General features: G+C 72.7%; 105 protein-coding genes, 1 pseudogene and 1 riboswitch (1 of these 107 only partly in view). Of the genes and pseudogenes, 59 read left to right on the top strand and 47 right to left on the bottom strand.

Going from position 1 to position 111,906, the window contains the following annotated elements:
* Positions 1-964, top strand: partial view of an extracellular solute-binding protein gene (locus ABZW30_RS14080; protein ID WP_355671342.1) — the 3' portion only. It extends 275 nt beyond the left edge of the window; 964 of the gene's 1,239 nt are visible here — the last part of the coding sequence; the start codon falls outside the window, past its left edge; it ends in the stop codon at positions 962-964.
* Positions 965-987: 23 nt separating this feature from the next.
* On the opposite strand, the gene ABZW30_RS14075 is transcribed toward ABZW30_RS14080, so the two are convergent.
* Entirely contained in the window at positions 988-1,335 is a 348-nt protein-coding gene (locus ABZW30_RS14075; protein ID WP_355671341.1) for a cupin domain-containing protein, read from the bottom strand.
* Positions 1,336-1,437: 102 nt separating this feature from the next.
* Here ABZW30_RS14075 and ABZW30_RS14070 point away from each other — a divergent pair, with 102 nt between their 5' ends.
* Together ABZW30_RS14070 and otsB are read left to right on the top strand one after the other, a co-directional pair.
* Positions 1,438-1,665 (top strand): DUF3263 domain-containing protein, encoded by a 228-nt coding sequence (locus tag ABZW30_RS14070; protein ID WP_355671340.1) that lies wholly within the window; start codon positions 1,438-1,440, stop codon positions 1,663-1,665.
* A 54-nt stretch (positions 1,666-1,719) separates the two neighbouring features.
* Complete coding sequence (gene otsB, locus ABZW30_RS14065) at positions 1,720-2,544, top strand: trehalose-phosphatase (RefSeq protein ID WP_355671405.1); 825 nt, start codon at positions 1,720-1,722, stop codon at positions 2,542-2,544.
* Here the strand turns inward: otsB and ABZW30_RS14060 are convergent.
* Both ABZW30_RS14060 and ABZW30_RS14055 read right to left on the bottom strand, forming a co-directional pair.
* A complete protein-coding gene (locus ABZW30_RS14060) occupies positions 2,531-3,997 on the bottom strand; it encodes a trehalose-6-phosphate synthase (protein WP_355671339.1) in 1,467 nt (488 codons plus the stop codon). The genes otsB and ABZW30_RS14060 overlap by 14 nt on opposite strands.
* Positions 3,998-4,263: 266 nt before the next feature.
* The gene (locus ABZW30_RS14055) at positions 4,264-5,277 is read right to left on the bottom strand and encodes a glucosyl-3-phosphoglycerate synthase (protein WP_355671338.1); all 1,014 of its coding nucleotides are present in this window, start codon (positions 5,275-5,277) and stop codon (positions 4,264-4,266) included.
* Between the two features lie 144 nt (positions 5,278-5,421).
* Positions 5,422-5,555: riboswitch (SAM riboswitch) on the top strand.
* A 17-nt stretch (positions 5,556-5,572) separates the two neighbouring features.
* On the opposite strand from ABZW30_RS14055, the gene thrC reads away from it, so the two are divergent.
* The 5 genes from thrC (at position 5,573) to ABZW30_RS14030 (ending at position 10,369) form a co-directional block, all read left to right on the top strand.
* A complete protein-coding gene (thrC, locus tag ABZW30_RS14050; RefSeq protein ID WP_355671337.1) occupies positions 5,573-6,853 on the top strand; it encodes a threonine synthase in 1,281 nt (426 codons plus the stop codon).
* Positions 6,854-6,881: 28 nt separating this feature from the next.
* Complete coding sequence (locus tag ABZW30_RS14045; protein WP_355671336.1) at positions 6,882-7,160, top strand: MoaD/ThiS family protein; 279 nt, start codon at positions 6,882-6,884, stop codon at positions 7,158-7,160.
* A 552-nt stretch (positions 7,161-7,712) separates the two neighbouring features.
* The gene (locus ABZW30_RS14040) at positions 7,713-7,916 is read left to right on the top strand and encodes a cold-shock protein (protein WP_030289665.1); all 204 of its coding nucleotides are present in this window, start codon (positions 7,713-7,715) and stop codon (positions 7,914-7,916) included.
* Between the two features lie 359 nt (positions 7,917-8,275).
* Positions 8,276-9,898 (top strand): chaperonin GroEL, encoded by a 1,623-nt coding sequence (gene groL / locus ABZW30_RS14035; protein ID WP_045692318.1) that lies wholly within the window; start codon positions 8,276-8,278, stop codon positions 9,896-9,898.
* A 114-nt stretch (positions 9,899-10,012) separates the two neighbouring features.
* Positions 10,013-10,369: a hypothetical protein gene (locus tag ABZW30_RS14030; protein WP_355671335.1), complete on the top strand. Its 357-nt coding sequence runs from the start codon at positions 10,013-10,015 to the stop codon at positions 10,367-10,369.
* On the opposite strand, the gene ABZW30_RS14025 is transcribed toward ABZW30_RS14030, so the two are convergent.
* Complete coding sequence (locus ABZW30_RS14025; protein WP_355671334.1) at positions 10,366-11,004, bottom strand: hypothetical protein; 639 nt, start codon at positions 11,002-11,004, stop codon at positions 10,366-10,368. The genes ABZW30_RS14030 and ABZW30_RS14025 overlap by 4 nt on opposite strands.
* A 64-nt stretch (positions 11,005-11,068) precedes the next feature.
* On the opposite strand from ABZW30_RS14025, the gene ABZW30_RS14020 reads away from it, so the two are divergent.
* From ABZW30_RS14020 to ABZW30_RS14010, 3 genes are all read left to right on the top strand, one after another.
* Positions 11,069-11,422, top strand: a complete 354-nt coding sequence (locus ABZW30_RS14020) for a PadR family transcriptional regulator (protein ID WP_046386326.1) — start codon at positions 11,069-11,071, stop codon at positions 11,420-11,422.
* Positions 11,419-12,360: a hypothetical protein gene (locus tag ABZW30_RS14015; protein ID WP_355671333.1), complete on the top strand. Its 942-nt coding sequence runs from the start codon at positions 11,419-11,421 to the stop codon at positions 12,358-12,360. The genes ABZW30_RS14020 and ABZW30_RS14015 overlap by 4 nt, the downstream gene beginning before the upstream one ends.
* A 62-nt stretch (positions 12,361-12,422) precedes the next feature.
* A complete protein-coding gene (locus ABZW30_RS14010; RefSeq protein WP_355671332.1) occupies positions 12,423-13,109 on the top strand; it encodes a copper homeostasis protein CutC in 687 nt (228 codons plus the stop codon).
* 50 nt (positions 13,110-13,159) lie between these two features.
* On the opposite strand, the gene ABZW30_RS14005 is transcribed toward ABZW30_RS14010, so the two are convergent.
* Positions 13,160-15,262 (bottom strand): UvrD-helicase domain-containing protein, encoded by a 2,103-nt coding sequence (locus tag ABZW30_RS14005; protein ID WP_355671331.1) that lies wholly within the window; start codon positions 15,260-15,262, stop codon positions 13,160-13,162.
* Between the two features lie 289 nt (positions 15,263-15,551).
* On the opposite strand from ABZW30_RS14005, the gene ABZW30_RS14000 reads away from it, so the two are divergent.
* Positions 15,552-15,713, top strand: a complete 162-nt coding sequence (locus tag ABZW30_RS14000; RefSeq protein WP_355671330.1) for a hypothetical protein — start codon at positions 15,552-15,554, stop codon at positions 15,711-15,713.
* Between the two features lie 12 nt (positions 15,714-15,725).
* On the opposite strand, the gene ABZW30_RS13995 is transcribed toward ABZW30_RS14000, so the two are convergent.
* The gene (locus tag ABZW30_RS13995) at positions 15,726-17,363 is read right to left on the bottom strand and encodes a DNA repair helicase XPB (RefSeq protein WP_355671329.1); all 1,638 of its coding nucleotides are present in this window, start codon (positions 17,361-17,363) and stop codon (positions 15,726-15,728) included.
* Between the two features lie 222 nt (positions 17,364-17,585).
* On the opposite strand from ABZW30_RS13995, the gene ABZW30_RS13990 reads away from it, so the two are divergent.
* The gene (locus tag ABZW30_RS13990; RefSeq protein WP_355671328.1) at positions 17,586-17,837 is read left to right on the top strand and encodes a hypothetical protein; all 252 of its coding nucleotides are present in this window, start codon (positions 17,586-17,588) and stop codon (positions 17,835-17,837) included.
* A 13-nt stretch (positions 17,838-17,850) separates the two neighbouring features.
* Here ABZW30_RS13990 and ABZW30_RS13985 read toward each other — a convergent pair whose 3' ends face one another.
* Positions 17,851-20,352 carry a helicase C-terminal domain-containing protein gene (locus tag ABZW30_RS13985; RefSeq protein WP_355671327.1) on the bottom strand — a complete coding sequence of 834 codons (2,502 nt, stop codon included), beginning with the start codon at positions 20,350-20,352 and terminating at the stop codon, positions 17,851-17,853.
* A 324-nt stretch (positions 20,353-20,676) separates the two neighbouring features.
* On the opposite strand from ABZW30_RS13985, the gene ABZW30_RS13980 reads away from it, so the two are divergent.
* Positions 20,677-21,369: a hypothetical protein gene (locus ABZW30_RS13980; RefSeq protein ID WP_355671326.1), complete on the top strand. Its 693-nt coding sequence runs from the start codon at positions 20,677-20,679 to the stop codon at positions 21,367-21,369.
* 480 nt (positions 21,370-21,849) lie between these two features.
* On the opposite strand, the gene ABZW30_RS13975 is transcribed toward ABZW30_RS13980, so the two are convergent.
* A complete protein-coding gene (locus ABZW30_RS13975) occupies positions 21,850-22,722 on the bottom strand; it encodes an alpha/beta fold hydrolase (protein ID WP_355671325.1) in 873 nt (290 codons plus the stop codon).
* A gap of 56 nt (positions 22,723-22,778) precedes the next feature.
* Here ABZW30_RS13975 and ABZW30_RS13970 point away from each other — a divergent pair, with 56 nt between their 5' ends.
* Positions 22,779-23,372, top strand: coding sequence for a TetR family transcriptional regulator C-terminal domain-containing protein (locus tag ABZW30_RS13970; protein ID WP_355671324.1), 594 nt, complete (start codon positions 22,779-22,781; stop codon positions 23,370-23,372).
* Positions 23,373-23,460: 88 nt separating this feature from the next.
* Complete coding sequence (locus ABZW30_RS13965) at positions 23,461-23,613, top strand: hypothetical protein (protein ID WP_355671323.1); 153 nt, start codon at positions 23,461-23,463, stop codon at positions 23,611-23,613.
* A gap of 149 nt (positions 23,614-23,762) precedes the next feature.
* Here the strand turns inward: ABZW30_RS13965 and ABZW30_RS13960 are convergent, their stop codons facing one another.
* The gene (locus ABZW30_RS13960; RefSeq protein WP_355671322.1) at positions 23,763-24,416 is read right to left on the bottom strand and encodes a hypothetical protein; all 654 of its coding nucleotides are present in this window, start codon (positions 24,414-24,416) and stop codon (positions 23,763-23,765) included.
* Between the two features lie 200 nt (positions 24,417-24,616).
* Between ABZW30_RS13960 and ABZW30_RS13955 the strand changes: the two genes are divergently transcribed.
* Entirely contained in the window at positions 24,617-25,654 is a 1,038-nt protein-coding gene (locus ABZW30_RS13955) for an acyl-CoA desaturase (RefSeq protein WP_355671404.1), read from the top strand.
* A gap of 52 nt (positions 25,655-25,706) precedes the next feature.
* Here ABZW30_RS13955 and ABZW30_RS13950 read toward each other — a convergent pair whose 3' ends face one another.
* Positions 25,707-26,414 carry a carbon-nitrogen hydrolase family protein gene (locus tag ABZW30_RS13950; protein WP_355671321.1) on the bottom strand — a complete coding sequence of 236 codons (708 nt, stop codon included), beginning with the start codon at positions 26,412-26,414 and terminating at the stop codon, positions 25,707-25,709.
* A gap of 24 nt (positions 26,415-26,438) precedes the next feature.
* Here ABZW30_RS13950 and ABZW30_RS13945 point away from each other — a divergent pair, with 24 nt between their 5' ends.
* A complete protein-coding gene (locus tag ABZW30_RS13945; protein ID WP_355671320.1) occupies positions 26,439-26,642 on the top strand; it encodes a hypothetical protein in 204 nt (67 codons plus the stop codon).
* Between the two features lie 66 nt (positions 26,643-26,708).
* Here the strand turns inward: ABZW30_RS13945 and ABZW30_RS13940 are convergent, their stop codons facing one another.
* Together ABZW30_RS13940 and ABZW30_RS13935 are read right to left on the bottom strand one after the other, a co-directional pair.
* Positions 26,709-27,866: a hypothetical protein gene (locus ABZW30_RS13940; protein ID WP_355671319.1), complete on the bottom strand. Its 1,158-nt coding sequence runs from the start codon at positions 27,864-27,866 to the stop codon at positions 26,709-26,711.
* Between the two features lie 233 nt (positions 27,867-28,099).
* Positions 28,100-28,468, bottom strand: coding sequence for a nuclear transport factor 2 family protein (locus ABZW30_RS13935; protein WP_355671318.1), 369 nt, complete (start codon positions 28,466-28,468; stop codon positions 28,100-28,102).
* A 70-nt stretch (positions 28,469-28,538) separates the two neighbouring features.
* On the opposite strand from ABZW30_RS13935, the gene ABZW30_RS13930 reads away from it, so the two are divergent.
* Both ABZW30_RS13930 and ABZW30_RS13925 read left to right on the top strand, forming a co-directional pair.
* Positions 28,539-29,414: a LysR family transcriptional regulator gene (locus ABZW30_RS13930; protein WP_355671317.1), complete on the top strand. Its 876-nt coding sequence runs from the start codon at positions 28,539-28,541 to the stop codon at positions 29,412-29,414.
* Between the two features lie 420 nt (positions 29,415-29,834).
* A complete protein-coding gene (locus ABZW30_RS13925) occupies positions 29,835-30,461 on the top strand; it encodes an NAD(P)H-dependent oxidoreductase (protein WP_355671316.1) in 627 nt (208 codons plus the stop codon).
* Between the two features lie 78 nt (positions 30,462-30,539).
* Here ABZW30_RS13925 and ABZW30_RS13920 read toward each other — a convergent pair whose 3' ends face one another.
* Positions 30,540-30,995: a hypothetical protein gene (locus tag ABZW30_RS13920; RefSeq protein WP_355671315.1), complete on the bottom strand. Its 456-nt coding sequence runs from the start codon at positions 30,993-30,995 to the stop codon at positions 30,540-30,542.
* A 117-nt stretch (positions 30,996-31,112) separates the two neighbouring features.
* Positions 31,113-31,700 (bottom strand): TIGR03086 family metal-binding protein, encoded by a 588-nt coding sequence (locus ABZW30_RS13915; protein ID WP_355671314.1) that lies wholly within the window; start codon positions 31,698-31,700, stop codon positions 31,113-31,115.
* A 65-nt stretch (positions 31,701-31,765) separates the two neighbouring features.
* Between ABZW30_RS13915 and ABZW30_RS13910 the strand changes: the two genes are divergently transcribed.
* Complete coding sequence (locus tag ABZW30_RS13910) at positions 31,766-32,548, top strand: DUF6597 domain-containing transcriptional factor (protein WP_355671313.1); 783 nt, start codon at positions 31,766-31,768, stop codon at positions 32,546-32,548.
* A gap of 1 nt (position 32,549) precedes the next feature.
* On the opposite strand, the gene ABZW30_RS13905 is transcribed toward ABZW30_RS13910, so the two are convergent.
* On the bottom strand, positions 32,550-33,239 hold the full coding sequence (locus ABZW30_RS13905) for a VC0807 family protein (protein ID WP_355671312.1): 690 nt from the start codon (positions 33,237-33,239) through the stop codon (positions 32,550-32,552).
* A 104-nt stretch (positions 33,240-33,343) separates the two neighbouring features.
* Positions 33,344-34,321, bottom strand: a complete 978-nt coding sequence (locus ABZW30_RS13900) for an iron-siderophore ABC transporter substrate-binding protein (protein ID WP_355671311.1) — start codon at positions 34,319-34,321, stop codon at positions 33,344-33,346.
* 206 nt (positions 34,322-34,527) lie between these two features.
* Here ABZW30_RS13900 and ABZW30_RS13895 point away from each other — a divergent pair, with 206 nt between their 5' ends.
* A complete protein-coding gene (locus tag ABZW30_RS13895) occupies positions 34,528-35,157 on the top strand; it encodes an HAD family hydrolase (protein WP_355671310.1) in 630 nt (209 codons plus the stop codon).
* 25 nt (positions 35,158-35,182) lie between these two features.
* Here the strand turns inward: ABZW30_RS13895 and ABZW30_RS13890 are convergent, their stop codons facing one another.
* Entirely contained in the window at positions 35,183-35,413 is a 231-nt protein-coding gene (locus ABZW30_RS13890; RefSeq protein WP_355671309.1) for a hypothetical protein, read from the bottom strand.
* A gap of 478 nt (positions 35,414-35,891) precedes the next feature.
* Here ABZW30_RS13890 and ABZW30_RS13885 point away from each other — a divergent pair, with 478 nt between their 5' ends.
* Entirely contained in the window at positions 35,892-36,275 is a 384-nt protein-coding gene (locus ABZW30_RS13885) for a cold-shock protein (protein ID WP_270144901.1), read from the top strand.
* A gap of 66 nt (positions 36,276-36,341) precedes the next feature.
* Here ABZW30_RS13885 and ABZW30_RS13880 read toward each other — a convergent pair whose 3' ends face one another.
* The 4 genes from ABZW30_RS13880 to ABZW30_RS13865 form a co-directional block, all read right to left on the bottom strand.
* Positions 36,342-37,196: a 1,4-dihydroxy-6-naphthoate synthase gene (locus ABZW30_RS13880; protein ID WP_355671308.1), complete on the bottom strand. Its 855-nt coding sequence runs from the start codon at positions 37,194-37,196 to the stop codon at positions 36,342-36,344.
* Entirely contained in the window at positions 37,189-37,935 is a 747-nt protein-coding gene (locus ABZW30_RS13875) for a futalosine hydrolase (RefSeq protein ID WP_355671307.1), read from the bottom strand. Before ABZW30_RS13875 ends, ABZW30_RS13880 begins: the two co-directional genes overlap by 8 nt.
* A gap of 10 nt (positions 37,936-37,945) precedes the next feature.
* Positions 37,946-38,482, bottom strand: a complete 537-nt coding sequence (locus tag ABZW30_RS13870) for a hypothetical protein (RefSeq protein ID WP_355671306.1) — start codon at positions 38,480-38,482, stop codon at positions 37,946-37,948.
* Positions 38,483-38,556: 74 nt separating this feature from the next.
* Positions 38,557-39,882, bottom strand: coding sequence for an MFS transporter (locus tag ABZW30_RS13865; RefSeq protein ID WP_355671403.1), 1,326 nt, complete (start codon positions 39,880-39,882; stop codon positions 38,557-38,559).
* 577 nt (positions 39,883-40,459) lie between these two features.
* Here ABZW30_RS13865 and ABZW30_RS13860 point away from each other — a divergent pair.
* Together ABZW30_RS13860 and ABZW30_RS13855 are read left to right on the top strand one after the other, a co-directional pair.
* Positions 40,460-41,341: a DUF3027 domain-containing protein gene (locus tag ABZW30_RS13860; RefSeq protein ID WP_355671402.1), complete on the top strand. Its 882-nt coding sequence runs from the start codon at positions 40,460-40,462 to the stop codon at positions 41,339-41,341.
* A 338-nt stretch (positions 41,342-41,679) separates the two neighbouring features.
* Positions 41,680-44,976: a molecular chaperone Hsp90 gene (locus ABZW30_RS13855; protein ID WP_355671305.1), complete on the top strand. Its 3,297-nt coding sequence runs from the start codon at positions 41,680-41,682 to the stop codon at positions 44,974-44,976.
* Positions 44,977-45,060: 84 nt separating this feature from the next.
* Here the strand turns inward: ABZW30_RS13855 and ABZW30_RS13850 are convergent, their stop codons facing one another.
* The 3 genes from ABZW30_RS13850 to ABZW30_RS13840 are packed head-to-tail and all read right to left on the bottom strand — an operon-like array spanning position 45,061 to position 48,078.
* Positions 45,061-45,219, bottom strand: coding sequence for a hypothetical protein (locus ABZW30_RS13850; RefSeq protein ID WP_355671304.1), 159 nt, complete (start codon positions 45,217-45,219; stop codon positions 45,061-45,063).
* Between the two features lie 35 nt (positions 45,220-45,254).
* A complete protein-coding gene (locus ABZW30_RS13845; RefSeq protein ID WP_355671303.1) occupies positions 45,255-47,711 on the bottom strand; it encodes an HAD-IC family P-type ATPase in 2,457 nt (818 codons plus the stop codon).
* Between the two features lie 52 nt (positions 47,712-47,763).
* Positions 47,764-48,078 (bottom strand): DUF2530 domain-containing protein, encoded by a 315-nt coding sequence (locus ABZW30_RS13840; RefSeq protein ID WP_355671302.1) that lies wholly within the window; start codon positions 48,076-48,078, stop codon positions 47,764-47,766.
* A gap of 187 nt (positions 48,079-48,265) precedes the next feature.
* On the opposite strand from ABZW30_RS13840, the gene ABZW30_RS13835 reads away from it, so the two are divergent.
* The gene (locus ABZW30_RS13835; RefSeq protein ID WP_355671301.1) at positions 48,266-49,726 is read left to right on the top strand and encodes an NCS2 family permease; all 1,461 of its coding nucleotides are present in this window, start codon (positions 48,266-48,268) and stop codon (positions 49,724-49,726) included.
* Between the two features lie 87 nt (positions 49,727-49,813).
* Here ABZW30_RS13835 and ABZW30_RS13830 read toward each other — a convergent pair.
* Positions 49,814-50,264: pseudogene (locus tag ABZW30_RS13830) on the bottom strand (VOC family protein).
* 142 nt (positions 50,265-50,406) lie between these two features.
* Here ABZW30_RS13830 and ABZW30_RS13825 point away from each other — a divergent pair.
* Together ABZW30_RS13825 and ABZW30_RS13820 are read left to right on the top strand one after the other, a co-directional pair.
* On the top strand, positions 50,407-51,330 hold the full coding sequence (locus ABZW30_RS13825; protein WP_355671300.1) for a DUF4231 domain-containing protein: 924 nt from the start codon (positions 50,407-50,409) through the stop codon (positions 51,328-51,330).
* 215 nt (positions 51,331-51,545) lie between these two features.
* Positions 51,546-53,258, top strand: a complete 1,713-nt coding sequence (locus ABZW30_RS13820) for a hydrogenase maturation protein (RefSeq protein WP_355671299.1) — start codon at positions 51,546-51,548, stop codon at positions 53,256-53,258.
* Positions 53,259-53,342: 84 nt separating this feature from the next.
* On the opposite strand, the gene ABZW30_RS13815 is transcribed toward ABZW30_RS13820, so the two are convergent.
* Together ABZW30_RS13815 and ABZW30_RS13810 are read right to left on the bottom strand one after the other, a co-directional pair.
* On the bottom strand, positions 53,343-54,173 hold the full coding sequence (locus ABZW30_RS13815) for an MHYT domain-containing protein (RefSeq protein WP_355671298.1): 831 nt from the start codon (positions 54,171-54,173) through the stop codon (positions 53,343-53,345).
* A 298-nt stretch (positions 54,174-54,471) separates the two neighbouring features.
* Positions 54,472-54,951, bottom strand: a complete 480-nt coding sequence (locus ABZW30_RS13810; RefSeq protein ID WP_355671297.1) for a VOC family protein — start codon at positions 54,949-54,951, stop codon at positions 54,472-54,474.
* 123 nt (positions 54,952-55,074) lie between these two features.
* Here ABZW30_RS13810 and ABZW30_RS13805 point away from each other — a divergent pair, with 123 nt between their 5' ends.
* Together ABZW30_RS13805 and ABZW30_RS13800 are read left to right on the top strand one after the other, a co-directional pair.
* A complete protein-coding gene (locus ABZW30_RS13805; protein WP_045692358.1) occupies positions 55,075-55,509 on the top strand; it encodes a MarR family transcriptional regulator in 435 nt (144 codons plus the stop codon).
* Between the two features lie 403 nt (positions 55,510-55,912).
* Complete coding sequence (locus ABZW30_RS13800; RefSeq protein ID WP_355671401.1) at positions 55,913-57,202, top strand: MFS transporter; 1,290 nt, start codon at positions 55,913-55,915, stop codon at positions 57,200-57,202.
* A gap of 52 nt (positions 57,203-57,254) precedes the next feature.
* Here ABZW30_RS13800 and ABZW30_RS13795 read toward each other — a convergent pair whose 3' ends face one another.
* Complete coding sequence (locus tag ABZW30_RS13795; protein WP_355671296.1) at positions 57,255-57,773, bottom strand: GNAT family N-acetyltransferase; 519 nt, start codon at positions 57,771-57,773, stop codon at positions 57,255-57,257.
* 46 nt (positions 57,774-57,819) lie between these two features.
* On the opposite strand from ABZW30_RS13795, the gene thpR reads away from it, so the two are divergent.
* A complete protein-coding gene (thpR, locus tag ABZW30_RS13790) occupies positions 57,820-58,407 on the top strand; it encodes an RNA 2',3'-cyclic phosphodiesterase (RefSeq protein ID WP_355671295.1) in 588 nt (195 codons plus the stop codon).
* A 206-nt stretch (positions 58,408-58,613) separates the two neighbouring features.
* Here thpR and serC read toward each other — a convergent pair whose 3' ends face one another.
* Both serC and ABZW30_RS13780 read right to left on the bottom strand, forming a co-directional pair.
* Positions 58,614-59,732 carry a phosphoserine transaminase gene (gene serC / locus ABZW30_RS13785; RefSeq protein WP_355671294.1) on the bottom strand — a complete coding sequence of 373 codons (1,119 nt, stop codon included), beginning with the start codon at positions 59,730-59,732 and terminating at the stop codon, positions 58,614-58,616.
* Between the two features lie 150 nt (positions 59,733-59,882).
* The gene (locus ABZW30_RS13780) at positions 59,883-60,983 is read right to left on the bottom strand and encodes a citrate synthase 2 (RefSeq protein ID WP_207813079.1); all 1,101 of its coding nucleotides are present in this window, start codon (positions 60,981-60,983) and stop codon (positions 59,883-59,885) included.
* Between the two features lie 416 nt (positions 60,984-61,399).
* On the opposite strand from ABZW30_RS13780, the gene pdxH reads away from it, so the two are divergent.
* From pdxH to ABZW30_RS13735, 9 genes are all read left to right on the top strand, one after another.
* The gene (pdxH, locus tag ABZW30_RS13775) at positions 61,400-62,032 is read left to right on the top strand and encodes a pyridoxamine 5'-phosphate oxidase (protein ID WP_355671400.1); all 633 of its coding nucleotides are present in this window, start codon (positions 61,400-61,402) and stop codon (positions 62,030-62,032) included.
* A gap of 159 nt (positions 62,033-62,191) precedes the next feature.
* A complete protein-coding gene (fxsA, locus tag ABZW30_RS13770) occupies positions 62,192-62,395 on the top strand; it encodes an FxSxx-COOH cyclophane-containing RiPP peptide (protein WP_355671293.1) in 204 nt (67 codons plus the stop codon).
* A 157-nt stretch (positions 62,396-62,552) separates the two neighbouring features.
* Positions 62,553-63,980, top strand: a complete 1,428-nt coding sequence (locus ABZW30_RS13765) for a TIR-like protein FxsC (protein WP_355671292.1) — start codon at positions 62,553-62,555, stop codon at positions 63,978-63,980.
* Positions 63,970-67,983 carry an FxSxx-COOH system tetratricopeptide repeat protein gene (fxsT, locus tag ABZW30_RS13760; RefSeq protein WP_355671291.1) on the top strand — a complete coding sequence of 1,338 codons (4,014 nt, stop codon included), beginning with the start codon at positions 63,970-63,972 and terminating at the stop codon, positions 67,981-67,983. Before ABZW30_RS13765 ends, fxsT (ABZW30_RS13760) begins: the two co-directional genes overlap by 11 nt.
* A 44-nt stretch (positions 67,984-68,027) precedes the next feature.
* On the top strand, positions 68,028-69,203 hold the full coding sequence (locus ABZW30_RS13755) for an FxsB family cyclophane-forming radical SAM/SPASM peptide maturase (protein WP_355671290.1): 1,176 nt from the start codon (positions 68,028-68,030) through the stop codon (positions 69,201-69,203).
* A gap of 183 nt (positions 69,204-69,386) precedes the next feature.
* Complete coding sequence (locus tag ABZW30_RS13750; protein ID WP_355671289.1) at positions 69,387-70,460, top strand: HEXXH motif-containing putative peptide modification protein; 1,074 nt, start codon at positions 69,387-69,389, stop codon at positions 70,458-70,460.
* Positions 70,461-70,778: 318 nt separating this feature from the next.
* Entirely contained in the window at positions 70,779-70,964 is a 186-nt protein-coding gene (locus tag ABZW30_RS13745) for a hypothetical protein (protein WP_355671288.1), read from the top strand.
* A 52-nt stretch (positions 70,965-71,016) separates the two neighbouring features.
* Entirely contained in the window at positions 71,017-73,419 is a 2,403-nt protein-coding gene (locus ABZW30_RS13740) for an FxsB family cyclophane-forming radical SAM/SPASM peptide maturase (protein WP_355671287.1), read from the top strand.
* Between the two features lie 15 nt (positions 73,420-73,434).
* Entirely contained in the window at positions 73,435-74,217 is a 783-nt protein-coding gene (locus tag ABZW30_RS13735; protein ID WP_355671286.1) for an AAC(3) family N-acetyltransferase, read from the top strand.
* A 105-nt stretch (positions 74,218-74,322) separates the two neighbouring features.
* On the opposite strand, the gene ABZW30_RS13730 is transcribed toward ABZW30_RS13735, so the two are convergent.
* Complete coding sequence (locus ABZW30_RS13730; protein WP_355671285.1) at positions 74,323-74,883, bottom strand: GNAT family N-acetyltransferase; 561 nt, start codon at positions 74,881-74,883, stop codon at positions 74,323-74,325.
* A 275-nt stretch (positions 74,884-75,158) separates the two neighbouring features.
* On the opposite strand from ABZW30_RS13730, the gene ABZW30_RS13725 reads away from it, so the two are divergent.
* Entirely contained in the window at positions 75,159-75,821 is a 663-nt protein-coding gene (locus ABZW30_RS13725) for a DUF4097 family beta strand repeat-containing protein (protein ID WP_355671284.1), read from the top strand.
* A gap of 43 nt (positions 75,822-75,864) precedes the next feature.
* Positions 75,865-76,974 carry a serine hydrolase domain-containing protein gene (locus ABZW30_RS13720; RefSeq protein WP_355671283.1) on the top strand — a complete coding sequence of 370 codons (1,110 nt, stop codon included), beginning with the start codon at positions 75,865-75,867 and terminating at the stop codon, positions 76,972-76,974.
* 457 nt (positions 76,975-77,431) lie between these two features.
* Here ABZW30_RS13720 and ABZW30_RS13715 read toward each other — a convergent pair whose 3' ends face one another.
* Together ABZW30_RS13715 and ABZW30_RS13710 are read right to left on the bottom strand one after the other, a co-directional pair.
* Positions 77,432-77,626, bottom strand: a complete 195-nt coding sequence (locus ABZW30_RS13715; RefSeq protein WP_355671282.1) for a DUF397 domain-containing protein — start codon at positions 77,624-77,626, stop codon at positions 77,432-77,434.
* Positions 77,627-77,628: 2 nt separating this feature from the next.
* Entirely contained in the window at positions 77,629-78,504 is an 876-nt protein-coding gene (locus tag ABZW30_RS13710; protein ID WP_355671281.1) for a helix-turn-helix transcriptional regulator, read from the bottom strand.
* 135 nt (positions 78,505-78,639) lie between these two features.
* On the opposite strand from ABZW30_RS13710, the gene ABZW30_RS13705 reads away from it, so the two are divergent.
* Together ABZW30_RS13705 and ABZW30_RS13700 are read left to right on the top strand one after the other, a co-directional pair.
* Positions 78,640-79,014: an ATP-binding protein gene (locus tag ABZW30_RS13705; RefSeq protein ID WP_355671280.1), complete on the top strand. Its 375-nt coding sequence runs from the start codon at positions 78,640-78,642 to the stop codon at positions 79,012-79,014.
* Complete coding sequence (locus tag ABZW30_RS13700) at positions 79,011-79,256, top strand: hypothetical protein (protein ID WP_355671279.1); 246 nt, start codon at positions 79,011-79,013, stop codon at positions 79,254-79,256. Before ABZW30_RS13705 ends, ABZW30_RS13700 begins: the two co-directional genes overlap by 4 nt.
* Before the next feature lie 621 nt (positions 79,257-79,877).
* On the opposite strand, the gene lipB is transcribed toward ABZW30_RS13700, so the two are convergent.
* From lipB to ABZW30_RS13685, 3 genes are all read right to left on the bottom strand, one after another.
* Positions 79,878-80,519: a lipoyl(octanoyl) transferase LipB gene (gene lipB / locus ABZW30_RS13695; protein WP_355671278.1), complete on the bottom strand. Its 642-nt coding sequence runs from the start codon at positions 80,517-80,519 to the stop codon at positions 79,878-79,880.
* A gap of 99 nt (positions 80,520-80,618) precedes the next feature.
* Positions 80,619-81,164 carry an NIPSNAP family protein gene (locus ABZW30_RS13690; protein ID WP_355671277.1) on the bottom strand — a complete coding sequence of 182 codons (546 nt, stop codon included), beginning with the start codon at positions 81,162-81,164 and terminating at the stop codon, positions 80,619-80,621.
* Positions 81,161-81,637, bottom strand: coding sequence for a hypothetical protein (locus tag ABZW30_RS13685; RefSeq protein ID WP_355671276.1), 477 nt, complete (start codon positions 81,635-81,637; stop codon positions 81,161-81,163). Before ABZW30_RS13685 ends, ABZW30_RS13690 begins: the two co-directional genes overlap by 4 nt.
* Before the next feature lie 56 nt (positions 81,638-81,693).
* Here ABZW30_RS13685 and ABZW30_RS13680 point away from each other — a divergent pair, with 56 nt between their 5' ends.
* Positions 81,694-82,617 (top strand): WYL domain-containing protein, encoded by a 924-nt coding sequence (locus ABZW30_RS13680; RefSeq protein WP_355671275.1) that lies wholly within the window; start codon positions 81,694-81,696, stop codon positions 82,615-82,617.
* A gap of 3 nt (positions 82,618-82,620) precedes the next feature.
* On the opposite strand, the gene ABZW30_RS13675 is transcribed toward ABZW30_RS13680, so the two are convergent.
* Complete coding sequence (locus ABZW30_RS13675) at positions 82,621-82,818, bottom strand: DUF397 domain-containing protein (RefSeq protein WP_355671274.1); 198 nt, start codon at positions 82,816-82,818, stop codon at positions 82,621-82,623.
* 198 nt (positions 82,819-83,016) lie between these two features.
* On the opposite strand from ABZW30_RS13675, the gene ABZW30_RS13670 reads away from it, so the two are divergent.
* The 3 genes from ABZW30_RS13670 (at position 83,017) to ABZW30_RS13660 (ending at position 89,468) form a co-directional block, all read left to right on the top strand.
* A complete protein-coding gene (locus ABZW30_RS13670) occupies positions 83,017-84,357 on the top strand; it encodes a TIR-like protein FxsC (RefSeq protein WP_355671273.1) in 1,341 nt (446 codons plus the stop codon).
* A 252-nt stretch (positions 84,358-84,609) separates the two neighbouring features.
* Entirely contained in the window at positions 84,610-88,464 is a 3,855-nt protein-coding gene (fxsT, locus tag ABZW30_RS13665; RefSeq protein WP_355671399.1) for an FxSxx-COOH system tetratricopeptide repeat protein, read from the top strand.
* A 29-nt stretch (positions 88,465-88,493) separates the two neighbouring features.
* Complete coding sequence (locus tag ABZW30_RS13660; protein WP_355671272.1) at positions 88,494-89,468, top strand: D-glycerate dehydrogenase; 975 nt, start codon at positions 88,494-88,496, stop codon at positions 89,466-89,468.
* Positions 89,469-89,471: 3 nt separating this feature from the next.
* Here the strand turns inward: ABZW30_RS13660 and ABZW30_RS13655 are convergent, their stop codons facing one another.
* The 3 genes from ABZW30_RS13655 to ABZW30_RS13645 form a co-directional block, all read right to left on the bottom strand.
* Complete coding sequence (locus ABZW30_RS13655) at positions 89,472-90,326, bottom strand: alpha/beta hydrolase (protein ID WP_355671398.1); 855 nt, start codon at positions 90,324-90,326, stop codon at positions 89,472-89,474.
* 22 nt (positions 90,327-90,348) lie between these two features.
* Positions 90,349-91,257 (bottom strand): DUF4231 domain-containing protein, encoded by a 909-nt coding sequence (locus tag ABZW30_RS13650; protein WP_355671271.1) that lies wholly within the window; start codon positions 91,255-91,257, stop codon positions 90,349-90,351.
* Between the two features lie 197 nt (positions 91,258-91,454).
* A complete protein-coding gene (locus tag ABZW30_RS13645; RefSeq protein WP_355671270.1) occupies positions 91,455-92,219 on the bottom strand; it encodes an SIS domain-containing protein in 765 nt (254 codons plus the stop codon).
* Between the two features lie 221 nt (positions 92,220-92,440).
* Here ABZW30_RS13645 and ABZW30_RS13640 point away from each other — a divergent pair, with 221 nt between their 5' ends.
* Positions 92,441-93,133: a metal-dependent transcriptional regulator gene (locus tag ABZW30_RS13640; RefSeq protein WP_355671269.1), complete on the top strand. Its 693-nt coding sequence runs from the start codon at positions 92,441-92,443 to the stop codon at positions 93,131-93,133.
* Positions 93,134-93,504: 371 nt separating this feature from the next.
* On the opposite strand, the gene ABZW30_RS13635 is transcribed toward ABZW30_RS13640, so the two are convergent.
* Positions 93,505-94,209: a bifunctional DNA primase/polymerase gene (locus ABZW30_RS13635; protein WP_355671268.1), complete on the bottom strand. Its 705-nt coding sequence runs from the start codon at positions 94,207-94,209 to the stop codon at positions 93,505-93,507.
* A 306-nt stretch (positions 94,210-94,515) separates the two neighbouring features.
* On the opposite strand from ABZW30_RS13635, the gene ABZW30_RS13630 reads away from it, so the two are divergent.
* Both ABZW30_RS13630 and ABZW30_RS13625 read left to right on the top strand, forming a co-directional pair.
* Positions 94,516-95,892, top strand: a complete 1,377-nt coding sequence (locus ABZW30_RS13630; protein ID WP_355671267.1) for a transcriptional regulator — start codon at positions 94,516-94,518, stop codon at positions 95,890-95,892.
* 183 nt (positions 95,893-96,075) lie between these two features.
* Positions 96,076-97,218 carry a hypothetical protein gene (locus tag ABZW30_RS13625; RefSeq protein WP_355671266.1) on the top strand — a complete coding sequence of 381 codons (1,143 nt, stop codon included), beginning with the start codon at positions 96,076-96,078 and terminating at the stop codon, positions 97,216-97,218.
* Between the two features lie 71 nt (positions 97,219-97,289).
* Here ABZW30_RS13625 and ABZW30_RS13620 read toward each other — a convergent pair whose 3' ends face one another.
* Positions 97,290-98,591 carry an ABC transporter substrate-binding protein gene (locus ABZW30_RS13620; protein ID WP_355671265.1) on the bottom strand — a complete coding sequence of 434 codons (1,302 nt, stop codon included), beginning with the start codon at positions 98,589-98,591 and terminating at the stop codon, positions 97,290-97,292.
* A gap of 173 nt (positions 98,592-98,764) precedes the next feature.
* On the opposite strand from ABZW30_RS13620, the gene ABZW30_RS13615 reads away from it, so the two are divergent.
* Together ABZW30_RS13615 and purU are read left to right on the top strand one after the other, a co-directional pair.
* The gene (locus tag ABZW30_RS13615; RefSeq protein WP_355671264.1) at positions 98,765-99,280 is read left to right on the top strand and encodes a hypothetical protein; all 516 of its coding nucleotides are present in this window, start codon (positions 98,765-98,767) and stop codon (positions 99,278-99,280) included.
* Positions 99,281-99,384: 104 nt separating this feature from the next.
* Positions 99,385-100,260, top strand: coding sequence for a formyltetrahydrofolate deformylase (gene purU / locus ABZW30_RS13610; RefSeq protein ID WP_355671397.1), 876 nt, complete (start codon positions 99,385-99,387; stop codon positions 100,258-100,260).
* Positions 100,261-100,282: 22 nt separating this feature from the next.
* Here the strand turns inward: purU and ABZW30_RS13605 are convergent, their stop codons facing one another.
* Both ABZW30_RS13605 and ABZW30_RS13600 read right to left on the bottom strand, forming a co-directional pair.
* Positions 100,283-101,485, bottom strand: coding sequence for an MDMPI N domain containing protein (locus ABZW30_RS13605; protein WP_355671263.1), 1,203 nt, complete (start codon positions 101,483-101,485; stop codon positions 100,283-100,285).
* Positions 101,482-102,054, bottom strand: coding sequence for a sigma-70 family RNA polymerase sigma factor (locus ABZW30_RS13600; protein WP_355671262.1), 573 nt, complete (start codon positions 102,052-102,054; stop codon positions 101,482-101,484). The genes ABZW30_RS13605 and ABZW30_RS13600 overlap by 4 nt, the downstream gene beginning before the upstream one ends.
* 619 nt (positions 102,055-102,673) lie before the next feature.
* Here ABZW30_RS13600 and ABZW30_RS13595 point away from each other — a divergent pair.
* On the top strand, positions 102,674-103,147 hold the full coding sequence (locus ABZW30_RS13595) for an ATP-binding protein (RefSeq protein ID WP_355671261.1): 474 nt from the start codon (positions 102,674-102,676) through the stop codon (positions 103,145-103,147).
* A 389-nt stretch (positions 103,148-103,536) separates the two neighbouring features.
* On the opposite strand, the gene ABZW30_RS13590 is transcribed toward ABZW30_RS13595, so the two are convergent.
* Positions 103,537-104,538 (bottom strand): helix-turn-helix domain-containing protein, encoded by a 1,002-nt coding sequence (locus ABZW30_RS13590; RefSeq protein WP_355671260.1) that lies wholly within the window; start codon positions 104,536-104,538, stop codon positions 103,537-103,539.
* A gap of 124 nt (positions 104,539-104,662) precedes the next feature.
* Between ABZW30_RS13590 and ABZW30_RS13585 the strand changes: the two genes are divergently transcribed.
* The 4 genes from ABZW30_RS13585 (at position 104,663) to ABZW30_RS13570 (ending at position 108,265) form a co-directional block, all read left to right on the top strand.
* Positions 104,663-105,994 carry an MFS transporter gene (locus ABZW30_RS13585; protein WP_355671259.1) on the top strand — a complete coding sequence of 444 codons (1,332 nt, stop codon included), beginning with the start codon at positions 104,663-104,665 and terminating at the stop codon, positions 105,992-105,994.
* 60 nt (positions 105,995-106,054) lie between these two features.
* The gene (locus ABZW30_RS13580) at positions 106,055-106,582 is read left to right on the top strand and encodes a GNAT family N-acetyltransferase (RefSeq protein ID WP_355671258.1); all 528 of its coding nucleotides are present in this window, start codon (positions 106,055-106,057) and stop codon (positions 106,580-106,582) included.
* 146 nt (positions 106,583-106,728) lie between these two features.
* Positions 106,729-107,073: a DUF4229 domain-containing protein gene (locus ABZW30_RS13575; protein WP_355671257.1), complete on the top strand. Its 345-nt coding sequence runs from the start codon at positions 106,729-106,731 to the stop codon at positions 107,071-107,073.
* A 31-nt stretch (positions 107,074-107,104) separates the two neighbouring features.
* On the top strand, positions 107,105-108,265 hold the full coding sequence (locus ABZW30_RS13570) for a LacI family DNA-binding transcriptional regulator (RefSeq protein WP_355671256.1): 1,161 nt from the start codon (positions 107,105-107,107) through the stop codon (positions 108,263-108,265).
* Positions 108,266-108,568: 303 nt separating this feature from the next.
* On the opposite strand, the gene ABZW30_RS13565 is transcribed toward ABZW30_RS13570, so the two are convergent.
* Positions 108,569-109,777 (bottom strand): MFS transporter, encoded by a 1,209-nt coding sequence (locus ABZW30_RS13565; RefSeq protein ID WP_355671255.1) that lies wholly within the window; start codon positions 109,775-109,777, stop codon positions 108,569-108,571.
* A 461-nt stretch (positions 109,778-110,238) separates the two neighbouring features.
* Here ABZW30_RS13565 and ABZW30_RS13560 point away from each other — a divergent pair, with 461 nt between their 5' ends.
* The gene (locus tag ABZW30_RS13560; RefSeq protein ID WP_355671254.1) at positions 110,239-111,579 is read left to right on the top strand and encodes a dicarboxylate/amino acid:cation symporter; all 1,341 of its coding nucleotides are present in this window, start codon (positions 110,239-110,241) and stop codon (positions 111,577-111,579) included.
* 154 nt (positions 111,580-111,733) lie between these two features.
* On the opposite strand, the gene ABZW30_RS13555 is transcribed toward ABZW30_RS13560, so the two are convergent.
* Positions 111,734-111,906 (bottom strand): helix-turn-helix transcriptional regulator (locus tag ABZW30_RS13555; RefSeq protein WP_355671396.1); only part of this gene is annotated, 173 nt, incomplete at its 5' end.

Raw genomic sequence — 111,906 nt, 5'->3', positions numbered from 1 at the left:
GCAGGTCGCGGCGGACCGGCTGTACCCGGCGGCGGACGTGCTCTCGATGGACACCCAGGCGAAGTTCATGGACAACTTCGCGCACGCCGGGCAGGTGCTGGGGACCCAGTACGGGATTCCGTTCGTGTCGTCGTCGCGGGTGCTCTTCTACAACAAGGCGGTCTTCAAGCAGGCCGGCATCGCCCAGCCGCCGACCACCTGGAACGAGCTGCGGGCGGCCGCCGAGAAGATCAAGGCCAAGGTTCCGGGGGTGACCCCGTACGGGCTTCCGCTGGGGCCCGAGGAGGCGCCGGCCGAGTCGATGCTGTGGACGCTGAGCGGCGGCGGGAGCATCTCGGACGACGTCGGCAACTACACCATCGACAGCGACCAGAACCAGGCCACGTTCACCTGGCTGAAGAACAACCTGGTGAGCACCGGGCTGACGTACGCCGACCCGGGCAAGATGAACCGCACGCCGGTGTTCCAGGACTTCGTGTCGGGGAAGGTCGCGATGCTGAACGGGCATCCGACGCTGCTGCGGATGGCGTCCGCCGGGAAGATCGACTTCGGGACGGCACCGATCCCGAGGAAGGACGGCGTCACCAGGACCGGGAGCCTCGGGGTCGCGGACTGGATGATGGCGTTCAAGGCCAACGGGCACAAGAACGAGATCAAGAGGTTCCTGTCCTTCGTCTACACGCGCGATCACCAGCTGAAGTTCGACGAGCAGTACAACCTGCTGCCGGTGACCCAGGACGCGTTCAGCCAGATGTCGTCGGACCCGAAGCACGAGGACCTCAAGCAGTTCGCGGTCGGGCTGACCAACGCGAGCTTCTACCCGTTCGGGGACCCGGCCTGGGGCGAGGTCAGCAACCGGATCAAGGCGGGGATCGGGCAGGCCGTGACCGGGGACCCGAAGCAGGTGCTCGGTGGGCTGCAGGACGCGGCGGTGAAGGAGGCGGCCCGGGTCCGCAAGCAGTAGGACCCGGGGCCGGGGGGCTTCTCTCAACTGGGGAGCGTGATCGCGTAGGCCTTGCGGAGGGTCTCGTGGACGGTCCAGGTGGTGCGGTCGCCCCCGCGCAGGACGGCGCAGTCGCCGGGGCCGACGGTGAGGGTCGGGCCGCCCTCGATCTCGATGGTGGCCCGGCCGCTGAGCACCACGAACATCTCGTCGGCCTCGACGTCGGTGACCACGCCCGGGGTGATCTGCCAGATGCCGCGCAGCTGGCGGCCGTCGGGGGACTCGGAGAGGACCTTCCCGGTGACCTCGGGGGTGCCGGAGAGGATCTGGGACGGGTCGAGGGGCTCGGGGTCGAGGTCGGCGGTGGGGATGTTCACGGCGAAGCTGATCATGGGGTGACGGTAGCTCGGCGGCGGGGGCCCGGGCGTCCCCCGGAGTGTGTCGGGGTTCGGCGGGAGAATGACACTCCGTAGTGATGGGCGGAGGTGTTCTCGGTGGGCGAGCTGAGTGAGCGGGACCGGGCGGTGCTGGCGCTGGAGGGGCGGCAGTGGCGGACGGCCGGGGCCAAGGAGCGGGCGATCCGGGAGGATCTCGGGCTCTCGTCGACGCGGTACTACCAGGTGTTGAACGGGCTGTTGGACCGGGAGGAGGCGCTGGCGTTCGCGCCGGTGCTGGTGAATCGGCTGCGGCGCGTGCGGGATACCCGGCGGGCGGCTCGCTGACGGGGGGTGGGTGGGTGGGGGCGGGGTATGTGCGTCCGTATGGGCCTTGACGAGATGGTTGTGCCGGCCACTGGTGCCGGGCGGGACGGGTTGCGGGCGATTCTGGCGGCGCCGGGGGATGCGGTGGTCGCCTTGGACTTCGACGGGACCTTGGCGCCGATCGTGGCGGATCCCTCGCAGGCGCGGGCGCAGCCGGGGGTGGTGGGGGCGTTGCGGGGGTTGGCGTCCGTGCTGGGGGCCGTGGTGGTGGTGACGGGGCGGCCCGCCGGGTTGGCGGCGGAGTACGGGGGGTTCGACGGGGTGCCGGGGCTGGTGGTGCTGGGGCACTACGGGGCCGAGCGGTGGGAGGGGGGCGTGGTGACGGCACCGGAGGTGCATCCGGGGGTCGCGGGGGTGCGGGCGGCGTTGCCGGGGGTGTTGGAGCGGGTGGGGGCGCCCGAGGGGACGTGGGTGGAGGACAAGGGGCGCTCGGTGGCAGTGCACACCCGGCGGACGGGTGCGCCGGAGGAGGCGTTGGAGCTGTTGCGGGCGCCGGTGGGGGAGTTGGCCGCCGAGTTCGGGCTGGTGGTGGAGCCCGGGCGGCTGGTGTTGGAGCTGCGGCCGCCGGGGGTGGACAAGGGCGCGGCGCTGACCGGGTTCCTGCGGGAGCGGGGGGCGCGGTCGGTGCTCTACGCGGGAGATGACCTGGGGGACGTGGCGGCCTTCGCGGCGGTGGAGAAGCTGCGCGGGCAGGGTGTGGCGGGGCTGCTGGTGTGCGCCGGGGCGGTGGGGGACGCGCCGGTGCGTGAGCTCGCCGACCGGGCGGATGTGGTGGTCGACGGCCCCGAGGGTGTGGTGGAGCTGTTGGGTGCCTTGGGGGAGGCGGTCAGAGCGCGTTGAGCTGGTCCAGGAACCACTGCTGCGGGGGGAGCGCGGTGGCCGCCGCGGCCAGTCGCTTGGTGCGGCCGGCGCGTTCCTCCCGGCTCATGGTGAGGCCGGTGAGCAGCGCCTCGGCGGTGGCGATGATGTCGTACGGGTTGACGGTGAGTGCGTCCTCGGCGAGTTCGGCGTGGGCGCCGGCCTCGCGGGAGAGGACGAGGGCGCAGCCGTTGTCGGAGACGACCGGGACTTCCTTGGCGACCAGGTTCATGCCGTCGCGGATCGGGTTGACCAGCGCGACGTCGGCCAGCCGGTAGGCGGCGAGGGAGCGCGGGAAGTCGTCGTCGACGTGCAGGATCAGGGGCTGCCAGGTGGGGGTGGCGAACTCGGCGTTGACGGCCTCGGCCAGTTCCCGCACGGCGGCCGTGTAGTCGCGGTACTCGGCCAGGTCGGTGCGGGAGGGGTAGGCGAAGGCGATGTGCACCACCCTGTCGTGCCACTCGGGGTGGGTGCGGAGCAGGTGCCGGTAGGCCTGGAGGCCGCGGACGATGTTCTTGCTGAGTTCGGTGCGGTCGACCCGGACGATGGTGCGGCGGTCGCCGACGGCGGTGCGGAGGGTGGCGAGGCGTTCGTCCACGTCGGGGCGGTGGGCGCGTTCGCGGAGGAAGTCGGCGTCGGCGCCCAGGGCGTGGACGCCGAGGTGGGTGGTGCGGCCGTTGTGGGTGACGGTCATCGCGTCGTGGTCGACGGTCGCGTCGAGGAGGTCCTCGCAGCAGGCGGCGAAGGCGCGGGCCCAGCGTTCGGTGAGGAAGCCCGCCCGGTCGGCGCCGAGGATGCCGGTGAGGACGGCGCGGGCGACGTCGTCGGGGAGCAGCCGGTAGTACTCGGGCGGGGCCCAGGGGGTGTGGGAGAAGTGGCCGATCCGCAGGTCGGGGCGGGCCCGGCGGAGCAGGGCCGGGGCCAGGGAGAGGTGGTAGTCCTGGACGAGGACCGCGGCGTTCGGGGCGGCTTCGGCGGCGAGGGCCTCGGCGAAGGCGGTGTTGTAGGCCTGGTAGGCAGCCCATTCGGTGCGGAAGTCCGCGTCGAAGGAGGGCGCGGTGGGGGTCGCGTAGAGCAGGTGGTGGACGAACCAGAGGGTGGAGTTGGCGACGCCGTTGTAGGCGCGGGCGAAGGTCTCCGGGTCTATGTCCAGCATCCGTACGGCTTGGCCGCCGACCTCGTGGCCGGTCAGGTCGAGGCGGCCGTCGGGGGCTTCTCTCGCGGCTCGGCGGTCGGCGTCGCCGAGGGCGGCGCAGACCCAGACGGCGTTCGGGTCGTCGATGGCGGAGAGGCCGGAGACCAGGCCTCCGCCGCCGCGGCGCAGGGTCAGCGTGCCGTCGTCGGCGGTGCTGAACGACACCGGTCCCCGGTTGGAGGCCACCAGGACGGGGGCGGTGCCGGCCTGGCCTGAACGTTTGGTCGATGAATCGGCCATGAGTCCTCTTCTGGGTCTGCCCGTTCACCCGTTGGGGTGGATTCCGAGCGTACGGCGGAGCGGAGCGCGGCGCAGCCGTACAGTCGGAGACCTGCGATACGCAGCGGTCAGGGCTTGGCCGCCACGAGGCTCCGCAGGGGTCGAGTGGGAAGCCTCCTCGTCGAGAGGGGGAGGAGTCACGGTTGGGATGTTGCCGGTTGGCGGACATCGCAAACCAACCGCCGGGGTAACCGGCGAAACCGCAGCGGCCGCACTGCTCGGGTCCGTCACCCGTCGGTGCGGCGCTTCGCGTACTCGGGAACGGTGTGCATCGGCGGGCGTTCGAGGGCGGTCACGGGGTGGGTGTGGGCGGTGAAGGCGCGGGTCTGCGGGTCGCGGGTGAACTGGGTGAGGTGGGGGTGGACCAGGTCGGCGGAGGCCTTGAGGCGGTGGGTGCGGTCGAGCCGTTCCAGGGCGGTGCGGTAGATGGTGGCGGCCATCCGGCCGAGGGCCTGGCTGTCCTGGTGGCGGTGGTGTCGGACGCCGACGTCGACCTGGGCCAGGCCGTCCAGGCCGACCAGCTCCAACGCGTCGACCAGGAGGCCGAGTTCGACGCCGTAGCCGGTGGGGAAGGGCAGTCGTTCGAGCAGTGAGCGGCGGGCCGCGTACTCGCCGCCGAGGGGCTGGACGAAGCCGGCGAGTTCCGGCCAGTGGAGGTTGAGCAGGGGGCGGGCGACGAGTTCGGTGACCCGGCCGCCGCCGGCCGGGACGATCGCACCGCTCTCGGTCTCCAGGGGGCGGTCGTACATGGCCTTGACCAGGTGGATGTCCCCGTCGGTCAGCAGCGGGCCGATGATGCCGGAGACGAAGGCGGGGTCGAACTCGCGCAGGTCGGCGTCGATGAAGCAGACGATGTCGCCGTGGGTGACCAGCAGCGAGCGCCAGAGCACCTCGCCCTTGCCGGGGGCGGTGGGCAGCCGGGGCAGGATGGCGTCGCGGTGCTCCACCCGGGCGCCGGCCTCGGCGGCGATGGCGGCGGTGGCGTCGGTGGAGCCGGAGTCGAGTACGACCAGTTCGTCGACCAGAGGGATGCGGTCCATCAGTTCGCGGCGGATGGTGCGGACGATGTCGCCGACGGTGGCCTCCTCGTCGAGTGCCGGGAGGACGACGCTGACGGTCTGCCGGGTGTGCCGTTTGGCCTCCAGCAGGGCGTGAACCGGCCGGTCGGCCGCGCTCCACGAACGGCGGCGCAGCCAGGACGCCGCCTGTGGGAGGAGTGCGGGGGTCGGTTCGGCGGGCACGGTGGGTCTCCTCGGCGAGGTCGGGTGGAACGGGCCATCTCGCGTGGCGGACGGGCCCTTTCAGGGATGACGCCTTCGGATACAGTCTTCGTACAGCGGTCGGACCTTCGCACGCCGGGGTCGCCGCTGAACCACAACTTCACAAGCTCATCCAGAGGGACTGAGGGAACGGCCCGTTGACGTCCCGGCAACCTTCTCGCTCGGCTGTCGTACAGGCCCCGGCGGGACAGGTGCCAATTCCGGCCTGTGGCGCGACCGCGTCCCGGGGAAGATGAGGAGAGAGGCCTCCGCCATCATGGCTATCGACACTGCCGCACCCGTTTCGGTCGACCTCGGCCCCGCCGCCGCGCTGTCCTGTCGGGAGTGCGGCACCCGCTTCCCGCTCGGTCCCAGCTTCGCCTGCCTGGAGTGCTTCGGGCCGCTGGAGATCGCGTACGAGTTCGGGGGCGAGCGCGCGGAGGAGCTGCGCAAGCGGATCGAGGCCGGTCCGGCGTCCATCTGGCGCTACGCGCCGCTGCTGCCGGTGCCGGCCGATGTGGCGTCCAAGCCGAACCTGAACCCGGGGTGGACCCCGCTGGTGAAGGCGGACAACCTGGGCCGGGAGCTCGGGTTCACCGCTCCGCTGCACGTGAAGGACGACTCCGGCAACCCGACGCACTCGTTCAAGGACCGCGTGGTGGCCTGCGCGATCGAGGCGGCGCGGGCGTTCGGGTACACCACGCTGTCCTGCTCCTCGACCGGCAACCTGGCCGGCGCGGTGGGGGCGGCGGCGGCCCGGGCCGGGTTCCGGTCCTGCGTCTTCATCCCGCACGACCTGGAGCAGGGCAAGGTCGTGATGGCCGGGGTGTACGGCGGCGAGCTGGTCGGCATCGAGGGCAACTACGACGACGTGAACCGCTTCTGCTCGGAGCTGATCGGGGACTCGGCCGGCGAGGGCTGGGGCTTCGTGAACGTCAACCTGCGTCCGTACTACGGCGAGGGCTCCAAGACGCTGGCGTACGAGATCTGCGAGCAGCTGGGCTGGCGGCTGCCGGAGCAGATCGTCATCCCGATCGCCTCGGGTTCGCAGCTGACGAAGATCGACAAGGGGCTGCAGGAGCTGATCGGGCTCGGCCTGGTGGAGGACCGGCCGTACCGGATCTTCGGGGCCCAGGCCGAGGGCTGCTCGCCGGTGTCGGCCGCGTTCAAGGCGGGCCGGGACGTGATCAAGCCGGTCAAGCCGGACACCATCGCCAAGTCGCTGGCGATCGGCAACCCGGCGGACGGCCCGTACGTGCTGGACATCGCCCGTCGGACCGGCGGTGCGGTCGAGGACGTCACGGACGCGGAGGTCGTGGCGGCGATCCGGCTGCTGGCCCGGACCGAAGGGATCTTCGCCGAGACCGCGGGCGGGGTGACCGTCGGCGTGCTGAAAAAGCTGGTCGAGACCGGTCGGCTGGACCCGGCCAAGGAGACCGTCGCGATCAACACCGGCGACGGCCTGAAGACGCTGGACGCCGTCTCCGACGCCGGGATGACCGCTGTCATCCGCCCGACGCTGGAGTCGTTCCGCTCCGCCGGCCTCGCGTCCGCCTGAACCACCCCTACCCCCCGCTAGGAGAGCCATGAGCGCCAACGTCCGCATCCCCACCATCCTGCGCACCTACACCGGCGGCGCCGCCGAGGTGTCCGCCGAGGGGGCCACCCTGGCCGAGGTCATCGCCGACCTGGAGAAGAACCACGCGGGTATCTCCGCCCGCATTCTGGACGACACCGGCAAGCTGCGCCGTTTCGTCAACGTGTACGTGAACGACGACGACGTGCGTTTCGCCGAGGGCCTGGCGACCGAGATCAAGGGCGGCGCCAGCGTCTCGATCATCCCGGCGGTGGCCGGCGGCTGCTGAGCCGTCGCGAACCCGTTTCCCGGCCGCTCGCACGTACGGAATTCGACTCTCCGTATGCGCGGGCGGCCGCCGGCATTTCGGCGGGAATATTTCCGGGTCAAGTCGGAGTAGAGTGTGGCTCTGCTGGGAACGGGGCTTCCCTCTCGGCTCGCGCGGTGCTTCCGCCTGAGGTCGTCCGGACGCTGAGGCCGGGTCGGGTCCAGGGCCGTGAAACATGTCAGGCGGATGTCAGAATTCCTGCAGGGATTTGGGTAATTCGTCCGCTATGTCCGGCACGAATTGCCGAGTTTCTCCCGTTTTGCTCGGCCTTGTCTCTTGACGGGCCTATGGAATTCCCGGCGGCTGACCCTGTTGCAGAGGGCGTCGATCCGGATACATTCAGCGGCGGTCGGCGTAATCACCCGCTCACCGGGAGCCGTTCGGTGTTCCGGGCGGAGGATTGCGGCGTGCACGGCTGCGCTCAGGGGGGGTCCCCGGGCCGGCCTCCAACCAGACCCGGGCCCGCGACCTGCGGGCACGTGAAGGGCCAGCACAGCACTAGGGGAGTTCGGAATGGCTCAGGGCACCGTCAAGTGGTTCAACGCGGAGAAGGGCTACGGCTTCATCGCGGTCGACGGTGGTGCGGACGTCTTCGTCCACTACAGCGCGATCCAGATGGACGGCTACCGCACCCTCGAGGAGGGCCAGCGGGTCGAGTTCGAGATCTCCCAGGGACAGAAGGGCCCGCAGGCGGACATGGTTCGCGCGGCGGTCTGACCCCTTCCGGCTCCAGGAGCTCGGCACGGCCCACTGCTGGTGGACCTCTTGCTTCTCGGCGGGCCCGTACGACACGCGTCGTGCGGGCCCGTTCGCGTCCCCGTCCACGCCCCCGTTCGCGCCCCTGTTCGCCTTCCCGCGCGGGCTCGACGGCGGCTCGCGGGTTGCCGATTGGGCTTGCACTCGACCACCCGGAGTGCTAATCATTGGCGTTAGCACTCACAGCGTGAGAGTGACAGCGGACCGGGTCGGTGAGGCCCCCGGGAGCGGTAGGGGAATGGACCCCCGCACACCAGGGCCGTCCGTCGCGGGCACCCCTTGGTCCGAGCAGTCGACCGTGTCCCGGAGGACCACTTCAGATGGCCAAGATCATCGCCTTTGATGAGGAAGCTCGCCGCGGCCTTGAGCGTGGCATGAACCAGCTCGCCGACGCAGTGAAGGTCACGCTCGGCCCCAAGGGTCGCAACGTCGTGCTGGAGAAGAAGTGGGGCGCCCCCACGATCACCAACGACGGTGTCTCCATCGCCAAGGAGATCGAGCTCGAGGACCCGTACGAGAAGATCGGTGCGGAGCTCGTCAAGGAGGTCGCCAAGAAGACGGACGACGTCGCGGGTGACGGCACCACCACCGCCACCGTGCTGGCCCAGGCCCTGGTTCGCGAGGGTCTGCGCAACGTCGCCGCCGGCGCCAACCCGATGGCCCTGAAGCGCGGTATCGAGAAGGCCGTCGCCGCCGTCTCGGACCAGCTGCTGGCCCAGGCCAAGGACGTGGAGACCAAGGAGCAGATCGCCTCCACCGCCTCCATCTCCGCCGCTGACACCCAGATCGGCGAGCTGATCGCCGAGGCCATGGACAAGGTCGGCAAGGAAGGCGTCATCACCGTCGAGGAGAGCAACACCTTCGGCCTGGAGCTCGAGCTCACCGAGGGCATGCGCTTCGACAAGGGCTACATCTCCGCCTACTTCGCCACCGACCTGGAGCGCATGGAGGCGACCTTCGAGGACCCGTACATCCTCATCGCCAACTCCAAGATCGGCTCGGTCAAGGACCTGCTCCCGCTGCTGGAGAAGGTCATGCAGAGCGGCAAGCCGCTCGTCATCATCGCCGAGGACGTCGAGGGCGAGGCCCTGTCGACCCTGGTCGTGAACAAGATCCGCGGCACCTTCAAGTCCGTCGCCGTCAAGGCCCCGGGCTTCGGCGACCGCCGCAAGGCCATGCTCGGCGACATCGCCATCCTCACCGGTGGCACCGTGATCTCCGAGGAGGTCGGCCTCAAGCTGGAGAACGCCGGCATCGACCTGCTGGGCACCGCCCGCAAGGTGGTCATCACCAAGGACGAGACCACCATCGTCGACGGTGGCGGCGACAGCGAGCAGGTCGCCGGTCGCGTGAACCAGATCCGTGCCGAGATCGAGAACAGCGACTCGGACTACGACCGCGAGAAGCTCCAGGAGCGCCTCGCCAAGCTGGCCGGCGGCGTGGCCGTCATCAAGGCCGGCGCGGCCACCGAGGTGGAGCTCAAGGAGCGCAAGCACCGCATCGAGGACGCCGTCCGCAACGCCAAGGCCGCCGTCGAGGAGGGCATCGTCGCCGGTGGTGGCGTCGCCCTGCTGCAGGCCGGTGTCGCTTTCGACAAGCTGGAGCTGGACGGCGACGAGGCCACCGGTGCCAACATCGTCAAGGTCGCGCTGGAGGCCCCGATCAAGCAGATCGCGACCAACGCCGGCCTGGAGGGTGGCGTCGTGGTGGAGAAGGTGCGCAACCTCCCCGCCGGTCACGGCCTGAACGCCGCCACCAACGAGTACGTCGACCTGGTCGCCGCGGGCATCATCGACCCGGCCAAGGTCACCCGCTCCGCGCTGCAGAACGCCGCCTCCATCGCGGCGCTGTTCCTCACCACCGAGGCCGTCATCGCCGACAAGCCGGAGAAGGCCGCCGCGGCCGCCGGCGGCGGCATGCCGGGCGGTGACATGGACTTCTGATCCTGATCGCCTCGATCGGATCGGTTGATTCCCCGTCCGCGTGGGCGGCTCCCTTCGGGGGGCCGCCCACGCGGCGTTTCGGCGTTCGGGGTGGGTTGGGGAGAGGATGGACGGATGGCTTCCGATGACATCGAGACCGCCCTGCACAACGCGCGGGCACTGATCCTGGCCGACCTCACCGCGCGGGACGTGGCGGACGCCGCCGTCGTCTCGCTGGTGGAGCAGGCCGTCACACACCGCCGCTGGTGGCTGGAGCAGTGGCCGGACGGCACCGAGTACGTGCTCGGGCTGGTCGCCCAGGACGTTCAGGACGCGCTGTTGGAGGAGTACGGGCGGTGGCCGCTGTGCACCGCCTGCGCGGCCGACGGCGACCCGCACGCGCTCAGCGTGGAGCCGGAGTTGGGGCCGGAGCCGCACTGGGTGTGCGGCAAGCAGGGCGCGGTGGTGGCGCCGGTGGGGGAGCTGGTCTAGCTTTCCAGCTGCTGGAGTTCGGCCGTCAGGTTGGTGCGGGCGGGCGCGGTGAAGCGCTCGCGTCCGGCGGGGGTGCGGTAGAGGGCCGGGAGCGCGAGGAGTTGGCGCAGGACGGCGGCCCGGCCTTCGCGGAAGTCCGGGTCCGGGACGAAGCCGTACTCCGCCCGGACGGCGGCCGTGTACGCCGCGTACGCCTCGGGGGAGCCGCCGAGGACGGCGAGGTCCGCGTCGCAGAGCACCTCGCCGTCGCGGTCGCCCGGGGCGGGGTCGTGGGTGACGGTGAGCAGGACGAGGCGTTCGACCTCGGCGACCCGCTCGGCGGGCAGGCCGGCGGCGGTCAGCGCGCGGACGGCCAGGGCGGCGCTGCGCTCCTCGTTCTCGGAGCGGTCGGGCCGGTAGACGGCGTCGTGGAACCAGGCGGCGAGCCGGACGGCGTCCGGGTCGGCGGCGTGCCCGGCGAGTTCGTCGACGTGCCGGAGCACCGCGTCCAGGTGCTCGGGGGTGTGGTAGCGGCGCTGTGGCTCGGACCAGCGGCGCAGCAGCTCCCGGCCGTACGGTTCGGGGTCGTCGGTGGCGCCGCAGCGGTGGAGCAGGGCGGTCCAGGCGGTCAGCAGGTCCTCGGTCGCGGTGGGCATGCGGCCCATTGTGTCGGCTGGTTCCGGTGGACGGGATGTGCCGGTCGACGATATATGTAGACGCATGACAGAACGCTCCATGCAGGAGCCGACGCTGCTTCTGCTCACCGCGCTGGCCGATGCCCCGAGACACGGCTACGCGCTCATCCAGGAGATCGCCGCGATCTCGGACGGCCGGGTCAAGATGCGCACCGGCACGCTCTACGGCGCGCTCGACCGGCTGCTGGGCCAGGGCCTGATCGAGGTGGCTGCCGAGGAGGTGGTGGACGGCCGCGCGCGGCGCACCTACGCGCTGACCGACGCCGGCCGGGGCGCACTGGCCACCGAGGCCGAGCGGCTGCGGGCCGTGGCCACCGAGGCGGAGCGCCGGCTCTCCGTCGCCGTCGTCAGTCCGAGGGTCAGGGGGGCCTTCGCATGAGCATGAGTGATTCGACCGTCGTCGTTCGGACGGCGCTGGCGCTCTACCCGGGCAGCTACCGCCGTGAGCGGGGGGACGAGCTGGCCGTGGTCTTCGCCGACACCACCGCCGAGGCGGGCCTGGTGGCCAAGGTCCGGGAGCTGCTCGACCTGGGCGCGTACGGGCTGCGGATGCGGACCGGGCTGACCTCGACCTCCACGGGCGGGCGGCTGGCGGCGCTGGCAGCTCCGCTGGTGGTCGGGGCCGCCGGAGGGCTGGCGGCGGGTCAGGCGCTGCTGAGGTACCTGGAGTCCGAGGTGCCGCACATGAGGTGGGGGCTGCTGCACTTCCTGTCCTTCTGGGCGCTGCTGGGGGCGGCCGTGCTCTCCGCCGTCGCGGCGCTGCTCGGGCGGTGGACGACGGCGAAGCTGCTGTCCGGGGTGTCGGCGCTGGCCGCGGTGGCGGACCTCGCGCGGGAGGCGAGCCGTCCGGAGCTCCTCCAGCCGCTGTGGGACTTCCTCTACGCCTTCCAGTGGGACGGGCCGTTCGTGCTCTGGGCCCTGGTGCTGCTGGCCGCGCCGAAGGACGCCCTGCCGGCGCCGGCCTGGCGGGAGCGGGGCCTGGTGCTGGCGGCGGCGGTGCTGACCCCGGTCGTGGCGTTCGCGGACAACGTCTACACCAGCTGGTACCACCTGGACCCGCAGTGGCGGGCGCTGATGGTCGTGGTGCCGCTGCTGATGGCGCTGACGGCGGTGCGCGGCTGGTACCTGGCGGCCGTGCCGGGGCTCGCGGCGCTGCCGTGGACGTTCAGCGTCAACCTGCACGGGCTCTGGCAGCAGGAGGGCGGGGCCTGGAAGCTGCTGCCGATGGCCGTGCTGACGGTCGCCGCGGCGGTCGCGCTGGTGCTGGTGGGCCGTCGGAAGGGTCCGGCCGGGCCGGGCGGTCGGCAGTTGGTCTGAGTGGGGGGCGGAACGGGGGTGTGGTCTCGCCGGGGGCGGTCGGATGTGGCAGGCTATCTGATATGTCTAGACCAATTTTCGAAGTCATCGCGCTGACGCCCCAGGACGCCCAGGCTGCCGAGTCGGGCGGCGCCGACCGGCTCGAACTGGTCACCGACATGGCCGCCGACGGGCTCACCCCGTCCGTGGCGGACTTCGCCCGGATCCGGGCCGCCGTCGGCATCCCGCTGCGCGTCATGCTGCGGATCCGGGACGGTTTCGCGCCCGGCGACCTGGACGGGCTGTGCGCCCGGGCCGCCGCGCTGCGGGCCGAGGGGGCCGAGGAGTTCGTCCTCGGCTTCCTCGACGCCGACGGTGCCGTCGACCTGGCCGCCACCGCGGCCGTCGCCGAGGCGATCGCCGGCTGCCGTTGGACCTTCCACCGGGCGATCGACCACAGCGCCGACCGGGCCGCCCTGCGCGCCGCCGTCGGCGCCCTGCCCGGGCTGGACACCTTCCTCACCTCCGGTGCGGCCGCCGGGGTCGACGCCGGGCGCGAGGTACTGGCGGCCGAGCTGGCCCGCAAGGGCGGGCCCGGGTACGCCCAGCGGATCCTGATCGGCGGCGGCCTGCGGGCCGAGCACGTGCCGGGGCTGCGGGCGGCCGGGTTCGACGCCTTCCACGTCGGCGGTGCGGTGCGGGCCGACGGGTGGGAGACGCCGGTGGACGCGGCCAAGGTCGCCGAGTGGCGGGCGCTGGTCGACGCCTGAGCGTGTTTCGGAAGGGGCCGGTCCTGTTCGCGGGGCCGGCCCCTTCCCCGCTATCGCAGCTGCTCGGGCAGCGGCTCGGCGTGCAGCACCGTGAGCCCGGAGACGGCGCGGGTCAGCGCCACGTACAGCCGGCGCAGGCCGGTCCGCTCGTCCGGCTCCCCGGCGATCACCGCGGCAGGCTCGTCCAGCACCACGTAGTCGTACTCCAGACCCTTGGCCAGCGAGGCCGGCACCAGGGTCAGCCGGGACTCGGTGCTGGTCTCGGTGCCGGGGGTGAGGTGGGGCAGCCCGGCCGCGGTCAGCGCCTCGGCGAGCAGCGGGATCCGGGCGTCGGCGGCGATCAGGCCGGTCGAGCCCTCGCGCTCCAGCGCCTCCCGGCAGGCGGCGATGACCGCCTCCGCGGCTTCCTCCACGGCGATCCGGCGGATCGTCAGGGAATCGGGCATCTCGCGGACCGAGGTCGCCGGGGCCAGGCCCGGGGCGATCGCCGGGAGCAGCCGGGAGGCGTAGACGATGACCTCCTCGGGCACCCGGAAGCCCTTGGTCAGCTCCTCGACGTGCCCGTCCGGCTTGCCCAGGTGGTGCAGCGCGTCCGGCCAACTCGCCGTCGCCCAGGGGGTGGTGCCCTGGGCGAGGTCGCCGAGGACGGTCGCCGAGCCGGTGGTGCAGCGGCGGCCGACCGCGCGGTACTGCATCGGGGAGAGGTCCTGGGCCTCGTCCAGCACCACGTGCCCGAGCGAGGGCGTGCGCTGCACCAGGTCCGCCGCCTCGTCCACCAGGACGGCGTCGGCCGGTGTCCAGCGGGCGGTCTTCACCGAGCGGCCGGGCTTGGGCCACAGCACCGCCTGCTGTTCCTCGGGGGTCAGCACACCCTCGGCGCACTCGGCCAGGAACTCCGGCTCGGAGAGCAGCCGCAGCACCAGCTTGGCCGGGTCGACGGCCGGCCAGCACTCCTTGACCACGGCCTTGACCGCGCTGTTGCGGGCCACCGCGTCCTGCACCCGGTCGTCGGGGGCCTCGCCGCCCTGCTCCATCTTCAGCAGCACGGCGTGCGCGATGCGCTGCGGGAGGGCGTCCCGGGCGGCGCCGTAGCGGATCGCGCGGCCCTTCAACTCCTCGATGATCTCGACCAGTTCGTACACCGGGACGCGCCAGCGGCGGGAGCCGCGGACCACCACGCAGGGCTCGGTGGGCAGCGTGATGCCCGCGCGCACCGCCCGGCGCAGCACCTCGGCCATCCGGGCGTCCCCCTTCAGCAGGGCCGCCTCCGGGCCGTCCTCGCCCTTCACCTCGACGTGTGCGACCAGCTGCTGCACGGTGGCCTGGGCGACGTCCAGCTCGCCGAGGGCCGGGAGCACCTGCTCGATGTAGGAGAGGAAGGCGTTGTTCGGGCCGATCACCAGGGTTCCGGTACGGGCCAGGCGCTCGCGGTGTGCGTACAGCAGGTAGGCGACACGGTGCAGGCCGACGGCGGTCTTCCCGGTGCCGGGCCCCCCTTGGACGCAGATGGTGCCCGTGACGTCGGAGCGGACGATCTCGTCCTGCTCGGGCTGGATGGTGGCGACGATGTCGCGCATCGGGCCGACACGGGGCTTCTCGATCTCGGCGGCGAGCAGGGCGGAGGCGGTCTCGGTCTCCGCCGGGTCGGTGAGGTGCTCGTCCTCGTAGGCGGTGAGCTCGCCGCCGGTGTAGCCGAAGCGGCGGCGGCGCTCGACGTCCATCGGCTCGGTGCGGCTGGCCCGGTAGAACGGCTGGGAGACCGGCGCGCGCCAGTCGATCACCATCGGGTCGCCGTCGGCGTCGTGGACGTGGCGGCGGCCGATGTAGAAGTTCTCACCTCCCGCCCGTCGCCCACCACCACCCTTGCTCGGCGCGCTTCGCGCGGCACCCCTTGTGCCTTCGCTGAGCTCCTCGCTGATCGCGTGGAGGTAGTCGAGGCGGCCGAAGAACAGCGGGGTGTCGGCGAGGTCGGCCAGGGCGGCGATCCTGGCCTCGATCTGGTTCTGGAGGATGACGGCGGACACCCAGGTGCCGGTCACGTCGCGCAGGTCGAGCGACTGGACGTCCTCGCGCATCGCTCGCAGCGCGGTCCGGGACGCGGCGAGGTGGTCGCGTTCGCGCTGGAGGGGGTCGGTGGTGGGGGTGGCGGGCACAGCGAACCTTCCCGGCTGCCCCGGTCGCGGGCGCAGCGGATCGATGGAGCTCACGGTGAGTACAGCCGACCGGTTGCCGTGCGGTCGGCACCTCCCCCGGCTGCCTGCGGGACACCGGCAGGTACCACGGTTCGGGAGGGGGCAGACGGACGATCTTAGACCCGTCCGTCTCGGGGTTCCAGCCCTGCAGGTCTCAGGGGTGCGGTACACCTGGAGGACGACGTCCGTCCTGGTGGATACGGCCTTTGGAGTGATGCCGGGGGCCGGTCGGGTGCCTACCGTTGAAGACATGAGCACTCAGCACAACACCTCCCGTTCGGGCCCGGCCGGCGCGACCGCCGTCCAGGGCCGCCACCGCAATCCGCTGAGCACCGTCGTCCGCAACGTCGGCATCGCCCTGGACACCGCCGCGCGCGTGATCTTCCTCGGGCGCGACGGTGTCCGTTACTGAACGTTCCTACGGCTACAGCACGTCGTCCGCGTCGATGATGCGGTACGCGTAGCCCTGCTCCGCCAGGAAGCGCTGCCGGTGGGCGGCGAAGTCCTGGTCCACGGTGTCCCGGGCGACCACCGAGTAGAAGTGTGCCGCATGCCCGTCGGCCTTGGGCCGCAGGACGCGGCCGAGGCGCTGGGCCTCCTCCTGGCGGGAGCCGAAGGTCCCGGAGACCTGGATGGCCACGGTGGCCTCGGGCAGGTCGATCGAGAAGTTCGCGACCTTGGACACCACCAGGACGCTGATCTCCTTGTTGCGGAACGCGTCGAAGAGCTTCTCGCGCTGGGCGTTGCTGGTCTCGCCCTTGATCACGGGGGCGTCCAGGACCTCCCCGAGTTCGTCCAGCTGGTCGATGTACTGGCCGATGATCAGCGTCTGGTCCTTCTCGTGCTTCTTGACCAGTGCCTCCACCACCCGCCGCTTGGTCGCCGTGGTGGCGCAGAAGCGGTAGCGCTCCTCCGGCTCGGCGGTGGCGTAGGCGAGCCGCTCGGAGTCGGTGAGGGTGACCCGCACCTCGCAGCAGTCGGCGGGCGCGATGTAGCCCTGCGCCTCGATCTCCTTCCACGGGGCGTCGAAGCGCTTGGGGCCGATCAGGCTGAACACGTCGCCCTCGCGGCCGTCCTCGCGCACCAGCGTGGCGGTCAGGCCGAGCCGGCGGCGGGCCTGCAGGTCGGCGGTGAACTTGAACACCGGCGCGGGCAGCAGGTGCACCTCGTCGTAGACCACCAGGCCCCAGTTGCGGGCGTCGAACAGCTCCAGGTGCGCGTAGACGCCCTTCCGCTTGGTGGTCATCACCTGGTAGGTGGCGATGGTGACCGGGCGGATCTCCTTCTTCGTCCCGCTGTACTCGCCGATCTCGTCCTCGGTGAGCGAGGTGCGCTTGACCAGCTCGTGCTTCCACTGGCGGGCCGAGACGGTGTTGGTGACCAGGATCAGCGTGGTCGACTTGGCGTGCGCCATCGCGGCGGCGCCGACCAGGGTCTTGCCGGCGCCGCAGGGCAGCACGACCACGCCCGAGCCGCCGTGCCAGAAGCCCTCGACGGCCTGCGCCTGGTACGGGCGCAGCTGCCAGCCGTCCTCCTCCAGGTCGATCGGGTGCGCCTCGCCGTCCACGTACCCGGCGAAGTCCTCGGCGGGCCAGCCGAGTTTGAGCAGCACCTGCTTGATCTGGCCGCGCTCGGAGGGGTGCACGACCACGGTGTCGGGGTCGACCCGGGCGCCGACCAGCGGGACGATCTTCTTGGAGCGCAGCACCTCCTCCAGCACCGGCCGGTCGGTGGTGGTGAGCACCAGTCCGTGCGTCGGGTGCTTGACCAGCTGGAGCCGTCCGTACCGCCCCATGGTGTCGGCCACGTCCACCAGCAGCGCGTGCGGCACCGGGTAGCGCGAGTACGTCACCAGGGCGTCCACCACCTGCTCGGCGTCGTGCCCGGCGGCGCGCGCGTTCCACAGTCCGAGCGGGGTCACCCGGTACGTGTGCACGTGCTCGGGCGCCCGCTCCAACTCGGCGAACGGCGCGATGGCGCGGCGGCAGTCGGCGGCCTTGGGGTGGTCGATCTCCAGGAGAAGAGTTTTGTCGCTCTGGACGATGAGCGGTCCGTCGTTCACGCGGGGGAGCCCTCCACTGGCTGACAGGCTGGATTGACGCAGACCCTCCAGTGTCGCTCATTCCGCGCGGAACGTGTGGGGCTACTTCCACTCGCAGGACTTGCCGGTGGCCCTGCCGCCGGCGTCGGTGTCGTACGCGAGGACGCCCACCCACTCGTCGAGTCTGCCGGAGTTCTCGCCGCCGTCGGGTGACCACGGCGGGTGGCGCTCGTTGACCCGGTCATGAACAAGTCGAAGCGCATCCTCTCCGCTCTTGCCCTCGCCGGTACGGCCTTCGCGGCCACCGCCTCCTCGGCCGGCTCGGCGCACGCCCTCGCAGGCATCGGCGAAGGGCCGGGCGGGCCGCTCGCCGCCCCCGCGTTCCTGCTGGCGGACGTGGCCGGCGGCGGCTCGCTGCCGGTCGGGCAGGGGCAGATGGGCAGCCTGGCGGACCAGGCGGTCAAGCAGAAGGTGAAGGAGTCGCAGGGGCACTGAGCCTGAGGGGCCCCTATTCGTCGAGCTCCGCGACGCCGGTGATGCGGTGGAGGGCGAAGGTGCGCAGTTCGTCGGCGTGGTGGTCGAAGGCGGTGACGAAGCCGCCTTCGACCTTGACCGGGTCGATGATGCGCTGGCTGGCGATCCCCTCGGCGTTGAGGTAGCCGATCCACATCCGCTCGCCGAGCAGGACGGCCGTCTGCAGGGCTGCCAGGGTCTCGGCGGCCGCGGTGCGGGGGAGCTGGCGCGGGTCGGGGGTGGGCTCGCGGCGGGAGGCGGTGGCGGCGCGGTCGCCGGCCCGGATGGCCTTGATGGCGGCGGCGAGCAGGGTGTCGTCCGGGCTGGGCGGGCCGTCCGGGACGGGCGTGGGTGCCGCCCGGGGCGGGGTGCGGTGGCTGTCCGGGCGGGTGATCAGCACGTCGCCCTCGGCGGACTCGGCGGCCGGGGCGTAGCCCATGGTGCGCAGGGCGGCGAGCAGCACGTCCGGGGCGGCCTGGGAGGCCAGGACGGTGGGGGCGAGCAGCCGTAGCCGCAGGTCGGCGGCGCGGCGGTCGGCGAGGACCTCGCCGAGCAGCGACGGGTCGTCGCAGCGCAGGTAGGAGGAGGCGGCGCCGACCCGCAGGATGCCGTGGCGGCGGGCGACGTCGTCGATCAGGTAGCCGAGCGGCTGCGGGACGGGCGTACGGCTGTGCTGTGCCAGGAAGGTCCGCAGGTCGGTGGCGGTGCGTCCGGCGTCCAGGGCGCGTCGGACGGAGGCCGGGGTGAACCGGTAGACGGTGGCGCCGCCCTTGGACTCGATGTCGGCGCAGAGCGCGAGCGCCTGGGCGAGCGGGGTGAGCAGCGGGCCCGGAGCGATCGCGGTGAGGTCCGGCTGCAGGATCACGTGGTCCAGCGGCTGCGGCAGCAGCGGAGCCAGCACCTCGGCCGGGTCGGACTCGGCGGTGAGCAGGGCGCGGGCGGGGGCGGCGAGGGCGCCGCGGCCGGTGATGCCGAGCAGCTCGGCCTCGGCGAGGGTCCAGGTGGTGAGGTCGTCGCGCAGCTCGCGGCCGTCCGGGCCGGTCGGGCCGCCGCGCAGCGGGCGCTGCCAGCGCAGGGTGGGCAGCAGCTCCTCGGCGGTGGCCGGGGTGCCGGGCGGCAGCTCGGCGAGCAGGGCCAGGGTGGCGCGGCGGACGGACGGGGCGATGGTGCGGTCCAGCTCGGGGCCGAGGGCGGCGCGTGGCTTGCCCTTGCCGTCCGGGGTGCCGGTGAGGGCGGACACCCGGGTGGCGTTGAGCCAGGCGGTGGCCAGCACGGACCAGCGCTCGGCGGTGTCCAGCTGCAGCCAGCTGTCGTACCCCGGGGTCGGCGCCCAGCACTCGTCGGCCTCGCCGTCGGGGGCCAGCAGGCCTGCGGTGTAGGCGAGTTCGAGCCAGAAGGCGGCCGGCTGCTCGGTGGTCTCCAGGGTCTGGGCGGTGCGCTTGAGGTCCCGTACGCCGAGGCCGCCGGCCCGCAGGGTGGGCGGCGGGGTGAGGCCCCAGGCGTCCAGCAGCTCCTCGACGGTCTTCACGGCGGTGTGCGCCTGGCCGGCCGCCGCGCTGTCCACAGCCTGTGGATCGCGCGGGGGAGCGGCCGGCGCGGGCTCGGGCTGGACCGGCTCGACGGTGCGGTGGGTGCGGCCGCCGCGCAGGTGCAGGGCCAGTTCGCGCGGCAGTACGACGCTGCCGGGGCTGGTGGGCAGCAGCAGGCCGCGGGCGAGCAGCCACTCGACCGGGCTCTGCGCGTCCTCGGCGGTGACCGGGCGGGTGGCGTCCGGGACGGTGCCGGTGGGCGGGCCCCAGACCAGCCGCTCCAGCAGTCGCAGCGCGGGCTCGGGGGCGGTGTCGAGCAGCGCGGCGCAGCGGGCGCGGTCGGTGAGCAGGGCGGTCAGCACGGCGACGGCGGTGACCGGGTCCGGGGTGGCGGGCTGCCCGGCCGAGGCGAGCAGCTGCTGCAGCCGGGCCGGGGACATGCCGACGGTGGCGTCGGCGAGGGTCGGGCCGAGGCCGGTGCGGCCGGGGTTGGCGGCGGTCGGGGCGAGCGCCTCGCGGACCGCGAGGACGAGCCGCAGGCCGTTGTCCGGGCCCCAGAGCAGTGCCCGGTCGCGCAGGGTGGCGATCGCGCGGGGGAGCGCGCCGGCGACAGCGGACCGGTCGGCCGGGGTGAGCGGGGTGGCGCCGGGGTGCGGCTTGACCTTGGCCGGGCCGGCCAGCAGGGCTCGTACGGTGGCCAGGCCGGTGCCGTCCGGCGCGGTGGCCAGCGCCTCGGCGACCTGCAGGGTGAAGCGGTCGAGCCGCTCCAGGGCGCGCAGCGCGGAGGCGCGCGAGGACAACCGGGCGGACAGCTGGGTGAGGTCGCCGGGGACGGGGTTCAGCAGGTCGGGACGGGAGCGGAGCAGGGCGGCGAGCGCGTCGTCGGGGCGTGTGCGCAGCTCCTCGGCGAGCGTGCGGGGGCCGGCGGGCGTCCTGCCTTGGCGTTGGGGGCCCTGCTGTGTGGTCATTCGACCTAGGTTAGTCGGGCGCGCGGACGACGGGGCCCCCTCGCGCGGCAGGGTGCCCTCGTGGGGGAGCGATGCGTGCGGGTGATCGCGGCGGACTCGCGCGGGCGGGGCACGGTGGGTAGCGTCACGGCCGAGGGCGGTTCGGTGGGCGGCCGCGCTCTCCATGGGCGGGCCGGGCGAGGCGGGGTGTCGGTGATGACGGACGGCGAGTGGTGGCGCAAGAGCGGGCCTTGGAGCGAACGGGCGGGGGCGTCGGGGCCGTCCGGTTCTCCGGGGTCGTCCGGTGAGTCCCCGGGCGTTCCCGGTGTTCCGGCGGAGGACAGCGTGTACGGTCCGTCGGCCGCTCCCGCCTCGACGGGCGGCATCCCGAACGTGTCACTGGACCTGCCTGGTGTCGCCGGGCCCGAGACCGGTTCGGAGGCGATCCCGCCGCCGACGGTGCAGAGTTCGAGCCCGTGGACCATGACCATGCTCGACTTCTCCGACACGCCGCAGCCGGCGCCGAGGCCGGTCCCCGAGCAGCGGGCGGCGGAGGAGGCCGCCGCGCAGGCTGCACAGGCCGCCGCGGCCGCCGAGCAGGCCGCGGCGAAGCCCGTGAACGCGAAGAAGCGGAAGCAGGCCAAGGCCAAGGCCGCCGCCGCCGGTTCGGCCCCGAGCAAGGGTGCCCGCAAGCCGTCCCCGCTGATCCTGCTCTCCTGCGGGCTGCTGGTCGGCGGCGCCGTGTCCGGCTTCTTCCCGGCCATGCTGGCGGGTTGGGGGCTGGGCTATCTGACGCGTCAGATCTCCGACACGATGCGCAAGTTCGTGATCCTCGGGATCCCGCTGATCACGATGAGCGCGTCCACCCTGTTCGCGATGAATCACGCCAAGCAGAGCGGTGGTGCCGCCCAACCCGGCTCCCCGCTGGGCCAGTTCAGCTGGTCGATGGCGCCTGGCGTGTTGCGTACCGCGGCGGTGCTGACGGCGGTGGTCCTGCTGCTGCTCGGCCTGCGCCGCCGCCCGCCGCAGCAGGGCTGAGCACGGGACCGGCCCGGCACCGGGCGGGTGCGCGGCCGGTCGTACGGCGGTGGCGCCGAGAAGGGTCCCCGATGTCGTGGCCGGGCCCGTCGCCGAACTCCCGTTCCGTACTGCTGCGAGGGCGACCGGGCCTTCTTCCTCTTGCCGGGCGACGGCTGGGCCGAGCGCGCCCGTGACGGCGGGCGGCTGGCGGTGTCCGTCGCGGTCCACCCGTACGCGCTGGAGCGGGTCCACGCCGACCCGGCCGACTTCCCCGTCCGTTCGACCCTCGACCCGGATGCGGTCCTCGCCCTGTCCGTCGAGGCGGTTGTCGACCCGGCGCTGTCGGCCCAACTCTCCGGAGGCGCCGCCGTGTTCACGGGGGCGACCGGCACCCCCCCCCGGACGCCCTGCCGGCCTCCGGGGGCGACTGGCCGATGGTTCTCGCGGCCGGGCCCGCAGGGGTCGAGGGCGACGAGGACGAGGAGGACGGGGGAGGGGTCAACTGACCTGCCGCGCCACCATGCTGAGGATCCCGTTGAGGACGGCCGCCGGGTCGTCGGTCGGCAGGGAGTGCCCCGCGTCCGGGACGATCTCGACCCGGACGGCCGGGACGAGCCGGTGCAGCCGCTCGGAGACGGCCCGGGAGTCGTGCAGGGTGCTGCGCTCGCCGAGCAGGGCGAAGACGGGGGCGCTCAGGCGGCCCAGTTCCCCGTCGCCGAGGGTGGCGGCGAGTGGCAGTCGGCGGCGGAAGCCCATCGAGGCGCGCATCAGGGCCATCAGCTCGGTCTCCAGGATGGCGCTGTTGCCGACCGCCCGGGCCAGCCTGGGCCGGAGCGCGCGCGGGGCCATGGTGGCGAGGCCGCCGAGGATCAGCCACCGGTAGAAGCCGCGGCTCAGGTCGCCCAGGCCTGCCGAGTCGACCAGGGTGAGGCCGGCGGTCCGCCCGGGGTGGCGGATCTGGTGGTGGAGGGCGATCCAGCCGCCGTAGGAGCAGCCGACGACGTGGGCCGCCGGGACGTCGAGGGCGGCGAGCAGTTCCTCCAGCCAGTCGGCGGCGTCGTGGCCGCCGTTGATCGGGGCGGTCTGCACGCTGGCGCCCGGCTCGCCGACGGTGTCGACGGCGATGACGGGGTGCCGTGCGGCGAGGGGCTCGATGTACGAGTGCCACATCAGGGCGTTGCCGCCGGAGCCGGGGAGCAGCACGATCGGCTGCCCGTGCGCGGGGCCGGTGCGGTGGACGCGGGTGGTCCCGAAGCCGGTCGGGACGTCGAGCGACGTCCGCGGCCCGGGCCAGAGCTGAGTCACGGCGCGCTCGTAAGCGGCGCGGTAGCGGGCTTCGGCCTTGCCGTTCTTGAACTCGCTGATTCGCATGATACATGTGTATCACATGCATGATACGGGTGTACCAAGACTGGAAGGGGCGAACTGTGGCCGAGAAGGTCGACCATGAGGAGCGCAGGCGCCAGATCGCCGAGGCCCTGCTGCGCATCGCCGACACCGAAGGGCTGCAGTCGGCCAGCATGCGGGCGGTCGCGACCGAGGCGGGCGTCTCGCTGCGCCTCGTGCAGTACTACTTCAAGACCAAGGAAGGACTGTTGCTGGACGCCTTCGCCCGCCTCGGCGGCCAGCTCCAGGCCCGGATGCAGCGGTGGATCGGCGACGCGCGCGCCCCACGGGAGGTGGTGACCGCGATCCTGTCCTGCATCCTCCCGACCGATGCCGAGAGTCGCCGGATCACCCGCACGTACACCGCGTACTACACGCTGGTGCTGAACGACGCCGAGGCGATCGGCAGGCACGGGGTGCAGCAGCCGGACCTGCTGGAGGGCGTCGTCGTCAAGCAGCTCCGCGCCGCCCAGGAAGCCGGGGGGATCGCGCCGGAGCGGGACGTCGAGATGGCGGCCGCCGGACTGCTGGCGATGGTCAACGGGCTCGGATCGAGCGTCCTCGGCGGCCAGCGGGACGGCGAGCAGGCGCTGGCGATCCTCACCCACCACCTGGACGAACTCTTCCGGCCGTAACCCGTTCCGCGTGTCCGTCACATCCGCCCTCCGTGCCGTCGGTGAAGCAACGGAGCACCACCGACGGCACGGAGGGACAGGCAGCGGGATGCTGACGAACATCATGTACGTGACGGTCTACGTCACCGACCAGGAGCGCGCCCTGGAGTTCTGCACCGAACGGCTCGGCCTGGAGAGGCGCGTCGACCATCCGGGCCCCGACGGCCGCTTCCTGACCGTGGCCGTTCCGGGCGGCCGGTGAGCCGGACGAGGCGGCAAACGCAGCAGCGCTCCCGGCGTGTGACCGGTAGTCCCGGAACGGTCCGCGCCTGCCGGTCGACCCGAGGTCCCAGCCCGTTCCGCAGGCTCCTTCCGGCGACCGGCCTCGCCGTTCGGGACGCCGCCCATGGGTCAGGGGGCGAAGGTGAGCAGGGCCGCGACCGTGTTGCCCTCGGCGTCCAGGCACGTGGTCATGCTGGACCCGTCCGGGCTGACCAGGATGCCCAGCACGGTGCCGGTGCCGGCCTCGTCCGGGATCATCAGCCAGTCGTTCGCGAAGTCGCCCTCGACCGGTTCCACCGGCCAGTCGGTCGGGTCCACCGAGGCGCGCTGGAGCATCTCGCGGAAGTTCTCCAGCAACCAGCCGTCGCCCTCGGCGGCGCGCGCGTGCAGTGTGGCCCAGGTGCGCTTGAGTATCCGGGTGGCCGGTTCGCTCCAGGTGGTGCTGGGGCTCGCGTGCAGCACGGCCAGGCCGGAGGGGGTCGCCACGCGGTCGCCCCAGTCCTCCGTCCGCACCGGGATGGTGTCGCAGGGGTGCACCAGAGCGGCCACCGGGAGCCCGGGTTCGTCCTCGTGGGAGACCAGGTAGACCGGTGTGCCGCCGGGCCGCATCGGAAAGCCCGTGCTCTCCGGCCCCAGCGGGTCGTAGATCGTGCCGTAGTCGGCGGACCCCTGGATCAGGCCGAGCCGCTCGATCCACCAGCCGTCGATGGTCCACTTCTCCTCGGACGGATCGGCCAGGGCCGTGATCAGTGCGGGCAGGTACTCGTAATCCTCGTAGGACATCCGGTCTTCCCCAGAACTCGTAGGTGATGGGGAGCGTAGACCGCGGCTCCGACACGCTGTCCCGCGAGGCCGGGGCGTCTCGGGCCTGCTGACACCCCTTGCGGTGCGGGGGCTAGCACCCGTACGGGACGGGTGCTTTCCCCGTTCTTCGCAGCTGCCCGTCGAACCAGACTCGGGTCATGCCCACACAGCCCGTGACGATGACCAAGGCTCCCGAGGCCCCCGCTCCACAACCGGACGGCGGCGGCAGCGACTTCGCCCAGTTGAGCCGCCGGATCGCCGCCGAAGGGCTGCTCGACCGGCGCCCCGGCTACTACGCCGCCCGCGCGGGCCTGGTGCTCGCCGCGTTCCTCGGCGGCTGGTGGGCACTGTTCGCGCTGGGCGACACGTGGTGGCAGCTTGGTCTGGCGGCGTCGATGTCCGTCGTGTTCGCGCAGATCGGCCTGCTCTCGCATGACCTGGCGCACCGTCAGGTGTTCAGCCGGCGCCTGCCGAGCGAGATCGGCGGCCGGATCGCCGCCAACCTGCTGATGGGCATGAGCTACGGCTGGTGGGTGAACAAGCACACCCGCCACCACGCGAATCCGAACCACGAGGAGCGGGACCCGGACGTCTCTCCCGACCTCGTCGTGTGGTCCCAGCGGCAGGCTCGGCAGGCGAGCGGACTCGCCCGGTTCATCGGCCGCCGACAGGCGTACCTGTTCTTCCCGCTGCTCCTGCTGGAGGGCCTCAACCTCAGCTTCAACAGCTTCCGCGCGCTGCGCAGCCCGGTGGTGAAGCGGCCGCTGCTGGAGGGCGCGCTGCTGGTCGTGCACTTCGCGGTCTACTTCGGCCTGGTTCTCGCGGCCCTCCCGGTCGGCAAGGCGGCCGCCTTCCTCGCCGTGCACCAGGCGCTGCTCGGCGTCTACCTGGGCTGCGTCTTCGCCCCGAACCACAAGGGCATGCTGATGGTGACCCCGGAGATGAGGCTGGACTTCCTGCGCCGCCAGGTGCTCACCTCGCGCAACGTCCGCGGCGGCCCGGTCCTCGACTCGGTGATGGGCGGCCTCAACTACCAGGTGGAGCACCACCTCTTCCCCAGCATGCCCACCCCCGCACTCGGGCGGGCGGCCCGGATCACCCGGGAGTTCTGCGCGGAGAAGGGCATCCCGTACTACGAGACGGGCCTGCTCCGCTCGTACCGCGAGATCCTCGGCCACCTGCACCGGACGGGCGAGCCGATCCGCTCCGGCCGTTGAGACGGACGGAGCAGGAAGTCGGCGGGGCCGACTTCCTGCTCCATGGGCGTGGCTAGAGGATGTCGGCGACGGCCACCGTGGTGGTGTGGTCGTCGGCCTCCGCGAGGAGGGCGCCGCCCGGGGCCCACAGGGCGGCGCCACCGCAGCCGGTCCAGGGGCCCGAGGGGCCGACGTGGTTGGCGAGGACGACATGCATGGTGGAGTCCTTGGCGATGCCCGGGTAGACCGTCGCCCGCTCGTGGATGCCGTTGCCGGTGCCGTAGAGCGAGCTGGCCAGGTGGACGTGGCAGCCGTCGGCGGCACCGCGGGCGGTGAGGTCGGGGAAGTGGTTGTCGAAGCAGGTGGCGAGCGCGAAGCGGAGGCCGCCGAGTTCGAAGCGGCCGTCCTGGTCGCCTGCGGTGAAGATGCCCTGCTCGTTCTCGTAGAGGTGCTGCTTGAGGTAGGTGGTGATCAGCTCGCCGTCGCTGCCGTAGACATGCGTTCCGATGGCGGGCCGGGGCCCGCCGGTCGGGACGGCACAGTTGACGACGGTGGCGATGCCGGTGGACCTGAGGGCGTCCAGGCGGGCGTCGTCTGCGGTCACCCAGAGGTTGGGATCGGCGGCCATGGCGTCGAGCTCGTACCCGGTCAGCGCGAACTCCGGGAAGACGATCAGCTCAGCGCCCTGCGAGCGCGCCTGTCCGGCGAGGGCGACGAGCTGCCGGACGTTGGCGGGGATGCCGGCAGGGACACAGGTCAGTTGGGCTGCGGCGATCTTCATGGCGGTCAGGATGGCACGTCACGCGTGGTGGTCGAATTCGCCGGCCTCGAGGCCACGGAGGAGAGCGGCGAGAGCGGCGGTGCTGGTGCGGAGGATGAGGTGGTGCGCGAACTCGTGCGGTTCCTGATCGCTACCGCCTTCGCGGTCCTCCTCGCCCTCGCGCTCGCCACCGTCGCGCTCGGCGTCGTCACCGCCCTGCGCGCGACCCCGCCCGACGAGGACAACTGAGCGGAGGCATGGTGCGGGGGTGGCGGCTCGGAGTCCTCACGAGGCGCCACCCCCACCCGTCGATCGTCAGTTCTGGCAGCCCGCGATGCTGTTCAGCGGGGTGCAGTTGTTGGGCGTGTTCCTGATGACGCGGCTGTCGTTGAGCGTCACCGTGGAGCCGGTCTGGTTGTTGATGCCGCCGCCGTCGCGCGCGGCCGTGTTCTCGGTGACGGTGCTGTGGTCGAGGGTGAGCGTGGCCACGGCGCTCTCCCCCGTGACGGTCTGGTTGTTGATGCCGCCGCCGTCGCGACCGCTGGAGTTCGCCTTGACCTTGACCTTGGTGAGCGTCGCGATGCCCGCGTTGTTGAGACCGCCGCCGTCGCGGCCGGCGGTGTTGTCCCTGATCTCGCCACCGGTGATCTCGATGGGCCGGTCCTTCGGTTCGTTGTTGATGCCGCCGCCGTTGACGCCCGCGAAGTTGTCGATGAAGTCGGTGTCCTTCAGTGTCGCCTTCGGCAACCCGAGATAGAACAAGCCACCGCCGGAGCCGTCGCGGGCGGAATTGTGGGCGAAGACGCTGTTCTCGACCGACAGGGGGCCCTGGCTTTCGATGCCGCCGCCGTCGGTGACGGCCTGGTTGCTCTCGATCCTGCTGCCCGTCACCGTCAGGGCGGCGGGTCCGATGCTGTCGATGCCGCCGCCCTCGTCGCCGGAGACGTTGTCGGAGACGCTGCTGCGGCGGATCGTCACCGTTCCGCTGTTGCTGAAGATCCCGCCGCCGCCGCCCGAGGCCTCGTTGTGGGTGACGGCGCTCTTGTCGAGGGTCAGTTTGCCGGAGTTGAAGATGCCGCCGCCGATGCCGCTGGCACCGCCGGTGACCTCGACGCCGTGGAGGGTGAGGTCGCCCGTCGAGGTCACCTGGAGGATGCGGAACAGGTTGGACGGGATGTCGGTGGACCGCACGAGGGCGCTGTCGTGGCCGGTGATGGTGATCTTCCCGGTGATGGGCGGCAGGGCCGCGCCCGTCGAGTCGTTCTGGGTGCTGAACGCGTAGGTGCAGTTCGCGGCCAGCTCGATGGTGCCGCCGGGCCCGTTGAGGGCGTTGACGGCGGCGATCAGCGCGGCCGTGTCGCCGCACGCGACGGAGGTGGTCGGTGCGGCGAAGGCGGCGGTGGAGGGAACCGTGGCGAGGCCCATGGCCAGCCCGAAGCCGATCGCGGATGTCCGGAGGAGCAAGTGGTTCACTGGGGGTTTCTCTCTCTGACGGCGCCGGCCCGTGGAGCGGCCGTGGCGGCTGGGTTCACGCCGGACGGCGGAACGGTTCTCAGTTCCCCCGGGCGGAAATCGGCCGAAGCGACCGGGCGCAGAGTTCAGCCGACGGCACCACCGCGATCCCCCGTTCAGGTCGATTGTCGGAAAAGCCGGGAGGACTGTGACCGCCCCCGGCTGCCACAGTCCTCCTGGTCCGTCCGCCCCGCTCAGCTCTTCGTCTCGAAGCCCGCCAGTAGCCCGCGCGGGTCGAAGGTGACCCGGATCCGGGCGATCTTCCCGTTCTCCACGTGCATCCAGTTCGCCGTCGGGGTCGGCGGCGCGATGCTGGTGCACAGCTCGAACCAGGTGATCACCTCGTCGCCGTCCGCGACCCGCACCTTCACGTCGATCTTCTCCAGCACCTGCCCGAGCCCCTTCAGCCCGCCCAGTGCTTCTTCGATCCCCGACGCCGTGCCCAGCGCCCCGACGAAGTCGACGTCGTCGGCCAGCAGGCCCCGGATGGTGTCGAAGTCGCCCGCCTCCCAGGCGGTGAAGTAGGTCTCGGCAATCTCGCACGCGTTCTTCGTCGTCGTCATGCCTCCATCCTTCCGCCGCCCCACCCATCCGTCCAACAGATGGATAGGATGTCAGTTATCATCCTCAGTTATGGAGATGCACCAGCTGCGCTACTTCGCCGCCGTCGTCGACGAAGGCTCCTTCACGGCCGCAGCCAACCGTCTGCACGTCAGCCAGTCCGGCATCAGCACCCAAGTCGCCAAGCTGGAGCGCGAGTTGGGTCAGAAGCTCCTCGACCGCGCCGGCCGCCGCGTCCAGCTGACCCCTGCCGGCGAGGCCGTCCTCCCGCTCGCCAAGAACGCCCTCGCCACCCTCGACGCGATCCAGCACGCCGCCGCCGAGTTCGCCGACGCCGTACGCGGCCGGGTGCGGCTCGGCATGATCACCGGCTGCTCCATCCCGCCGTTCCTGGACACCGTCGCCGATCTCGGCCGCACCCACCCCGGCATCGAGCTGAGCCTGCACGAGGGCCACTCCGACCTGCTGCAATCGCAGGTCCTGTCCGGCTCCCTCGACCTGGCCCTGATCGGCTACGCGGGCGAGGTCTCCCCGGGCCTGGAGGTCACCGTCGTCATCGACGAGCCGATCGCCGCCGTCGTCCCGGCCGGGCACCCCCTCGACCGGGCCGAGGTGAAGCTGCAGGACCTGCGCGGCGAGAAGATCCTCTGCCTCTCCGCCGGCACCGGCATCCGCGCCGCCTACGAGCGCTCCTGCGCCCACCTCGGCCTCGACGCCCGGGTGGACATCGACGCCAGCTCCCCGGTGGCCCTGCTCCGCCTCGCCGAGCGCGGCGCCGGGGTCGCCGTCCTCAGTGCCTCCTCCGCCCAGGACGCCGGCCTGCGGGCCGTCCCACTCGCCGACGCCGCCACCCACGCCCGCCTCGGGCTCATCGCCCGCCGCGACCAGCAGTCCCCGGCCGTCCGCCTCCTGTGCGCCGAACTGCGGAAGGCGCTGGCGGGTTCCTAGCGCTTCGACCGGCGACATCCGCAGCGAGAAGGAGCGCCGCCGGGGCGGACCCGCTCCCGCCGACGCAGCCCGGCCGCGCGGCCGACAGGACATCGCGGTCCGAGCGGTCCGAAGGGGCCACGGACTTCGTCCCATCGGGGCGATGAGGCCCCGCTTCCGCTGACGCGTGATCAGTCGAGCCGGCGCGCCCCGGGTGTGTGGTGCGCGGTGTGCAGGCGGAGGCGGGCTGACGGCGGGGCCGCGCTGACGTGCATGTCCCCGCCCGCGTACGGACCAGCGCGGGCGGCGAGGCGGGCGGTCGCGTGGCAGGGTGGGCATATGAGTGTGAATCCAGACATTCCGGCCTCCTCTCGTGCGGCGGGCGTACTGCGGGATGTCGTCCAGCCGGTTCCGGGCGGCGGCCACGGTGAGCCGCTGCGCGTGCTGGTGCTGTCCGGGTCCTTTCGGACGGGATCGTTCAACGGGCAGCTGGCCACGCTGACCGCCAAGCTGCTGGCCGAGAACGGCGCCGCCGTCGATCTCGCCCACTTGCGGGACTTCGACATGCCGTCGTACGACGGGGACGTCGAGACCGTCCAGGGGCAGCCGCAGAACTCCGTCGCCCTGCGCGATCGCCTTCGGACGGCGCAGGCGTTCGTGCTCGCCTCGCCGGAGTACAACGCATCGGTCCCCGGCGTGGTGAAGAACGCGATCGACTGGCTGTCACGCTTCCGGCCGCAGCCGTTCAAGGACAAGCACGCCCTGCTGGTCTCGGCTTCGCCCTCCATGATGGGAGGGAACCGGGGGCTGTGGGCGCTCCGCGTTCCGCTGGAACATCTCGGGGCCCGTGTCTATCCGGACATGTTCAGCCTGGCGGCGGCCCATCAGGCGTTCGGCGACAGCGGCGACCTGAACGACACCGGACTGCAGGATCGGCTCTCTGCCACCGTGAAGGCATTCCTCGGTCTCGTCGAGGCGGACACGAACTACCCGGCGCTGCAACGCTGCTGGTACGAGTTCCTCGGCGACCAGACCAGTGCCCAGGTCACCCAGCGCGCCGAGAGATAGCCTGCCCGCCCTTCCCGGCAGGACAGGTCCCGCGACACCGGGTCGGGCAGTGCGAACCGTCACCCTGAAGCGCCGGTCTCAGGAGCCGGCCTCCGCACGGGCCGCTTCGAGGAAATCGATCCGGGGGGCTTGGAGGTAGTCCCACACCGGCCCCTCAGCCGACGCCTCGGCGGGCTCCCGCCACAGAACGTGGTCCACCGCGTCCGCATACGCCCGCGCGCGCCGATGGAGCTCCGGCCGGAACAGGACCTGGATCATCCGCTCACTCACCCACAGGCGGTCGGTGGCGCTCCTGGCCGCCGCGAACCACTCGGGTGTCCCGGCGGCGTCCCAGTCGGGCGCCGTGTCGCGCTCCTCGGCGATCCGCGCGGCCTGCTGCGCGAGGCTGACGAACTCGCGCAGCAACTCCAGCCGCTCAACCCGCCGGGCCTCGGCAAGCTCAGCGGCCTGCCGCCTGCCCTCTCTCCTGTCGGCCTGCCGCCCGGCGGTCAGCTGGGCCAGGTACGACAGGCCTCCCCCCAGCGCAACACCCATCAGCGAAGCCCACACCTGCGTCTGCACGACGGTCGCCTACCCGGGAGAGCCGAGCCCTACAACAGCCTGAGCCGGCGCGGCCCGACGCGGCCCGGCGGATGTCGCCGGTCGAACGCGCTAGCCCTTCCACCGCGGATCGCGCCCGGAGGCGGCCAGCGCGCGCTCCCACGCCGAGGCGTCGTCCGGCGCCGAAACCGCCTCCGCGAAGCCTGCGTACTGCCGGTACAGCTCGGCGTTCTCCTCGACGATCTCCAGGGCCACCAGGGCGAGTTCCTCGTCGACCGGGATCTCCCCGCCGGTCGCCCGCGCGACGTCCCAGCCGTGCAGCACCAGCTCCAGGATCAGCATCCGGGCGATCCCCACCGCCGGAACCGGCGAGCCGCCGAGGTCGACGTCCCCCTCCCAGGCGGCCGGCTCACCCCAGGCCGCGACCGCCCGTTCCAACTGCGCCGCGTAGTCGGAGCGCCAGTCGGCATCCGCCGTGAAGTCCCGCGAGACCAGCTCCTCGGGCAGCTCGGTGCGCCGGGCCCGGTGCTCCAGGCCGTGCGAGGTGTAGAGCACCCAGTGGTTGATCAGCGCGTGCGTGTCGAACTCCCCGCAGGGCGTCGGCGCGTCGAGCGACTGCCCGGCCGGCACGGCTGCGGCGACGCCGGCCGCAGCGGTGGCGGCGCGGGCGAGGAAGGGGTGCATGGGGTGAGCGTTCATGCCCCGATCCTGCGCCGGGCCGTGCCACCCGGTCTTGAAGAAACGCGACGGCTAGCCTGGCCGCCATGGACTCTCCCGACCTCGGCCGCGGCGTCCTCCACCCTGCCAAGGCGGCCGAGCTGATCAGCGTGGAGCGGCTGGCGCCCGCGCCCGCCGTGGCGCGTTTCGTGGAGTACTACTGGCTGGTCCGCTGGGATCTGCGCGGCCACGCCCCGTACGAGCAGAAGGTGCTGGCGCACCCCAACGTCCACCTGGTCTTCGAGGCCCCGCGGGCCCGGGTGTACGGGGTGGACCGCTCGCTCTTCGTCCGCCGTCTGGAGGGGGCCGGGCACGTGCTGGGCGTGCGGTTCCGCCCCGGCGTCTTCCGCGCCTTCTCGGGGCACCCGGTGAGTGCCCTGGCGGACCGGTCCGTGCCCGCCGCCGAGTACTTCGGCGCCGACGTGGACCGGTTCAACGCCCGGATCCTCGACGCGCCGGACGCCGAGCGGGCCGATGCCTTCCTGCTGCCCCGCCTGCCCGCGCCCGACCCGGTGGCCGAGGGGGTCGCCGCCATGGTGGACCGGATCACCGCCTCGCCGGACCTGTGCCGGGTGGACGGGCTGGCCCGCGAGCTGGGCGTGACCGTCCGCAGCCTCCAGCGGCTGTTCGCCGAGTACGTCGGCGCCTCCCCGAAGTGGGTGCTGCGGCGGGCCCGGTTGCACGAGGCCGCCGAACGCGCCGCAGCGGAAGGTGAGTTGGACCTGGCCGCACTCGCGGCGGAACTCGGCTACGCCGACCAGGCCCATCTCACCCGGGACTTCACCGCAGCGGTCGGCATCTCACCGGCCCGCTACGCGAGTTCCCGCTGAATCAAGCGGCGGCCGCCGCAGCCGCCTCGGCGGCGGCCCGGCCGCGGGCGCTGGAGCGCTTGGCGTAGACCATGGTGAAGTACACCAGCCCGCCGAGCACCACGAACGGGAGGATGTTGTTGATCGCCACCACCGTGCCGTGCGCGAGGGTGTAGACGAACACGATCCGCAGCGCGGCGTCCAGGATGAAGGCGATGCCCCACACGACGGTCAGGTTGCGCTGGACCCGGCGGAAGTTCTCGTACTGCCACATCGAGTTCCACCAGGCGATCATCTCCGGCGTGCCGTCCGTGGCGAACTTGCGGCCGAAGTAGAACATGATCGGCTTCGGTGCGGCCAGGGACACCAGGTAGAGCACGCCGAGCAGGCCGGAGACGAAGGAGTCCTTGGCCAGCAGCATCTTCGGGTCGGTCGGGCCGATCAGCGCGACGATCAGGCCCAGCGCGACGAAGACCAGCGAGACGACGGCGAACTCGTCGATCCGGCGGTGCCAGGCCAGGTAGATCGCGGTGTCGACCACCGGTCCGAGGCCGGAGAGCAGGATGGCGGTGGACTCGCTGTAGCCGGCGTCGTGCAGCTGGTTGTAGATCATGATCGGCGCGACCACGTTGAACGCGATGCTGATCAGCCAGCCGAGCGCGGCGGCCTTCCCCTTGCGGGCGGGAGCGGTCGGAGCTGCCGCAGTTGACATGGTGTTGTCCCCCGGGACGAGTGTTGTGATTGGCGGCCCATTGTGGCGGACTCACCGCTCGACTGCACAACCCTCGGCGAGTCGACATATGGTCAGTAGACCGACTACGTCCCGAGGAAGCGCTGCAGCTCGTCCAGCATGAAATTGGCGCCGGTGTACCCGATCCCCTGGAACCACAGTTGGTCGTCCACCGGGAACGCCCGGTGCGCCTTGACCGCCCCCAGCGCCTGCCAACCCGGGCTCGCCAGCGCCGCGTCGGTGCCCGCCCGCTCCGGGTCGCCGTAGGTCGAGTACAGCAGCAGGTCGCCGTCGGCCCGGCCGATCTGTTCCAGCGGGATCTCGAAGTCCGATTGGTCGACGTTCTGCGCGTCCGGCCGTCCCACCTGGGCGTCGGCGAGCACGATCCCGGGGAAGCTCTGCCGCCCGAACAGCCGGATCCCGCCGCCCTCCGTGAACCGCACCAGGCTCACCCTGCGGCCGGACGGCTTCGCCGCCGCCAGCGCGGCGGCCACCTGTCCGGCGTGCTTCTGGTAGGAGGCGACGAAGGCCGCGGCCGCCGCCACCCGGCTCAACGCCTGGGCGTGCAGCTGGAAGTTCGCCTTCCACGGCGCCCCGGTGCTCTGGGTGAGGACGGTCGGGGCGAGCGCGCTCAGCTGGTCGTAGCGGTCGCCGTCGCGGGCCTGGTTGGAGAGGATCAGATCCGGCTGCAGGGCCCGTACGGCTGCGAGGTCCGGCGCGCCGGGCGGGCCGACCAGCCAGATGCCCGCCGTGCGGGAGGCCGGCCAGTAGTCGGGGAAGCCGGTGTCGGCGGCCGGGAGGGCCGCGCCGACCGGGGTGATGCCCAGGGTCAGCGCTGAGTCGAGCACATCGGTGTCCAGCACGACCACCCGCAGTGGCTCGCCGGGGACGAGCACCGGCCCGGTCGCGGCGTTCACCGTGACCGGCGGCACCGGGATGGGGGAGGGGCTGGTGCTCGCGGCCGGGCTGTCGGTGGTCGGCGGCGCCGGCTTCCCGGCGGTGCACGCCGTGAGCGCGGCCCCGCCGAGACCGGCGAGGAACGTACGGCGGGCGATCCGGGGCATCGGCGGGTCCTCCGGCGAAGACGACGCGGCAACGGGCGAGAGCCCGTCGATTATGTCCGAGATCGTGCCTGAAGTGCCGTTAAGCGCCCGCGGGCGCCGTCAAGCTTCCGCCGTACGCCATCAGCCCGACCACGGTCGCGGTCGCGCCCCAGGTCACGGGGCAAACCACCTCGTCACCCCCGGTGTCCGTTGGATAGCCTGGCGGCATGCCCGCGTCCTCGCCCACCCCGCTCACCGTCGGCTTCGACCTCGACATGACGCTGCTGGACACCCGGCCGGGTATCCACGCCACCTACCAGGCGCTCTCCGCCGAGACCGGCACCTACATCGACGCCGATCTGGTGGTCACCCGGCTCGGCCCGCCGCTGCTGAACGAGATCCGCAACTGGTTCCCGGAGGAGGAGGTGGAGCGGGTCGCCACCCGCTACCGCGAGCTGTACCGCGACCACGCCTTCGCCCCGACCGTGGCCCTGCCCGGCGCGCACGCCGCCGTCGAGGCGGTCCGTGCCCACGGCGGCCGGGTCGCGGTGATCACCGGCAAGTACGAGCCGAACGCCCACCTCCACCTGGAGCACGCCGGGATGGCGGCGGACATCGTGATCGGCGACCTCTGGGCCGAGACCAAGGGCGAGGCGCTGCGCGAGCACGGCGCGAGCATCTACGTCGGCGACCACCTCGGCGACATCCGGGGCGCCCGGCACGCGGACGCGGTCGCGGTCGGCGTGGCCACCGGCCCGTACGACGCGCAGGAACTGCGCGAGGCCGGGGCGGACGTGGTGCTGGCGGACCTCACCGGCTTCCCGGAGTGGCTCGACCGGCACCTCGGGGCGAACTAGGCCCGGCGAATCCGCAGGGCGGGGCCTACGGCCCCACCCGGCGGCGCTGGGCCCGGGCGTTCAGGAACAGCCCGGTCAGCGCGGCCAGGAAACCGGCCGGCATCAGCATGCTCAGCCAGTACATGGCCGTCGGCAGCGGCGTCAGGTGCAGGAACAGCGGGACGAAGGTGATCAGGGTGGCGAGCGCGCCGAGGCCGAAGACGGCCGTCCCGGCCTTGACGTACACGTCGCCGGGGTCGGGGCTCTGGCTGCTCACGTCTGCTCACTTCTCCGCTCTGCGCTGGGGTGCCCCCAGTCTGGCAGAGCGGCCGCCGGAGTTCTCCACCGGAGCCGGTCGGTCACGTTGCGCAGTTTCCCGGCAGCTGAACGTTTTGATCCCTGCTGGGCGGGGGTATGCACGGGGTGCCGAGGGGCGCTGCAGGTGCGTCCCGTGTCCTCAGACCCGGGGGTGTGAGCCGATGGACTGCGCCGAACCGCGCCCCGGCCCTGCCAGGACCGGGTCGCTCGTGACCGCGAGATCCCGGCGCTCCCAACGCCCCGGGCGGGCCTTGGAACACGGACCCTTCGCGGAACGCGGATGAGGCAGTGACGGACCGTTAGTCTGCTCCCGACAGCGTGCCGACCGTGAGCGCCCACGGGCGCCGAGCCGAGGTCGGCCCGTCTTTTCTCCCACATCACCCAGTGATCCCCGGCCATGGCCGGGATCCCTCACACCCATTCGAGGACTGTTCGAGATGCCCACCGGCCAGGTCAAGTGGTTCAACGAGACGAAGGGTTTCGGCTTCCTGTCGCGCGACGACGGTGGCGATGTCTTCGTCCACACCAAGGCGCTGCCCGCCGGTGTCACCGTGCTGAAGCCGGGCCAGCGGGTCGAGTTCGGCGTGGTCGCCGGCCACCGCGGGGACCAGGCGATGGCCGTGCAGCTGCTGGAGGCGCTGCCGTCGGTGGCCGCCGCCCAGCGCCGGAGCGCCGACGACATGGCGCCGATCGTCCAGGACCTGATCACCACCCTGGACGCGGTGCTGCCCGGTCTCCAGCGCGGCCGCTACCCGGCCAAGCCCACCGGTCAGAAGCTGGCCGGCCTGCTGCGCGCGGTGGCCGACCAGTTCGACGTCTGAGGCGTCCGGGGCGTCCGGGGCGTCCGGGGCGTCCAGGGTGTTCCGGGCGTCCAGGGTGTTCCGGGGCTACCCGAACGCGAGCGCACCCGGGTCGAGCGGGGGTACCAACCCCTCCGCGGCGGCCCGGGTGAGCAGCGCGCGGACGGCCTGGTAGCCCTCCTCGCCCAGGTCGGCGGTGAACTCGTTCACGTACAGCCCGATGTGCTGGTCGGCGACCGCCGGGTCCATCTCCTGGGCGTGCGCCAGCACGTACTCCCGGCTGGCCGCCGGGTCCGCCCAGGCCTGCCGGACGGAGGCGCGGATCGTGTCGGCGAGCTCACGCAGCCGCTCCGCTCCCAGCGAGCGCTTGGCCACGATCGCGCCGAGCGGGATCGGCAGGCCAGTCTCCCGCTCCCAGGCCTCGCCCATGTCGGCCAGGCTGTGCAGGCCGTACTGCTTGTAGGTGAAGCGCGCCTCGTGGATCACCAGGCCGGCGTCCACCCGGCCGTCCCGGACCGCGGGCATGATCTCGTGGAACGGCAGCACCACGATCTCGCCGAAGCCGCCCGGCACCGCCCCGGCCGCCCAGAGCCGGAACAGCAGGTAGGCGGTGGATCGCTCGGACGGCACCGCCACCGTCTTCCCGGCCAGCTCCGCGGGTGAGCCCACGCCCGGCAGGGTGAGCACCAGCGGGCCGCAGCCGCGCCCGAGCGCGCCGCCGCAGGGCAGCAGGGCGTACTCCTCCAGGACCCAGGGCAGCGCGCCGTAGCTGATCTTCAGCACGTCCAGCTCGCCGCGCTCGGCCAGGCCGTTGGTGATGTCGATGTCGGCGAAGGTCACCTCGGGGGCGCCCGCCCCGGGCACCAGGCCGTGCGCCCAGGCGTGGAAGACGAAGGTGTCGTTCGGGCAGGGCGAGTACGCGATGCTCAGCCGTTCAGCCATGGCCGGCCTCCTCGATCAGTTCGGCGACGGGCAGCGCGGCGAAGGCCCGCTCCAGGGCGGCCAGTGCCTCGCCGATCCGCCAGGAGGCCCGGTCGCGCGGGCCCACCGGGTTGGAAACGGTCCGCAGTTCGAAGGCCGGCACGCCGTACCGGGCGGCGGCCTCGGCCACGCCGAAGCCCTCCATCGCCTCGGCGGCGGCGCCCGGGTGGCGGGCGGCCAGCGCGGCGGCCCGCTCGGCGCTGCCGGTCACGGTGGAGACGGTCAGCACCGGGCCGGTCAGGGCGCCCAGCGCCCGGGCGGCCAGCGCCACAGCGGCCGGGGGAGGGGTGTGCCGGGCGGTTCCGAAGCCCAGCTCGGTGACGTCGGCGAAGCCCTCGGGGGTCTCGGCGCCGAGGTCGGCGGCCACGATCGCGTCGGCCACCACGGTCGCGCCGACCGGGGCGTGGGGGGCGAAACCGCCGGCGATCCCGGCCGAGGCGACCAGGCCGTACGGGCGGGCGGCCAGCGCGGCGGAGGCGGCGGCCGCGGCAGCGGCCGGGCCGACCCCGGCGGCCAGCACGTCCACCGGAGCACCCTCGGACCGGTGCAGCACGCCGCCCGGCAGCGGCAGGGCGGCGGCCCCGCCGGGCAGGCCGCGCAGCACGGCCTCGGCCTCGGCGGGCACCGCGACGACGACGAGCAGTCGGGCCCGCCCGGGGCCCGACTGCTCGGGGTGCGCGTCGGTGACGTGCGCGGTCATCGCGGGACCGTCAGCTGTCCTGGGTGTTCAGCTGGAAGTACCAGATGGCGGTCGGGCTCTCCAGGTCCCGGTCGCCCTCGACCACGGTGATCAGGGTCCGGCCGGAGGAGTTCAGCAGCTGGCTGGCCGCGTGGGAGCCGGAGTAGGTCGAGCCGTTCTTGGACCAGCTGGACACGGTGAACTGGCCACCGCCGCTCACCGGGCCGCCGTTGCTGAAGGCCACCCAGCCCTTCTTGGCCACCTCCGGGGAGACGCCGACGCCGACGCGGTCGCTCAGCATGACGTCGGAGCTCGGCAGGGTCCCGGCCTTCAGGGCGTCCTGGGCCTTCTTCGAGCACTTCTGCTGGTCGTCGTCGGACAGCGGGCTGCCGTCGTCGTTGGCACAGAACGGGTCCTGGACCTGCGAGGAGTTGCCGACGGTGAGGGTCACGCGGTGGTCGCTGATCTCCGTCTGGCCGGAGGCGTAGGCGATGGACCCGCCGACCGTGCCGGCGCCGACCACGACGACGGCGCCGAGGGCGGCGATGACACGGGAATTGAGGCTCATGCGTCAGAATCTACCGGGCCGGGCCGATCACGCTACGCGGGGGTCGACCACCGCGTGTTGCCGCACCGTCGGAATCAGGCCACCCGGGGCGCGGCCAGGTGCCGCCGCGGGCCCAGCCGCAGCAGCGAGTGGACCGTCCACACCAGCATCAGACCGACCACCGAAGCCGCGATCGACAGGCCCAGCACCCCGTTCAGCGGCAGCACGATGCCGACCGCGCCGCCCGCCACCCAGCACAGCTGCATCAGGGTCTCCGAACGGGCGAACGCCGAGGTCCGCACCGCCTCCGGGACGTCCCGCTGGATCAGCGCGTCCAGCGCCAGCTTGCCCAGCGAAGCCGCCATCCCGGACACGCCGGCCACCAGAACCACCGTCAGCACGCCGTACCAGAGCGCGGCCGCCGCCGTCACACAGGTCGCCAGCAGCAGCATCGCGGTGACCGTCGCCTCCGGGGCCCGGGTGCGCAGCCAGGAGCCCAGCACCGAACCCAGCGCGTTGCCCGTCCCCGCCGCCAGCGCCACCAGGCCCAGCGCCAGGGTCGGCTTCAGGCCGCCGATCGGTTCGGTGCGCAGCAGGAAGGCCAGGAAGAACACCAGGAAGCCGACCAGCCAGCGCATCGCCGACATCGCCCGCAACGCCAGCACCACCGAGGGGCCGACGGTGCGCAGCGAGGCCTTGACCTTCGGTGGCTTGTGGTGGATCAGGTGCGAGCCCTCGCCGTGCACCTCGGCGTGCAGGACCGCCCGCTGCTCGCCCTTCGCCGAGTCCACCTCGTGCGGCAGGTGGAAGGCCATCAGGGTGCCGATCACGAACACCAGGAAGGCGCCGCGCAGCGGCCAGGCCGGCCCGATCAGGTGCAACAGCCCGCCCGCCGCGGCCGCCACACCGGTGGCCAGCAGCCCGGCCAGGGTGACCCGGGAGTTCGCCTTGACCAGGGACAGTCGGCTCGGCAGCAGCCGGGGCACCACGACGCTGCGCACCACCCCGTACGCCTTGGACGCCACCAGCACGCCCAGTGCCTCCGGGTAGAGCGCGATGCCGCCGCCGGAGACCACCCCGGCCATCGTCCAGGCCAGCACCGTCCGGGCCAGCATCGACATCGCCATGGCCGCCCGGCGGCCGTGCGGGAGCCGGTCCAGCAGTGGGCCGATCACCGGGGCCAGCAGGGCGAAGGGGGCCATGGTGATCAGCAGGTACAGGGCGACCCGGCCGCGGGCCTGGCCGGTGGGGACGGAGAAGAAGATCGTGGAGGCCAGCGCGATGGTGATCAGCATGTCGCCGAAGGAGTTCAGCGCGTGCAGTTCGATCAGCTTGGCGAGGCCGGACTCGCCCGCGCCCTCGGCGGAGGTGGCCCGGCGGATCCGGCGGCCGGTGCCGTGCGCCAGCTTGCCGAGGCGGATGCCGACGGCGGAGACGGCGCGCACCAGGATGTTGCGGTGGGGCTCGGGGAGGTCCTCCTCCAGGTCCTCGTCGAGCGCGTGGAGGTGACGGGTGTGGGCGTCGTCCGGAACGTCCGGTTTCTCCAGGTCGTCCCGGGCGGCGGGCGCCTCAAGGCCGTTCCCCGGCCGCGGTTCGCCCGCAGCGGGGACGGGAGGCTGCGGTCGCGGCGCGGCGGCTGCCTCGTCGGGGCTGCCGGCCTGCGAGGCGCGCAGTGCGTGCTGCGACGGGTTGTCGTCCGCCACAAGCCCATCCTGCCCCAGATCCGCCGTTGCGACGCGGGATTCCGCTTCGCTCGGCGCGGCCGCGGAAGGCCCGGCTCCGCCCCGGACTGTGCCGGGGCACCGACCGGCGGGTAGCCTGCCCAGGGTCCGCCCGTCGGGCGCCGGGCGCCGGCAGGCCGGTCGAGCGGCGCGGTCGGTACCCGTGGCGGCCCCGGGTCGCGCAGAATGGACGAGGGACCACCGAGCCGCGACGGAACAGGCAACACGCCGTGGGTGACAGAAGAACTGGGAGAGAATCGACGCCGTGAGTGCTGCGATGCGAAGCCGTACCCCCGACCGGCTCTGTGCCGAGGCCGTCGAACTCGCCCGTCAGGCTGCCGAGGAGGCCGTCGGACCGGAGGCGGTCGGCCCGCACCTGCGCGTCCAGGCGGATGCCGACCGTGTCGTCACCCACAGCTTCGAGTGCCTGGACGCGGCCTACCGCGGCTGGCACTGGGCGGTCACCGTCGCCCGCGCGCCGCGGGCCAAGAACGTCACCCTGGACGAGGTCGTGCTGCTGCCCGGCCCCGACGCCGTGCTGGCCCCGGAGTGGGTGCCGTGGAGCGAGCGGCTGCGCCCCGGCGACATGGGCCCCGGCGACCTGCTGCCCACCGGCGCCGACGACGTGCGGCTGGAGGCCGGCTGGAGCGGCGAGGACGAGCCCGCGCCGAACTCCGCGGTCGCCCTTGCGGCCGAGGAGGACGTGGTCGTCACCGACCCGCACGTCCAGCCCGCCCCGGCCCGTGCCCAGATCAACGCCGTCGCCGAAGAGCTCGGCATGGGCCGCAGCCGGGTGCTCTCCCGGCTCGGCCTGCACCTGGCCGCCGACCGCTGGGAGAAGGCCCACGGCCCGCAGACCCCGATGGCCCAGGCGGCGCCCGCCGCGTGCGGCAGCTGCGGCTTCCTGATCCCGATCGGCGGCTCGCTCGGACAGGCCTTCGGTGTGTGCGGCAACGAGTTCGGCCCGGCCGACGGCCAGATCGTCTCCTTCGCGTACGGCTGCGGCGGGCACTCCGAGGCGGCCGTCATCCCGGCCCCGCCGGCGCCGTCCGAGCTGATCCTGGACGAGCTGGTGGTCGAGCCGCTGCAGCTCCACCCGGACCGTGCCTCCGGCTCGGTCGAGCCCGACGCCCCGGCCGAGGAGCTCGGCCACTCCTGAGCCCGCGTCGCTTGACGGGCCCGTCCCGCTGAACCGGTGGGGCGGGCCGCGACGTTTGCGGGAGTGGGGGCGCCCGATGCGGGACCCCCGCCGTGCCTGTCGCCCGCGGGCATCCCCCATTCCGCGGGCGACAGGCCTCCTGCCCGCACACCCCACCCCCACCCCCCGCCCCGGCTTGCCCACCGCCCGCGGGGCGCCCCGAGCGGGGCCGGTCGGCGGCGTCGGCCTGCGGATCCTTCGGGTACGGGCGCCTCCGGGCCGGGCCGTGGTCGGGAGTAGTCGGTGGGGCAGGGAAGAATGCCCTTAGACGTACAGGGCGGCGGAAGGCGGCAGGTCCAGTGGAACCTCGGATCATCGGCAGCGGCACGGACGAGCACCTCGCGGACTCCTTCGGGAGCGCCGCGTTGCGCCGACGGGTGCTGGACGCCTGGGCCGCCTCGCCGGCCCGGTTCCGGGAGGACGCCAATGCCGAGGAGGAGCTGGCACTCGGCGGCTACCGGGACCGGCTGGTGGTCGAGTTGGCGCAGAACGCGGCCGACGCGGCGGTACGGGCCGGGCGCGGCCCCGGGCGGCTGCGGCTGACCCTGGCCGACGGCGTGCTGGCCGCCGCCAACACCGGCGCCCCGCTGGACGCGGCCGCCGTCGAGTCGCTGTCCACCCTGCGCGCCTCCTCCAAGCGCGGTGAGGAGCCCGCCGTCGGTCGCTTCGGCGTCGGCTTCGCCGCCGTCCTCGCCGTCACCGACGAGCCCGCCGTGCTGGGCGCCGCAGGCGGGGTGCGCTGGTCGCTGGGCGAGGCCCGGTCGCTGGCCGAGGCGCAGCCCGCGCTGGCCGACGAGCTGCGCCGCCGGGACGGCCACGTGCCGCTGCTGCGGCTGCCGTTCGCGGCCGAGGGCCCGGCCCCCGAGGGCTACGACACCGTGGTGGTGCTGCCGCTGCGGGACGTCGCCGCCGAGGACCTGACCCGCCGTCTGCTGGCCGGGATCGACGACGCGCTGCTGCTCACCCTGCCGGGCCTGGCCGAGGTCGTGGTGGAGACCCCGGAGGCCACCCGGACGCTCACCCGTAGCTCCGCCGAGCCGCGCCCGGACGGCGTCACCGAGGTCACCGTCACCGACGACGCGGGCGGGCTGCTGCGGCAGACGGTCTGGCAGACCGTCGGCGCCTCCGGCCGCTTGGACGCCGGGCTGCTCGCCGACCGGCCCACAGAGGAGCGCACCCGCCCGTACTGGACGGTCACCTGGGCCGTCCCGGTCGCCGAGGACGGTGCCCCGCAGCGGCCCGCGATCGAGCCGGTGCTGCACGCGCCCACCCCCAGCGACGAGCCGGTCGGCCTGCCCGCGCTGCTGATCGCCTCCTACCCGCTGGACTCCACCCGTCGGCACATCGCCCCCGGCCCGCTCGCCGACTTCCTCACCGAGCGCGCCGCCGACAGCTACGCCGAGCTGCTGCGCGCCCGCGGCGCCGACCTGGGCTCGCTCGGCCTCGTCCCCGGGCCGCTCGGGCAGGGCGCGCTGGACAACGCGCTGCGCGCCGCCGTGTTGTCCCGGCTGCCCGGCACGCCGTTCCTGCCGCACCCCGGCGTCGTCGAGGAGGGCACGCCCGCGCTGCGGCCCCGGGACGCGACGCTGCTGGAGGGCGCGGACGGCTCGGTGGTCGAGGCGCTGGCGCCGATCTTCCCCGGGCTGCTGCCGGCCGGCCTGGAGCGCCGTACCGAGCTGCGGGTGCTGAACGTGCGCCGGGTGCCACTGGCCGAGGTGGTCGACCAGCTCGGCGGCCTGGACCGCGACCCGGCCTGGTGGCGCAACCTGTACGCGGCGCTCGGTGCGGCCGACCCGGAGGCGCTCGGCGCGCTGCCCGTGCCGCTCGCCGACGGGCGGACCGTGACCGGGCCCCGGCGGGTGCTGCTGCCCTCCGAGGACGCCGACTGGGCGGCTTTCCCCGGCTACCCCGAGACGCTGGCCGACGCACTCGCCGCGCTGGACCTGCGGCTGGCCCACCCCGAGGCCGCCCACCCGCTGCTGGCCAAGCTCGGCGCCGGCACCGCCACCCCGGCCGGGGTGCTGGACACGCCCGAGGTGCGGGCCGCCGTCGCCCGCTCCTACGAGCTGGCCGAGGACGATCCGGACGCCGCGCTCGAACTGGCCGACGCCGTCCTGGCCCTGGTGAAGGCCGCCGCCCCGGCGCCCGGCGAGCACCCGTGGCTGGCCCGGCTGGCGCTGCTGGACGACGAGGGCGAGCCCGCCCGCGCGGGCGAGCTCGTGCTGCCCGGAAGCCCGTTCGCCGCCCTCGCCCGCGAGGAGGACGCCGGCTGGGTGGACGACGAGCTGCTGGAGCGCTGGGGCCCCGAGGTGCTCGCGGCCGTCGGCGTGCTGGCCGACTTCGTGCTGGTGCGCGCCGAGGACGTGGTGCTCGACCCGGACGACCTGGAGCGGCTCGACCCGACCGTCCCGGCCGACCGGGCGGCCGGCGGCCACCCCACCGGCCTGCTGGACGAGGCGCCGGACGGGCTCGCCGACTGGGCCGAGGACGCCCTGGAGGCGCTGCACGCGGACGAGGTGGTCGGCGTGCCGCCGGTGGCCGCCGAACTGCTGGCCGTCCGCGACCTCGACCTGGTGGACGACGACGCCTGGCCCGAGGCGCTGGCCGCACTCGCCCGCCCGCCGTACCGGGACGCGGTGGTCAACCCCGTCCGCACCCTGTTGCCGAACGGCTCCTACACCGACCTGCCGCCGTACACCGCCTGGTGGCTGCGCGACCACCCGGTGCTGGCCGGCCGCGAGCCCGCCGGGCTGCGCGCCGCCGGGGCCGACCCGCTGCTGCGCGGCCTGTACGACGAGGCGCGCACCACCCTGGACGAGCAGTTCCTGCACGCGCTCGGGGTGCGCACCACGCTGGCCGCGCTGCTCGCCGAGACGCACGGCCCGGACGAGGTGCTGGACCGGCTCACCGACCCGGCCGCCGAGGTCGGGCACCGTCAGCTGCACGGCATCCACACCGCGTTGGCCCGGGTGGACCGCGAGCGGATCGAACCGCTGGACGTGGTGCGGGCGTTGCCGCCGCTGGACCCGGCCACCGGGCGCCGTCCGGACCGCACGGTGGTGGTGGACGCCACCGAGGCGGTCGTCGCCGACGCCCCGGACCTGGTCCAACTGCTGCACCCGTACCCGCTGTTGCCGGTCGCCCCGGCGCTCGCCGCGGACCTCGCCGAGCGGCTGCACGTGTCGCTGGCCAGTGAGGTGGCCGGCGGCCGGGTGCTCTCCGAGGGTGTGCTGCACCGGGTGCCGGCCGTGGTGCGGGAGCTGCTGCCCGGCTGCCCGGTCGCCTACGAGGAGCACGAGGAGCTGCTGGTGGTCGGCCCGGACGGCAACGAGGCCGCGGTGGACTGGCGTTGGGACCCGGAGTCGGACGCGCCGGAGCCGCCCTACGACCCGGAGCTGGCCGAAGCCGCCGACGAGGACGACGAGTTCGAGGTCCCGCCGGTGCCCGGCCTGCTGCACGCGGCCACCCCGGAGGGCCTGGCGGCCGGGCTCGCCTGGTCGGTCGGGCAGTGGCACCGGCGCTTCGAGGTGCTGGCCGCGCTCAGCGAGCCGGACCGGGCGTACGAGCTGTCCGCGGCCCGGGACTTCGAGGGCTGAGCGGACCGAGAGGGCGGACCGGACTGAGCGGCCTCAGCCGTCGCGCGGCTTGAGCCGCAGGTAGACGGTGGTGGTGACGGTCAGCTAGACCGCGCCGAGCGTCACCATCGCCGCCGCCTTCACCGCGGGCGTCGGCCTGATCGTCAGGCCGACGCCCGCCATCGCCAGCGCCGTCAGCCCGACCGCCAACAGCCCGCCCAGGAAGGCGATGAACGCCTCCAACTCCCCACCCCTGCGCGCCATTCGGCACCCCCTCCCAGGACCATGCTATGCCGGGGTCATTCGAGCCCGCGGCGCTTCATGAAGCCCCAGGCGATCTCCAGCACGATGCCGCAGAGCACCGCGATGGCGACGCCTGTCCACGGGTCCCGTCCGCGGACCAGGGAGAGCTGGAAGAATTCGGACAGCGGCGGGACCACCAGGACCAGGACGAACGCGCCGCCCATGGTGCCGATCAGCAGCAGCCGCCACCAGTTGTACGGGCGGGCGACGATGGCGAGCACCCAGATGGCGATCAGGAAGAGCGTCAGGGTGGCCACGCTGGTGTCGGCCTCGAGGTCGGTCGCGTGGTCGGCGCGGGCCAGCGCGTAGGCGACGAAGGTGCCGGTGCCGGCGATGACGCCGCCGGGGATCGCCAGCCGCAGGACGCGCTTCACGAAGCCGGTACGGGCCCGCTCGGTGTTGGGGGCGAGGGCCAGGAAGAAGGCCGGCACGCCGATGGTGAGGGTGGACAGCACGGTGGAGTGCCGGGGCAGGAACGGGTACGGCGAGTGGGTGAAGATCACCAGCAGCGCCAGCAGCACCGAGTAGACCGTCTTCACCAGGAACAGCCCGGCCACCCGCTCGATGTTGCCGATCACCCGGCGGCCCTCGGCGACCACCGCGGGCATGGTCGCGAAGGAGTCGTTGAGCAGCACGATCTGGGCGACCGCCTTGGTGGCGTCCGAGCCGGTGCCCATCGCCACGCCGATGTCGGCGTCCTTGAGCGCGAGCACGTCGTTGACACCGTCGCCGGTCATCGCCACGGTGTGGCCGCGGGACTGCAGCGCTCCGACCAGCCGGCGCTTCTGCTGCGGGGTGACCCGGCCGAAGACGCTGGTCCGGTCGGCGGTCTCGGCGAGCTGCTCCGGGTCCTCGGGCAGGGTGCGGGCGTCCAGCGGGCTGTCCGCACCGGGCAGGCCGAGGTGGTCGGCCACCGCGCCGACCGAGACCGCCGCGTCCCCGGAGATCACCTTGGCCCGGACGTTCTGGCTCTCGAAGTAGCGCAGGGTGTCGGCGGCGTCCGCGCGCAGCCGCTGCTGGAGCACCACCAGGGCGAGCGGGGTGAGGTCGGCCGCCGGGTCGGGGGAGTCCAGCGGGACGGGCGTGCGGCCGAGCAGCAGCACCCGCAGGCCCTGGGCGCCCAGTTCGTCCACCTCGGCGAGCGCCGGGTGCCCGGCGGGCAGCAGTACGTCGGGGGCGCCGAGCAGCCAGCTGGCCTCGCCGCCCTGCGGCTCCAGCAGCTGAACGCCGCTCCACTTGCGGGCGGAGGAGAAGGGCATCGCCTCGATCACCCGCCAGCCGTTGCCGCCCGGGCCGGCGCCGTCGCCGCGCCCGTACGCGTCGATCACGGCCTGCATGGACGGGTTGGGACGGGCGTCGGCGCCGGCCATCACGGCGAGCGCGTGCTTGATGGTGTCCTGGTCGACCGGGGCGGGCTCGCCGTTGGAGATCACCCGCAGGTCGATCACGTCCATGCCGCCCTCGGTGAGGGTGCCGGTCTTGTCCAGGCAGACGGTGTCCACCCGGGCCAGGCCCTCGATCGCCGGAAGCTCCTGGACCAGGCACTGCCTGCGGCCGAGCCGGATCACGCCGATAGCGAAGGCCACCGAGGTCAGCAGCACCAGGCCCTCGGGGACCATCGGCACGATGCCGGCCACCATCCGGCGGACGGCCTCGCGCCAGTCCCGGCCCTCGACGGCCAGCTGGCTGATGATCAGGCCGAGCGCGGTGGGGATCAGCAGGTAGGTGATGAACCGCAGGATGCTGTCGATGCCGCTGCGCAGCTCCGACTTCACCAGGGTGAACTTGCTGGCCTCCTCGGCCAGCTGGGCCGCGTAGGCCTCACGGCCGACCTTGGTGGCGGTGAAGGCGCCCGCGCCGGCCACCACGAAGCTGCCGGACATCACCTGGTCGCCGGGCTGCTTGAGGACGGGGTCGGGTTCGCCGGTGAGCAGCGACTCGTCGATCTCCAGGCCGTCCGCCTCGGTGACGTCGCCGTCCACGATCACCTTGTCGCCGATGCCGAGCAGCACGGTGTCGTCGAGGACGATCTCGGAGACGGTGATCTGCTGGACGGTGCCGTCCCGGCGGACCTGGGGGCGGGCCTCTCCGATCAGTGCCAGGCTGTCCAGGGTCTTCTTGGCGCGCAGCTCCTGGAGGATGCCGATCGCGGTGTTGGCCACGATGACCAGGCCGAACAGGCCGTCCTGGATCGGGCCGACGATCAGGATGATCCCGAACATGACGCCGATGATGGCGTTGAACCGGGTGAAGACGTTGGCCCGGACGATCTCCTTGGCGGACCGGCTGGACCGCACCGGCACGTCGTTGACCTGCCCCTTGGCGACCCGTTCGGCCACCTCGGCGGAGGTCAGGCCACCGCGCCGCCCGGGCAGCAGCCCGAGGGGGTGCGCTCCGTCGGGGAGGTCTCCGTCGGCCGGCTGCTCTTCCTCGGGCTGGGCAGGCTGCGTCATGGCACCGACTCTACGGGCGCCTTATGTCCGATGCGTGCTACTAAAGGGCTGTTCAGTCCGACTGGGTGGCCGGGCCCGCGCCGCTGCCGGTGCCGTCGCCGTCGGCCTCGCGCAGGGCGGCCTCGGCGGTGCGGTTGCGGGCGATCGCGTCCCGTCGGGCGCGGCAGTACCAGAGGCCGATCAGGCCGAGCAGACCGCCGGAGAGGCAGATCCAGGGCCAGGTGCCGTGCCCGTGGTCGGAGAGGGTGCCCTGGAAGGGGAGCAGGGCCAGGAAGGCGACGAACCACAGCACCGTGCCGCCGCCGACGATGGCGACGTCGTTGGCCTCCAGGGGAGGGGGCGAGGGGTGCAGCGGCGTCTTGGGCATGGGGCCTAGCGTACGGTGCGGTGGGGGCCGGGCGGGGCCCCTGGGTGCGCTCCGGGACGTCCCGCGGGCTCTACGCGCGAAGATAGCGCGTGTGCGATCCGGAAACCATACTTAATGGTCTACGCCCGGCCACCGTCGCCCCGGGCGGTCCCCCTCTCCTCAGCTCCCCCACAGAGGACGCCCCGCCATGCCTGTGGTCCAGCCGACCACCGAGTCGCCCGAGCCGGCCGACGCCGCGCCCCAGCCCCCCACGGGTGCCCTGGACCGCTACTTCCGGATCAGCGAGCGCGGCTCCACCCTGCCGCGCGAGGTCCGCGGCGGTGTCGCCACCTTCTTCACCATGGCGTACATCCTGGTGCTGAACCCGATCATCCTGGCCAGCGCCACGGACATGACCGGGGCTCACCTGGGCAGCGCCCAGCTGGTCACCGCCACCGCCCTCACCGCGGGTCTCACCACCCTGCTGATGGGCGTGATCGGCAACGTGCCGATCGGCCTGGCGGCCGGCCTCGGTGTCAACACCATCGTGGCGCTGCAGCTCGCGCCCAAGATGACCTGGCCGGACGCCATGGGCATGGTGGTGCTGGCCGGCTTCGCGATCATGCTGCTGGTCGCCACCGGTCTGCGCGAGCGGGTCATGAACGCCGTCCCGCTCGGCCTGCGCAAGGCCATCGCGATCGGTATCGGCCTGTTCATCAGCCTGGTCGGCCTGGTCGACTCCGGCTTCGTCAGCCGCGTCCCGGACGCCGCCCACACCACCGTCCCGCTGCAACTCGGCGGCAACGGCCACCTGCTCGGCTGGCCGGTGCTGGTCTTCGTGTTCGGCCTGCTGCTCACCCTGATCCTGGTCATCCGCAAGGTGCCCGGCGCGATCCTGATCAGCATCGCCGGCTCCACCGTGCTCGCGGCGGTGATCGACAAGCTGGTCGACATCCCGGCGCTCAAGTGGGGCCTCACCGCCCCGACCTGGCCCGGCAACCCGGTGGCCGCCCCGGACTTCGGCCTGGTCGGCAAGGTCAGCCTGTTCGGCGGCTTCGGGAAGGTCGGCGTGCTGACCGGCGTGCTGTTCGTCTTCACCGTGCTGATGTCCTGCTTCTTCGACGCGATGGGCACCATCCTCGGTGTCGCCGACGAGGCCCACCTGCTGGACCACAACGGCGACCTGCCGGGCATCAACAGGGTCCTGATGGTCGACGGCATCGCCACCGCGGCCGGCGGCGCCACCTCCGCCTCCGCCAACACCTGCTTCGTCGAGTCCACCGCCGGCGTCGGCGAGGGCGCCCGGACCGGCTTCGCCTCGATCGTCACCGGCCTGCTCTTCATGGTGGCGCTCTTCCTCACCCCGCTGGCCACCATGGTCCCGGCCCAGGCCGCCACCCCGGCGCTGGTGACGGTCGGCTTCCTGATCCTGGCGAACTCCGTCAAGGAGATCGACTGGGCCGACTACACCATCGCGATCCCGGCCTTCCTGACCATCGTGATGATGCCGTTCACCTACTCGATCACCAACGGCTTGGGTATTGGGTTCATCATCTTCTGCGTCCTCCGCGTTGCCGCTGGTCGGGGGCGCGAGGTGCCGGTGGCCATGTACGCCGTGGCCGGTGTCTTCACCTTCTACTACCTGATGCCCGCGCTCGGTCTGCTCTGAGGCGCTGCGGCCGTGCGACGGCCCCGGCTCCACAACGGCCCCGCCCTCCGGTTCCGGAGCGCGGGGCCGCGTCGTTCCCGGGCCCGGTCAGTGGACGCAGAACTCGTTGTCCTCGGGGTCCCGCATGACGGTCCACTCGCCGCCGGGCTCCTTGACGTCGCGCAGCACGGTGGCGCCGAGGGCTTCGAGCCGGGCGACGGTGGCCGCGCGCTCGCCGGGGCCGGGGTGGACGTCCAGGTGGAGGCGGTTCTTGCCCTGCTTGGCCTCCGGGACGGCCTGGAAGAGGATGCGGCGTCCGAGGCCGGTGTCCGAGGCCGGGTCGTACGGGTCCTCGGGGTGGCGGACGGCGGCGAGGGTGCGCCAGGCGGGCCGGCCGTCCAGCTCGGTGAGGGCGTCGGGGGGGGACCGCACCGGCGTCGAGCAGGCGGGTGATCAGTGTGCCGTGGTCCTCGACGGTGTAGTCGAGGGCGGCGCCCCAGAAGGCGGCCTGGCGGTGCGGGTCGGCGCAGTCGATGACGAGCTTCCAGTGCAGCGGCATGTAACCGTTTATATCGGTTACCCGAGGGTGGGGCAATCATCGACGGTCGGAAGGCGTCGCGGAAGGTGTCAAAAAGGCGACCGTGTGGGTCAGTTGACGGTGGGCATACTGCTTGGACGGAGACGGGGAGGGGGCTCGACCGATGGTGCAACAGGATCCGCCCGGGGGAGTCGAGGCACGGCTGCTGCCGGATCTGTTCTGGCGGGCGGACAAGGCCTCGCTGGACGGACAGCGCGAGACGCTGCGCTGGCACCGCGGACTGATCGCGATGCTGGTGATCGCCGCGCTGATCGGGTCGCTGCCGGGCCCGGACCACAAGGGCGACAGCGATATCAAGCCACTGTTCTCGGTGGCCGCCTTCCTGGTGGCCGGCTACTTCTGGTCCCGGCTGCGCCGCAGCAACCCGCAGGGCCGTTGGTACGAGGCGCGGGCGGCGGCCGAGTCGGTCAAGACGCTGGCCTGGAAGTACAGCGTCCGGGCCCGGCCGTTCGACGGTGAGGCCGAGTCGGCGGACGCCGACCGCGGCTACCTGCTCCAGGTCGAGGACGTGCTGCGGGCTTTCGAGGACCCGGAGATCGTGCCGCCCGGCACCGTCCCCGAGATCACCGAGGAGATGAGGCGCGCCCGGGCCGACAGCCTGACCGCCCGGCGCACCCTCTACCTGCGCACCCGGGTCGAGGGCCAGCGCACCTGGTACCGCTCACGGGCCGACTCCTGCGAGTCCCAGGCGGTCTCCTGGGGGCTCGGCATCGCGACGCTGATCATCATCGGCGCGGCGGCGGCGATCGCCCAGGCCACCGGCGCGCTGGAGGTGCACATCTTCGGCGCCAGCTCGGCCGCGGCCGCCGCGATCATCGCCTGGACGCAGCTCAAGCAGCTGCGCCCGCTGGCCGCCGCCTACCAACTGGCCGCGCGCGAGCTGGAGAACGTCGGCAACCAGCTCTCCGACCTCGACCTCAGGGGGCCGGACGCCGAGGCGCGCTGGGCGCGGCTGGCCGCCGAGGCGGAGGACGCGGTCTCCCGGGAGCACACCACCTGGCGGGCCCGCCGGGCGTTCCCGCGCTAGGGCCTGCCTCTTGGGTCCTTGCCCGCTCCGGGAGGGGTGTGCCAGGTCAACTCCGGGAAGAGGCTGGGGAGGTCCGGCGAAGCACGGGCCACGCCGGGGCCACAGGTGTGCGGGGTGGGTGAGGGTAGGGCGTCGAGGCACGGAACGTAACCATTACGTGTCCATGTCCTGGTTTCATCGCCTCCGCGCACCCGAAGTCCTGCCCGGAGGCCCCTTTGCGCATTCTCCTGATCGCGACCGCGTTCAACAGCCTGACCCAGCGCGTCCACACCGAGCTGCGCGAGCGCGGCCACCAGGTCGCCGTCCGACTCGCGCTCGGCGACGACCGGATGCGGGCCGCGGTGGCCGACGTCGACCCCGAGCTGATCATCTGCCCGATGCTCACCAAGGCCGTCCCGGCGGACATCTGGTCCACCCGGACGGTCCTGATCGTGCACCCGGGCCCCAAGGGCGACCGAGGCCCGTCCTCGCTCGACTGGGCGATCACCGAGGGCGCGCGGCGCTGGGGCGTCACCGTGCTGCAGGCCGTCGAGGAGATGGACGCGGGCGACATCTGGGCGTCCGTCGACTTCGCCGTCCCCGACTGCGGCAAGAGCGAGCTGTACCGGGGCGAGGTCGCCGACGCCGCCGTCGAGGCCGTCCTGCTGGCCGTCCAGCGCTACGAGGGCGGGCTGTACACCCCCGAGCCGCTGGACTACGCCCGCCCGGACGTGCGCGGCGAGCTGCGCCCGCCGCTGCGCCAGGAGGTCCGCCGGATCGACTGGGAGCAGGACGACACCGCCACCGTGCTGCGCAAGCTGCGCGCCGCCGACTCCCAGCCCGGCGTGCTGGACGAGTTGTACGGGCGGGAGTTCTTCCTGCACGGCGGACACCCCGAGGACGACCTGCGCGGCCCGCGGCCCGGCGCCGTCATCGCCACCCGGGACGGCGCGATCTGTCGGGCCACCGTGGACGGTGCGGTCTGGATCCCGCAGCTGCGCCCGCGCCGCACCCCCGGCGGGCCGGCCACCTTCAAGCTGCCGGCCGCGACGGTGCTCGCCGACGAGCTGCACCGGGTCCGCGAGGTACCGGTGACCCCGGTCGAGGCCGCCCGCCGGGACACCTGGTCGGAGCTGCGCTACCGCGAGGACGGCGACGTCGGCTACCTCGAATTCGCCTACGCCGGCGGGGCGATGAGCGCCGAGCAGTGCCGTCGGCTGCTCGCTGCCTACCGGATGGCCGCCGACCGGCCCACCTCGGTGCTGGTGCTCGGCGCGCCCCGGGACTTCTACTCCAACGGGATCCACCTCAACGTCATCGAGGGCGCGGCCTTCCCGGCGCTGGAGTCCTGGGAGAACATCAACGCGATGGACGACCTGGTCGAGGCGATCCTGACCACGAGCGACAAGCTGACCGTCGCCGCGCTGGCCGGGAACGCGGCGGCCGGCGGCCTGATGCTGGCGCTCGCCGCCGACGAGGTGTGGTGCCGGGAGTCGGCGGTGCTCAACCCGCACTACCGGCTGATGGGCCTGTACGGCTCCGAGTACTGGACGTACACCCTGCCGGCCCGGGTCGGCGCGGAGCGGGCCGAGCGGCTCACCACGGAGGCGCTGCCGGTCGGGGCCGAACACGCCCGCCGGATCGGCCTGGTGGACCGTACGGCCGGCGGGGACGCGGCCGGCTTCCGCCGCTGGGTGGCCCGCGAGGCCGCCCGGCTGGCCGCCTCGCCGGAGTTCACCGGGCGGCTGCTGGACAAGAAGCGCCGCCGCGCCGAGGACGAGGAGGCGAAGCCGCTGGCCGAGTACCGGGCGGAGGAACTGCGCCGGATGCACGCCAACTTCTACCGGGCGGGCGAGTCGTACCACGGGCTGCGGCGGGATTTCGTGCGCAAGGTCTGCCCGGTGGCCACGCCGGGGCACCTGACCGGGCCGCTCGGACGGCCGGAGTAGCCGCAACGGCAGGCGATCGAGGGACGAACGACGTCCGGCCGGGGTGGGGGACCCGGCCGGACGTCCGCTTTCCGCCGCGCGCGGTCAGCGACGGGCGCCCGCCCTGCCCACCGCCCGTCGCCGCTGCGGCGGGACGCGGGGCGTCCGCGTCGGCAGCGGCGCTGCCGGGCCGACCAGCAGTGGCTGCGAGGAGGTCTTGCTCGGCGAGACGGCGAAGGCCAGCGCGCCGAAGAAGATGTAGCAGCCCAGCCCGACCCCGAGCGGGAAGATGAACTGCAGCGCCATCACGCCGTCCTGGGTGGAGTGCGAGAAGTCCAGCCGGACCGACAGCGCCGCCATCCCGGTGTAGTGCATCGCGCAGACCGCCACGCCCATCACCGGCGCCGCCGCCAGCACGGCGACGGTGCCCCGGATGTTCAGCGCGGCCCAGAGCGCGGCCGTCGCCGCGAACACCGCGATGCCGATCGACAGTTCCACGGTGAGGTGGTCGTAGCCGAGGTGGCCGGGCAGCACCATCGCGGCCATGCCCAGGTAGTGCATCGCGGCGACGCCGAGCCCGGTGGTCAACCCGCCGATCAGCAGTGACAGGACGGGACGGCTGCGCCAGTACCCGACGGTGAACAGCCCGACGCCGACCACCGCGACGGCGACCAGCAGGCTGAGCACGGTCAGCCCCGGCTGGTAGGTGATCTCGACGCCGCTGACCGAGAAGCCGAGCATCGCGATGAAGTGCATGGACCAGATGCCGGCACCGAGCGAGGTCGAGGCGAACAGCAGCCAGACGGCCCGGCTGCGGCCATTGGAGATGAGCGCCCAGCGGGCACTGCGCAGGGCGACGAAGGCGCCGAGGCAGGCGACGAAGTACGAGACCGCCGGTGTCACCCAGCCGTGGTCGGCATGATGGATCTCACCCAAGAGAGCTCCCTGGACGGATGCGGGGATGCGGGCGCCAGGGCTCGGGCGGAGGCGGGGGACCGGGTACGGGGGAACGGTGGAACACGCGCGGAGACGGGCGCGGAGGGGGCTCCGCCAAGGGGAGACCTGGCCGTGTGGTGCCCCTGACAGCGGGGACAGTAACCACTGCCCGGTGGGCGCACAAGGTTCGCGTTTTTCGTGAAGTCCCAGGTCAGCGTTGACCTTTACGCGGCCTGCAAGATCTTGGCACCAAGCCCTGACACCGCCTGCGCACGGCCCCCAGGCGCGTTCGCCGGCCCTACTGCTCCAGCGGGGCTAGCCCGAACGGGTGGCCCGCCGGGTCGATCAGCACCCTGAGTGTGCGGCCGTGCTGGTAGCTGGGTTCGGTCGCGCCGAGTGCGAGGGCCTTGGCGGTCGCCTCGTCCAGGTCGTCGACGTAGAAGTCGAGGTGGAAGTGCTTGCTGCCGTCCGGCTCGGTCCACGGCTGCGGCCGGTAGTCCGTCACCCGTCCGAAGCCCAGCGGGCTGCCGCCCTCCGGGTTGTCCAGGATCGCGAAGTGTTCGTCCACGTGCCGGGTCTCCCAGCCCAGCAGCTCGCCGTAGAACGAGGCCAGCGCGACCGGGTCGGCGCAGTCGATGGTGACCATGGCGAGCCGGGCGAAGCCGGTGTCGTCCTGCCCGGACTGCGCGGACTGCCCGGACGTTGCGGACTGCTCGTACGGCGCGGGCGGCGCATACGGCACGTACGGCGCGGGCTGCTCGGCGGCGAGATCGGACATGACTGGTCGGCCCTTCCTGGCGTCGGGAGCGGTGACCCCATGACCAATATGGCACCGGGTCGATCTTCCGGCGCGGCGGGAACCCGTTTTTCCTTAGGGAGGGTAATGACGTAAGCTAAAGAGATGCCCGAGATGTCCGAGCAGGACCTCGCAGCGATCTCTCAGCTGCGGTCGTCCACGATGCGCCTCTCCCGACGACTCAAACACCAGCGGGTGGAGGAGTCGTTGAGTCCCACCGAGATGGGAGTGCTGGGCACCCTCGCCCGGTGCGGGAAGGCGACGCCGGGTGAGCTCGCCCGGAAGGAGCACGTGCAGCCTCCTTCGATGACCAGGATCGTCGCGATGCTGGAGGAGAAGGGCCTGGTGCGGCGCGAGCCGCACCCCGAGGACCGCCGCCAGGTGGTCGTCAGCAGCACCGAGCAGGCCGAGGCGATCCTCGCGGAGAGCCGTCGGCGCCGAAACGTCTGGCTCGCCGAGCTCGCCCAAGGGCTCGACGAGGAGGAGTGGGCCGTCCTCCGGGAGGCCGCGCCCGTGCTCTACAAGCTCGCACACCTCTAGGCATGCCGAACCCGGCGAGCCGCCGGGAGAAGAAGGGGCCAGCATCACCGCAGGACCGACCACCGACACCAGGAGCGCGACGGCCACCGCCAAGGCCGTCGCGCCGCGAGGGGAGACCACCGTGACACCGCCGGCCGCAGCCAGCGCAGCCGCCATCCGTACCGACGACCCGACCACCGACCCCGCCGCGGACCGTGCCGCGGCCGCCGGCGCCCAGGCCCCCGCCCCCAGCGGACTGCCCGGCAGCGGCGACGACGACCCCGACGAACGCACCGCGGCGGACTCCGCCGCTCAGGGCCGCAGCCACGCGTCCCGCCCGTCGCCCGCCACCACCCTTTCGGCGACGAGCTCGGCTCGGCCCCTCCCGTCTCCCACAGGAGCCCGTTTCACGAGGCCCGGGGGGATGTTCTCCTCCCTGCGCGTTCGCAACTACCGCTACTACTTCGCCGGCCAGGTGGTGTCCAACACCGGCACCTGGATGCAGCGGATCGCCCAGGACTGGCTGGTGCTGAGCCTCACCGGCAGCCCGCTCGCGGTCGGCATCACCACCGCCATGCAGTTCCTGCCGATGCTGCTGCTCGGCCTGTTCGGCGGCGTGCTCGCCGACCGGATGCCCAAGCGCCGGCTGCTGGTCTACACCCAGGGCGCGATGGGCCTGCTCGCCGCGGGTCTGGCCGTGCTGACCGTCGGCGGTGTGGTGACGCCGTACTACGTGTACGCCTTCGCGCTGCTGCTCGGCCTGGTCACCGTGGTGGACAACCCGACCCGACAGGCCTTCGTCGCCGAGATGGTCGGGCCCAAGGACCTCGCCAACGCGGTCAGCCTGAACGCCGCCAACTTCCAGACCGCCCGGCTGGTCGGCCCCGCCGTCGCGGGTCTGCTGATCGCCGCGGTCGGCAGCGGCTGGGCCTTCGCCGTCAACGCGCTGTCCTTCGCCGCCGTGATCGGCGGGCTGCTCGCGATGCGGGAGGGCGAACTGCGCCCGACCGAGCCGATCGCCCGCGAGAAGGGCCAGCTGCGCGAGGGCCTGCGGTACGTGAAGGAGCGGCCCGAGCTGCTCTGGCCGATGGTGTTGGCCGGATTCATCGGCACCTTCGGCTTCAACTTCCCGACGCTGCTCTCCGGTTTCGCGTACGACACCTTCAAGGTGGGCGCCGGGCAGTACGGCCTGCTGAACACCGCGATGGCGATCGGCTCGCTGGCCGGTGCGCTGCTCGCCGCCCGTCGGGGCGCGCCCCGGCTGCGCCGGCTGGTCGGCGCGGCGCTGGCCTTCGGCGCGCTGGAGGTGGTCGCGGCCTTCGCGCCCGACTACTGGACCTTCGCGCTGCTGCTGATGCTGATCGGGGTGTTCGGGCTGAGCTTCAACACCTCGGTCAACTCCTTGCTGCAGCTGGCCACCGACCCCGAGATGCGCGGTCGGGTGATGGGCCTGCTGGTGCTGGTCTTCACCGGCGGTACGCCGATCGGCGCCCCGGTCGTCGGCTGGGTCACCGCCTCGTACGGGCCCCGGCTCGGCCTGCTGGCCTGCGGCGTGGTGTCCGCGCTGGCGGCCGCCGCGGTCGGCCTGGTGCTGGCCCGCAGCGCGGACCTGCGGGTGCGCTTCGACCTGCACCCGGGCCGTGGCGGCCGGGTGGTGGCCGTCGTGCCGAGGAGCGGTCCGGCGCGCAAGGCCGAGCTGGCCACCGCCTGCTGATCGATCGTCGGGCACCCCCGGAGTCGGGACTCCGGGGGTGCCCGACGCCGTGTCAGAGGCGGATGGCCAGCACCTGGCCCGGCCAGACGCCGGTCGGCTGCTCGACCTCGAAGCTCTCGGTCTCGGTGAAGCCGAGCGCCCGGTACTGGGCGACCAGCTTGCGGTCCGCGCCGCCGTAGCAGTCCACCCGCAGCAGGCCGATGCCGCGCCGACGGGTCTCCTCGATCGCGTCGGCGATCAGCGCCGCGCCGATGCCCGAGCCCTTGCGGCTGCGGTCGGTGACCAGGTTGCGGACGTACAGCTCGCGCTCGTCCACGGCGGGGATCCACCGGCCGCGGTCCTCGGAGAGCACGCAGCAGCCGACCGTGCGGCCGTCGTCGTCCACGGCGAGGCGGATCAGGAAGGGCTCGGCGGCGTACGAGGAGACCTGGTCGACCCGGGCCTGGTTGGTGCTGAACGGCTGGTCGCCCCACTGGCCGGTGCGGTCCTGGCCGGCCAGCCAGGACACGGCGCCGTCGAGCAGGGACAGGATGTCGGGGACGTCCGCTGGACCCCCGTTGCGGATCTTCATGGATAAACGTTCTACCCCAAGCGGTCGATCGAGGGAAGATTGGCCCATGAGGTTGTTCGTGGCGGTCATCCCGCCGGTCGCGGCACTGCAGGGGCTCGCCGACGCGGTCGCGCCGGTGCGCGGGCTGCCCGGGGCGGACCGGCTGCGCTGGACCACCGTCGAGGGCTGGCACCTCACCCTGGCCTTCCTCGGCCAGGTGCCGGCCGAGCGGCTGCCGGAGCTGGAGACGGGCCTGGCCGCCGTCACCGAGGTGCACCCGGTGCACCGGCTGCGGATCGCGGGCTCCGGCCGGTTCGGCGACCGGGTGCTCTGGGCCGGGGTGGAGGGGCAGACCTGGGCGCTGCGCCGGCTCGCGGAGGCGGTCACCGAGGCCACCGCCGAGGTCACCGGGGAGACCGACGACTTCGCCTTCCACCCGCACGTCACCCTGGCCCGGGCCGGCTCCCACCGCGGCCACCGGCGGGCCGTCCAGCGGGTCGCCGCGGCCGAGCTGGACGCGCTGGCGGCGGCACTGGCGCAGTACCAGGGGCCGGAGTGGGAGGCCGCCGAGCTGCACCTGATGAAGAGCGACCTGGACGGCGGCTTCGCCCACTACGAGTCGCTGTGCTCCTGGGAGCTGGCCGACTGGAGCTGAGGCCCGCGGGTCGGCCCGGGTGTGAGCCGGAGGTACGCTCGTTGACCGTGGATCCCAAGACTCGTATGCGCATCGTCTCCGGCACCCTGGTGCTGCTGTTGGTCGTCGTGCTGTTCAGCTCACTGGTCAACCGGTAGACCGGACGAACGCGAAGGGCCACCGCCCGCAGGCGGTGGCCCTCAGCCGTGTCCTCGGGGACGCGGGGGTCAGAGCTGCTCGACCACGTAGTCGATGCACTGGGTGAGCGCCTCGACGTCCGCCGGGTCGATCGCCGGGAACATCGCGATGCGCAGCTGGTTGCGGCCCAGCTTGCGGTAGGGCTCGGTGTCCACGATGCCGTTGGCACGCAGTGCCTTGGCGACCGCTGCGGCGTCCACCGACTCGTCGAAGTCGATGGTGCCGACCACCTGGGAGCGCTCGGCCGGGTTCGCCACGAACGGGTTGGCGAAGGAGGACTTCTCGGCCCAGGCGTACAGCCGGGACGAGGAATCGGCCGTACGGGCGACCGCCCAGTCCAGCCCGCCGTTGCCGTTCAGCCACTCCAGCTGGTCGGCCAGCAGGAACAGGGTGGCGATCGACGGGGTGTTGTACGTCTGGTCCTTCGACGAGTTGTCGATGGCCGTCGGCAGCGAGAAGAACGGCGGGATGTAGCGGCCGGAACCGGCGATCTCGGCGGCGCGCTCCAGGGCGGCCGGGGAGAAGGTGGCCAGCCACAGGCCGCCCTCGGAGGCGAAGGACTTCTGCGGGGCGAAGTAGTAGACGTCGGTCTCGGTGATGTCGACCGGCAGGCCGCCGGCGCCCGAGGTGGCGTCCACCAGCACCAGCGAGCCCTCGTCCGCGCCCACCGGACGCTTGATCGGCATCGCGACGCCGGTCGAGGTCTCGTTGTGGGTGAGGCCGTAGACGTCCACGCCGGCCTCGGCGACCGGCAGCGGGTGGGTGCCCGGGGCGGTCTTGAGCACGGTCGGCTCGGCCAGCCACGGGGCGGCCTTGACCGAGGAGGCGAACTTCGAGGAGAACTCGCCGAAGTCCAGGTGCTGGGACTTCTCCCGCACCAGGCCGAAGGCGGCGATGTCCCAGAAGGCGGTGGAACCGCCGTTGCCGAGCACGACCTGGTGGTCGTCCGGCAGCGAGAAGAGGTTGCTCACGCCCTCGCGTACGCGCTTGACCAGGTTCTTGACCGGGGCCTGGCGGTGCGAGGTGCCGAGCAGGGAGGTCTGGGTGGCGGCGAGGGCACTCAGGGCCTCGGGGCGCACCTTGGACGGTCCGCAGCCGAAACGGCCGTCTGCGGGCTTGATGTCAGCGGGGATCTGGATCTGAGCCACGCGCGCAGCCTACCGGCCGGGGGCTCGCCGGGGGTACGGTCGTCCGCCCGCTGAGACTGTGATCTTCGCTGCTCAGAGAAGCCGACAGCGGGCCCGGCCGAGGCCGGACCCGCTGGTCAGAGGCGGTGCGGAGCCCGAGGCTCAGCGCGCTCAGTGGGCGATGGCGTCCCAGCCCTCGACCTCCTCGGGGCGGCGCGGGCCGGGGCCCACGTAGCGCGCGGAGGGGCGCACGAGGCGACCGGTGCGCTTCTGCTCCAGGATGTGCGCCGACCAGCCCGCCGTGCGCGCGCAGGTGAACATCGACGTGAACATGTGCGCCGGCACCTCGGCGAAGTCCAGCATGATGGCGGCCCAGAACTCGACGTTGGTGGCCAGCACACGGTCGGGGCGGCGGTTGTGCAGCTCCTCCAGGGCGGCCTTCTCCAGCGCCTCGGCGACCTCGAAGCGCGGCGCGCCGAGCTCCTTGGCGGTGCGGCGCAGCACGCGGGCGCGCGGGTCCTCGGCGCGGTAGACGCGGTGGCCGAAGCCCATCAGGCGCTCGCCCTTGTCCAGCGCGTTCTTGACCCACGCGGTGGCGTCGCCGGTGCGCTCGATCTCCTCGATCATGCCGAGCACGCGGGAGGGCGCGCCGCCGTGCAGCGGGCCGGACATCGCGCCGACCGCGCCGGAGAGCGCGGCCGCGACGTCGGCGCCGGTGGAGGCGATGACCCGGGCGGTGAAGGTGGAGGCGTTCATGCCGTGCTCGGCGGCCGAGGTCCAGTAGGCGTCGACGGCCTTGACGTGCTTCGGGTCCGGCTCGCCGCGCCAGCGGATCATGAACCGCTCGACGACCGTCTCGGCCTTGTCGATCTCGCTCTGCGGGACCATCGGCAGGCCCTGGCCGCGGGCGGACTGGGCGACGTAGGACAGTGCCATCACGGCGGCGCGGGCCAGGTCGTCGCGGGCCTGCTCGGCGGAGATGTCGAGCAGCGGCTTGAGGCCCCAGACCGGGGCGAGCATGGCGAGCGCGGACTGGACGTCGACCCGGATGTCGCCGGAGTGCACCGGGATCGGGAAGGGCTCGGCGGCCGGGAGGCCGGGGTTGAACTTGCCGTCGACCAGCAGGCCCCACACGTGTCCGAAGGAGACGTGGCCGACCAGGTCGTCGATGTCGACACCGCGGTACCGCAGGGCGCCGCCTTCACGGTCGGGTTCGGCGATCTCGCTCTCGAACGCGACGACTCCCTCAAGCCCGGGTACGAAGTCGGACATACGACGGCTCCTTCAGTTCTGCGATCGGTGCTCCGCCGTGGTGGGGCGGCGCGCCAGTGACCGAATCGTGGTTGGCACTCGGTGCCAGAGTGGCAGGCACGGGGTGCATTGCGCCATACACCACCGTGGTGATGTTTCCTGCGGGCCCGTTTGACTTTCCGCCGAGGGTCGGTCGTGCCCGGGGGACACCCGGAACCAAACGCCCGGTTCCGGACAATTCCCCGTACGGCGGACGGCCAAGCGGTGGCGAGTCACCATATCTCCGACCGAGGTTTGTCCGGAGGTAGCGGTGTCGGCGGCTTGTCGTACGGGATGATGTTGGCGTGCAGACCCCGGAACGCGCCCAGTCGACGCCCCTGAGCCCCGCCAACCGGACCCTGGCCGACGAGCCCCGCCCCGGTCCGGACCTCACCGTGATGCGCAAGCACTACAGCCACGAGGGCCTGACCGAGGGGCAGCTCGCGCCCGAGCCGATCGGCCAGTTCACCCGCTGGTTCCACGAGGCGGACGACGCCGGGGTGATCGAGCCCAACGCCATGGTGCTCTCCACCGCCGACGCCGAGGGGCGGCCCAGCTCGCGCACCGTCCTGCTCAAGGGCTACGACGCGCGTGGCTTCGTCTTCTACACCAACTACGGGTCCCGAAAGGGCTCGGAGCTCGCCGAGAACCCGTATGCCGCGCTGCTCTTCCCGTGGATCGCGCTGGCCCGCCAGGTGATCGTCCAGGGCCGGGTCGAGAAGGTCGGCCGGGACGAGACCGCCGCCTACTTCCGCACCCGCCCGCACGGCTCCCAGCTCGGCGCCTGGGCCAGCGAGCAGTCCAGCCCGGTCGGCGGCCGCGACGTCCTGGAACAGCGCTACGCCGAACTGGAGCGCCGCTACCCCGAGGGCGAGGGCGTCCCCGTCCCGCCGTTCTGGGGCGGCTACCGGGTGGTCCCGGAGGGCGTCGAGTTCTGGCAGGGGCGCGAGAACCGCCTGCATGACCGCCTCCGTTACCTCGCCGACCCGTCCCGCCCGACCGGGTGGCGGGTGGAGCGGCTCTGCCCGTGACGACGGGGCGGCTCCGTCCGTCCGCCACCCGGCCACTTCCCGTGCCGTGGTGACGCGCGACTGACGGGCCGTCAGGTAGTAGAATGACGCCCGCGCGGACCAGGGTCGAGTTTCTCTGACCGGCATCCTGCTGTGCCGGCACGATCGAGTGAGGGACTGATGGGCGTCACCGGTGTCGACACCACCGCTGGACTCGGCTCCGACCTGGTCGACGTCGCCGCCCTGTCGCTCGACGAACTCGATTCCCTGCCCGATACCGTGCTCGGCGACCTGCTGCGCCGGGTCGTGGCGGACGCGCTGACGCCCGGCGCGGAGCCGCTCGCCGCCTTCCAGTCGGCACTCGAACGCCAGGGCCCGCGCTAGCGCCCGATCCCGCTGCGCGGTGTCCGGCCGCTGACCGCCGGTTAAACCCCAGAGCCGACCGGATTTCTCCCAACTTTGCAGTTTCCCGGTGGAGTTCACGACATGCTGGGTATGACACCAGCGCCGTCGCGGCACCGTCTGGCTCGGGGGGAATCAGGTGATCGAACGGGAACAGCGCCCGTACTTCTTCTTCAGCTACGCGCGTCGAGACTTCATGGAAGACGCCTTCGTCGACCAGTTCTTCAACGACCTGCGGGACGAACTCGGACGCATCCTCGGGCCGGCCGTCCCGGCCGACGAACTCGCCTTCCGCGACACCGAGCAGCTGCGGCTCGGCGACGAGTGGGCCGACAAGCTGGCGCTGATGCTCGGCCGCAGTCGGACCATGGTCGCGCTCTACTCCCCGGCCTACTTCGCCAGCCTGTACTGCGGCAAGGAGTGGACCGCCTTCCGCGGCCGGGTCCGGCGCCACCACGAGGAGGCCGGGGAGCTCGTCTCGGCGCTGATCCCCGTGCTCTGGGAGCCCGTCACGCCGGGTGAACTGGCCAGCGAGGTCAACAAGATCCAGTGGGCCCAGCCGGACATGGGCGACGCCTACGCCCGCCACGGCCTGCGCGCCCTGCTGCGCACCGCCCAGCAGGAGGCCTACCGGCAGGTCGTCCGGGTGGTCGCCGGGCGGATCCGGGACGCGGCGGTGCGCCGGCTCGGCGAACTGCCCGAGTTCGACCTCGACGCCGTCCGCGGCTACTTCCCCGGGCCGGCCACGCCGACGCCGGCCGAGCCCGGCATGGTGCGGCTGTTCATCGCGGCCGGCCGGGCGTCGGAGGCCGCCGTCGCGGCCGACACCTGGACGGGCGGCCTGTACGGGGCCAAGCCCTGGCACTGGGCGCCCTACCACCCGCCCGTGCAGCCGTCGCTGGCCTCGCGCGCCCAGCGGGTGATCACCAACGCAGGGCACACCACCACGCTGGAGGAGATCGGCCCGGGCCTCGGCGAGAAGCTCGACCAGGCCCGGGAGGACAGTCAGGTCAGCGTCCTGCTGGTGGACCCGTGGGTGACCGACAACGAGCGCTACCGGGCCGCGCTGCGCGAGTACGACGACCAGAACCACCCGGTCACCGGAGTGGTCGTCCCGATGGGCAGCAGGGACCCGGGCGCGGAGCGCGAAGCGCCGTGGACCGGCGTGCGCGGCGTGTTCCGCCGCAACTGGTTGCGCCGGAGCGACCTGGAGCACTTGTTCCGGGTGAAAGTGAATCAGGAGAGCTTCGATCGCGACCTCACCATCATGGTGACGGTTGCTCAGAACAAGCTGATGGACGACAACTTGGATTGGCGGGACGATGGCGACGGCGCCTTCGGCCTCGGGTCCGGCGGCGACGCCTTCGGCTTCGGCGGCGGTCCGGACATGCCCGGGCTGTCCATCCCGGCCGGCCCGCCGCCCGGCCCGCGTCAGGGCCCGTCCGCGCGACGCGAGCCGGACCGGGAACCGAGGGAGATGCCCGGCCAGCGCCGCGGCGGCCACGACGGGTCCGTCCCGCTGGGGGGATCCGTCCCACTGAGGGGAGAAGACGACGATGACCATTGAGCCCGGCGCAGAGCTGGAGCGCGGCGGACCGGGTTCGGTCGTCACGTTCTACTCGTTCAAGGGCGGCACCGGCCGGACCATGGCACTCGCCAACGTCGGCTGGATCCTCGCGAGCCGGGGCCTGCGCGTCCTGGTGGTCGATTGGGACCTGGAGGCGCCCGGCCTCCACCGCTACTACCATCCGCTCCTGATCGACCCCGAACTGCACGCCACCGACGGCCTGATCGACCTGCTGCGCGCCTACGTCCGGCAAGCGCTGCCGTCCGCCTCCGGGCCGACGGGCCAGTCCCCGGCCGACTGGCTGGACGAACCCGGCCGGCTGGACGGCTACATCTGCGGGCTCGCCCTCGACCTGCCGCCCGGCGGCCGGCTCGACTTCCTGCCCGCCGGCCGGCAGAACGCCGCCTACGCCGCCGCCGTCACCAGCTTCAACTGGCGCAGCTTCTACCACGGCCGGGACATCCGCGGCGGGGAGTTCCTGCGCGGGCTGCGCGAACGCTGGGCCGGCGGCTACGACTACGTGCTCATCGACAGCCGCACCGGGGTCAGCGACACCTCCGGCATCTGCACCGTCCTGATGCCCGACACCGTGGTCGACTGCTTCACCTTCAGCGCCCAGAACATCCGCGGCGGCGTCGACGCCGCCCGGGCCATCGCCGAGGCCGAGGAGCGGGCCATCCGCGTCCTGCCGGTGCCGATGCGGGTCGAGGACGCCGAGCAGGAACGCCTGGAGGCCGGCCGGGACTTCGCCCGCGAGGCCTTCGCCCCCTACCTCGGCCGCTGGCTGCCCGGGGACCGCCGAGCCGCCTACTGGGCCGACGTCGAGGTGCCGTACAAGCCGTTCTACGCCTACGAGGAGGTGCCGGCCACCGTCGCCGACCGGCCGCAGGAGGCGCGCAGCCTGCTCAACGCCTTCGAGCGGCTGGCCGAGTGGATCACCGACGGGCGGGTCCGCTCCCTGCGTCCGCTCAGCTCCGAGTCCCGCCGCCGGCTCTACGGCGCCTACCTGCGCTCCGCCCGCGCGGTGCCCCGCCAGGTCTTCGTCAGCTACGCGCCCGAGGACCGGATGTGGGCCGAGTGGGCCGCCGGCACCCTCACCCGCTTCGGGTACCAGACCTCGCTGCACAACGCCGCCGAGCCCTACGGCGGCCAGCGGCCCCCGGAGGTCACCGGACCGCTCGACGGCCAGGGCCGGCTGCTCGCGCTGCTCTCGCCCGAGTACACCACGCTGCCCCGCGCCGCCGAGGTCTGGCATCTCCTGCAGGGGCGCGAACTCGCCTCCGGCGCATCGGCGTTGGTTGGCCTGCGGCTGCAGGACTCGGACGAGCCGGTGCCCCGCCCGTTCGTCGGCCAGGCGGTGCCCGACCTGGTCCGGGCCTCCGCGACCGGCGCCGAGGCCCAGCTGTACGCCGAACTCGGCCCGCCGCCCGGCAGCAACCGGCAACTCGACACCGACAGCGGCGAGTTCGCCGCCCCGGCGCGCTTCCCCGGCACCGCCCCGCAGGTCCAGGACGCGCCCTCGCGCAACGCCGCCTTCATCGGCCGCGGCAAGCTGCTCGAACTGCTCCGCAACCGCTTCACCGGCGGCCCCGCCGCCGTCCTCAGCCAGGTCCTCTACGGCTTCGGCGGCGCCGGAAAGTCGCAGATCGCCGCCGAGTACGCGCACCGCTTCAAGTCCGCCTACGACGTCATCTGGTGGGTGCCCGCCGAGGAGCCCGCCAACATCCCGCAGAAGCTCGCCGAACTCGCCCCCCGGCTCGGCGTGCCCACCAGCGACGACGTCGCCCACACCGCCGCCGCCGTGCTCGACGCGCTGCGCCGCGGCCACCCGTACCGCCGCTGGCTGCTGGTCTTCGACAACGCCGGCACCCCCGAGGAACTCGCCCCCTGGCAGCCCGGAGGCTCCTCGGGCGGGCACGTGTTGATCACCTCCCGCAACCAGGGCTGGGCCCGGCACGCCGGCCTGGTCGAGGTCGACGTCTTCCTGCGCGAGGAGAGCGTCCGGCTGCTGCGCCGCTTCAACAGCGGCCTCTCCCCGGAGGACGCCGACCAGGTCGCGCACCGCCTCGGCGACCTGCCGCTGGCCGTCGGCCAGGCCGCCGTCTGGCTCCAGGAGACGTCGATGCCGATCGCCACCTACCTCGAACTGCTCGACGACGAGCTCACCGAGATGCTGGAGCGCACCAGGCTGCGCCCCACCGACTACCCGCACTCCGCCGCCGCCACCTGGCGCATCTCGGTCGAGGAACTGCGCCGGATGAACGCCCCGGCCGCCCAGATCCTGGAGATCTGCGCCTTCTTCGGCCCCGACGCGATCCCGATGCGGCTGCTCTACAGCCGGGCCGTCACCCGCGCCCTGCGGCTGCCCCCGCGGGCGCCCCGCGACAAGCTCGCGATCGGCGAGTTCCTGCGCGCCATCAACCGGTTCGGACTCGCCCGCACCGACCAGGGCAGCGAGACCATCACCGTGCACCGGCTCGTCCAGGCGGTGCTCCGGGACCAGGTCGAGGAGGACCGGCGGGCCGAGCTGCGCGGCGTCGTCCACGCGGCCCTCGCCACCGCCAACCCCGGCGACCCGGACATCCCCGCCAACTGGGCCGAGTACGCCGAACTCCTGCCCCACCTCTGGCCGTCCGGCGCCGTCGACAGCGCCGACGAGGACGTCCGGGAGTGGATCATCGACTCGGTCCGCTACCAGTGGAAGCGCAGCCTGCACGAATCCGGCCGCGAGCTGGCCGAACGGACCCTGGAGCACTGGCGCCAGGAGGACTACGGCGGATCCGACTTCGACGTCGACAACGACGCCCAGACGCTCATGCTGCGCACCCAGCTGAGCAACATCCGCCGTTCCCAGGGCGCCCTCCAGGAGGCGTACGAGATGGACCGGGACATTCTGGACCGCTTCACCGCGACCCTGGGCCCGGAGCACTCGCACACCCTCGCCGTGGCCAACAGTCTCGGCGCCGACCTGCGCTTCCTCGGCCGCTACGACGAGGCCCGGACGCTCGACCGCAGGACCCTGGACGCGGCCCGGCGCACCCTCGGCCCGGACCACCCGCGCACCCTGATGATCACCAACAACCTGGCCGTCTCCGACTACCTGGCCGGCGACCGCTACGCCGCCCTGGAACGACACCGCAGCAACTACCTCCAGCAGCGCGACGCCCTCGGCGCGCACAGCCTGTACGCGCTGTCCTCCGCCTCCAACTACGCCCGCGACCTGCGCGAGACCGGGCGACTGCGGGAGGCGCTGGACCTGCTGGAGGAGACCGTCCGGACGTACCAGCAGATCATCGGCGACAACCACACCGACACCCTGCGCGCCCGCAAGAACCTCGCCGTGGCGCTGCGCCGGGCCGGGCGGTACACCGAGGCCCTGGAGATCGACGAGGACATCTACCAGCGCTACCTGGACATCAACGGTCCGGAGCACCCGGACACCCTGGCCGCCGCCACCAACCTGGCCAGCGACTACAACGCGCTCGGCGACACCGACCGGGCCATCCCGCTCGCCGAACGGGCCCTCGCCCGCTACCGCGACTACCTGGGCGAGAACCACCCGGTCACGCTGGCCGGCGCCAACAACCTCTCGGTCTACCTGCGGCTGGCCGGCCGCCTGGCGGAGGCCCGGGAACTGTCCGGGCGGACCCTCGCCCAGTTCCGGACCGTCCTCGGCTCGCACCACCTCTACATCCCGATCGCGATGATGAACCACGCGAACGACCTGGCGCTGAGCGGGGAGATCCGGGCCGCGCTCGCCCTGGAGCAGGAGGCGGCGCCGCTGATGACCGAGGCGCTCGGCCCGGACCACTACGACTCCGTCGGCATCACCTCCAACCTCGCGCTGTCGCTCGCGGCGATCGGGGAGACCGAGCGGGCCGCCGAACTCCGGGCGGACTGCATCCGCCGGGCCAGGGTGACGCTGGGGGAGGAACACCCGACCACCGTCGCCGTGAAGGCCGGGATGCGGCTCGACTCGGATGTGGAGCCTCCACACGTGTGACGGACGGTCAGCGATCTCGCCGGCCGCTGCTAAGGTTCACGCGCATGGTGCCGTTCCGGCAGTTCCTGCTGAAGATCCACAGCCGGTGCAACCTGGCCTGCGACTACTGCTACATGTACGAGAGCGCCGACCAGAGCTGGCGCGACCGGCCGCGGCGGATGGAGTCGGTGACCGTCCGCCGGACCGCCCGGCGGATCGCCGAACACGCGGCCGAGCAGGGGCTCGACGAGGTCTCCGTGGTGCTGCACGGCGGCGAGCCGCTGCTCGTCGGAGCGGCCCATCTCGACGCGCTGCTGGCCGAGTTGGCAGCCGCCGGGCCGCGGGTGCGGTTCAGCCTGCAGACCAACGGGCTGCGGCTGCTGGACGAACCCGCGCTGCTCGACGTGCTGCACCGGTACCGGGTCGGCGTGGGGGTGTCGCTGGACGGCACCCCGACCGACCACGACCGGCACAGGCGGCTGCCCTCCGGCGCGGGCAGTTGGGCCCGGACCGCGGCGGCGGTGCGGCTGCTCGGCTCGGACCGGCACCGCGAGCTGTTCGCCGGGTTGCTCTGCGTGGTCGATCTGGCGGCGGACCCGGTGAGCACCTACGAGGCGCTGCTGGAGTTCGAGCCGCCCCGGGTCGACCTGCTGCTGCCGCACGCGACCTGGCACGCGCAGCCGGCGGGGGTCCACCGGTCGCTGCCGGTCGCCCCTCCGTACGGCTCGACCGAGCAGCCCGCGCCGTACGGGGAGTGGCTGATCGCGGCCTTCGACCGCTGGTACGACGCCCCGTACCGGGAGACCGGTGTCCGGCTGTTCGAGGAGCTGTCCGTGCTGCTGCTGGGCGGCCGGGCGGCCAGCGAGGCGGTGGGGCTGGCGCCGGTCGACCTGGTGGTGGTCGAGGCGGACGGCAGCATCGAGCAGGCGGACAGCCTCAAGGTGGCGTACGACGGCGCCGCCGGGACGGGCCTGGACGTGTGGCGGCACGGCTTCGCGGACGCCGCCGCGCACCCGGCGTTCCGGGCCCGCCAGCGCGGCTTCGCCGGGCTCGGGCCGGTCTGCGCGGCCTGCCCGCTGGCCCGGGTCTGCGGCGGCGGCCTCTATGCGCACCGGTACGCAGGCGACGGGTTCGCTCACCCGTCCGTGTACTGCGCGGACATGGACCGGCTGATCCGGCACATCGCCGGCAGGCTTCAGGCCGGGGTGGCGGAGCTGGCCGGGGCGGGGCTCGGGAGATAGCGGTCCGGGCCCGCGCTAGACCGTTCGGGTCATGCGCGGGCCCGGACCGGCTGAGCCGCCGCCTCGTGGGGAGACTGCGGGCGGACCCGCCCGGCCGTGCGCTTTCGCGATCGGGCCGGTTCCGGAGCGGGTTGTTCACGGGCCGGACGTTCACGGGCCGGCTGTTCACGAGAGGACGGACCGATGGCGGGTACGGGCGAGGCGGTGGCGGCCGGGGTACCGGGCGCGCGGGGGGCGGACGGGCTGCCCCGGCACGGCATGGACCGGGCGACCTTCCGGGCGATCGCCGGCGCGCGCGGCGGCCCGGAGGCCGTCCGGCTGCTGCGGGCCGGGCAGTTGAGCAAGCGGGCGCTGCTGCTGCTCGCACTGCGCCGGGCGGCCCCGCAGGACGAGGGCTACCGCGTGGCGTACGGGCAGGTGCGCGCCTTGCAGCGGGACGACCGGCCGCGTTGGGAAGAGGTGTTGCTGCGGCCGGAGTTGGACGCCTGGGCGGCCGACTGTCTGCGGGCGTCGTCGGACGGCTCGGCGGTACCGCTGGACGGGCTGGGCGAGTTCGTCCGGGCCGGGGCGGGCCCGGCGCTCGCGCTGGAGTGCGACGGGCTGCGTTGGGCGCCGGTGATCGACCACGTCGGGCCGCGCCGGGTGGACTACGGACGGCCCCCGACCGGACCGCTGTCGCCCGGCGAAATCGCACTGTGGGAAGAGCAGTTGGCCGAGGCCTGGTGGATCCTGGTGCGCCGACACCGCCGGCATGCGGAGGCCGTCGCGGCCTGTGTCGGCACCATCGTGCCGCTGCGGCCGGCGCCCGGCGGGGAGGGGGTCAGTGCTGCCGCCCGGCGGGCGTACGGCGCGGTGGCGGTCTCGCTGCCGGGTGAACCGGTGCTGCTCGCGCTGGCCCTGGTGCACGAGTTCCTGCACATCCAACTCGGCGCCCTGCTGGACCTGGTGCCGCTGCACCGCCCCAACGGGCCGGCGATCTACCACGCGCCCTGGCGGCCCGATCTGCGCCCGGTCGGCGCACTGCTGCAGGGGGCGTACGCGCATCTGGGCGTCGCGTCCTTCTGGTGTGCCGAGGCGGCCGCGGGGGTGAGTGAACGGGGCCGGGCGGAAGGGGAGTTCACGCGCTGGCGGGGGCACACCCTGGCCGCTGCCGAAACCCTGCTGGGGTGCGGTGAACTCACATCGCAGGGAAGGGAGTTCACCGACGAGTTGGCTCGTTCCGTCCGCGAACTGGGGGAGCCGGGCCAGTGCGCTTGAGGGCATTGGGCCGTTCGGGCGTCGAGCCGGCATCCCCGGGCCGATGCCGCGACCCTGCGCGTGTCCCCACCGGGGTCGGTCGACGGGTTCGAACGCCTGCTCAGGTAAACGCGCTTCGGCGCGCGCAGCGGCGAAGTGCGCGACCGCTGAACGGGTGAATTCTTGGGGATTTGCGCGCCGCGGTATGGCGTCGATCGGCTGGGCAGACCAACTTGAGGAGGCAAGGTGCCGCGCGGAGTCCGCGTGGGCACTACATTGGTCGCAACCGGGTGACCTACCCGGACTCGGCAGGTCCTAACCGCGCCTAAGGAAAAGAACATGACTCCGGTAACCAGCACCAGGCCGGCCGGCAACCTCACTGACACTCAGGAGACGCCGGAACGCCCGTCCCTCGCCGAACTCGCCGCCCTGGGCGCCGAGGAACTGGCCGCCCGACTGCAGCGCGCACTCCCCGGCGCGGAATCCGGCCTTGTGCCGGTAGCGGCCTTCAACTCCTCCATCTGACCCGGCCCGGAACGCCGAACGGACTCCAGGCCGAGCCGAACCTGCCACACCCATGACGACGCGAATTCCGGTGCCACTGACGCAATTCGTGGTCAAGATGCACAGTCGGTGCGATCTCGCCTGCGACCACTGCTACGTCTACGAGCACGCCGACAGCAGCTGGCGCTCCCGCCCCAAGGTCATCGGGGACGAGATCCTGGCCAAGGCCGCCGAGCGGATCGGCGAGCACGCGGCCGCCCATCGGCTGTCCGCCGTCCGGGTCGTCCTGCACGGGGGAGAACCCCTGCTCGCCGGCCCGGACCGGTTGCGCCGCGCCGCCGAAGCGCTCCGGGCGGTGCTCCCGCCCGGCTGCGCCCTCGACCTGCGCATCCACACCAACGGCGTGCTGCTGAGCCGCGCCTTCCTCTCGCTGTTCGCGGAGCTGGACGTCAAGGTCGGCGTCTCGCTGGACGGTGACCGCGCATCCAACGATCGCCATAGGCGCTTCGCCGACGGGCGCAGCAGCCACCCCCAGGTCCTGCGGGCGGTCGCGCTGCTGAACGAGCCCGAGTACCGGCACCTGTTCGCCGGGCTGCTGTGCACCATCGACATCGAGAACGACCCGGTCGCCGTCTACCGGGCGCTCGCCGAACTCCGGCCCCCGGCCGTCGACTTCCTGCTCCCGCACGCCACCTGGGACGAGCCGCCGAAGCGGCTCCCGGACGGCGGCGACACCCCCTACGCCGACTGGCTGCTCACCGTCCACAGGATGTGGGAAGCGGACCGGCGGCCGTTCGCCGTGCGCACCTTCGAGTCCGTGCACCGGACCCGGCGCGGGCTCTCCAGCCTCACCGAGTCACTGGGCCTGGAACCCTCGGACCTGGCGGTGCTGGAGACGGACGGGACCTTCGAGCAGGCCGACAGCCTGAAGACCGCGTACGACGGCGCGCCCGCCACCGGGATGAACGTCTTCGAGCACAGCCTCGACGACCTCGCCCTCCACCCCGGCATCGCCGCCCGCCAGTCCGGTCTGGCCGGACTGAGCGCCGACTGCCGGGCCTGCCCCGTGGTCCGCTCGTGTGGTGGCGGGCTGTACGCCCACCGCTATCGGGCGGACACTGGTTTCGACAATCCTTCCGTCTACTGCGGTGACCTCATGACGCTCATCAACGGCATTTCGGGGGGCGGAAGTTCGCCCTCCGGTTCTTCGTCCGTCCCGGCGCAGGGAGGAGAGCCGCTGCTGTCCGCCGTGCTCACCGCTGCGCAACTGGACGAACTGGCCCGGGGGTACGGAGGCGCGGACACCGTCGCCGCCCTCGGCCGCTCGCAGCTGGCGCTGACCCGGGCGATGCTGGCCGCCGCCTGGGACGCCTCCGGGCAGGGGAGGGCCGAGGCGTGGGGGCTGCTGTCCTCGCTCGACGAGGCAGCGCCAGGAGCCGTGGACGCCGTGCTGGCGCATCCGTACGCGCGGGTCTGGGCGGCGCGCCGGCTCGGCGGGGATCTGACCGTCGGGCTGGGGGAGTTGGCGGCGCTGGCGGCTGCGGCGGCGGTGCGGGCCGGCCGGGGGGACGCGGTCGCGGTGCCGGTGCGGGGCGGGTGGCTGCACCTGCCGACGCTGGGGAGGATCGCCGTACCGGACGGGGAGGCGGTGGTCACCGGGCTGGCGGACGGCTTCTCGGCGCGGGCCTCGGACGGGTCGGTGTTCACCTCGTACGACCAGCCGCTGCGGCGGGTCCGGCTGGCGGGCGGGTGGACGGTCGCGCTGGAGGACGTCGACCCGCTGCGGGACAGCCACGACCACCCGGTGGCCGGACGGCTCCCGGACGGTGAACTGCTCGGCTGGACCGGCGCGTTGCGGGAGGCCTGGGAGCTGCTCGGGCGGGACCTGCCCCGGTACGCGGAGGGTATCCGGGCCGGGCTGACGACCGTGACCCCGCTGCGGCCCGGGCCGCAGGGCCGGGACGTCAGCTCGGCGGCCCGGCAGGCGTACGGCGCGGTGGGCATCGCCCGGCCCGCGACGGCGCCGACCCTGGCGCTGCTGCTCGCGCACGAGTTCCAGCACGTGAAGCTGGGGGCCGTGCTGGACCTGTTCGACCTCTACGACCGGGCCGACGACCGGCTCTACTTCGCGCCCTGGCGGCCCGACCCGCGCCCGCTGGAGGGGCTGCTCCAGGGCACCTACGCGCACCTCGCGGTGACCGAGTACTGGGGCACGCGTACGGCCGCGTACGACGGGCTGCCGGGTGAGGCGGCCGACCGGGCGCGGGCGCAGTTCGCGCTCTGGCGGCGCTACACGGCGGAGGCGGTCGAGCGCTTGGCCGAATCGGGGGCGCTGACCGCGCTCGGCCGGCGTTTCGCGGACGGGATGCGGGAGAGTGTCTCCCCGTGGCTCGCGGTGTCGCTGCCGGCCACGGCGGAGCGGGACGCCGAGCGGGCGCGTCGGGAACGTGGGCAACTCCGGCTTGCCGGGGCCTGATTCGAAGGAGCCGCTGTGCTGTCTGCCGCCGTCCTCGCCGATCGGTTCGCCCGGCTGGGTGTCCGTCCGGGCATGGTGCTGCACGTCCAGGCGTCGCTGCGGGCGCTGGGACCGGTCGAGGGCGGGCCGGGCGGCGTGGTCGACGCCCTGCGCGAAGCGCTGGGAGCGGAGGGGACGTTGGTGGCGTACACCGCTACGCCCGAGAACTCCTCGACCTCGCGCATCTACCAGGCCGCCGTTGCGGGGCTATCCCCGGCCGAAGTCGACGCCTACCGCGCGCGGATGCCGCGCTTCGACCCGGCCGGCACGCCGGCGTCCCCGACGATGGGCGCGCTCTCCGAGGCCGTCCGCACCCACCCCGGAGCTCTGCGCAGTGGCCACCCGCAGACCTCCTGGGCGGCGGTCGGGCCTCGGGCGGCGGAGATCACCGGCCGCCACCCGCTCACGTCCCACCTCGGCCCGGAGTCCCCATTGGGTCGCCTCTACGACCTCGACGCCCGGGTGCTGATGCTCGGTGTCCCCATGGCGCGTTTCACTGCCTTCCACCTCGCAGACCTCCGCCAGCCCGACGTCCGCCTCCGCGAGTACCGCTGCGTGACCCCTGGCGGCTGGACCGGCTTCCAGGCTCCCGACCTCGACGACGTGCACTTCGCCGACCTCGGCACCCGCGTCCTCGCCGCCGCCACCGGCGTCACCACCGCCCGCATCGGCACCGCCGACTGCCGCCTCGTCCCGGTACGGGAGGCGGTCGACCTCGCCGACCGGTTCCTCCGCACCCGTGTCCTCGCCCGGACCTGACCCCGTCGATTCCCCGCCCCGGCCCCCCGTCGCCGTTTCGGCTGTGCCGAAGCGGCGACGTCGCCCGCGCTCTTCCCGCGCTAGAACGACGGCGGCGCGGGCCGGCTACCGGCGCTGCTGCCACTCGGTCCGGGTGAGCTCGTACTCGACCTCGCCGTGCTCGGAGCCGGGGATCGACTCCGGCCAGTCGCCGGTGAAGTTCCGGAGGAACGACAGGCCGGACTTCTCCATCACGCGTCGGGACCGGGTGTTGACGGTCATGGTGTTCGCGGTGACCCGGTCCACTGCGAGGTCGGTGAAGCCCTTGTCGATCAGGTCCCGCGACCCCTCGGTGGCGTAGCCCTTGCCCCAGGCGGCCTGGTTCAGCCGGTAGCCGAGTTCCACGACGGCGGGGCTCCGCTCGTCGAGGGGGCGGAACTCGAACCAGCCCAGGAAGGTCCCGGTGGCCTTCTCCTCGGCGGCCCAGAAGCCACGGGTGCCGAAGCACGGGTGGTCGTGGAGGAGGCGCGGCAGGATCCTCGTCCGGACCGTTTCCAGGCTGGTCGGCTCGCCGCCGTTGATGAAGCGCATGACCTCGGGGTCGTTGTCCAGTGCGAAGAGGTGGTCGGCGTCGGCTTCGGTGAACGGGCGTAGCAGGAGGCGCTCGGTCGCAAGGAAGACATGCATGCCGCGATCTTGTCCGTCCGCCATCGGGCATGCCACCGGATATCCGCTCCGAGGATGTCTCGGCAGTAGCGTTTACTCTTCATTCATTGCAACGCGCGGGGTGGGTGTTGTTGCATTCAGATTACGCCAGTTGCAACGATTTCCCGCTATTCACCTGCGATGATGGCAATTTGGCGCAACGAAGCTGTTGCCTGATGCGCGAACGCAACGTAGCTTTTCCGTTGTCAGAAACGCCGGGCCGACAGGGGTCCGCCGTCGGAGAAGGAGAAGCAGCCATGCAGAAGTTCGCCACCGCCGCCCCGATCGCCGCCGTCCTGGACGTCCCCGCCGGCCGCATCCAGTTCATCGCCGCCGACCGCGCCGACACCACCGTCGAGGTGCGCCCCGCCAACCCCGGCAAGGGCCGCGACGTCCAGACCGCCGAGCAGGCCGTCGTCTCCTACGCCGACGGTGTCCTGCGGATCCGCACCGGCGAGCCCGGCAACAAGCTCCTGGGCCCCGGCGCGATCGAGGTCACCGTGCAGCTGCCCGCCGGCTCCCGCGTCGAGGCCCGCACCGAGAGCTGCGAACTGCGCGTCGTCGGCCGCCTGGGCGACGTCGACTTCGAGGGCGCCTACCGCCAGATCAAGATCGACGAGGCCGCGAGCCTGCGCCTGAAGGCGGTCGACGGCGACGTCGAGGTCGGCCGCCTCGCCGGCCCCGCGAGCATCAGCACCGCCCGCGGCGACATCCGCGTCACCGAGGCCGTGCGCGGCACCCTCACCCTGCGCACGGAGACGGGCAGCATCACCGTCGGCGCCGCCACCGGCACCTCCGCCTCCCTCGACGCCGGCACCAGCTACGGCCGCGTCAGCAACTCCCTGCGCAACGACGGCACTACCGAGCTCGACATCCGCGCCACCACCAACCACGGCGACATCACCGCCCGCAGCCTCTGACCCGGCACCCGCCGACCTCCCCCCAGCGAAAGAAGGAACGACCGTGAGCACCATCGAGCAGAACGCAGCCCAGGGCCGCCCAGAGCTGCAGAAGGCCATCCAGGACTTCGTCGACGCCGGCTTCGCCGGGGTGCAGATGCGGGTGCACGACGAGCGCGGCGAGTGGGTCGGCAGCGCCGGGGTGCACGAGCTGGGCGAGAACGCCAAGCCGTCGACGGACGGGCAGTTCTGGGTGGGCAGCACCACCAAGACCTTCGTCGCCGCCCTGGTGCTGCACCTGGTGGCTGACGGTCTCGTCGAGCTGGACTCCCCGGTGGCCGAGCACCTGCCCCGGTTCGGGCTGGACGAGCGGATCACCGTGCGGATGCTGCTGCAGCACACCAGTGGCGTCTACAACTGCACCGGCGAGCTCGACGAGGAGGGGACCTTCGTGCCGGGGCTGCCCTCCATAGGCAAGGCATGGGTGGACAACCGGTTCCACGGCTACCAGCCGGATGAGCTCGTACGGTTCGCGCTGTCCCGGCCGGCGCGGTTCGAGCCGGGCACCGACCAGAGCTACTCCAACACCAACTACACGCTGGCCGTCCTGCTGATCGAGGCGCTCACCGGCCGCACGTACGCCGAGGAGATGCGGCAGCGGATCCTGCGGCCGCTCGGCCTGCACGGCACCGTGGTGCCGGGCGACTCGTCGGAGATCCCCGGCCCGCACGCCCACGGCTACTACCGTTACCAGGACGGCGAGGAGTGGAAGGTCGTCGACGTCGCCCGCCAGAACCTCTCGCTGCTGCTCGGTTCCGGGGACATGATCTCCACCACCCGCGACCTGCAGGCCTTCTTCTCCGCGCTGCTCGGCGGCAGGCTCCTACCGGCCCCGCTGCTGGACGAGATGCGGACGCCGCACGGCCTGCTCGGCTACGGACTGGGCCTGTTCGTCCAGGAGTTGGGCCCGGACAACGGCGACGTCACCATCGTCCACCACAACGGCGGCGCCCCCGGCGGCTACGGCGCGTTGATGATCGCCACCCCGGACGGCGGCGCGACCCTGACCGCCGGGCTCACCACCGGCGACTCCGACGCCGACCCGGCCCAGGAGTTCCCGAAGGCGCTGGACCGGCTGATCAAGGCGGTGTTCTGCGACGGACGGGCGGCGTAGTCATCGCGCTCCCAAGGCCCCGACATCGAAGGTGCGGCCCGGATGGTCTGACCATCCGGGCCGCACTCTTGGACTACGTCAGCGAGGGGAGCCGTAGCGAAGATCCACGAAGGCACCCACCAGTCCACCGAGCGTGATGGCGGGTACGGTCGCCGCCCAGGGGTCGCCGGCCAACACTCCTGTGATCATCACCAGAGCGATGACAGCCAACGCGATCACCCGGGCCGGGGTCGACCGTGGTAGCAGATGGAGAGGCCGGTCGCTCCGTCGCTGCCGAGTCAACTTGACGGCGAGCAGAACTACCGCGGCCACAAGGAGCGGCGGCACCATCACGTGCGCGGAACTTCCCATGCCGTTCGCCCTTCTCGTGGTGTGGCTCAAGGTCCTGGAGCCGGACGCGGACGTCGACCGGGCCGACTTCCTGCGCTGGGAGCGCAAGCCCGGCCGGAGCGGGGCGTCAGGCGGTGAAGTGGTCGAACTCGCCGGCCTTGGCACCGTTGATCCAGGCGTTGAGCTTGGCGCGGGTGGTGGTGACGATGGTGGTGGGGTCGTCGGACTCGCGGATGTAGACCAGCTCACCTGCAGAAGCGATTTCGACACAGTTGGCCTGGTCGTTGCTGAAGCTGGACTTCTGCCAGTTGAGCTGGTGCATGGCTATCTTCCCTGGACCTTGTAGCGGATGTGCTGGAGCAAGCCCAGTGAGTCGCGCTGGGCTGGTGATGACTCGGACGTCGCCGCTGACAGAGGAGGTAGTGCCAAGCTCCTGAGCCGGTCGAACTTCCGGTCAAATGTTGTCACGACCTCAGGATCGCCGATGAAGTCGGACCCATGCAGGTGGTCGAGCAAAACGGAGTCCAGCCGGGTGTGCACTCCTCGGATGAGAAGGAAGGAGCTGTCGTTCGAAGCGTACGTGGTGCAGTCGAACGGGAGGATCTGAATCGTCACGTTCGGCAGCCTGCTCATTTCGATCAGATGGTTCAGCTGGTCCCGCATGACTGCGGGCCCTCCGTACATCATGTGCAGGGCCGCCTCGTGGATCACAGCGCGGTACGGGGGTGCGTTGTTGCCTGTCAGTACCTTGCTGCGCTCGCGGCGGAACTCGACCATCTTCTCGTTGTACCCCTGGATGACCTCGCTGTAGGCCTTGGTCTGCAGGAGCCCTGGGATCAGGAGAGATTCGTAGGTGTCCAAGGCCGTTGCGCACATCTCCGCTTCGGCCAGATCGAGCGCACTGCGCTTCGTGTGGTGCTTGAACTCGGTCCACCAACCTTTCCCCGAGCTCTCGCTCATGGCGATGAGGCCAGCTCGGTACTCGGGGTCCGTGACATTGCAAATGTCGAGCCAAGCATTCAGTCGCTCAAGATTGAGGCCAAGTCTGCCAGCTTCAGTGTGGCTGATGTTCGGACCCTTTACTCCCAGGGCCTCGCCGATCTCCAGGGCTGAGATGCCTTTGGTATCTCGAACACGGCGCAGTTCCTCGCCAAAGCGGCGCTGTCGTTCGCTGATCCCCGTCCTGAACCCCATGGGCATGCCTTCCCGCGATCCATGTCTACGCACAGTGTAGGTGTATGTGCGGAGAGTGTTGCAGAGTTGAGGAGTATTTGCCTATAGGTCAGCCTCACCGTCGATCAGACGGATCGTCACTACATCGCTGGGAGATTCCCCATGTGTGACCCCAACCTCAACTCCCCCTCCCTCGCCGTGTCCCGCGAGGCGCTGCGCGGCGCCATGGAGCGCGCCGGGTACCGCGACCCCGCGATCGCGGACGCCGAACTCGCGCTGGTGGAACTGATCGTGAACGCGTGGCGGCACGGGTTGACCGCCTCGCCCGTCGTCGTGGTCGAGATCGTCGCCGGCACCACGCGCGTCACCGTCGCCGACCGCAGCTCGACGCTGCCCCAGCAGCAGAAGCCGGACTCGCTCGCCGAGTCCGGACGTGGGTTGCAGTTGGTGGAGGGGCTCACCCACCGGTGGGGTGCAGAGCCGCAGAAGCTGGGCAAGCGGGTCTGGTTCGAGCTGGAGCTGGGCGGCGCCGCGTGAACGCCCTCCACCCGATCCACCCGGCCGATCCGGCGATCCACCACCTCACCGGCCCGCAGATCACCGAGTTGATCGTGGAACTGCGGACGGAGGGGCGCGAGTTCGGGATCTTGTGGCCCTCGGCCAAGCCCGGCGAGACCATCCTGAACGGCCGGGTCCTCGTCAACCTCGGCAACGTCCCGGCGAGCACCGTGATCAACCTGCTCGCGCTGCTCCGCGAGTTCAAGCGCCACCGGAGCTGATCGCGACACTCAGGGATAGGTGCCAACTGTGGCACGCGGGCCCCGTCCGTGGAACGGGGCCCGCGCCGTCATTGATGTCCGTCCCTGTCCTTACGATCACGGCATGTCTGATGCCTTCTCCATGCTGTGGACCCAGGAGACCTGCCGTGACCTGCGCAAAGCGGGTCGCGAGGGGGAGCGGCCGGCGGTCGCCTACAGCGGGGTGCACCAATCGCTGCCCGCCTGGTCGGGCGCTCGCGCCGGGGACGACGTGTACGCGCTGCACGTCAACCGGGGTGAGGTGTTCCTGGTGAGCCGGATGCGGGTGGTCGACCTGGAGCGGCGCGACTGCTGCCCTTCCGGCCACGACGAGTGGTGGATGCTCGGCGCCGGCGGCTGCGGTGCGTCGGAGGTGCACGTGGACGGGACGCCGGTGCGCTTCGACCAGCCGATACCGGGCGAGCTGCTGGAACGGCTCACCTGGCGCAACCGTAGGGGTCAGACCCGTGGCCTGAAGTATGTGGTGGACGGCCGCCTCGAACGCGCGGTCAGCCTCCAGGGCTTCTACTGGCTGACCCCCCGAATCGGCCGACGAGCTCGCGGAGCTTGTCGGCCCGTGAGGCCTGATGGCGTATCGGGTCGTCAAACGGCCCCGAGCGCCGCTGCTACAGCCTCTCGTACCACTTCTTCGGCAGGGGCGGGTCGGCCCGTGGCCGCGGCCATTTCCGCCAGCGAGGTCATTGCCACCTCGGGCAGCCCGCAGGCCGTGAAGGCCGAGAACGCCGCCAGGTCCGGTGCGATGTTCAGAGCGAACCCGTGGCTGGTCACGCCGCCACGAATCCTCATACCGATCGAGGCGACCTTCTGGTGCTCCGGTGTCCAGACCCCCACCAAACTCTGGGCCTTGGGCGGCGTGTCACGCCGAACGGCCGGCAGGCCCAGTGAGTCCAGGGCGCTGATCAAGCCGTGCTCCAACCAATGCACGATGTCGCCGGGGCCGCGCTCGCGGAGATTGATCACCAGGTAGCCGATGAGCTGCCCCGGTCCGTGGTAGGTCGCCTGCCCGCCCCTGTCCACCTCGACGAGAGGGATACCGGTGTGCGCGGGCAGTTCATGGCGCGGTGTCCGGGCGCTGTAGGTGATCACTGGGGGATGAGTGAGCAGTACCAGCCGGTCGGCGATCAGCCCCTCTTGGCGCTGTCGGACCCAGGTGCCCATCTGCTCGACCGCTTCCGTGTAGGGGATCTCGCCCAGATCAACCCGTTCCAGCTCGCGCTCGCCCATATTCGACCCTCCCGGCACCATCCCCGTCCGACGGACAGGCTGAGCGTACGCCGGAGCGCGCAGGAAGTCGGTCCGGCCGACTTCCTGCGCAATGCAGGCCTACCCCGTGACGGGTTCCAGGCGGAGGTGCTGGTGCGACCAGGGCGGCGGCTCGGCCGGGCCGAACCACACGCGGACGTCCTCGCCGGCGCGGACGGGAAGCTGCGGAAAGTCGTTCTCGGCGTGCTCGGTGCGCTGCAGGGCGTGATCCGGGCCCAAATGGCAAGCGGCGTACGCATCGAAGGCGGCCGCGTCGGCGGGACGGCAGATGGTGGCGAGCACCTCGTGGGTGCCCGGCGCCGGGCTGAAGCCGGGGCCGCACAGGAGCAGGACGTCGTCGCTGTCGACCATGGTGGCGTTGGCCGCGTCGCGGTGCTCGCGCCAGATCGGGCCGCCGTAGAAGGCCTCCAGCGAGCGGCGGCGCTCGGCCATGTCGGGAAAGGCGCGCAGCCAGACGAAGCGGTTCGGGTCGTCCAGGTCGCGGAACCGGCCACCGACGGTGATGCCCACCGCCTGCTGGCCGGTCACGAACTCGCGCTCGAACAGCTCGATCAGGGTCTCGCGGGCGCCGGGGTGCAGGGTGTACTGGCGCAGTTCGACGATCATGCGCCGAGCCCGTCGAAGGCCGGGCCGGTGCGGGTGAGGTCCATCGTCCAGTTGAGTTCCCAGCTGCGACCCCCGTCGGCCGAGAATTCCTGCTCCCAGCGGGCGGTGTCCGGGCCGAGGCGGTACCAGGTGAAGTGCACCCGGATCGGGCGCCCCTGGTACGTGTCCTCGCCGTGGAAGTCGCCTCGGTCACCGGTGAAGCCGCCGATCACCGGAGGGTCGAGCCGTCCCGTCCGGCTGTCGGACCAGTAGATCGACCACTGCTCGGTCGTACGGTCGAACAGCCGCAGGGTCGCGCCCCGGCGGTCGAGGGTGGGGAAGACGATCTCGTCGATGTTCCCGCCGCCCCCGAACAGCGGCCGGATCACGGACCGGCCGGGGAACTCCTCCCAGGTGCCGCCGCCGGTGAGCGGTGCGGTGAGGCGGCGGTTGGCCACGTCCCAGGAGCCGTGCAGGAAGTCGAAGTCGTTCATGGGGCGGAGGCTAATCCCGCTCCACTGACATCTGCTGTCAGTGGATACTGGGCGGCATGCGCGCGAGTCGACTGGTCGCCCTGCTCCTGCTGCTCCAGAACCGTGGCCGGATGACCGCCCAGCAGCTGGCCGAGGAGCTGGAGGTCTCCGTCCGTACGGTCTACCGGGACGTCGAGGCGCTCACCGCCGCCGGCATCCCGCTGTACGGCGAGGCCGGGCACGCGGGCGGCTACCGGCTGGTCGACGGCTACCGGACCCGCCTCACCGGGCTGACGGCCGACGAGGCGCAGGCCGCCTTCCTCGCCGCGCTCCCGGGCACCGCCGCCGAACTCGGCCTCGGCGAGGCGCTCGCCACCGCCCAGCTCAAGCTGAGGGCTGCTCTCCCGGCCGAACTGCGCGACCGCGCCGGACGGATCCAGGAACGCTTCCTGCTCGACGCCCCCGGTTGGTACGGCGAGGCGGACGACACCCCGCACCTGGCGGCCGTCGCCGCTGCGGTGTGGGCGCGGCGGGCGGTGGTGCTGCGGTACCGGCGGTGGCGGGCCCCGGAGGAGATCGAACGGCGGGTCGAGCCGTACGGGCTGGTGCTCAAGGCCGGTCGCTGGTACCTGGTCGCCGCCGGGCCGTCCGGGACGCGCACCTACCGGGTCGACCAGGTGATCGAACTCCGAGAGCTGGGCGAGGAGTTCGCCGTACCGGGCGGCTTCGACCTGGCCGCGTACTGGAGGACGTACCTGGCGGACTTCCGTGCCCGGCTGCACACCGGGGAGGCGCTGGTGCGGCTCACCCCGGAGGGCGCGCGCCGTCTCGGGGTGACTCCCGCGAAAAGTGGGGAGGCCCGGGTGCCCATCGAGTCGATCGAGCACGCCCACGGGGAGTTCCTGCGTCTCGGCGCGGACGTCGAGGTGCTGGCGCCGGCCGAGCTCCGGGGCCGCATCGCGGCCACCGTCAGGGCGCTGGCCGCCCGCTACGACCAGTGAGGATCAGAGGCCGACGAAGTGGTCGAACTCGCCGTCCTTGGCGCCGAGGATCCAGGCGTTGAGCTTGGTGCGGGTGGTGGTGACGACGAGATCGGGGTTGTCCGACTCGCGGATGTAGACGAGCTCGCCTTCGGAGGCGATTTCGAGGCAGTTGGTGTTGGTGCCGCTGAAGCTCGACCTCTGCCAGTTGAGCTGGTCCATGGATGCCTCTCCCTGATCGTTCACGGTGGCCGAAACGAGGGTACTGCTCAACGGTGAACGCAGCGGCATCGTTTCGGTCATGTCAATTCGTGCGAGGCGTTGTGCTATTCCATTGGGGTGTCAGTCGTTCCTACACTGAAGCCCCGCCGCCCGGGGGCTGCGGGAACCAGGTTGCCGACGGGCCCGGGGGAGGCACGTGTGACTGACCGGGGCTGGGACGAGGACGACGCCCGGCCGTACTTCTTCCTCTCCTACGCGCACACTCCGAAGTCCGGTGCGCGGGGTGCCGGCGACCCGAACCACTGGGTGCGCCAGCTGTACCGGGACCTCTGCGAGGCGGTGCTGCAACTCACCACCGTCCCGGCCGGGGTGCCGGTCGGGTTCATGGACGAGTCCATGCACCAGGGCGAGTTGTGGGCCGACCGGCTGTCGGAGGAGTTGGCGACCTGCCGGGTGTTCGTACCGCTGTACTCGCCCCGGTACTTCAACAGCGTGCCGTGCGGTCAGGAGTGGCACGCCTTCACCCGCCGTCCGGTCTATCCGGCGACCATCGACGCGGAGCGCACCAGCGGCATCGTCCCGGTGCTGTGGGCGCCGATGAGCCGCTACCGGCTGCCCCAGGTAGCCAGTGAACTGCAGTTCAACCACGCGAGTTTCGGGCCCGACTACGCCACCGAGGGCCTGTACGCGCTGATGAAGCTGACCTATTTCCGCTCCGCCTACGAGCTGGCCGTGCACCGGCTGGCGGCGCGGATCGTGCAGGTGGCGGAGGAGACGGTGATCCCGGTCGGGCGGCGGCTGGAGTTCAACGGGCTCCCCAGCGCCTTCAACGTGACCGCCCCGACCAAGCAGCTGCGGATCTCCGTACTCACCTACCACCAGGGCGAGTTGCCGTCGGACCGCAACCCCGACTTCTACGGCGCCAAGCGCAGCGACTGGCACCCCTACCGTCCGGCCGGGTCGCCGATCGCGCAGCACGCGGTGCGCCTGGCACGGCAGTTGGGGTTCCAGCCGACCGTCCACGAATTCGACGACGAGGTCGAGTCCATCATCGAGGGGAACGCCGAGGCCCCCGGGCTGCTGTTGCTGGACCGGTGGGCGCTGCGCGACCCGCGCCGCCGTGAGCTGGTCCGCCGCTTCGACAGCTCCGACGCCACCTGGGTGGGCGTGCTGGAGCCGTGGAACACCGACGACCGGGAGTGCCTCGAACGCGACGGCGAGTTCAGCGGGTTGAGCGACCAGACGCTGCGCAAGACCCGGCGCGCGGGCCGCCCCAGCTTCCTCGGGGTGACCGGCCCGACCGGGCTGAACACCCTGGAGGACTTCGACGACGCGCTGCCCCGGGCGGCGATGAAGGCCAAGTACGCCTTCGAGGGCCGCACCAGGGCCGAACCGGAGGAGCCGTCGGTCCCCCGGCCGAGCCTGCGGGAGGCCTTCCGCCGCCCGGGCGGGTACGGCCCGGGTCACGCCGAGGAAGGGGGCCACCAGGTGGACCCCTTCGGCCCGGACCCCCACGACCCCGACCACGACGACCCGTGACGCCCGCAATGCACCCTGATGACCGCAACGCACCGTGACGAACACAACGCACCGTGACGACGGCGATGACCCCGATGACGGGATGGCGCCCTTGGGAGGACCGTACCGATGAGTGAGAACACCACCAGGAACTTCCGCATCGGCGCCGCCGAGCTCGCCGCCCAGCGCGAGGCCGAGCGGCGGGGCGCGGCGCAGGACCGCAACGGCCGGATCATCACCTTCTACTCCTACAAGGGCGGCACCGGCCGAACCATGGCCCTCGCCAACACCGCCTGGATCCTGGCCGCCAACGGCTTCCGCGTCCTCACCGTGGACTGGGACCTGGAGGCGCCCGGCCTCGCCAAGTTCTTCCACCCCTTCCTCGACCCGGCCTCCCTGGCCGGTACGACCGGGATGATGGACCTCATCGCCGAGTACCGCGAGGAGGCGCTGCGCCCGGTCGAGCACGCCGAGGGCTGGCACCTGGACTTCGCCCGGGTGCACCCGCACGCGCTCTCGCTCACCTGGCCGCACTTCCCGGACGGCGGCAGCCTGGACTTCCTCTCCGCGGGCCAGTTCAACCGGGACTACTCCGAGGCCGTCACCCACCTCGACTGGGACATCTTCTACGACCGCTTCGACGGCGGGCAGTTCTTCGACGCGCTCAAGGCCGACATGGCCAAGCGCTACGACTACGTGCTGATCGACTCCCGCACCGGCCTGTCCGACATCGCCGAGATCTGCACCGTGCAGATGCCCGACGACCTGGTGGTCTGCTTCACCCTCAGTGACCAGTCCATCGACGGCGCCTCCCGGATCGCCCAGCACATCCACGACCGCTACCGCGAGCGCGGCATCCGCATCCTGCCCGTCCCGATGCGCATCGACGAGGGCGAGAAGGAGAAGGCCGACGCCGGCCGCGCCCTCGCCCGGGTCCGCTTCGACGGACTGCCGTCCGGCCTGGGCGGCGACGAACTCGCCCAGTACTGGGGCTCGGTGGAGATCCCGTACCGGCCGTTCTACGCCTACGAGGAGATCCTCGCCACCTTCGGCGACCAGACCGGCACCCCCACCTCGATGCTGGCGGCCTGCGAGCGGCTCACCTCCGTGATCACCGAGAGCCGGGTCACCGGCCTGCCGGTGATGGACGAGGAGGTGCGGCTGCGCTACGTGGACGCCTTCACCCGCCGCCGCCCGTCCGTCCCCGCCGACCTGTACCTGTCCTACGTGCCCGAGGACCGGATGTGGGCGGACTGGATCGAGTCGATCCTGACCCGGGCCGGCTTCCGGGTGCTGCCGCGCGACCTCAGCGCCGGCACCGACCCGCGCGAGGAGACCGAACGCGGCATCGACTCCGCCTACCGCACGGTCGCCGTGCTCTCGCCCGCCTACCAGCGCTCTCCGCAGGCGCGGGCGCTGTGGGAGTCGGTGGTCAGCTCCGACCCCTCCGGCACCCGCCGCCAGCTGCTGCCCGTCCGGGTCGGCGACGTCCGGCTCACCGCGCCGTTCAGCAACCGCAACCCGGTCGACCTGGTCGGCCGCGACGAGAACCAGTCGATCCAGAGCCTGCTGCGCGCGCTCGGCCGCGGTGACGCCGCGCTCGGCGACGCCCCCAGCGGCGGCCCGCGCTTCCCCGGCAGCAAGCCCTCGGTGTGGGACGTCCCGCCGCGCAACCCCTCCTTCACCGGCCGCGCCGCCGTCCTGGAGCAGCTGCGCAACCAGCTGCGCGGCGGCATGGCGGCCGTGCTGCCCACCCCGCAGACCCTGTACGGCCTCGGCGGCGTCGGAAAGACCCAGGTGGCGCTGGAGTACGCCCACCGCTTCATGTCCGACTACGACCTGGTCTGGTGGATCGACGCCGAGCAGACCGAGCTGGTCGCCCCGGCGCTGGCCGAACTCGCCCGCCGACTGGGCCTGCGGGTCGGCGACTCGGTGACCGAGGCCGCCGAGGCCGCCCGGGAGGCGCTGCGCCGCGGCGTGCCCACCTCGCGCTGGCTGCTGATCTTCGACAACGCCGACGAGCCGGCCGAGATCCGCCGCTTCTTCCCCGGCGGCTCCGGCCACATCCTGGTCACCTCCCGCAACCAGGCCTGGACCGGGCACGCCGAGGCGCTGGAGGTCGACGTCTTCACCCGCGGCGAGAGCGTCGAGCACCTGTGCCGGCGCGCCCGCAGCCTCTCCCGCCCGGACGCCGACCGGGTCGCCGAGGCGGTCGGCGACCTGCCGCTGGCCGTCGAGGTGGCCGCCGCCTGGCTGGACACCACCGGCACCCCGGTGGACACCTACGTCACCCAGCTGCACGCCGAGGCCGCCCGGGCGCTCGCCGTCGGCCGCCCCGCCGACTACCCGACCCCGGTCGCCGCGACCTGGAACGTCTCGATCGGACGGCTGCGCCAGCAGTCCCCGGCGGCGGTGCGGCTGCTGCAGCTGTGCGCCTTCTTCGCGCCCGAGCCGATCTCGATGAACCTCTTCTACAGCGACCAGATGATCCGGGCGCTGGTGAAGTTCGACGCCGACCTCAGCGACAAGTTCATGCTGGGCAAGGTGATCCAGGCGATCGGCCGGTACGCGCTGGCCAAGGTCGACGCCGGCAGCAACAGCTTCCAGGTCCACCGGCTCGTCCAGGCGGTGATCCGGGCCGGGATGACCGACGACGAGCAGGAGATCGCCGTCCACGAGGTGCACCGCATCCTCACCGGCGCCCGGCCCGTCCTCGGCGACACCGACGACCCGGCCAACTGGCCCGCCTTCGACGAGATCTGGCCGCACCTGTCGCCGTCCAAGGCGCACAACTGCGACGAGGCGGACACCCGACAGCTGCTGATCGACCGGGTCCGCTACCTGTGGAAGCGCGGCGAGCTGGACCGCGCCCGCGACCTGGGCCACGCCCTGGACGCGGAGTGGACCAGCAAGCTCGGCGAGGACGACCGGCAGACCCTGCTGCTGCGCTTCCAGCTCGCCAACGTGCTCCGCTCCCAGGGCAATTACGCCGAGGCGCTGGCCCTGGACGAGTCCACCCTGGAGCGCCAGCGGGCGCTGCTCGGCGAGCACCACCCGTACACCCTGATGACGGCCGGCTCGCTGGGCGCCGACCGCCGGGCGCTCGGCCGGTTCCAGGCCGCGCTGGACCTCGACCAGGAAATCCTGGAGCAGTTCCGGGAGTTGTTCGGCGACGACAACCCGCGCACGCTCTCCATGGCGAACAACCTGGCGATCGACTACCGGCTGGTCGGCAACAGCGAGGCCGCCCGCGAACTCGATCAGGAGACCCTCGACCGGCGCACCGCCGTGCTCGGGCCCAGGCACCCCTACACCCTGTCCACCAAGTCCAACCTGGCCCGTGACCTGCGCGAACTCGGCGACTACCGCGGCTCGGTGGACCTGCTCCAGGAGGTCACCTCCGACCTCGGCGACGTGCTGGACCCGGACCTACCGGAGAACCTGCGCAACGCCAAGTCGCTGGCGGTCTCGCTGCGCCGGATCGGCCAGCTCGCCGAGGCCCGCCGGATCACCAAGGAGACCTACGAGCGCTACCTGGAGCGGTACGGCGCCGACGCCCCCGACGCGCTGGCCTGCGCGCTCAACCTGGCCGCCGACCACAGCGCCTCGGGCGACAAGGAGGCCGCCCGGGACCTCTGCGCCACCGTCTTCGAGGGCCACCGGCGGCTGTTCGGCGACGAGCACCCGTTCACCCTGGCCTGCGCCAACAACCTCGGCATCTACCTGCGCGGCAGCGGCGACGTCCAGGGCGCCATCGAGCGCGGCCGGCTCACCGTCGAGGGGCTGACCCGCTCGGTCGGGGCGGAGCACCCGTACACCCTCAACGCGGTGATCAACCTGGCCAACGCCTACGGCGACGACGGGCAGATAGAGCTCGCCGAGCGGCTCGGCCGGGCCGCCTACCAGGGCCTGTGCGAGCGCTACTCGCCCCAGCACCCGGACGCGGTGGCCTGCGAGGCCAACCTCGCGATCACCCTGCGGGCGGCCGGCCGGCACACCCATGCCGCGGAGCTGCGCGCGCGGGCGATCGCCGAGCTGATCCGCCAGGTCGGCGAGGAGCACCCCAACACGGTCTCCGCGCGCGGCTGGAAGCGGATCAACCGCGACCTGGAGCCGCAGCCGGTGTGACCGGGAGGGGCGGGGTACGCTCCGGAGCCATGGAAGCCATGAGCGCGACCCCGCCCCCGGTCCTGGTCACCCGGCGCCTCGCGCCCGGCGTCATCGAACGGCTCACCGCGCACCACGCCGTGACCTGCCGCGACACCGACGAGGAGATGGACCGCGCCGAGCTGCTCGACGCCGTCCGCGGCCGGCGGGCCGTGCTCACCACCCTGAACAACCGGGTGGACGCCGAGTTCCTGGACGCGGCGGGCCCGCAGCTGGAGATCGTCGCCAACCACGCGGTGGGCTTCCACAACATCGACCTGGCCGCCTGCGCCGAACGCGGCGTGGTGGTCTCCAACACCCCAGGGGTGCTCACCACCGCCACCGCCGAGACGACCTGGGCGCTGCTGCTGGCCGCCACCCGCCGGCTCGGCGAGGGCGAACGCCTGCTGCGCTCGGGCACGCCCTGGACCTGGGCGCCGAACTTCCTGCTCGGCCTGGAGCTGGCCGGCACCCCGCTCGGCATCCTCGGCATGGGCCGGATCGGGCAGGCGGTGGCCCGCCGGGCCCGCGCCTTCGACATGCCGGTGAGCTACCACAACCGCCGCGAACTGCCGCCCGGGCAGGCCGAGGGCGCCGAGTGGAAGCCGCTGGAGGAACTGCTCGCCACCTCCACCGTGCTGGTCGTCACCTGCCCGTGCACCGAGGAGACCCGGCACCTGCTGGACGCCCGCCGGCTGGCGATGCTGCCGCGCGGGGCGGTGGTGGTCAGCATGACCGCCGGCGTGGTGGACGAGGAGGCGCTGGCCGCCGCCCTGGAGTCCGGGGCGTTGTTCGCCGCCGCCGTGGACAACTTCGAGCACGAACCCGACGTCCCGGCCGCGCTGCTCGCCCAGGAACGCGCGGTGCTGGTCCCGCACCTGGGCAGCGCCACCGTCCGCACCCGGCAGGCGATGGGCGGCCTCGCGGTGGACAACATCGTGGCCGTACTGGGCGGGGGCGAACCCTTGACCCCGGTGAAGTCCTAGGTCCTAGCCCGCTGCCCACGCCAGGGCGGTGGTCATCACCCGGAACGCCCCGAAGTGCGCCGCCCCGGGCTCCAGGAACAGTTCGGAGCCCGGGATGTGGTCGGCCAGCCAGCGGGAGTGGTCGACCGGCGAGAACTGGTCGTCGGCGCCGTGCCAGAGCCAGGTCGGCACCCGGATCGAGTCGACCTCGAACCCCCACTCGGCGGTGAAGGCCAGCATGTCGTCGATCCAGCCGTCCGCGCCGTGCCGGAACGCCTCCCGGTAGTTGCTCTGCAGCATCTGCCGCAGCCCGCTGTCCGCCACCACCTCCCGGTCGGCGGGGGAGAGTTCGGTGCGCAACCCGTTCAGCAGCCGGACCGGGTCGTCCTTGATCTGCCGGGAGCGGAACTCCATCGCGTCGGCGATCCGGCTGTGCCCGCGGTCCGCCTCCCGGTAGGCGCGGACGTTGGACGGGGTCATCCCGGCGTACCAGTCCAGGCCGGTCGCGTCGCGCGGCGCCAGGCCCACCAGCACCGCGACCCGGCTGACCCGCTCCGGCAGCAGCGCCGCGCAGGCCAGCGCGTGCGGGCCGCCGCCGGAGCGGCCCAGCACCGCGAAGCCGTCCAGCCCCAACTCGTCGGCGATGGTGCGGACATCGGCCGCCGCGTGGGCCACCCGGCGGCCGAACAGCCGGGTGGAGTCGCCGTAGCCGGGCCGGTCGTAGGAGATCAGCCGCACCCCCAGCCGGTACAGCACGGTGCTGCGCGGATGCGGCCCGACCCGGCTGCCGGGCATGCCGTGCAGCAGGAACACCGGACGGCCGCGCGGGTCGCCGAGGGACTCGACGGCGAGGGCGCGGCCGTCCACCGTTTTGACCATCCGTAACGCCACGCGGTCCTCCTCAGTGCTCGCGGTCGGTGGTGGTGCGCACCTCCCGGCGGGCCTGCCAGGTGGTGTGCTCACGGGACACCGCGTCCTCGGCGTCCCGGGCGAGCCGGGCCCAGATCTCCTCTGCGTCCACCGACTCCAGGTCCAGCCGGGCGAGTTGGCTCCGGATCAGTTCCAGCTCGTCGGCCGCCAGCCCGTACGCGGCGGCCAGGGGGCGGTACTGGCGCAGTTGCGCCCAGGCGGTGACCGAGGCGGCCACCGCCGAGACCGTGCCCAGCGCGTCGTAGGTGAACGCGCCGAGCGCCCGCAGCACCGCCAGCACCAGGCCCAGCGCCGGCAGCAGCACGCCCAGCACGCCGGTCCAGTACCCGGCCCGGGCGCAGTAGCGGGACTTGCCGCGGTACCAGTCGTGCTGCACCCGGATCCGCTCGTTCAGGTACACCTCGCGGCGCACCGCCAGCGGCTGGTCGCGCAGGTCGCGCATGGCCTCCGTGATCCCGGCGAGCTCCACCCCCGAGGCCGGCACGGCCACCGGGCTGTCCCGGAAGGCGCCCAGCACCCGGGCGAGCTGGAAGCGGTACAGGCCCTCGGCGTCCGGCAGGCTGCGCGGCGGCGGCTGGTAGGCGTCGGCCCGGACGGCGAACTTCCAGGCCAGCGTCTTCACCGACTCGGCGGCGGCCCGGCCCTCGTACCAGAGGCCCTGGGGGTTCTGCCGGCTGATCACCACGGCCAGCGCCATCGCGCCGAGGTACGCCCCGGCCGCCGGCCAGGCCCAGGGCTCGCCGTCGGCCGAGCCGGTCGCCGCGGCGATCAGCAGCAGGAGCAGCTCCCAGGCGGAGAGCAGCACCGCGCGGCGCTGGCCGCGCAGCGAGGCCGCGTCGGCGGCCCAGAAGAACTCGGGCAGCAGCTCGCGCTCACGCACCCACCCGGTCCGTCCCGCACCAGACGCCATGCTCGGCCCCCACCCGTCGCTCCGGTCGCACCGCTCTCCTGCCCCGGGCGGCTTCCCGGTACGCCTCACAGGCCCCGGGGCCGCCCGCAATGGCCGGGAAGCCCCGGTGGTTTGTCCGGTACGCCCCGTGTTCGGGTCGGTACCCAGCGTGTGTCGGCGGGCGGGGCTCAGTAGGTGTAGAGGATGCGCTCGGCGTTCTCGGCCATCCGCTCGGCGTTCCACTCGGTGCCGCCCGGGACGTTGCCGGAGCGGAACAGCGGCGGGGCGGGGGCGTCCCCGGCGGCGGCCCGGTCGGCCAGCCGGCCGACCGCGGAGGCGACCACGGCCTGCATCAGCGCGCTGGTCACGATGGTGGAGACCGGGCCGAAGGAGGTCTCGGCGCCCGGGTGGGTCAGCTCGCCGTCGCCGACCGCGACCTTGCTGTCCAGCACCACGTCGCAGTGGTCCTTCAGATAGGTGCCGGAGGGGTGCGCCGAGGGCACCTCGCCCGGGTAGGCCAGCGAGGTCACCCCGATCACCTTCAGCCCGCGGTCCCGGGCGTGCCGGGCCAGCTCGACCGGCATCACCTGGCGTCCGGACAGCGAGATCAGGAACAGCAGGTCCCCGGCGGTCGCCGGGGTGAGGTCCAGGGTGGCGGTGGCCAGCCCGGAGACCCGCTCCAGGGCGCTGGCCAGCGGCGCGGGCATCATCGTCACCCCGGCCGTCCCGGGCACGTTCAGCAGGTTCATCGGGACCAGCCCGCCGGCCCGGTAGACCACGTCCTGGGCCGGCAGTGAGGAGTGCCCGGCGCCGAAGGCGAACACCCGGCGACCCTCGGAGATCGCCTCGGCCAGCAGGGCGGCGGCGGCCTCGATGGTGTCGGCCTCCTCCTCGCGGACCCGCCGCAGGTGGTCGATCGCGGCGTCGAAGTACCTGCCGACCAGGTCGTTCATCGGTTGCCTTCGCTCTCTGCCGGTGGGGGCGCCGGCCGGGTGGGGCGGCCGGGGTGGTCCAGACCGCCAGTGGAGAAAGCTACGGCGAGCACGGTCGCGCCCCGGCAGCACCGCTGTCAACAGGAACGAAAACCGGTACCGGAACCCCCCGGGCGGGCCCGCTTGTCGGTGCGGTACGTCAGAATTGGCGGTGAGGACACCGAAGAACGGAGCCAGCGGCGATGTCTGGGCTGATCGACACCACTGAGATGTACCTTCGCACCATCCTGGAACTGGAGGAAGAGGGCATCGTCCCGATGCGGGCCCGGATCGCCGAGCGCCTGGAGCAGAGCGGCCCCACGGTCAGCCAGACGGTCGGCCGGATGGAGCGCGACGGGCTGCTCCGGGTCGCGGGGGACCGCCACCTCGAACTCACCGAGGAGGGTCGCCGGCTCGCGGTGCGCGTCATGCGCAAGCACCGCATCGCCGAGTGCCTGCTCGTCGACGTGATCGGCCTGGAGTGGGAGCAGGTGCACGAGGAGGCCTGCCGCTGGGAGCACGTGATGAGCGAGACGGTCGAGCGCAAGGTGCTCGCCATGCTCGGCCACCCGACCCAGTCCCCGTACGGCAACCCGATCCCGGGCCTGGACGAGCTGGGCGACACCAAGGCCGAGGGCGAGGGCTTCGACGCCGCGCTCGTCCCGCTGGACTCCGTCAAGCCGGGCGAGGCCGGGGCCGACGTGGTGGTCCGCCGGATCGGCGAGCCGATCCAGACCGACAGCGAGTTGATGAGCACCCTGCGCCGGGCCGGCGTCCGGCCGGGCTCCACGGTCAAGGTGAGCATCGGTGTGGCCGGTGTGCTGGTCGGCACCGGGGACAACGCGGCGGAGCTGGGCAAGGACATCGCCCAGCACGTCTTCGTCGCCCAGGCCTGAAAACGATCGGGGCCCGCTGCTCCCCGTGCAGCGGGCCCTTCCCGTCCTCCCCGGTTCCCCTCCGTCCCCTCCGCTCCCTCCCATCCCTCCCGGTTCCCCTCCACCGCCTCGCCCGGCTTCCCCGTCCGAGCGACCCTTCCGGCGTCCCCTCACACAGCAATTCCTCCCCTCGGCCGATCATGGCAATCCTTGAGCGCTGTCACTCGTACGAGGGGCTTTTCCGATTGACCAGCGGGTAGACCAGGGCCTTATCCGCACATGCGTATGACGGGCCCCGCCTCCGGTGGGAGACAAGGCCCGTCACTTGCGCGCGTGGTGTCGCGCGGTGCACGCCCTCACCCGATCGGGCGCAGGGCGGCATGATCCTGTGGTCAGACCCCGGCCGGCTGGGCGGCCTGGGCGTGGTGCGAGGGCGCCTCGCGGCCGCACGCGTAGGCGAGCGGGCTGATCAACTCGGCGGCGTCCGGCAGCCAGCGGTTGAGCGCGGAGGGGGAGCGGGCCCACTGGGCGTAGCCGGTGGAGCCGATCCGGGACGGCGGGGCGACCGTCCAGTCCCCCTCGCCGCGGGCGACCAGGTCCAGCCGCCCTTGCGGCCAGCCCAGCTTGCGGAGCATCCCCGGCAGCTTCGCCGCGACCCCGGGCAGCACCAGGAAGTGCAGTCGCCGCCCCACCCGGCCGGGCGAGGCGGGCAGCACCGCGACCGGGCCGAGCTGGAGGTCCATCCGCTCCATCCGGGCCAGCGCCAGGCACCCGGCGGTCTCCGGGACGTCCAGGACGTCGAAGGACCGGCCGGTGGGCAACAGGATCGAGGCCTCGGGCCGTTCGGTCCACCAGCGCCGCACCGCGCCCGGCCCGGCGCTCGCCTTGCGGGCCCAGTCCGCGTCCAGCGGGTGGGCGCCCGGCAGCGCGCAGTGCAGGTCGCCGCAGGAGCAGTGGGCGGGCCCGTCGCCGTCGATCAGCCAGGCGCCCGGGGCCACCTCCCAGTGGCGGTTCTCGGCGTAGTTGACGGCTTCGATCAGCAGTGGGGGCAGGTCGGCGTTCTTGTCCTGGCCGGGGGCGTCGGGGGTGTCTTCCACGCGCTGCTCAACTACCGTGCGTGAGGCTGGTTACGGCCCGGCGACGCCCGGTCGGCCGTATCCGGGCAATGTCACCCGAACCGGTGACTCAACCGAGTTGGGGCGGGCGGAGGCAGGCGCAGCGGGGGCGCACGGAAGCATTTCCCAGGGCGCGTGGGGGGTGCGGTTCGTCACCGTGGGTATCCCGCTGGCGTTGCTGATCGCTAACCTGGTGTCAGATTCCTTGGACGGTCGGACAGTCGGCAACAGATCAGCAGAATCGTCGCCCGCCGGCCGGGACCGGAGGGTGTGGGGAGGCGAAGCCCAATGGCCGCGAGACCACTCGTCGCACGACAGCCCAACGAGCGTCTGCAGCAACTGATCCAGGAGGCCAGCTGCTCCAACGCCGGTCTGGCCCGCAGGGTCAACCTGTGCGGCGCGGAGCACGGTCTGGACCTGCGCTACGACAAGACCTCCGTGGCCCGCTGGCTGCGCGGTCAGCAGCCGCGCGGGCAGGCGCCGGCCGTGATCGCCGAGGCCCTGGGCCGCAAGCTCGGCCGCAGCGTGTCGGTCGAGGAGATCGGCATGGCCGACGGCAAGAACCTCAGCTCCGGCATCGGGCTGCAGTTCGCGCCGACCCTGAACGCGGCCCTGGAGCAGGTGTGCGAGCTGTGGCGCAGTGACGTCGGCCGGCGGGACTTCCTGACCGGGGCGACGGTCGCCGCCTCCGCCCTGGTGGAGCCCAGCCGGGACTGGCTGATCACCCCGCCCGACCCGGTGGTGGCGCGCACCGGCGGCCCCCGGGTCGGCCCGACCGACGTGGCCGCGATCAGGGCCACCACCGCGATGCTGGTCGACCTGGACCACCGCTTCGGCAGCGGGCACGTCCGCCCGGTGGTGGTGCACTACCTCAACTCGGTGGTCTCCGGCCTGCTCGGCGGTGCCTACCGGGAGGAGACCGGGCGCCAACTCTTCGCCGCGGTGGCCCGGTTGACCGAGCTGGCCGGCTACATGGCGGTGGACACCGGGCAGCCCGGGCTGGCCCAGCGCTACTACATCCAGGCCCTGCGGCTGGCCCAGGCCGCCGACGACCGGGGCTACGGCGGCTACGTGCTGGCCGCCTCGATGAGCCACCTGGCGGCCACCCTCGGCAACCCGCGGGAGATCGCCCAGCTCGCCCGCGCCGCCCAGGAGGGCGCCCGGACGGTGGCCACCCCGACGGCGATGGCGATGTTCTACGCCGCCGAGGCCCGCGGCCACGCCCTGCTCGGCGACGCCCGCTCCTGCGAGGCGGTGTCGGCCAAGGCGCTGGAGATGATGGAGAAGCGCCGCCCGGAGGACGATCCGGACTGGATCGCCCACTTCGACGACGCCTACCTCGCCGACGAGCTCGCCCACTGCCACCGGGACCTGGAGCAGGCCGGCCCGGCCGAGCACTACGCCCGCCGGGCGCTCGACCTGCACCCGCCGACCCGGGTCCGCCGCCGCGCGGTGGACCTCGTACTGCTCGCCACCGCCCAGCTCCAGCAGCGTGACCTGGAGCGCGCCTGCGAGACGGGCACCCAGGCGGTGCGCCTGCTGAGCGGGCTGCGCTCCAACCGGGGCGTGGAGTACCTGGACGAGTTCCGGCGCAGGCTGGAGCCCTACCGGGAGCAGCGGGTGGTGCGCGAGTTCCACGCCCGGGCGGACGCGGAGGCGGCATAGCAATGGCGGGCGGACCTTGAAATCGTCTGTGTAGGGAGCGTGTGGGATCGTCCCGCCCACGTGGTCACCCGGTGAGGCGAACCGGTAGCGTGGGCGCGACGTCCAAGGAACTGTGACGCTCCCAAGAACCGACGAGATGTGGTCCGCCGTCAGCGCGCGGTCCGGCCCAGGTGAGGAATCGCGTTGAGCCAGCGCCGCTCGTACCCCAACTCGGGTGACTTCAACCTGGACGATCTGTTCCGCCCGGAGCCCGGCCAGCCCCAGGGCCAGCCGGGCTATCCGCAGGGCCCCACGGCCGTGCCGCCGGTCGGACAGCCGTCCGGGCAGCCGGAGTACCTCGGCGACGGCACGCACGCGATGCCGACCCAGGCCGTGCCCGCCCAGCAGCCCCCGTGGGGCGCCGCGCCGCAGCCGGGTTACGCCACCCAGTCCGGTTACGGCAGCCCGCAGCCCGAGGCCCCGGAGACCCAGCACCTGCCGCCGTACCCGGGCGGAGACCCGCAGGCCGGCGGCTACCCGGTGCAGCAGCCCGGTTACGGCGTTCCGCCGCAGGCCGCGCCCGGCTACCAGGGCTACGCGCCGCAGCCGCAGCAGTCGGCCTATCCCGCGCAGGGCTACGGCCAGGAGACCTACGCGCCGGACCCGGACGCCACCCAGGGCGGCGGCTCCGCCCGTGGTGGCCGCCCGTCCAACAAGCTGATCATCGGCGGTGTGGTGGCGGGCTGCGCGGCGGCCGGTGTGCTGGTCGCCGTCCTGATGGGCGGCGGCGGTGACGACACCAAGGGCGTCCAGAAGACCACCCCGGTGGCCGCCACCGGCAGCACCGCCCCCGGTACGGCGAGCGCGTCCGGCTCCGGCGCCGCGGCCGACCCGGAGGTCAAGGCCCAGGCACAGCCGCTGTCCGACCTGCTGGGCACCGCGAGCGACAGCCGCAGCTCGGTGGTCTCGGCGGTCGCCTCGGTGCAGAAGTGCGACAAGCTCCCCGAGTCGCAGCAGGCCCTGGCCGCGGCGGCCGGCAAGCGGCGCGAGCTGCAGAGCAAGCTCGGCCAGCTGAAGACCGACAAGCTCCCCGGGGGCCAGCAGCTGATCGACCAGCTCAACGCCGCCTGGACGGCCTCGGCCCAGGCCGACGACGAGTACGCGGCGTGGGCGACCGACGCCCAGTCCTCCTGCGACCCGAAGAAGCCGGACACCGGCAACCAGCACTACAAGAACGCCGTCCAGGCCAGCGGCACGGCGACCACTGCGAAGAAGCAGGCCTCGCCTCTGTGGAACGCGATCGCCACCCAGACCGGGCTGCCCAGCCGCGGCGACGGCGACCTGTAGGGCGTGCTCCGGGCGCTGCGCGACGCCGACGGGCGGGCCCCCGGGGCCCGCCCCGTGCGCGAGGTGCCCGGTCAGGCCGGGGGGCGGCTCCCGGTGAGCACCCAGCGGACGTCCACGAAGCCCGGCTGCTGCAGGGTCATCCGGCCGTTCTTGACCACCTGGTAGGTGACCCAGGTGTTCACCAGCCGCGGTGACTCGGTGCTGGGCAGCATGTTGGTGGTGCCCCAGTTCAGCGGCGGGGTGAGGCCCACGTCGATGCCCTCGCCGCTGTCCAGCAGCGCGGTGATCGTCTTCGCGGTGGTCGGCTTGCCGGCCGCCGACAGCTTCTCGGAGACCGACCGGAACACCTCGTAGGCGACCCAGGTGGTCTGCACGCCCGGGTCGGAGACGTCGATGGTCCGCCCGCCGGTGGTGTCGGAGCGCACCACCCCGCGCAGCCCGTCCCAGGTCTTGGCCGACTCCGGCGGGTACCAGCCGGTGACGAACGCGCCGGCCAGCGGGCCGGTGTCGCCGCCGGTGGAGTCGACCACCGACTGCTGGACGCTGCCGATCACCGAGGCGATCCGGGTGTTCTTCGGGTTCTGCCGCCGGTAGGAGTCCAGCAGGTTGCCGGTCGGCTCGGCGGCCAGGGCGCTGGTGATGCAGTTGCCCGGGTCGTCCTTGCCGATCGCCTTGCGGACCCACTGGGTGTAGTCCGAGGACTGCTCGGGCGCCTTGACGTCCAGCAGCTTGATGCCGGCCGGCTTGAGCGCGTTGCCCAGGTAGCCGAGCAGATTGTCGCCGGCCGGGGTGTCCGGGCGGACCAGCGAGACGGCCTTGCAGCCGGCCTCGACCAGCTGGCGGCCGCTGCCGGCGATCAGTGCGGGCATCCCGCCGTCCACCGGGTAGGACAGCGGGCTGGAGAACTCGGGCTGGGAGAGGCCGTACCCGCCGATCAGCGGGATGCCGGCGCGTTCCAGCACCGGCATGAAGGCGTCGCCCCACTGGCTGTAGGAGCCGATCACGGCGACCGCCTTGGCGTCCACCGCCTGCTGGGCGCAGGCCTTGGCGCCGTCCGCCCGGTTGTGCTCGTTGCAGGTGATCACGTGCAGCCGGTGGCCGTTTAACCCGCCCTTGAGGTTGACGTCCTGGCCGATCGCCTCGGCGAGCGCGGTCATGCCCGGGCGGTCCGCCGAGCCGGTGCCGGACGGGGCCCAGGTCATCACGGTCAGGTCGTCGGCAGAGGCGGAGGCATCGGCCGGACCGCCGCACGCGGTGGCCGAGAAGAGGGTGGGGAGCAGTGCCGCGGCGGCTGCCGCGGCGGCGATCGGACGCCGGTGGCGGCGTCCGGCGATCGGGGGACGGGCCTGGAACGAGTCCCTTCGGCTGGTCATCGGTCTTCCCTCTCTGGGCGCCATCCGGCGCACCGGAACCAGCCAAGCCCCGGCGCCACAAGCCGAGAGGGCCGAAATGAGAACGGTCGGCAAACGGCGGCTGAACTCCGAAGGGGTACGCGTGTAGATCGCGAGTGGAGCACGAACAGACGGGGAACGTACGATCGTTCACCATGTCCGCCAGCACAGATTCTTCGCACAGGTCCGCCCGAAACCCTTCTCGTCCGGGCCACCGCTCCAGCACGATGGGCGGCATGCCCCTCAACGACCTGCCCTGGTGGCGCTGGCGAGCCCGACTGCGCTCGGCGCTGCACATGCTGTCCGACCCCGGCTTCCAGCAGGAGACCTGGCTGTCCGGCCGTGAGGGCTTCGGCGACGTGACCGACGCCGTCTACCGGCTGGTCGAGGACACCTGGCTGGACCGCTGGTCCGCCGAGAAGTACGTGGGCACGATCTTCCGCGACTCCACCGAGGCCGCCCTGGTCGACGTCGCGGTGCTGCGGGCCGTGCAGATGCTGCACGAGGTCGGTGCGGACGCCCCGGCCTCCGCCTACCTCGGCCACCCCGGCTGGCCGGAGACCGTCCGGGCCGCCCGCGAGGCGCACGTCGCGCTGGCCGTCGGCGACGGGGACGACCCGGACGCGGCGCCCAAGTCGCTGGACGTGCTGCGCATCCTGACCCAGGTCTGAGACCTCCCACCGGGCAGTGCCGTCCCGCAGTACGGGCAGCGGGGCGGCGACTGTCCAGGATGTGACACGCTGGACCGTCCACGCACGCACGACCTCAGGACGGGATACCCCCAGTGGAACAGCAGCCGGCCAGCGCCCAGTACGTCCTCACGCTGTCCTGCCCCGACAAACAGGGCATCGTCCACGCTGTCTCCAGCTACCTCTTCATGACCGGCTGCAACATCATCGACAGCCAGCAGTTCGGTGACGGGGACAGCGGACTGTTCTTCATGCGGGTGCACTTCTCCGCCCCCGAGCCGGTCACCTCCGACAAGCTGCGGGCCAGCTTCGCCGCGGTCGGCGCCTCCTTCGGGATGGACTGGCAGATCCACCCGACCGAGCAGCGGATGCGGATCGTCCTCATGGTCAGCAGGTTCGGGCACTGCCTGAACGACCTGCTCTACCGCACCCGGATCGGCGCGCTGCCGGTGGAGATCGCCGCGGTGGTCTCCAACCACACCGACCTCCAGGACCTGACCGAGAGCTACGGCATCCCGTTCCACCACATCCCGGTCACCAAGGACACCAAGGCCGAGGCCGAGCGGCAGCTGCTGGACCTGGTCGCCAAGGAGGACGTGGAACTGGTCGTGCTGGCCCGCTACATGCAGGTGCTCTCCGACCAGCTGTGCACCGAGCTGTCCGGCCGCGTGATCAACATCCACCACTCCTTCCTGCCGAGCTTCAAGGGCGCCAAGCCCTACCACCAGGCGCACGCCCGCGGCGTGAAGCTGATCGGCGCCACCGCCCACTACGTCACCGCAGACCTCGACGAGGGCCCGATCATCGAGCAGGAGGTGGCCCGGGTCACCCACGACGTCAGCCCGGACCAACTGGTCGCGCTCGGCCGGGACGTCGAGTGCCAGGCGTTGGCCCGCGCGGTCAAGTGGCACAGCGAGCACCGGGTGCTGCTGGACGGGACCCGCACGGTCGTCTTCGCGTAGCCCCGGTTACGGCCTTACGGCCTTACGGCCGCGACAGCAGCGGCAGCGCGTGCAGCACCTCGCGCACCGCGGCCCGGTCACCGTGTTCGCCCACCGGCAGCCGGTCCGGGTCACGGTGCGCCGCGGCCAGCTGGCACAGCTCCAGGCCGTCCAGCACCATCGAGGCCACCGGCTCTCCCCCGGGCGGGCCGGCCTCCTGGCCGTCCAGCGGCACCAGCCACTCGCCCGCCGCCGGACCGTCCACCACCAGCCGCAGCCGTCGGCCGCCCGGGCCGCTCCAGGCCGGTGCGCCCGGCACCCCGGCGAGCTCGGGCCGCGCCGCGCGCAGCCCGGCCAGCGCCCGGGGGAGCAGCCGGACCACCAGCTCCACCATCTGCCGCAGGTGCTGCGGGGCCGGCGGGTCGTACGGGTAGGCCACCGCGCGGGCCACGTCCTCGCCGTGCACGAAGCACTCCAGGGCGCGGTCCACGAAGGCGTCGCGCAGCGGCAGCACCGCGAAGCCGAGGTCGACAGGGGCGCTGCCCTGCGGGGCGAGCGCGGCGCCGCGCACCAGGTCGTGGGTCTGCCGCCGCCACCGTGAGCGCACCGACTGCGGAGGCAGCCCGGCCTGGTCGGCGAGCAGCCGGGCGGTGCGCGCGGTGATCGCGGCGTGCGGGCCGCCCTGCGGCGGGACCCGCGGCGCCACGGCCGCCTCCTGCGGCGGCACCCGCCACTCGACGGTCGGGGCCGGGGCGGTCGAGGACACCGCGGGCGTGCCCGCGGCGGCCGACACCGGGTCGGGCAGACCGAGGGCGAGCGCCAGCACACCGTCCACGGCGGTCAGCCGGCCCAGCACCTCGGCCGGGCGCAGCCGCTCGGTGCCGCCGTGCCACGGCAGTTCGGCCACCTCCTGCCACTCCTCCGGGCCGAGGTCGCGCAGCAGCGCGTCGAGCTTGGCGGTCTCCGCGGTGTACGGCATCCCCCAGGCGGGGACGGGCAGTTCGGCCGGGCGGCGGGCCAGGCACCAGTCCAGCACCTGCTGGCGCAACGAACCGGGCTGGTCCAGCGGCTCGTCCAGGGCGAGCCAGCCGGCCGCATCGCGCAGCCGGGCCGACTCCTCGGCGCACTCCGGGCAGGCGCGCAGGTGCTGCTCCAACTCGTCGGCCTCACATGGTGGGCAGGCACCGAGGGACCAGGCGCCGAGCAGCGAGCGAAACGCGTCGTGCCGCTCCTCACTGATACTCACCTGTTCCCATCCCTGTTCTCCTGACGGGCCCGCTCGTCGGCCAGTTCGGTGGCCAGCAGCGCCAGACCGAGCCGCATCCGCTGTTTGGCGGCCTGCTCGCTGATGCCGAGCAGCCGGGCCGTCTCCTGGTAGGTGCGGCCGTCGTAGTACGTCACCGCGATGGTCACACGCAGGGGTTGGGGCAGGGAGTCGACCACGTACTGCACGCGCGCGGCGGTGGCCACGGCGCGGATCTCCGCCTCGGCCGGGCCGGCGTCGTCGCCCCCGGTCCACTCGGCGGCGCGCCGCGCCCGCAACCGCTCGACCGCGCGGCGGTGGGTGAGCGCGCCGAGCCAGGAGCGCAGCGATTCCTGAGCGGGGTCGAAGTCCTCGGGGTGCTCCCAGAGGTGGGCGAATACCTCCCGGGTGAGCTGGGCGGCGGCGGCCTGGTCGGCGAGGATCCGCCCGGCCAGCCCGTGCACCATCGGCGCGAGCTGGTCGTAGAGTTCGCCGAGCGCGGTCTCCTCGCCGCGGGCGAGGCGCCGTTGCAACTGCTCGTCCCAGCGCGGAATTCGGTCCGGGGCGGCCATCGAGAACCACCCTCCTGCCCGGTTCACTGACGTTACCCAACGGTATCCCGTGGCCGGTCGGCGGTGGGCGGGAATCCGGCAAGATCGGCCGCCCACCTGGTCGTCGGCGTCCTCGTGGACACGCGCGGGCGGTCCGGGTGCGCGGTGGGTCGTCACACGGTCGGACGGTCCGCTCGTGGGACGGTCCGTCGACGGCGCTGTTCGAGACCTGCTGGACATATGTCGCACGGGTGGTTCGCGAGTGGCGGGCGGGGTGCGGCGGGTGTCCGGCGGTAGGTTCACGCGCTGTGCGGGACCGGCCGGTCGGCCCGGGCCGGACGAGTGCCGGTGCGAGGCTCGCGAGAGTGAACGGGACAGTATGCACTGCGCTGTCCCCCGATCGCCGGAATATGCCCGAAGCGCTTGCTGCGGTCCGCCCGCCCACCCATCCTGAGGCGTATTCGTGTCGCGGCCGGTTGCGCGACCGACGAGTTGGCGCGGACGAGTGGGCGCCGGGCGGACGGGTCGGTGAGCGCCCGGGTGAGCCCCGGGTGGCACCGGGCGATGTGCGAGGGCCCGCGGTCGGCCGATCCGGCCCGATCGGGACGATGGCCGAACTGCGAGTGCGGGTGGTGGAGCGGTGCAGGTTCTTCAGGTGCAGCTTGCGGTGCAGGCGGACCCCGCCGAGGTCGGCCGGGCCCGTCGGTGGGTGCGCTCGCGACTGCTGAACCACGGCGTGGACCCGGACGCGCCGATGGCCGAGACGGTGGTGCTGGTGGTCTCGGAACTCGTCACCAACGCCGTGGTGCACACCGGCTGTCCGGCCGTCCTGCGGCTCTGTCTGCCGATGCCCGACGACGCGGCGCAGCCCGGCCCGGCCGGCCCGCTGCGGGTGGAGGTGGCCGACGCGAGCCGGACCGCCCCGGCGCCGCGGCACGCCGGGGCGGACGAGGACGCCACCAACGGGCGCGGCCTGGAACTGGTCGAGTTGCTCTGCGAGCGCTGGGGCTGGTACCCGGACGGCTCGGGCAAGCGGGTCTGGTGCGAGATCGGCGCCGACGCCCGCCCGGCCGATCCGATGGCGGGCGCGGACTGGGCGGCTTTGGCGCAATAGCGGCTTTCGGTGCGGTCGCCGACCGGTGCCGATCACCGGCCGAAAGGTGACGCAACCATTCCGAATTTCGGACTACCCATTGACGTGACGTATCCGACTGATCACGCTTGGGTGCGGCTCTCCGTTGCGAGGGGACGCCGAGGGGATGTCCGTCCGCCGCCACGGTGCTGCTGTTCAGGGGGATCGCGCCAGCAGGGGGCCGTGGACCGTCGGTCGCGGGCCGTTCCTCGGCGAGTGCGGAGGGCGCGGCGCGGCTTCAGGGCCCGCGCGCCGCAATCGGATGGCGGCCTGCCGCGCCGTGCTCGGGGTGCGCGCGGCCGGCCGCTGTCCGTGGCGCTGCCCGGGAGCGGCGAATTCCGGCCAGTGGCCAGCCTTGTCCCAGCCCTCACTCAGGAAGCCTGTCGCACCCCCGGTACGGCCTCGGCCGGAGCGGCCCGGAAAGTGCGCCGGTAAGCGCTCGGGGCCACGTCCAGGCGGCCGCGCAGTTGCAGCCGCAGTGAGGCGGCGGTGCCGAACCCGGACTCCCGGGCGACCTGGTCGATCGTCAGATCGGTGCGCTCCAGCAGTTGACGGGCCCGCTCGGTGCGCTGGGTGGTGATCCACTGGCCGGGGCTGGCGCCGGTCTCCTCGCGGAAGCGCCGGGTGAAGGTCCGCACGCTCATGCCCGCCCGCTCGGCGAGTTGGCGCAGCGGCAGCGGTTCGTCCAGGTGCTCCAGCGCCCAGGCGCGGACGGCGGTGGTGGTGAAGCCGCCGGTCTCCACCGGGCTCGGGGCCTCCACGTACTGCTTCTGGCCGCCGTCGCGCCACGGCGGCACCAGGCAGGAGCGGGCCACCGCGTTGGCCACCGCGCTGCCGTGGTCGCGGCGCACCACGTGCAGGCACAGGTCCACCCCGGCGGCCACCCCGCCTGAGGTGAGGACGTCGCCGTCGTCGGTGTAGAGCACGTCGGAGTCGAGCTTCACCTGCGGGTACATCCGGGCGAAGCGGTCGGTGTAGGCCCAGTGGGTGGTGGCCGGGCGGCCGTCCAGCAGACCGGCGGCGGCCAGCAGGAAGGATCCGGTGCAGATCGACATCAGCCGGGTGCCGGGCCGGATCCGCCCCAGTGCGGCGGCCAGTTCGGGGGTGAAGGCGGTGTCGACGGCGCTCGGGCTGGAGTCCCGGGAGGCCGGGATCACCACCGTGTCGGCCCGCTCCAGCAGTTCGGGCCCGTGGTCGACGGCGATCCGGAAATCGGTGCTGGTGCCGACCGGTCGGCCGTCCAGGGTGCAGGTGGCCACCTGGTAGAGCGGCTGCCCGTCGTCGCCCCTGGCGCTGCCGAAGATCCGGGCGGGGATGCCGAGTTCGAAGGCGATCACGCCCTCCAGGGCGAGTACCGCGACGAGGTGCGCCATGCCGGTCCTTCCGCAGGTCGGTGGGGGTCCGGGCCAGGGTACGTCAGGCCGTGGCCCGATTCTTGCGAAAGCTGTCATTCAGGCCACTCGTTCCGGCCCCGGGCGTGCCGGGACACTCGTCCGCGTGACCGAAAGAAGCGCCCTCGCCCCCACCGCCTCCGCCGCGTCCGATCCCGACCGGCCCGCCCCCGCCAAGCGCCCCCGGGTGCACTACGCCTGGGTGGTGGCCGGCGTCGCCCTGCTCGTCCTGCTCGGCTCGGCCGGCTTCCGCTCCACGCCCAGCCTGATGATGGACGCCCTGCACAACGAGTTCGGGTGGTCGCTCGGGACGATCTCCAGCGCCACGTCCGTCAACCTCACCCTCTACGGCCTCACCGCCCCCTTCGCCGCCGCCCTGATGGACCGTTTCGGCGTGCGCCTGGTGGTGGTCTGCGCCCTGTTGACCATCTCGGTCGGTGCCGGCCTCACCATGCTGATGCGCCAACCCTGGCAACTGGTGCTCTGCTGGGGCGTGCTGGTCGGCCTCGGCAGCGGCTCGATGGCCGGCGCCTTCGCCACCACCATCACCGGCCGCTGGTTCCAGGCCCGCCAGGGCCTCGTCACCGGGGTGCTCACCGCCGCCGGGGCCGCCGGCAACCTGGTCTTCCTGCCGGTCGGCGCCTGGCTGGTCGAACACCACGGCTGGCGTGCGGCGGTGGTCGTGGTCTCGCTCGCCGCCTGCGCCGTCGCCGTCCCGGTCCTGCTGCTGATGCGCGAGCGGCCCGCCGACCTCGGCCTGCTCCCGTACGGCGCGACCGAGGCGCCGCCCGCCCCCGCCAACGACGGCCGCGCCCTGCTCCGTTCGCTCCGGGTGCTGCGCGACGCCGCCCGCACCCGGCCGTTCTGGCTGCTGGCCGGTTCCTTCGCGATCTGCGGCGCCACCACCGCCGGCCTGGTCGGCACCCACTTCATCCCGGCCGCGCACGACCACGGCATGCCGGTCACCACCGCGGCCGGCCTGCTCGCCCTGATCGGCCTGTTCGACGTGGCCGGCACCGTGTTCAGCGGCTGGCTCACCGACCGGGTCGACTCCCGGCTGCTGCTCACCGTCTACTACGGACTGCGCGGCCTGTCCCTGCTCCTGCTGCCGCAGCTGCTGGCCGGCTCGCTGCAGTCGCCGATCCTCGCCTTCGTGATCTTCTACGGCCTGGACTGGGTGGCCACCGTGCCGCCGACCGTCGCACTGTGCCGCCGCCACTTCGGCGAGGACGCCCCGATCGTCTTCGGCTGGGTGCTCGCCGCCCACCAGATCGGCGCGGCCGTCGTCGCCGGCCTGGCCGGCGTGGCCCGCGACGCGCTCGGGAACTACGACCTCACCTGGTACGGCGCGGGCGCGCTGTGCGCGATCGCGGTCGGGCTCTGCCTGGCGCTGCGCACCGGGCGGCCGACGGACCGGGCGGTGCCCGCCCTCCCGTAGCGGCCTGACCCCGGAGGCCCCTTCTCGGGGGTGTCCGAGTGGAGGTCTAGGCTCCGCATCATGGTGCTCACCTTCACCCTGGACCCGAAGCTCGATCCCGACCTGTGCACCGCCGTCGTACGGCTGTGGACGGACGTGACCAACGCGGGCGGCGCGGTCGGCTTCGTGGCGCCGGTCACCGAGGACGAGGTGTGGGACACCGCCGACCGCCAGTTCACCGGGGTCGCCCCGGACGGCCCCGACCGGCTGCTGGTCGCGCACGAGAGTGCGACCGGCCGGCTGGTCGGGGTGCTGTTCTTCGAGTCGATGCGCTTCGAGCCGATGGAGCACTGGCGGATGCTCAAGCGGGTCATGGTGCACCCCGCCTGCCAGGGCCTCGGCTACGGCGCGCAGCTGCTCGCCGAGGCCGAGCGGATCGCCCGGGAGTGGGGCCTGGATTCGCTGCGGTTGACCGCGCGCGGCGGCCAGGGCCTGGAGCGCTTCTACGCCCGCAGCGGCTACCGCGAGGTCGGCCGGGTGCCGGCCGCGATCCGGGTCGCCCCCGGGGACGACCGTGACGACATCACCATGTGGATCGACCTGCGCTGATCCGGCCCGGGCGGTCGCGGCGGCCGGGGCCGGGAGACCCGCCCTCCTTGCCCGCCTTCGGGCAGGAGGGGCCCAGCTCGCGTCGGCCGTCAGGCATGCTTGACTGGAAGACCCGCCCCGGCCCGAAACCAGAAGGACGTGTCCCAGTGAGCAGCAACGGCCCGCAGAAGTCGCACGCCACGCTCCGCTACACCTCCATGCGGGTCAGCATCTTCCTCGGCTGCCTGCTGGTGGCCCTGCTGCTCGGGCACTTCGGGATCATCCCGGTCAGCGGCGAGGCCGGGGTGATCTTCCTGTTCCTGCTGGCCGCGATCGCCTCCGCGCCGCTCAGCTACGTGCTGCTGAGCAGGCAGCGCGACGAGATGTCGACCCAGATCACCACCAAGGTCGCCGGGCTGCGCAGCCGTACCGCCGAGCGGATCGCCGCGCAGAACGCCGAGGAGGACGCGGCGGACGAGGCCGCCCGCTCGGCCACCGCCGGTCAGAACTGACCCCGGCCCACCCCTGAGACCGCAGCCCGCCGTGCCCGCCGATCCCCGAGCCTCCGCCGACCGGCCTGCCGACGTCGACCGGCCCGCCGACGCCGCCCTGCCCGCCGACGTCGACCGGCCCGCCGACGCCGCCCTGCCCGCCGACGCCGATCGGCCCACCGGGAGCGAGGCCGGGACCTGGCCGGCCCCCGTGCGTCGGCCCACCGGGCGGGACGTGGCCCGGCTCGCCGGGGTCTCCCAGGCCACCGTCTCGCTGGTCTTCTCCGGCGCCGAGGCCGGCCGCCGGGTCTCCGAGGCCACCCGGGAGCGGGTCCGGGAGGCCGCCCGTAGCCTCGGCTACCGCCCGCAGGCGGCCGGCCGACAGCTGCGGCTGGGCCGCAGCGGGATGATCATGCTGGCGGTGCCCAGCCTGCAGGGCCCGTTCTTCGGCCGGGTGCTGGAGGGCGTTCACCACGAGGCGGGCCGGCACGGCCTGGCGGTCGTGGTCAGCTCCGGCTGGGGCCGCGCCACCCTCGCCGAGGCCGCCACCGCCGGCCGCTTCGACGGCCTGCTGATCTGTTCCCCGGACGACAGTCAGCTCGGCGAGCTGCCCGCCGACACCCCCGCCGTCTACCTCGACGCCGACCCCGGCACCGACCGGGCGCGCCCGACCGTCGAGCTCGACGTGGCCGGCGGGATGCGCGCGGCCGTCGAACACCTGGCCGCCCTCGGCCACCGCCGGATCGGGCGCCTGCGCTCCACTCACGCCGCGTACACCTTCCGGGTCCGGCAGGCTGCTTTCGAGCAGGCGGTGCGCGAACTAGGCTTGGACGTCGTGGAGTTGGGTGTCAGCCTGAACGAGGGGCACACCGCCGCGCGGAGTGTGGCGAGTCGGCTGCTGGAGCGGGCGGACCGTCCGCGCGCGGTGATCTGCGACGACGACGTGGTCGCCTCCGGGGTCTACCAGGCCGCCGTCGAGCGGGGGTTGCGGGTGCCGGACGACCTGTCCGTGGTCGGGATGGACAACGTCGCGGTGGCCGGACTGCTCGCCCCGCCGCTGACCACCGTCGACCTGCCCGGTGAGGAGCTGGGCCGGGTGGGTGCGGCCGCGCTGGCCGGACTGCTGCGCGGGGAGCGGGCGGAGCCGGTCGCCCCGCTGGCCACCTCGCTGGTGCTGCGCTCCTCGACCGCCCCGGCGCCCGCCATTTCCTGACGCGGCGTCGAGTGTCCCGTTCGCACGGTTCCGGCCGGGTGAATGCGGGCCGTTTTCTCTCGCGCCGTGGGCAAGGTCGGATCGTCGGACGATGAGATTGCGCTGTGCGGACGTCCCGACCGCGACCCCCCACGCCTGCCCGGAGCGGCCCGACCGGCCGCGGCCTTCGGCCTGCGCCGTTCACCGTGATCGCCCGGGGCCGTCGGGGTCGCCGCAGCTGATCGCAGTAGGTGGGCGAAAGGGGCGAAAGGACTGCGCCCGCCGGCCAGACCCCCGGCGGGCGCAGTCGTCCGTGGTGGTGGGTCAGCCCACCGGGACCGGCTGGGCGGGCGCCGCGACCGGTGCGGTGCGGAACCAGCCCCGGGCGCCGAACAGCAGCAGGCCGCCGAGGGCGATGCCGCCGGCCGCGCAGAGGGCCACCGAGCGGAGGGAGTCCTCGGCGAGGCGGCCGGAGACGGCGTAGCCGAGCGAGTTACCGGTGGCGAACAGGGTCACCAGCCAGGCGAAGGCCTCGGTGACCGTACCGGTCGGCGCGAGTTCGGCGATCAGGACGAAGGCGGCCGCCAGCAGCGGGGCGAGCACGATCCCGGACAGGAAGGCGAGCGCGGCCATCGGGTACGGGCCGGGCAGCGTCACCAGCGGCAGGTAGGAGGCGGCCATCGCGAGGGCCATCACCCAGGTGCGGGTCGCGGTGGTCTGCCGCCAGTTGACCATGCCGTAGGCCAGCGCGCCGAGCAGACCGCCGAGGGCGGCCAGTGCCAGCAGGGTGCCACCGCCGCCCGGCAGTTCGCCGGCGTGCTGTTCGGCGTAGGCGATGAACAGCACGTTCTGGGCCCCGACGGTCCAGCCGGCGCCGGCCAGTCCGATCAGCAGCAGCACCAGGCCGGGGGAGCGCAGCGGTCCCAGCAGCCCGGCGGACTGTTCGCGGGCGGGGGCGCGCCAGGCCCGGGCCGGTCCGGCGGTGGCCACGATCAGCGCGCCGGCCAGCCCGAGTCCGGCGGCCACCCAGAGCGCGGCGACCGGGCTGAACAGGCCGGCGATCCCGGCGACGGCCAGCGGTCCGGCGACGTAGAGGATCTGCTGGGAGGCGGAGTCGAAGGCGTACGCGGTGTCGAGCTGCTCCTCCTCGACGACGTCCGGCCAGAGCGAGCGCAGGCAGGGCTCCAGCGGGGGCATGGCGAGACCGGCGATCGCGGCGCCGAGCGGCGCGGCGACCGGGGAGCCGGGGGCGAGGGCGAGCAGCGCGTATCCGCCGCCGGCCACCACGGCGGAGACGAGCAGGACGCGGGGTTGTCCGGTGCGGTCCACGATCCGCCCGAGGACCGGTCCGCCGACGGCGGCGGAGATCGCGTAGGCGGCGGTGGCCAGTCCGATCCGGCTGTACGGGACTCCGGCTTCGCGCAGAGCGAGGGCGATGACCAGGGCGGTCATACCGGCGGGCATGCGGCCGAGCAGGGTGCCGAGCAGGAGTCGGGTGACGTGCGGGGCGCGAAGCAGTGCGAGGTAGCCCATCGGTGTTCTTCTCCGTCCGGGCAGGGGAGGGCGGGGACGTCGGCAAGGTTATACGTATAACTTCCGGTCGGTCAATCCGACCGAAAGGCGGATCTGATGTGGCATCAGCCTCGTTCGTGTCCGGATCTCACTCCTGCGGCCCGCGGGGGCCCCGCTCGATCTCAAACAACTACTTTGAACATCTAAAACCTTTACTGCTAACGTGTCAGCCGTGACCACCTCAGACGCACTGCGGACGCACGGCCCGGGCCCGCTGCCCGGCGCCGCCCGCCCGTGCGCTCTGACCGGTGCTGTGGACAGCCCGCGCCGTTGTCGCGCCATGAGCTGTACGGCCATGAGCTGTATTGGGGCGGCACGCCCCTGACCGGGGTCCGTGACCCCTCCCGTCCGGCCCCTGCCGTGCCGCCTCCTTCGCCCCACACCCCACCGTCAGCAACGCCCTCCCCCGGAGTCGCACCCCCATGTCCACAGCGCCCGAGGCGACCTCGTCGCCGTCCGTGCTCGCCCGCGTCCGCAAGACACCGTTCTGGGTGCAGATCGTCGCCGGCCTCGTGCTCGGCGTCGGCCTCGGTTACCTGGCCCGTGCCGCCGACATCTCCTGGCTGGCCACCACCCTGGAGACCATCGGCAAGATCTTCGTCCAGCTGCTGAAGCTGGCAGTTCCGCCGCTGGTGTTCACCGCGATCGTGGTGAGCGTCGCCAACCTGCGCAACGTCACCAACGCGGCCCGGCTGGCCACCCGCACCCTGCTCTGGTTCATGGTCACCTCGCTGATCGCGGTCGCCATCGGCCTGGGGCTGGGCCTGCTGACCAACCCGGGCCAGGGCACCAACCTGAAGACCGAGGGCCTCAAGGCACTCGACTCCAAGGGCACCTGGATCGACTTCCTGACCGGGATCTTCCCGACCAACATCGTCGACGCCTTCGCCAAGGTGAACGTGCTGCAGATCGTCTTCATGGCGGTCGTGGTCGGCGCCGCGATCATCAAGCTCGGCGCCAAGGCCGAGCCGGTCCTCCAGCTCAGCGAGTCCGTGCTGGAGCTGACCCAGACCGCCCTGTGGTGGGTCATCCGACTGTCCCCGCTCGGCACCCTCGGCCTGATCGGCAAGTCCGTCGCCAAGTACGGCTGGGACCTGCTCAAGCCCTTCGCCACGCTGACCCTGGACATCTACGTCGGCTGCGCGCTGGTCCTGTTCGTCGTCTACTCGCTGCTGCTGCGCTTCGCCGCCGGCCTCAACCCGCTGCACTTCTTCAAGGGCGCCTGGCCCGCGATCCAGCTGGCCTTCGTCTCGCGCTCCTCGGTCGGCACCCTGCCGGTCACCCGCCGCGTCACCGAGCGCCTCGGCGTCCCCAGCGAGTACGCCTCCTTCGCCGTCCCGGCCGGCGCCACCACCAAGATGGACGGCTGCGCCGCGGTCTACCCGGCGGTCGCCGCGATCTTCGTCGCCCAGGTCTACAACATCGACCTCGGCATCAAGGACTACATCCTGATCGCCTTCGTCTCGGTGGTCGGCTCGGCCGCCACCGCGGGCCTCACCGGCGCGATCGTCATGCTGACACTGACCCTCTCCACCCTGGGCCTGCCGCTGGAGGGCGTCGGCCTGCTGCTCGCCATCGACCCGATCCTGGACATGATGCGCACCGCGACCAACGTCGCCGGTCAAGTTGTAACGCCGATCATCGTCGCCGCCCGCGAAGGCATCATCGACCGCGAGGCCTACAACCATCCGACGGGTGACCTGCTGGACGAGCCGGCCACCATCCCGGCGCAGGCCACCGCGAAGGCTGCCGCTGCGGCCTGATGAGCCCAAGCGAACGGGCCCTCTCTCTGGTGCGGGGGAGGGCCCTTCTTCATTCTGCTGCGGTCAGGCTCGCCAGCTCGGGAAGACCCATCGTCAGGTCGCGCTGCCCGGCCGATATCCAGCACGGACCGTCCGGCTCGGGTGGAGGCACGGTTCAGGACCCGAGCCAGCCAGCTTTGGCGGCCAGTGCTCCGGCCTGGAAGCGGCTGCGGGCGCTGAGGCGTTCCATGAGGTCGGTGGCGATGCGGCGGGCGGTGCGTGGTGATACGCCGAGCCGCTTGGCGATGGCGTCGTCGGTGTGGCCGTCGGCGAGCAGGCCGAGGGTGG

It is taken from the genome of Kitasatospora sp. NPDC004669, from assembly GCF_040609455.1.
GTDB lineage: Bacteria > Actinomycetota > Actinomycetes > Streptomycetales > Streptomycetaceae > Kitasatospora.
The sequence above is the reverse complement of the archived record's forward strand: the minus strand, read 5'-3'. Positions and strand labels throughout refer to the sequence as shown.

Bases quoted from the DNA above. Each gene is read 5' to 3' on its own strand.
- ABZW30_RS13860 (WP_355671402.1), top strand. From the start codon at position 40,460: ATGCGAAGCCGTACCCCCGACCGGCTCTGTGCCGAGGCCGTCGAACTC.
- groL (WP_045692318.1), top strand. From the start codon at position 8,276: ATGGCCAAGATCATCGCCTTTGATGAGGAAGCTCGCCGCGGCCTTGAG.
- ABZW30_RS13620 (WP_355671265.1), bottom strand. From the start codon at position 98,591: ATGACCAGCCGAAGGGACTCGTTCCAGGCCCGTCCCCCGATCGCCGGA.
- ABZW30_RS13990 (WP_355671328.1), top strand. From the start codon at position 17,586: ATGAACAAGTCGAAGCGCATCCTCTCCGCTCTTGCCCTCGCCGGTACG.
- ABZW30_RS13745 (WP_355671288.1), top strand. From the start codon at position 70,779: ATGACTCCGGTAACCAGCACCAGGCCGGCCGGCAACCTCACTGACACT.
- ABZW30_RS14045 (WP_355671336.1), top strand. From the start codon at position 6,882: ATGAGCGCCAACGTCCGCATCCCCACCATCCTGCGCACCTACACCGGC.
- ABZW30_RS13880 (WP_355671308.1), bottom strand. From the start codon at position 37,196: ATGGCTGAACGGCTGAGCATCGCGTACTCGCCCTGCCCGAACGACACC.
- ABZW30_RS14025 (WP_355671334.1), bottom strand. From the start codon at position 11,004: ATGCCCACCGCGACCGAGGACCTGCTGACCGCCTGGACCGCCCTGCTC.
- ABZW30_RS13840 (WP_355671302.1), bottom strand. From the start codon at position 48,078: ATGCCCAAGACGCCGCTGCACCCCTCGCCCCCTCCCCTGGAGGCCAAC.
- ABZW30_RS13825 (WP_355671300.1), top strand. From the start codon at position 50,407: ATGGTGCAACAGGATCCGCCCGGGGGAGTCGAGGCACGGCTGCTGCCG.
- ABZW30_RS14020 (WP_046386326.1), top strand. From the start codon at position 11,069: ATGACAGAACGCTCCATGCAGGAGCCGACGCTGCTTCTGCTCACCGCG.
- pdxH (WP_355671400.1), top strand. From the start codon at position 61,400: ATGCGCAAGCACTACAGCCACGAGGGCCTGACCGAGGGGCAGCTCGCG.
- ABZW30_RS13965 (WP_355671323.1), top strand. From the start codon at position 23,461: ATGCTGACGAACATCATGTACGTGACGGTCTACGTCACCGACCAGGAG.
- ABZW30_RS13915 (WP_355671314.1), bottom strand. From the start codon at position 31,700: ATGAACGCTCACCCCATGCACCCCTTCCTCGCCCGCGCCGCCACCGCT.
- ABZW30_RS13645 (WP_355671270.1), bottom strand. From the start codon at position 92,219: ATGAACGACCTGGTCGGCAGGTACTTCGACGCCGCGATCGACCACCTG.
- ABZW30_RS13740 (WP_355671287.1), top strand. From the start codon at position 71,017: ATGACGACGCGAATTCCGGTGCCACTGACGCAATTCGTGGTCAAGATG.
- ABZW30_RS13935 (WP_355671318.1), bottom strand. From the start codon at position 28,468: ATGACGACGACGAAGAACGCGTGCGAGATTGCCGAGACCTACTTCACC.
- ABZW30_RS13955 (WP_355671404.1), top strand. From the start codon at position 24,617: ATGACCAAGGCTCCCGAGGCCCCCGCTCCACAACCGGACGGCGGCGGC.
- ABZW30_RS13730 (WP_355671285.1), bottom strand. From the start codon at position 74,883: ATGCATGTCTTCCTTGCGACCGAGCGCCTCCTGCTACGCCCGTTCACC.
- fxsA (WP_355671293.1), top strand. From the start codon at position 62,192: ATGGGCGTCACCGGTGTCGACACCACCGCTGGACTCGGCTCCGACCTG.
- ABZW30_RS13715 (WP_355671282.1), bottom strand. From the start codon at position 77,626: ATGCACCAGCTCAACTGGCAGAAGTCCAGCTTCAGCAACGACCAGGCC.
- ABZW30_RS13580 (WP_355671258.1), top strand. From the start codon at position 106,055: ATGGTGCTCACCTTCACCCTGGACCCGAAGCTCGATCCCGACCTGTGC.
- ABZW30_RS13910 (WP_355671313.1), top strand. From the start codon at position 31,766: ATGGACTCTCCCGACCTCGGCCGCGGCGTCCTCCACCCTGCCAAGGCG.
- thrC (WP_355671337.1), top strand. From the start codon at position 5,573: ATGGCTATCGACACTGCCGCACCCGTTTCGGTCGACCTCGGCCCCGCC.
- fxsT (WP_355671291.1), top strand. From the start codon at position 63,970: ATGACCATTGAGCCCGGCGCAGAGCTGGAGCGCGGCGGACCGGGTTCG.
- ABZW30_RS13900 (WP_355671311.1), bottom strand. From the start codon at position 34,321: ATGCCCCGGATCGCCCGCCGTACGTTCCTCGCCGGTCTCGGCGGGGCC.
- otsB (WP_355671405.1), top strand. From the start codon at position 1,720: ATGGTTGTGCCGGCCACTGGTGCCGGGCGGGACGGGTTGCGGGCGATT.
- ABZW30_RS13705 (WP_355671280.1), top strand. From the start codon at position 78,640: ATGTGTGACCCCAACCTCAACTCCCCCTCCCTCGCCGTGTCCCGCGAG.
- ABZW30_RS13795 (WP_355671296.1), bottom strand. From the start codon at position 57,773: ATGAAGATCCGCAACGGGGGTCCAGCGGACGTCCCCGACATCCTGTCC.
- lipB (WP_355671278.1), bottom strand. From the start codon at position 80,519: ATGGGCGAGCGCGAGCTGGAACGGGTTGATCTGGGCGAGATCCCCTAC.
- fxsT (WP_355671399.1), top strand. From the start codon at position 84,610: ATGGCCCTCGCCAACACCGCCTGGATCCTGGCCGCCAACGGCTTCCGC.
- ABZW30_RS13905 (WP_355671312.1), bottom strand. From the start codon at position 33,239: ATGTCAACTGCGGCAGCTCCGACCGCTCCCGCCCGCAAGGGGAAGGCC.
- ABZW30_RS13725 (WP_355671284.1), top strand. From the start codon at position 75,159: ATGCAGAAGTTCGCCACCGCCGCCCCGATCGCCGCCGTCCTGGACGTC.
- ABZW30_RS13590 (WP_355671260.1), bottom strand. From the start codon at position 104,538: ATGGCGCACCTCGTCGCGGTACTCGCCCTGGAGGGCGTGATCGCCTTC.
- ABZW30_RS13800 (WP_355671401.1), top strand. From the start codon at position 55,913: ATGTTCTCCTCCCTGCGCGTTCGCAACTACCGCTACTACTTCGCCGGC.
- ABZW30_RS13975 (WP_355671325.1), bottom strand. From the start codon at position 22,722: ATGCGAATCAGCGAGTTCAAGAACGGCAAGGCCGAAGCCCGCTACCGC.
- ABZW30_RS13845 (WP_355671303.1), bottom strand. From the start codon at position 47,711: ATGACGCAGCCTGCCCAGCCCGAGGAAGAGCAGCCGGCCGACGGAGAC.
- ABZW30_RS13810 (WP_355671297.1), bottom strand. From the start codon at position 54,951: ATGTCCGATCTCGCCGCCGAGCAGCCCGCGCCGTACGTGCCGTATGCG.
- ABZW30_RS13780 (WP_207813079.1), bottom strand. From the start codon at position 60,983: ATGTCCGACTTCGTACCCGGGCTTGAGGGAGTCGTCGCGTTCGAGAGC.
- ABZW30_RS14040 (WP_030289665.1), top strand. From the start codon at position 7,713: ATGGCTCAGGGCACCGTCAAGTGGTTCAACGCGGAGAAGGGCTACGGC.
- ABZW30_RS13950 (WP_355671321.1), bottom strand. From the start codon at position 26,414: ATGAAGATCGCCGCAGCCCAACTGACCTGTGTCCCTGCCGGCATCCCC.
- thpR (WP_355671295.1), top strand. From the start codon at position 57,820: ATGAGGTTGTTCGTGGCGGTCATCCCGCCGGTCGCGGCACTGCAGGGG.
- ABZW30_RS13675 (WP_355671274.1), bottom strand. From the start codon at position 82,818: ATGGACCAGCTCAACTGGCAGAGGTCGAGCTTCAGCGGCACCAACACC.
- ABZW30_RS13895 (WP_355671310.1), top strand. From the start codon at position 34,528: ATGCCCGCGTCCTCGCCCACCCCGCTCACCGTCGGCTTCGACCTCGAC.
- ABZW30_RS13930 (WP_355671317.1), top strand. From the start codon at position 28,539: ATGGAGATGCACCAGCTGCGCTACTTCGCCGCCGTCGTCGACGAAGGC.
- ABZW30_RS13640 (WP_355671269.1), top strand. From the start codon at position 92,441: ATGTCTGGGCTGATCGACACCACTGAGATGTACCTTCGCACCATCCTG.
- ABZW30_RS13755 (WP_355671290.1), top strand. From the start codon at position 68,028: ATGGTGCCGTTCCGGCAGTTCCTGCTGAAGATCCACAGCCGGTGCAAC.
- ABZW30_RS13630 (WP_355671267.1), top strand. From the start codon at position 94,516: ATGGCCGCGAGACCACTCGTCGCACGACAGCCCAACGAGCGTCTGCAG.
- ABZW30_RS13660 (WP_355671272.1), top strand. From the start codon at position 88,494: ATGGAAGCCATGAGCGCGACCCCGCCCCCGGTCCTGGTCACCCGGCGC.
- ABZW30_RS13920 (WP_355671315.1), bottom strand. From the start codon at position 30,995: ATGGGTGTTGCGCTGGGGGGAGGCCTGTCGTACCTGGCCCAGCTGACC.
- ABZW30_RS13685 (WP_355671276.1), bottom strand. From the start codon at position 81,637: ATGAACGACTTCGACTTCCTGCACGGCTCCTGGGACGTGGCCAACCGC.
- ABZW30_RS14030 (WP_355671335.1), top strand. From the start codon at position 10,013: ATGGCTTCCGATGACATCGAGACCGCCCTGCACAACGCGCGGGCACTG.
- ABZW30_RS13710 (WP_355671281.1), bottom strand. From the start codon at position 78,504: ATGCCCATGGGGTTCAGGACGGGGATCAGCGAACGACAGCGCCGCTTT.
- ABZW30_RS13875 (WP_355671307.1), bottom strand. From the start codon at position 37,935: ATGACCGCGCACGTCACCGACGCGCACCCCGAGCAGTCGGGCCCCGGG.
- ABZW30_RS13680 (WP_355671275.1), top strand. From the start codon at position 81,694: ATGCGCGCGAGTCGACTGGTCGCCCTGCTCCTGCTGCTCCAGAACCGT.
- ABZW30_RS13565 (WP_355671255.1), bottom strand. From the start codon at position 109,777: ATGGGCTACCTCGCACTGCTTCGCGCCCCGCACGTCACCCGACTCCTG.
- ABZW30_RS13560 (WP_355671254.1), top strand. From the start codon at position 110,239: ATGTCCACAGCGCCCGAGGCGACCTCGTCGCCGTCCGTGCTCGCCCGC.
- ABZW30_RS13885 (WP_270144901.1), top strand. From the start codon at position 35,892: ATGCCCACCGGCCAGGTCAAGTGGTTCAACGAGACGAAGGGTTTCGGC.
- ABZW30_RS13600 (WP_355671262.1), bottom strand. From the start codon at position 102,054: ATGGCCGCCCCGGACCGAATTCCGCGCTGGGACGAGCAGTTGCAACGG.
- ABZW30_RS14060 (WP_355671339.1), bottom strand. From the start codon at position 3,997: ATGGCCGATTCATCGACCAAACGTTCAGGCCAGGCCGGCACCGCCCCC.
- ABZW30_RS14075 (WP_355671341.1), bottom strand. From the start codon at position 1,335: ATGATCAGCTTCGCCGTGAACATCCCCACCGCCGACCTCGACCCCGAG.
- ABZW30_RS13960 (WP_355671322.1), bottom strand. From the start codon at position 24,416: ATGTCCTACGAGGATTACGAGTACCTGCCCGCACTGATCACGGCCCTG.
- ABZW30_RS14015 (WP_355671333.1), top strand. From the start codon at position 11,419: ATGAGCATGAGTGATTCGACCGTCGTCGTTCGGACGGCGCTGGCGCTC.
- ABZW30_RS13835 (WP_355671301.1), top strand. From the start codon at position 48,266: ATGCCTGTGGTCCAGCCGACCACCGAGTCGCCCGAGCCGGCCGACGCC.
- ABZW30_RS14010 (WP_355671332.1), top strand. From the start codon at position 12,423: ATGTCTAGACCAATTTTCGAAGTCATCGCGCTGACGCCCCAGGACGCC.
- ABZW30_RS13690 (WP_355671277.1), bottom strand. From the start codon at position 81,164: ATGATCGTCGAACTGCGCCAGTACACCCTGCACCCCGGCGCCCGCGAG.
- ABZW30_RS13805 (WP_045692358.1), top strand. From the start codon at position 55,075: ATGCCCGAGATGTCCGAGCAGGACCTCGCAGCGATCTCTCAGCTGCGG.
- ABZW30_RS13655 (WP_355671398.1), bottom strand. From the start codon at position 90,326: ATGGTCAAAACGGTGGACGGCCGCGCCCTCGCCGTCGAGTCCCTCGGC.
- ABZW30_RS13985 (WP_355671327.1), bottom strand. From the start codon at position 20,352: ATGACCACACAGCAGGGCCCCCAACGCCAAGGCAGGACGCCCGCCGGC.
- ABZW30_RS13870 (WP_355671306.1), bottom strand. From the start codon at position 38,482: ATGAGCCTCAATTCCCGTGTCATCGCCGCCCTCGGCGCCGTCGTCGTG.
- ABZW30_RS14000 (WP_355671330.1), top strand. From the start codon at position 15,552: ATGAGCACTCAGCACAACACCTCCCGTTCGGGCCCGGCCGGCGCGACC.
- ABZW30_RS13750 (WP_355671289.1), top strand. From the start codon at position 69,387: ATGGCGGGTACGGGCGAGGCGGTGGCGGCCGGGGTACCGGGCGCGCGG.
- ABZW30_RS13850 (WP_355671304.1), bottom strand. From the start codon at position 45,219: ATGGCGCGCAGGGGTGGGGAGTTGGAGGCGTTCATCGCCTTCCTGGGC.
- ABZW30_RS13615 (WP_355671264.1), top strand. From the start codon at position 98,765: ATGTCCGCCAGCACAGATTCTTCGCACAGGTCCGCCCGAAACCCTTCT.